The organism is Tenacibaculum ovolyticum DSM 18103 (assembly GCF_000430545.1).
GTDB lineage: Bacteria > Bacteroidota > Bacteroidia > Flavobacteriales > Flavobacteriaceae > Polaribacter > Polaribacter ovolyticus.
In genome coordinates this window covers 1-92,355 of record NZ_AUMF01000020.1, presented here as the reverse complement: position 1 = coordinate 92,355, position 92,355 = coordinate 1, and the positions used below count along the sequence as shown (strand labels likewise).

Below are 92,355 nucleotides of genomic sequence, written 5' to 3'. Positions count from 1 at the left end.
CTTTGTAAAAACCAACCCATTTACGAATGTTAGATTCATTTAGACCTTTTTGTTTAGAAACAGCTGCTGCTGAATAGTGTGATTCTAAAACTAATTTTACACATTCAAGTTTAAATGCATAATCATACTTGACTTTTCTGCCCATAAAAATACCCCCAAATAGTGTCTAACTTTTTGGGGGCAGTGTAATTTGGGGAGTTTTTTTTGTGATTTCACATATAAAATCGATGGTTTTAATGCTTTCCTTTCTTTAATAATTGAGGGAAATTACGTTTAAACCTATTTAACCTAGGTACTGAAACATTTTTTACATATGGATTTTCAGGATGCAGGCGCTCATAATTTTGATGATACTCTTCAGCAGGATAGAACTTCGTAAACTTTGTAACTTCTGTAACTATTTTACCTTTATATATTTCTGTATTTAACTTTTTAATAGTGGCTTCAATAATCCTCTTTTCATTTACCGTATTATAAAAAGCTATCGATCTGTATTGAGAACCATAATCAGGATGCTGCCCATTCACAGTTGTTGGGTCATGAGACCCGTAAAATACTGCTACTAATGTTTGAAAACTCACTTTTTTAGGATTATAGTATACTGCTACAGTTTCAGCATGCCCTGTACGCCCCGTTCCTATCTTTTTATATGTTGGATTTTGTGTATGTCCTCCTGCATATCCAGAAACAACTTCCTCCACTCCTATTACGCTTTCAAAGACCGCTTCTACACACCAAAAACATCCACTTGCAAAATAGGCCTTTTTTAATTCCTTTTTTCCCTTATTTACACCCTCTACATTTTTTATTTTTTTACTTTTAAAACCAAATAAACTAAGAAGAATAACTAATAAGCTAAGTATCTTTATTAATTTCATATATCATATTTTATACACCTTAAGTCGTATAAATATAATTATATTACATATTAAAAGTGAAAATTTAGATTAATAATTCCTACATTAGAGAAACCACTATCTATCCATTTTTTGTTTGCTTTCTTATCAAAACTTCCATTATCTACAACAAAGTTATACTTAATAAAAATACCTGGCTCTGTACTTATACTAAAGTGCTTAGAAATATTAAACATTATCCCTAAAAAACTATTTCCTAAGGCAGCTCCTAAATGCTTATCACTCTCTTTAATATGATGATACATACCACCCAACTCAAAACCATAATAAAACTCCCACTTTCGGGTTCTCTTAAATAGTTTATCATATCCTATTTTAGCTCCAAAATCAACCGTTCCTCCTTCACTTGTATCTAAATTATAATTTAAACCTAAGCGGTAATGATATTTCTTATTTTTTTTAAATCTATATGTTAATAAATACGCATTCTTGTCTGTAGGAAAAACTGAGTTTATAAATCGGGATGCAGCAATACTTATTTGATGTTTACTATCTCTTATATCCAAAAAAGAATCGCTCTTTTGAGAAAGAGCGATTTTATATATAGTTAAAAAAAGTAGTAGAACTATTTTTTTTGAACAATTCATTAATTAAAATATTTTTTTGTAATTTCTTCTATTCTCTTAGTAAAGTCACCAAAATAAACTTCTGCACTCTCCTTTTCACCATCTTTAAAAGTCATATTAAAAGGGAAATCAGCTTTATCATCAATTGTTATATCAGATATTTTAATATCATTATATAATAATTCACTATCTAAAATCGTGTTAATTTCATTTGTTGATAATTCACTTATTTTCTTACCTAAAGCTTTTACTTTAGTTACGTCGAAACTATATGTAACTTTTAAATTGTTATGAGAAAAATAACCTTTTATCTTTTTAAGGTCGTTCTCAATACTTGAAACATTACCGTAATCTGAAGTATTCAACTCTAAATCAGTATTAAATGTATACCCACAATCACCTTCTGATGATAATGAATAAGTGAAGTTAAATTTAGTTGGTGATACTCTATTAAATTTAAAAGAATTTGTAAAAGGACTTGTAAAAATCTGAATATCTGCTTTTAAAGGCATAGAAAAATTAGTATTCACATCATATGTTACTTCTTTTATATCTATTTCAAAAGTTTTAACATTATCTACAGTTACTAATAAATGTCCTTTTGTAGGTAATTTTACAATTTCATTTGTATAACTAACCTCTATATCTTCATAGCTGTCAACAATTAATACTGCATTATTTAATGTACCTGTATAAACCGATGGGAAATTTAACTCTATAATTGAAGCATCAGCAATTCTCTCCCATTTTTTTTCAACAATATCCCAAGAATATTTTCCTTTTAATCCATTATAATTAAATCCATTATCTTTATTAAAAGGACCAAACTGTCTATCAAACTGTTCCATTGTAAAATTAATCCACGATTCAGATTCAGTGTATGAACCCCATGAACCAGAATGAGTTGTTTCTACATCTTCTTTTATAATCGCTTTGTAAAAGAAATCAGAAAAACCTCCATCTGCTAGAGTCTCTAAGCAACTATAAAAGCTATCCATATTAGCTTTTATATTCTCTTTATCTTCTTCAACTGTAGTAGGATTTGCAACATCTGGTTCATTACTTTCTGTACATGATACAACAGTTAAAAACACAGCAGCAAACAACATTAATAAATAATTAATTTTTTTCATAGTATTTTTTTTTAAAAATTTAGTTGCGAATTTATAATAAATTTTTATTGTTTATATTATTATTTATGAATTCTTTTTTTCTATTTTTGTTATACCTAAAACACTACAAATTAATGGAGCATTTTATAGTATCGGCACGTAAATATCGTCCTCAAGTTTTTGAAGATGTAGTTGGGCAACAAGCCATCACAAATACGTTAGAAAATGCTATAAAAAACAACCATTTAGCACAAGCTTTACTTTTTACAGGACCAAGAGGTGTTGGTAAAACATCTTGTGCTCGTATACTTGCAAAACGAATAAATCAAGAAGATGCTGATACGAATACTGATGAAGACTTTGCCTTTAATATTTTTGAATTAGATGCTGCTTCAAACAACTCAGTAGATGACATTCGTAGTTTAACCGATCAAGTTCGTATTCCGCCTCAAACAGGAAAATACAAGGTTTATATTATTGATGAAGTACACATGCTTTCTCAAGCAGCTTTTAATGCTTTTTTAAAAACATTAGAAGAACCGCCTGCACATGCTATTTTTATTTTAGCTACTACAGAGAAACATAAGATTATACCAACTATATTATCTCGTTGTCAAATATTCGATTTTAAACGAATTGGTGTTTTAGATGCAAAAGAATATCTAAAAACTATTTGTGTAAAAGAAAATATCACTGCTGATGATGATGCATTGCATGTTATTGCTCAAAAAGCTGATGGGGCTATGCGTGATGCTTTATCTATTTTTGATAGAGTTGTTAGTTTTTCTGGTAGTAATTTAACTCGTGAAGCTGTTACTCAAAACTTAAATGTATTAGATTACGATGTCTATTTTAATATTACTGATTTATTAGTTGATAATAAAATACCACAAGTATTAATGGCATTTAGTGATGTTTTAGGTAAAGGATTTGAAGGACATCATTTTATTAATGGTTTGGCATCACACTTTAGAGATCTATTAGTTGCAAAAGATGAAGCAACTATATCTTTGCTAGAAGTTGGAGACAATACTAAAAAGAAATACTTAGAGCAAGCCAAAAAGGCTAATATGCAATTTCTACTCCCTGCTATTGATAAAGCTAATGATTGCGATTTAAAATACCGAGGCAGTAAAAACCAAAGATTACTGGTAGAATTAACCTTAATGCAAATAGCCTCTATCAATTTTGATGGAGCAAAAAAAAAATCTAGCAACTACATAATTCCTGCTACATTTTTCACATCTTTATCTCCCTCTGTAAAGAAAGAAACAGTAACATCTGTTCCTGTTGTAAAAACTGAAGAAAAAGTTCAAGTTAAGCCAAAAATTCAGGCTCCTTTAACTAAGGTTGTTGCAGAATCAACAAAACCTTTATTAAAAAACATAAAACGCCGTGCTTCAGCTTTATCTTTAAAAAGTATTCATCAGAAAAAAGAGATAAAAACGAGTTTTAGTGAAGACGAAAATTTCGAAAACCATCCCAGAACTCCGTTTACTCATGAAGAACTTAAGGATGCATGGAAAAAGTATTACTTTAAATTACAAGAACTTGGTGAACGCAGTATTGCAGCTATCTTAGCCTCTAGTGAGCCTCAGTTAGGAAAAAATTATTCCATAATTTTTTCTTTACCTAATGATTTAATGAAAACACAATTAGAGCGAGGTAAACCAAAACTTATTGGTTTTTTACGTGAAAAATTAAATAATTACGGAATTCAAATTGATGTTGTTGTTAATGCAATTGCAGAAAAGAAGTTTGCTTACACTCCGCAAGAAAAGTATAATAAATTAAAGGAAAAAAATCCATTAATTGAAAAGCTCAAAAATACTTTCGGCTTAGACCTATAATAATCTCTTCATTTAATTCTCTTTATTTTCGATTATTTGTTTACTTTTAGGCCTTTCAGATAAAAACAGATCTATTGCAAGAAATACATAAAATTTTAATTGGTATTGCTTTTTCTCCTAGTTTAAAAGCAAACTTATTTGAAACAATAAGATTATCTAATATGTTTAACGCTCAATTAGTTGGAGTACATGTCGGTAAAAAATCTATTGAAAAAGAAAACCAATTACAAGAATTATTAAATGAAGCCCCAAAATTAGAACTTCCTTTAAAAACAATTTGGCAAGAAGGTAAACCTGTTGACGTTATCCTACAAACCTCTAAACAAGAGAATGTTAATCTACTAATTCTTGGTGCTTTACAAAAAGAAAAGTTATATAAATATTATGTAGGTTCAATTGCTAGAGAGCTTACAAGAAAGGCTCCTTGCTCAGTATTATTGCTTATAAGACCTGCTATAGAAAGAGTACCTTGTAAACATATTGTAGTTAGTGGCTTGCAAGATCACAAAACGGAAGAAACAATTAAGACAGCTTTTAATTTATCGCAAAAATTAGATTGCAAAAGAGTTACAATCGTTGAAGAAATTAGTCAAACTGAATTAAATGTAAAGGTTAATGATGACGTATCATTACGTAAAACAACATTAGAAAAAGAACGCATGCAGAAACGCGAAGATGCTCGTGTAGAAAAAATGCTTCAGCATATTGACACAAGTGATATTATTGTAAAAACACAAAGTATTTTTGGTCGTAGAGGTTATTCTATAGGTCATTATGCAAAAATTAAAAGAGCTGATTTATTAGTTATAAGTGCTCCTAAAAAAACAGGAATATTAGATCGAATATTTCCTCACGATTTAGAATATATATTATCAGAATTACCAACCGATGTTTTAATAGTTAAGTAGATGGGAAAAGGGTTTAAAACATTTTTAAGTAAAATACCACAAAATATTTTTGCAGGTTTCGTTGTTTCATTAATTGCACTTCCATTAGGTTTCGGTTTAGCATTAGCTTCTGGGGCACCTCCTATTTCAGGTGTTATCGCCGCAATAGTTGGAGGTACAGTCGTTGCTATTTTAGGAGGTTCAAATGTAACCATTACTGGGCCAGGTAACGGTTTAGTTGTTGTTGTACTGGCTGCTATAACCACTTTAGGTGCTGGTGATATGCATCAAGGTTATTTATATACACTTGCTGCTATCGTTATTTCGGGTGCAATAATGATAATTCTTGGCTTTCTTAGAATGGGTGCTCTCGGAGATTACTTTCCTTCTTCAGCCATTCAAGGAATGTTAGCTGCAATTGGTATTGGAATTTTTGCAAAGCAATTTCATGTAATGCTAGGTAATTTAAACGCTAAAGGGAGTATCATTAGTTTATTAATACAAGTTCCTGAAGCTATAATAAACTTTATAAAAACTCCTGATACGAGTGTTCTATATGCCGGTTTAGTAGGTATTATTAGTTTACTGATAATGATATTTTATAGTAAAATACGTAATAAATACTTTCAGCTTATCCCCGCTCCTATGTGGATTGTTGTTTTAAGTATTGGTATGTATTATTATTACGATTTATTCTCAGTAGACGTATATCCTATAGATAAAAATTTATTGATCAATTTACCTAATGACGTATTATCTAATTTTGCTTTTCCTGATTTTAGGAAAGCCTATACTTTTGAATTTATCAATGCTGTAATTGCTATTACTTTAATAGCAAGTATTGAAAGTTTACTTAGTATTAAAGCTGTAGATAAATTAGATACTTTAAAAAGACGATCTAATGTAAATAAAGATATTAGAGCTTTAGGGTTGGCAACTGTAATCAGTGCTTTCTTAGGAGGCTTAAATGTTGTAACGGTAATTGCACGTAGTTCAGTAAACGTAAATAATAAAGGGAGTAATCGTTCTGCAAACTTTTTCCATGCAACTTTCTTAGTTATTTTTATTTTACTTTTTGCAACAGAACTTCGTAAAATACCTTTACCTGCATTAGCTGCTATTTTGGTATATACTGGCTATAAATTAGCTTCTCCTGAAAACATTAGAAAAGTATTTAAAATAGGAAAAGAGCAACTAATTATATTCTTTGTTACCTTACTAACAACCATAGCAACTAGTTTAATTACAGGTATATTAGCTGGAATATTTATTACATTCATTATTCATGTTTTCATCAATAAAAACCTGATGCTTTTTATTAGAAACCTATTAAAACCAAATGTTTTAATGTTTAAAGAAGATGAAAAGTATTATGTTTCTGTAAAAAACTTCTCTAGTTTCCTAAATTATACAAAATTAAAATCTAAGTTAGATCAGATACCTGAAAATGAAGAAGCTATAATCGATTTTTCTTTATGTGACTTTATAGATCATTCAGTAATGGAAAACCTTAATAATTATGCTGAAACTTTTAAACGTAAAGGAGGTTATTTTGAAGTAATAGGCTTAGATGGTTATAAAACTGGAAGTGAGCACCCATTTGCTTTGCGTAAGAACATTCCTGTTCAGTCTGAACAAAACACAAATGTTAATACTTTAACCAAAAGACAAAAATCACTACAAAAAATTAGTAATGAATTAAAATGGAGCTATGATTCTTTGCCAAAAGAAGCTGTTACCGAAATTCCTCATTTTGGTTATTTTAAGACACGACAGATAAGTAAAGTATCAAATATCTTATCTAACGAAAATTGTACACTGTTTGATGTTGAATTTTCTGAAGGAGAATTAATTGCAAAACAAATTATTAAAGTAACAATGATGTACATTGATATTGCGAAATACACTCCTGAATTCACTTTAGATAAAGAGGGGATTTTCGAATATATTTATCATTTTGCTGGCTTTAAAGATATTGATATTGAAAACCATCCTGACTTTTCAAAACGATTTTATCTTTCAGGAAAAAATGCCTTTGAAATAAAAAAATTCTTCAGCGATGAACTTGTTCTGTTCTTTGAAAGTAATAAATACTACCATATTGAAGGAAATCAAAAAGGGCTGTTAGTAATTGGTAGAGAGCGATTAGCTGGTATTAAAGAAATTAAAACATTAGCCGATTTCGGAGTTCGATTGAAAAAAATTATTTGTACAGAAAAAATAGAATCATACATTTAAAAAATTATCTACAGAGGTCACTAAATATTTAAAAAATAAATGGCTAAGATTGAAAGAGAAGACATTCAAATAATAAGTAGGCATAGTAATTGGTCAGAAAAAAGTATTGAAACAGCATTAAAAAAGAATGTTTATAATGATAAAACTTCTTGGCTAAAGTTTATAAAAATACTTTTTATTAGTTTAGGTATTAGTTTTACAACTGCTGGAGTACTTTTTTTCTTTGCTTATAATTGGGCTGACTTACATAAGTTCATGAAAATAAGTTTAATTGAAGGTTTACTTATAATTACAACTTTAATTGTAGTTTTTTCTAAAATCAGCTTAAATATTAAAAACATAATTCTAACAGGAAGTTCAATACTTGTAGGTGTTTTATTTGCCGTTTTCGGGCAAATTTATCAAACAGGTGCCAATGCTTACGACTTCTTCTTAGGTTGGACTATGGCAATTACAATTTGGGTCATAATTTCTAACTTTGCCCCATTATGGTTACTGTTTATCACTTTAATAAATACAACAATAATATTATACACAGAGCAAGTAGCACAAGATTACTCAGAAATTTCTGTGCTTTTATTGCTCTTTATAGTCAATGTTGTATTCTTACTATTTGCTTTATTTTGTAAAAAGAACATCAAAGAAATTGAACCACCAATTTGGTTTACAAATTTAATAGCATTGGTTGCTGTTACTTTTAGTACAATAGGTATTTGTAATGGAGTTTTTGAAAAACAACAAACAAGTTTCATCTTATTAATAATAATTACATCAATAATATACGCTATTGGAGTTAAATATGGATTAAAAGTAAAAAGTGGTTTTTATCTCTCAATAATACCTTTTAGTATTATCATTATTATTTCTTCTTTTCTTATAGAATTATCAAATGATGCAAGTATGTTTTTTATAATCAGTTTGTTTGTTGTTTCAAGTATAACTTTAGTTATTAAAACTCTAATTAATCTACAGAAAAAATGGAGAAACTAATTAACAAAAAAAAAATATTAGATGAAGTTCGTTTGTCTGAAGGAGAGAATTTCCAATATAATGAAGAAGCTATTCTTAAAGATTTTAAAATACAAGAAGATAACAAATCTAGTTTAGCGATTAAAATACTTTCTATTTTTGGTGGTTTCTTAGCTACTATTGCCTTTATAGGCTTTCTGTTAATTGCAGGACTGTACAATTCTGAAATTGGATTAGTATTATTTGGATTCATATTTATAGCATCTGCTATTTTACTTAATAAAATTTATGACAAGCTTATTATAGATACTTTTAGCGTTTCTTCATATGTTATTGGTAATATATTACTAGTTTTCGGATTAACAGAAATGAATTTTGATGAAAATATTATTTCAGGGTTAATTAGTCTTATAGCTATATTCTCATTATTTATCACACAAAATTATATTTTATCATTTATTGCTATACTAACTGTTAACAGCTGTTTTCTTTACCTATTAACCTTTCATCATGCGTATGATTTTATCCATTTATATATTGGCCTTTCTGTTTTAATTCTTGCATATTTGTTTTTAAATGAAGCTAAACTAATATCTTCAAATGTAAAAATATCTAAATTATATGCTCCTTTTAGAATAGGCTTCATAATTTCTTTACTAATTGGGCTTGTAGCTTTTAGTAAAGAAAATTTATTTTTAATATCACCTAATAATATATGGTTATCATCAATAACACTTATAATTGTTAATATATATATGGTTTACACCATTTTAAAAATTATTGAAGTAAAAAATCTTACAAATAAATTATTAATATATATTCTTACTAGTTTAGTTCTAATATCTTTAGTTTTAGCTCCAACTATATTAGGAGCTATCGCAATTATGTTATTATGCTTTCTTGTACAATATAAAACAGGTTTAGCAATAGGGATAATTTCATTTATATATTTTATCTCTCAATATTATTATGATTTAAATTTCACATTGTTAACAAAATCGATAATCTTATTTTCTTCAGGCATCGTATTTCTATTCTTATATATATTCACTAATAAATACATTCTTTCAGATGAAAAAGTATAAATGGGCGATTGTTCTTATTAATCTTATCGTTTTACTTTGGCTATTTAATAATTCATTGCTTAAGAAAGAAACATTACTATCTGAAGGAAAGTTAGTTTTATTAGAGCTGGCTCCTGTTGACCCGAGATCTTTAATGCAAGGTGATTATATGACTTTAAATTATGCCATTTCAAGAAATATTAAATATGATAGTGTTTCTAAAAGAGGATTTTGTGTTGTTAAATTAGACGAAAATGGTATTGCTCACAAAGTAAGATTACAAGCAAATAAAAAACCTATTAATACTACTGAATACATTATAAGGTATACATTAAAGCAGTGGAGAGGTATAAATATAGGAGCTGAATCTTTCTTTTTTCAAGAAGGTAAAGGTAAAAAGTATGAAAAAGCTAAGTATGGCGGTATTAAAATAGACAATAAAGGTAATAGTCTCTTGATTGGGTTATATGATGACGAATTAAAAAAAATACAATAAAAGTGCTTTAAATACTCTATAAAAAGTGTTTTAGTGTTTTTAATATAAATAGTATTACAATATTTCTATAAGTCGTGTTTTTTCATTACCCAAATTATCAATTACTGTAATTTTATGATTCCCTTTTACAGGTATAATTGCTTGTTCATGATATTGATTTGTATTTCCTATAAAAACATCATTTAAATACCAATACAAAGTAGCATCTGCACTGGCATGTGTTACTTTTAATATAACAGCATTTACTTTATTATCTACTCCTTTTGTTAAAGATATTTTAGATCGATATTTTGTTGGAAATACAAAATCCATTGTATTATTTTCTAATAAACTACAATCACTTCTATAATTAGGTAACGTACTATAGCTGGCGTTTTTTTGTTTATAATAATGAGCCATTAGTGGAGGTAAAACAAACCACGATTTTGTTTTCATATTAGTTACAGACTCACAGTTAGAATTTACTTGAAATTTTTCAGTAACATCAACTGTTATTTGTTTGTGATAAGGACACGATTTTGCTCTTACGCCATTTTTAGGAATCTTTTTTACAATTGATTTACAGATAGGTAAAGCCAAATAACCACTTTTTTCACAAATATTTTCTTCAATTAACGCTTCAAAAGGTTCTAAAAACCAATCTGATTTTGGTAACACATCAAAAACATTAAATAATAGTGGAGCCGCACTACCTACCCCTGTTAAGTCAGGTCTGCCTTCTCCATCAGAATTTCCAACCCAAACACCAACTACATATTTTGGAGTTACACCAATTGCCCAAGCATCTTTGTATCCAAAACTAGTACCTGTCTTCCATCCTATTTTCTGAGAAGAATCAAAGTATTTCCATGCCTGGTCGGTATATGGTCTATTAACTTCCGTTAACGTATTTAACGTCGTATAAGCAACACCTGCATCAATATATTTATAATCTTTTTGAAGAGTTCCAAAATTTAAATTTGAAGAGTTTATATAACTAGGTTCAATAAATTCATTTGAATAATACTTATGTTTTGTAATTTCAAAGTGATTTATAATACTTGCATAACCTGCAAAAGTTTTACATAAATCCCACAAACTAGCCTCAGCACCTCCTAAAATTAATGATAAGCCATAATAATCAGCCGATTTATCTATATCATAAATGTTGTAGTCTTTTAAATCTGCTCTAAATTTCTCTAATCCATATGATTGTAACATACGAACTGCGGGGATATTTAAAGACCGGGTTAAAGCTTGATTTACAGGTACAGCTCCATCAAAAGTTAAATCAAAGTTTTTAGGAGTATATCCCGCTATTTCGGTTGGCACATCTGCAACTAACTGTGTTGGTAATATAGCTCCTGATTGTAACATCTGAGCAAATAAAAATGGTTTTAAAGTACTTCCCGTACTTCTTGCTGAAACAACATTATTTACATTCTTTTGATGTGCTTTATCGGTTGGTGAATTTCCAACATAACTTATAACTTTTCTTGTAGCAACATCTAATACTAGTACCGCAATATTATAAACCTCGTTTTGTTTTTGACGTTCATAATGTTGTTTCACCAAATTATTTACTTGCTTTTGTATATGTATATCTAAAGAACTTTGTATATATTTTCCTTTATGTTTTTTTGCTACTTCTTGCACAAAATGAGTAGCAATTTGAGGTAATACATATGGTTTTTGAGGTAATTCTTCTTCCAAAGCTAATTCATAAGTAGTTTTATCAATCACTTTTTCTACAAATAACTTTTTAAGTAGTCTATTTCGTTTTTCTTTTAATTTTTGTTGATTTTTTCCTGGATAAATTAACGATGGAGCATTTGGCAAAACCGCCAATGTTGCTGTTTCTGCCCAAGATAATTGATGTGGTTTTAAGCCGAAATACCGCCAAGATGCCATTTCTAACCCTACCACATTCCCTCCAAAAGGCGCATGCGAAGCATATAGTTTTAAAATACTTTCTTTTGATAATCGAAATTCCAATCGAGTAGCCAATACCAACTCTTTTATTTTTTCTAAATAAGAACGTTTTTTATTCTTTCGTGATAATCTAATCACTTGTTGTGTAAGCGTACTTCCTCCACGAACAACTCTTTTTGCTTTTATATTTTCTACAAATGCTTTTCCTATTGAAATTGGATTAAAACCTAAATGATGATAAAAATGAACATCCTCAAATTGTAAAATACAGGCTTCAAACTTTTTTGGAACCGAATCTAATTCAGGAAAACGCCATTGACCATCTTTGGCTATAACCGCCCCTAATAGTTCGTTATTTTTTGCAGTAACAACTGTTGATGTTGGTGTTAAAAATAATTTCTCGGGTAAACACAAATAATAAGCAATCATTAATACACTTATAATGATTACTTTTAGTTTGTGTTTTTTTAATAAAAACAGGATTATTTTCATTTGCAATTTTTCTATTTCAAAAATAGAAAGTTTACAGTTAATTTTAAACCATAAATAAGTTATATTTCCAGCTTATTAAATATTATGAGTTTTATACTACTTTCATCAGTAAACATTCCTTTTTTTACTAAGAATATTCCAAATTAACTTCCTTTTGTTTATTTAAATTTCATACATAAAAAAACACCTTAAAAAAGGTGTTTTTAACGAGTATTTTTTTAAAAAAATAATTAGCCTATTGTTCGCAAGTACTACTATCTTTAATTTCTTCAATAGATGGGTTATAAAGGTTTCCATTAATATCTAAATCTAATGAAGCATCAGTATTCAAATAATTTTGTAATGAACAAAATGAAGCTAATATAATATTCCCCCCAATGTTAAATTTCTCTTCAATTTCAGTTAAATTTTCTAAGCCTATTAAACTTTTTAGTGAATCATTAAGCCAAATATTAAAATATCCTCCGATTTCTGTTAAATTTGCCAAGCCTGTTAAATCTTCTAGTGAATCATTATTTACAATACTAAGAGAACGTCCAATTTTTGTTAAATTTTCTAAACCTGTTATAATTTTTAGAGAAGCATTATCTCTAATATCAAAATTCCCTGCAATTTCTGTTAAACTAGTCAAACCTGTTATACTTTCTAGTGAAGCATTATCTAAAATATAAAAATAGCCTCCTCCAATTTTTGTTAAATTTTCTAAGCCTGTTATGATTTTTAGTGAAGCATTATCTGCAAGATTAAAATCTCCTCCAATTTCTGTTAAATTTTCTAAGCCTAATAAACTTTCTAGTGAATTATTATCTCTAATAGAAAAGCTTTCTCCAATTTTTGTTAAATTTTCTAAACCTGTTAAGTTTTTTAGTGATTCATTATTTGAAATAGAGAATTGTCCTCCTACTTTTGTTAAGTTTTCTAAACCTGTTAAGCTCGTTAGTGAATTATTACCTGAAATATTAAAATATGTTCCAGTTTCTATTAAATTTTCTAAACCTATTAAACTTTCTAACGATGGATTATCATAAACTAAAAATTGATCTCCAACTTTTGTTAAATTCTCTAAACCCTTTAAGCTTTCTAGTAAAGTATTATTTCCAATTCTTATTTCTCCAGCAGCTGTTAAATTACTAAAAGTCTCTAAGTTTATTAAATCTGTGTCTTTAATAGAAAAATCTCCTCCTACTACAATCAAATTATTTAAATATTCAATACTACTTGCTGACACATTGGATATCAACAAATCTCCCATAATAATCTCATACTTTCTTTCTTCAAATAATTTAACGATATCGGCATGAACACTTGAATGTATAATTAAATCGCCTGGAAAAATTTTATTTTGTTCCATAAAATTATCCAACGCTGTTTTTACTTCCGATAATTCTGCTTCAAGCTCACTCATATCTTTATCAGAATTAACCATAGCTTCTTCAATACTATCAATTTTGTCTTTAAATGTATTGAGTAATTGGGTATTTGTTTCAACTAAACCATCAAGATTATCAAGTGATTCTTTGATTGTATTTACTTTTTCTATTAATTCCTTTAATTTTGCAACATCTGCTTCTAACAACGTAGTTCTCGTTTCTAAAGAGGATATTTGATTTTGAAGATCATCGATTTCATTTGAGTTACATGAATTAAAAATTGTTAGAGAAATAATCCCCAAGACAAAGAGTTTTACTACTTTCATAATAATTAAATTTTTAGGTATTTTAGTATTTTGCCTAAAAAAAAAGTACAGTAATAGTTCATAGCATTTTTAGTAGACAATTTTTTTTGGCAAATATATAAAAACACACAGATAATTATAAAAAATTAGTCAGTTAAAACTCATACTTTTATGTACCATATCTTTAGTAGAAATTCTTAATTCCAAATAACTTTAAACCTTTTCTATTTAACTTGTTGTTTTTCTACGTTTTAAATAAAAACAGGGTTATTTTTATTTGTAATTCTTCTATTTAAAAAGTATAAAGTTTACAGTTAATTTTAAACCATAAGTAAGTTATATTTGCAGCTTATTAAATATTTATGAGTTTTACCTTACTTTCATCACCTTTACAAGGATTTACTGATTTTCGTTTTAGAAACGCACAACATAAATACTTTGGAGGTATTGATACTTATTATGCTCCATATATTCGATTAAATGGAAAAATGAAAATTAAATCGAGTTATGAACGTGATTTATTACCTGAAAACAATGATGCTTTAACAGTTATACCACAAGTAATTACAAACAATGCTGATGAGTTTTTATTTGTAGCTAAATATGTGCAGAGTTTAGGTTATAAGGAATTGAATTGGAACTTAGGCTGTCCGTATCCAATGGTTACAAAATCAGGAATGGGATCAGGATTAATTTGCAACCCTGCAAGAATTGATGAAGTATTACACAAAGCGCATAACGAAACTGATATTTTAGTTTCTATGAAAATGCGAATGGGTTATGAGAATAGTGAGGAGATATTACACTCCTTCCCTATTTTAGATAAATACCCATTAAAAAATATAGCTATTCATGCACGAATAGGTAAACAACTATACAAAGGTGGTGTAGATTTAGATGCTTTTCAGAAGTGTATAGATACCGCTAAACATCAACTATACTATAACGGAGATATTACTTCTGTAGCTGGTTTTAAAGCAATGCAAGAACGTTTTCCTAGTATTACTCATTTTATGATTGGTCGTGGCTTAATTGGTGATCCTTTTTTACCACAAATGATAAAAGACAATACAACCGAATACCCAAAAGATAGATGGAAACGTTTTGAAGCTTTTCATGACGAAATTTATCACCAATACGATGCTGCTTTATCTGGTCCAACTCCTATAAAAATGAAAATGCTAGGTTTTTGGGAGTATTTTTCTAAGTCATTTGCAAATCCTCAAAAGACCTATAAAAAAATTAAAAAGGCTGGAAATCCTAAAAAATATCAAGCTGCTGTTAAAGAAATATTAAGTAGCGAGTAATAATTCCACAAAAAAAACTGCGCTTTCTAATAATAGAAAAGAGCAGTTTTTGTAATTTAAAAAGTAATTAAAGTCCTTATTCTACAAGTTCTTTAGCTTTATCAAAAAGGTTTATTCCTTTATCTTTAATATCGTTCCCTACTTCCTTTAATTTATCTACAGATGTGTATTTGTTTAAGTTGTTTGTCATTTCTTTAAATTTATCTATAACAACAAACATTTCTTCAGTATGTGGTACATTTTGTTCTTTCATTATCTTTTCCCAATCTACTTGAGCTAACATAGAAAACATATATTTTGTCGCTATTTTACTTAAAAAATACTTATCATAAAAACCATTTAATACACTCTCTGGTTTTCTATTCTTTAAATATATTATAGCATCATCAATTTTGTTTTTATCATCTAATGATAACAAATTACTTGTTTTAAGTTTAACTAATGATGTTATTGCTTTTTCACTCTTGTTATTTTTTAAATACAAATAAGTTTCTATAGACCAAATAACTTCATTGTCTAACCCAATTTCTTTTGAATCTTTTAAAAATACTTCAAAATCTTCTAAAGCTCTATCTTCATCAACTTTTCTGTCCATCATTAACCTATCAAAAGCTCTAAATAAATGATTTAATGAATGAATCGCTAAATGTGTTTTCTCGTTAGTTAGATTCCCCCATTGAAACATAGACCTAGTATATGGCAAGTCGATATTTTTATTATTATCTAACCAATTTATATTTCTTGATATTTCATCTTCAGACATATAGTATAATCCTTTTTCAAAAAACAAAAAACCTCTAAAATACTGTAATAATGTTTTTATTTCTGTATCAGGTAATAATTCTGGTTTGGTTTTAGAGCATTCATATAAAGAAACTTCTTTACCCAAATCTTTACTTAGAATAACAATAGCACTTAAAACAGTATGTTCTAAATTCTGAACTACTTCTTTTTCTTTTCCAGAGTAATAAGGTCTTTTTTTACTAATAGAATCTCCATAGATTACATTAAAAGCATCTAATAATGGAGGAAATATATCTTCATCGGTTTTCATGATAAATTCCTCCATTTTTCTATAATCTCTATAAATAGAAATGTATTCTAACAATGATATGTTGTCAGGATTTTTAAAATCATGACTCATTAACCGCTTAGAAATTCTATCTATATCTGTTTTAAAAGATTTAAACTCTGTAGAGATAGTATCTTTAGTAATTGCTGATCTTATTAAAATTTTACCAAACTTATAAGGCATAATTTTATATGAATCTAAACTTTCATTTAGTGTTTTCTTATCTATTTCTAATAATTCAGTATCTGTTTTCTCTTTTTTAGAACAACTAACAAACACATTAATAATAAATAATAGTAAAAAAAATCTTTTCATAGTTTCCATCAATAATAAATACCAAGCTATTTTAAATAAAAATAGTTATGCTAAAGTAATACGCACTTTTTTATTCTTTAAACGTGTATTATTTAAATTCTCTATTAACTTTTTAGCCTCCGTAACAGGTACAGATATAAAAGCACAATCTTGTTTTAACTCAATAACCCCTAATTGATCTTTTGTTAAATTCCCTTTTTTAAAGAACAATCCTGCAATATCTCCTTTTGATATTTTATCTTTTCTTCCTCCCGAAATAAATAAAGTTTCCCAATATTGAGATTTTAATTTTTCTTTATGAGAAATATCCGCATTAGGTATATTTTGAAGAAACTCTGGTAAACTTTCTTTCTGCCATTTTAAAATATAAGCAGTTCCTTTTGCATTTACCCTTGCTGTTCTACCGTTTCTATGCGTAAACTCTTCTATTCTTTCTGGTAATTCGTAATGAATAATATATTTCATTTCAGGAATATCAATACCTCTTGCTGCTAAATCTGTTGCAATTAATACCTGACTTGTACCGTTTCTGAATTTTATTAGTGAACGTTCACGGTCTCTTTGCTCCATTCCTCCAGAAAAACAACTAAGAGCTATTTTATTTTTAGATAAAAACTCACTTACATGGTTTATACTATCTTTTAAATTACAGAATATAATTCCTTGTTCATTTCCTATGTGTTTTAATAAATCAATTAAGGTTTGATTCTTATTTTTTATAGGAGAAACAACCGTTTTTAAGGTTAATTGTCTAGATTTTTTTCCTGTTAAATAGTTTAATACTGTTGGTTTATTTAAACGTACAAATTCAGGAATTTCGGTCTCTTGTGTTGCTGATGTTAAAATACGCTTGCTAATGTTTGGTAATTGATTAATAATACCTCTCATTTCATACTCAAAACCTACCTCTAACGATTTATCAAACTCATCTAAAATTAAAGTTTTAATACTGTCTTTAGAAAAACGATCATTTGCAAAGTGATCTAAAATTCTACCAGGTGTACCAATTAAAATACTTGGTATATGTTTTAATTCAGTTTTATCTTTCGTCATTGAACGTCCACCATATACAGCATTCACTTTTAAACCTGTACCCATTTCGCGAATTACTTGTTCTATTTGAATCGCTAATTCTCTTGATGGTACTAAAATTAAAGTTTGAATTTCTTTATTATCAGGTTCAATCAACTTTAATGCTGGCAATAAAAAACCTAGTGTTTTACCAGTTCCTGTAGGTGAAAGTATTACTGTATTTCCAGTTGTTTCTATTACTGAAATGGCTTTTTTTTGCATTTCATTTAATTCATAGATATTTAATTTTGCTAAAATATCCTCTTGTGTTTTCACTGTAATTGCCATAATATTTAAATATCTATGAAATTTTTATTGACTGCAAAGATAGGTAGTCTTTTACAGCTTATTAATAATAATAGCTATGAAGTTCTTTAAAATCGATCGTAAAGTGCCTGACTTATCTTAAAAACAATTAAACAGTGTAAAAAAAGGGCTAAATGCTATCAAAAACAGTTTATAGCAAAATAAGTATTGCTATTACTATAAAAACTACAATTTGAGCCCATTTTAGAAATACACCTATCTTGGCATTCTTTTTTATAGAAGCTGATATACTTCCTGCTAAAATAGCAATAGAAGAAAAGATAATAAAAGACGTTATAATAAACAAACCTCCTAAAACATAAAACTGAACTACGGTTGAGATTGTTTCTGAAAATAAAAACTGCGGAAAGAATGCTAAAAAGAAAATTGTTACTTTCGGATTTAATACATTCATCAAAAATCCTTTTTTAAACAACTCGAGTGTAGATTTTTTAGCTACATTTTCAGTTGAAAATGCAATTTTTGCATCACTCTTATATACTTGGTATGCTAAATACAATAAATACGCAGCTCCAAATAACTTAATAATAAAAAACAACTTTGGGTTCTGATTTATAATTTCAGAAACGCCAAAAGCGACTAAAGTCGTATGAATTATACAACCACTCATTAAACCAGTAACTGTTGCTAAACCATATTTCTTACCATTTACAATACTTTGTGTAAGTACAAAAATATTATCTGGACCTGGTGAAAAAGCCAAAGTAGCAGTTGCTAATACAAAAGAAATGAGAGTTTCTAGCATTTTAAACGTTATTTGAAAACTAACTGAAATAATTATTTAATATAAATTAAATCAGTTAGTTTGTTAAATATATCTATTTAATATTCTTTAAAATCGCTTTATTTATTCTCTTTACCAAACTTGGCCCTTCATAAATAAAACCTGTATAAATTTGTACTAAATCTGCACCAGCCTCAATTTTATCTAAAGCATCTTTTTCAGAATGAATACCTCCTACCCCAATTATAGGAAATGCTTTGTTAGAGTTATCAGCCAAATACTTAATCGTTTTTGTACTTTTTTCTTTCACTGGCTGTCCACTTACACCACCATTACCAATTTCTTTTAATCGTTCTTCTGAAGCTTTTAAATTATCTCTATGTACTGATGTATTTGAAGCTATAACTCCGGCAATTTTAGTTTCAATAACCAGCTCAATGATTTCATCTAATTGTTGGTTATTTAAATCTGGAGCAATTTTTAAAAGTATTGGTTTTTTATTTACTTCTTTATCATTCGCTTCTTTAACTGCTGTAATTAATTCTTTTAAATAATCTACATCGTCTAATTTTGCGTGACTTCCAACATTTGGACAACTTACATTTAAAACAAAATAATCTACATACGGGTGTAAACCTTTAAAACATTCTAAATAATCAGCAGTATAATTTTCTGGTGCTATGTTTGTGTTTTTACCAATATTACCACCAATAATAATTTTTCCTTTATTCTTTTTTAATTGCGTTATTGCTGTCTCTAATCCTTCATTATTAAACCCCATACGGTTAATAATTCCTTGATCATCTTTTAAACGAAATAAACGTTTTTTAGGGTTTCCTACCTGTGCTTTAGGTGTAACAGTACCTATCTCAACAAAACCGAAACCAAAGTTTGCTAACTCATTATATAATACTGCATTTTTATCAAAACCAGCAGCTAAACCTACAGGATTTTTAAATGTTAATCCAAATAAATTACGCTCTAAACGTTTATCATTTACTTGATAAATACTTCTGAAAATTGCTGATACAAAAGGAATTTTCGATAAAAATTTTACTAAAGAAAAAGTAAAATAGTGTATTTTTTCAGGATCGAAAAGGAAGAAAATTGGTCGTATTATTAATTTGTACATATATTCTTTAATTTAAATAATTTTTAATGCTATTTCTAACTTTAGACAATTGTTCTTTTTGAATAATCTCTAGTTGAGAATAACATAGTTTTAACTCATCAATTAAAATTATTATTTCTTTTTGATTTAATTTTCTCTCCTCTTTCTTTGATAATTTTATTTTATGAAAAGCCTTGTTTATTCTTAAAGTAAATATTTTTGTATCATCATTCAATAAGTCTTCAAATATATTTATGTGGTGATGCGCATAGTTAGTATTAATTATAAATTTATTTTCATATAAACTTATTCTATTAGCTAATTCGCTTGAACCGATTTCATCGTCTGACAATAATTCAAAATGGGTAATTAATAAATTAATATAATTTAAAAATTCTAAATAGAATTCTGAAGCTTTTTTTGCTGCTTCAATTTTCTCTTTCCATAAAAAAGTTTTTACTTCTTTATTATATTTAATTTTATCATAATATCTATTTAAAACAATAGCAATTAAAGAAATTATTCCTGCACCAATAGCACCTCCAAATATTGAAGTCCATAAATTAGTGTTTGATTGACTTTCTTGAAACATTGTAAGTAAAACCATAATATTCAATTACAAAAAAGCTCCAATAAATTGGAGCTTATAAATTATCTTAAAACAGCTTCTAAATTCTTTTCGAATGTTTGCTGTAATTTTTGCATTATTTTATCGATCTGCTTATCTGCCAACGTTTTATTTTCATCTTGTAAAACAAAACTTACTGCATAAGACTTCTTACCATCAGGTAATTTATCTCCTTCATATACATCAAACAAATCTACCTCTTTCAATAATTTTTTCTCTGACTGAAATGCTAAATTATAAATTTCTTTAAATTCAACTTTATTATCAATTAACAACGCTAAATCACGTTTCACAGCAGGAAACTTAGCTAAATCAGCTACTTTAATTTTTTTCTTACCTGTTAATGTTAAAATATTTTGCCAGTTAAAATCGGCAAATAAAACTTCTTGCTTAATAGAAAACCCTTTTAATATGTTCTTTTTAACCACACCAAACTCAACCAACTTTGTTTTACCTAAGCTAAATACAATTCCTTCAGAAAACATATCTGATTTAATTGGAGATGTTTTTAAGTTACCTAATCCTAAACGGTTTAATAAGCTTGTTACAATTCCTTTTAAGTAAAAGAAATCTGAAGTTTTAGTTTCTGCTTTCCAGCTATCTTTTGTTCTGTTACCTGTAATAAACAGTGTTAAGTGTTTATCCTCTTGATATCCGCTTTCATATTTATGATATGTTTTACCAAATTCATAAAACTTTAAAGCATTATTTTTTCTATTAATGTTATATGCAACAGATTCTAAACCACTAAATAGTAATGATTGACGCATTACCTTTAAATCATTACTTAAAGGGTTTAACATCTCAACATTATGTTCCTCTTTTAAATCTTCTGATAAAGCTACATAATCAGCTTTTGTTAAAGAGTTCGCCATTGTTTCATTAAAGCCTAAAGCTGTTAATTGGTCTGCAACAATGTTTTCTACCTTAACATCTTTATTACTATCAAAAGAAATTGAAGTATTCAATTTATGTGAAAATTCAATATTATTATAACCGTAAACTCTTAAAATCTCTTCAATAATATCAGCTTCACGTTGTACATCAACTCTATAAGAAGGTATTGTTAACCCTAATCCTCCTTCTGTTTCACTGTTTATTTTTATTTCTAAAGAAGCTAAAATATTTTTTATCGTTTCTTTTGGAATTTCTTGACCAATTAATCTATATGCACCTTCATAAGATAAGAATACTTGAAAGTCTTCAATTTTCTTTGGGTAAAAATCTAGAATATCTGAAGACATCTTTCCTCCAGCATATTCCTCAATTAACAGAGCTGCACGTTTTAAAGCGTATTTTGTTAGATTAATATCAATTCCTCTTTCAAAACGAAAAGAAGCATCAGTATTTAACGCATGTCGCTTTGCAGTTTTACGAACTGAAACTGGATTAAAATAAGCACTCTCTAAGAAAATAGTAGTTGTATGTTCTTTAACTCCCGAATCTAATCCTCCAAAAACACCACCAATACATAATGGGTTATTATCAGCATCACAAATCATAATATCATCAGCAGATAATTCTCTTTCTACTTCATCTAAAGTTGTAAACTTTGTTCCTTCCTCTAAAGTTTTTACAATTACTTTACCACCTGCAATCTTATTTGCATCAAAAGCATGTAATGGTTGCCCTAACTCATGTAAAACATAATTTGTAATATCTACAATGTTGTTTTTAGGAGCTATTCCAATAGCTTTTAATCTATTTTTTATCCACTCAGGAGATTCTTTTACTTTTATATCAGTAATTGTAATTCCACAATAACGTGGTACTAAATTCTTGTCATCAACCTCAATGTCAACTTTTTGCGTACGTTCATCTACATGAAAATTAGATACAGAAGGAGAAATTAGTTCTAAATTTATTCCTTGTTGAATTAATCCTGCACGTAAATCACGAGCTACACCAAAATGACTCATTCCGTCAGCACGGTTAGGTGTTAAACCTATTTCGAAAACATAATCTGTTTCTATATTAAAAACCTCAGAGCAAGGAGTTCCTGAAACTAAGCTTTCGTCTAAAACCATAATTCCGTCATGACCATTACCTAAACCTAGTTCGTCTTCGGCACAAATCATTCCATGGCTTTCTTCACCTCTTATTTTTCCTTTCTTAATTTTAAAGGCTTCACCTTTATCATCATATAAGATTGTTCCAACAGTTGCTACAGGTACTTTTTGACCCGCTGCTACATTAGGTGCACCACAAACAATTTGGATAGGATTACCATCACCTAAATCTACCGTAGTAACTTTTAGCTTATCAGCGTTCGGATGTTTCACACATGTTTTAACCTCTCCTACTACTATACCTTTTAAGCTACCTTTAATACTTTCAACTGTTTCTATACCTTCTACTTCAAGACCTAGATCAGTTAATAACTCACCAGTTTTCTCTGCTTCCCAGTCTGTTTGTAAAAATTGTCGTAACCAATTGTATGATATCTTCATAATCAATCTCTAATTTTAGCCCGCAAATTTACGGAAAATAAAAGAATAAACTGCACTACTTTTCTGATAGTATTAATCACACTGATTATTAACTATTTAGTAACATTTGTTATAGCTAATAATTGTTTTTTTGCATTAAATCTAAATAGACCTTCAATTAACATGAAAAAATCATTACTCTTCATCTATCTTTTTATTTCATTTTCTTTATTTTCTCAAATACCATCCTATTATAATGATGTAAACTTAAACCAAACTAGTACAGCATTAAAAAATGCTTTAGCTACTAAAATAATTAGTACGCATGCTGTAAATTTATCGTATTCTCCTGAAGTATGGAATGCTTTAAAACAATCTGACTTAGACCCTACTGATAATAATAAAGTTATTTTAATTTATGGTTATAGTGATTCTGATGGGAATTATATAACAGACAGAACTCGTAGTAAAGACGCTAATGGTGGTTCTGCTGGATCACAATGGAATAGAGAACATGTATATCCAAAATCATTAGGTAATCCTAACTTAGGAACATCTGGACCAGGATCAGATGTTCACCATTTAAGACCTGCTGATATTTCTTTTAACGGACAAAGAAGTAGCAAGAAATTTGTTTCTGGTTCTGGTAATGCAGGTAGTCGTTCTGGCGGATGGTATCCTGGTGATGAATGGAAAGGTGATGTTGCTCGTATGATGCTATACATGTACTTACGTTATAATAATCAGTGTTTACCAAGTAATGTTGCTATTGGTACAGCTAATTCTTCTGATAGTAATATGATTAATTTATTATTACAATGGAATGCTGAGGATCCTGTATCCAGTTTCGAAGCACAGCGAAATCCAATTTTAGCAGGAATTCAGGGTAATAGAAACCCTTTTATCGATAATCCTGCTTTTGCTACGCAAATTTGGGGAGGTCCTCAAGCAGAGGATTTATTTGGTAATGGAGGTGGTTCTTCAGATACTCAAGCGCCAACTGCTCCTACTAATTTAACTACCGCTAGTATCACACAGACTTCTGTAAATTTATCTTGGATTAATGCTACTGATAATGTTGCTGTAACCGGATATGAAGTATATAAAGGAGCTACTAAACTAGCTACAACAGCTACAAATTCTTATATAGTAACAGGTTTAACAGCTGCTACAAACTATAGCTTTTCTATAAAAGCAAAAGATGCTGCTAATAACATCTCGACAGCTAGTAATACCGCTACAATAATAACAAAAGATGTTCCTTCTTCTGGTACTGCTACAGAATTGTTTATTTCTGAATATGTAGAAGGTTCTTCTAATAATAAAGCTTTAGAAATAGCTAATTTTACAGGTGCTACGATTAATTTATCTGGATACTCTTTAAAGAAAGCTTCTAATGGTGGCGGATGGACTAACACATTAAATTTAACTGGCTCATTACAAAACGGGAAGACATATGTAATAGCTAACACTAGTGCTTCAGCTACAATTAAAAATAAGGCTCAATTAACAGAAAGTAGCATTTCTTCTTTTAATGGAAATGATGCTATCGGTTTATTTAAAGGGAACTCTATTATTGATCTTATTGGAAACCCAAATAACTCTTCAACATTTGCTAAAGATAAAACCTTGCAAAGAAAAGCTACTATTAAATCTCCAAACACAACTTATACAACATCTGAATGGAACACTTTTTCAAAAGATACTTTTAATGGCTTAGGAAATCATACAATTGATGGTGGTGGCTCATCAGTAGATACCACAGCTCCAACTGCTCCTACTAACATGGCAGCCACGTCAATTACAGAAACCTCATTAACTTTAAACTGGACAGCTGCTACTGATAATATTGCTGTAACAGCCTACGATGTTTACAAGGGGACAACCAAAATAGCTACAATTACAAACACAAACTATACTGTAACTAATTTAACAGCTGCAACAAACTATAGTTTTTCTGTAAAAGCAAAAGATGCCGCTAATAATGTTTCAAATTCAAGTAATATAGTTAGCGTTACTACTCTAAGTACCGCTGTTACTTACTGTAATTCGAAAGGTAATAATGCTAATTTTGAATATATTGATAATATTGTTATTGGTGGAATTTCTAACACAACTACTGCGAACAGTGGTTATGGTGATTTTACTTCTCAAACAGGTAATTTAAGTTACGGAAACAATACAATTATTGTAAGTGCTGGTTTTTCAAGTTCATCATATACTGAATTTTGGAAAGTATGGATTGATTTTAATAAAAATGGAGTTTTTGAAAACAGCGAAGAAGTTGTAAGCGGATCTTCATCTAGCGCAGGTAACTTATCTTATAATTTTTCTATTCCGACCAATGTTTTAACAGGAACAACAAGAATGCGTGTTTCTATGAAGTGGAATGCAGCGCCTACCGCTTGTGAAGCATTTTCTTACGGTGAAGTTGAAGATTACTCTGTTAACATAGGTGTAAGTGCTAAAGGGAATAATAATTACAAAACTATAATTGATGGAAATTTAGGAGATGAAGCACCAATATTTAATGCTGCTATTTCCCCTAACCCTACCGCTAATTTTATAAAAATTGAAATGGTTGATGATAGAAATGCTAATTTTAAAATTACAAACATCATTGGTCAAGAGGTTTTAAAAGGAAAAGTAAATCATGCTAATATTAATGTATCTAACCTAAAAAAAGGAGTGTATATTCTTGAAGTAAATGACAAGCAAAGATCTTTTACTAAAAAGTTTATTAAAAACTAAACAACCTACATTTAAAATAAAAGGGCAATCATTAATGATTGCCCTTTTATTTTAAATAGTATCTAAACTTCAATTGTTGTTTTTGGCTCTTTAGAAGATGTAAGCACATGTGTATATAACCACATAAGTGTAAATGTTGGCACTATATCTAACCCTGGCATAGCTTCTTCAATAAAAGTAATAGCTGCTGCTATTTTACCTTTATTCCCTTTATACATTTTTGTCATTAAATAAGCTGATGCAGGAGCCCAAATCACATCAAAGAACTCTCCTACGCCTGGTATAGCGTATGATACTAATCCCATAGCATCAAACAATAAACTAAGTGCTAATTTTTTATATTTGTTTTTTATATTCATTTATAATAAAATTATTTATATTGATAACAAATCAAAATTCAAGCCAAATTATTCAATTTTCAACTTCTTAAATTAATATTTTTGCTCTAAAATACTAAAAACGTATGATTTTTACTGATTTTATAAATCAAATAGAGAAATTACAAAACAAATCTTTAGGAGGATTAACCTCACAAATGAAATTAGCTCCTAAACTAAGAACTCAGTTTTCTCAAGAATTAATTGATAGTAAAAATCCAAGGAGAGCTGCCGTTTTAGCATTATTTTATCCTAACAAAAACAATCAAACTTGTTTTTTACTAACCGAAAGAGCTAGTTATAAAGGAACTCATTCGGCACAAATTAGCTTTCCAGGAGGTAAAACAGAAAAAAAAGATAGTTCTTTTGAAATAACAGCCTTAAGAGAAACTTTTGAAGAAGTTGGTGTTATATCTGAAGAAATTAAAATTATTCGTCAACTTTCAGACTCTTATATTCCTCCTAGTAATTTTTTAGTTGCACCATTTATAGGCATGCTTAAAGAAAAACCTAATTTTAGTCCAAACTATGAAGTTGCTAATATTATAGAGGTTTTAATTAGTGATTTGTTAAATGACAACAATTTAACATCTGTAGAAATGGAAACTTCTTATATGAAAAACACTAATGTACCGTGCTTTAAACTAAACAATTATGTCGTTTGGGGGGCAACTGCTATGATGCTATCAGAAATTAAAGATTTATTTAAAGAGTAATAATTTCTATTTCTTTTGTAATTTAGCTTTTACATAAAAAAAACAATTACAAATGCCTTTATTAAAAAGGAATCCATTCGGACATATTTTACTACTAAAACGTTTTCTAATACAAGTACTGGGTGTTATTTCACACGGACGCTACCGTAAATTTAACGATTTACAAATTGAGGGTATGGATATTTTACGTAACCTTCCTGACAAAAATGTTTTGTTTATTTCAAATCATCAAACATATTTTGCTGATGTAGCCTCTATGTTTCATGTTTTTAACGCCGCTTTAAAAGGACGTGATGACAATATCAGAAACATCGGTTATTTATGGAATCCTAAGTTAAATATTTATTACATTGCTGCTGGAGAGACTATGAGAGCTGGTTTATTACCTAAAATATTCGCTTATGTAGGTTCTGTTTCTGTTGAAAGAACTTGGAGAAGTGAAGGTAAAGACATAAAACGAAAAGTAAAAATGTCTGATATTTCTAATATTCGTATGGCTTTAAATGACGGATGGGTTATTACTTTTCCGCAAGGAACTACCACCCCATTTAAACCTATTCGCCGTGGTACAGCACACATTATAAAAACATGTAAACCTGTTGTGGTACCTATTGTAATTGATGGATTTAGGAGGTCTTTTGATAAAAAAGGATTAAGAATAAAAAAGCGTAATGTTTTACAATCAATGGTTATAAAAGAACCCCTAGAAATTGATTACGAAAACGAAGAGGTATCGAGTATTATAGAAAAAATAGAATATGCAATAGAACAGCATCCATCATTTTTAAAGGTACTAACACCAAAGCAAATAAAAGAAGAACAAGAATATAGAGAGAAAAGACGTTTTTGGGGTTCAGAACATCAAAGTGAAGAATAAAAAAGAAATAATATATAATTATGGCTAATAATAAATCAATTTTAAATGAGAAATCAATCGATTTCTTAGCTAAATACTTAAATAATGCAGCGCCTACAGGATACGAGTGGGAAGGTCAAAAGATTTGGATGGACTATCTTAAGCCTTATGTTGATGAGTTTATTACCGACACTTATGGTTCGGCTGTAGGGGTTATTAATCCTGATGCTAAATATAAAGTAGTTATTGAAGGACATGCTGATGAAATTTCATGGTATGTAAATTATATTTCTGATGACGGATTAATTTATGTTATTCGTAATGGTGGTTCAGATCATCAAATTGCACCAAGTAAAATTGTAAATATTCATACTAAAAACGGTATTGTAAAAGGTGTTTTTGGTTGGCCAGCAATTCATACACGTAACAAAGCTAAAGAAGAAGCTCCAAAACCTGATAATATTTTTATTGACACTGGTTGTGCAACAAAAGAAGAAGTAGAAAAATTAGGAGTTCACGTTGGTTGTGTAATTACGTACCCAGATGAGTTTCATATTTTAAACGGTGATAAATTTGTTTGCCGTGCTTTAGATAATAGAATGGGTGGTTTTATGATTGCTGAAGTTGCTCGTTTATTAAAAGAAAACAAAAAGGAACTTCCTTTCGGATTATATATTACAAACTCTGTACAAGAAGAAATTGGTTTACGTGGTGCCGAAATGATTACACAAACTATAAAGCCTAATGTAGCTATTGTTACTGATGTAACTCATGATACTACTACACCAATGATCGACAAGAAAAAAGAAGGTCTTTTAGAGTTAGGTAAAGGTCCTGTAATTGCTTACGCACCTGCAGTACAACAAAAATTACGTGATTTAATTATTGATGCTGCTGAAGCTAACAAAATTCCTTTTCAACGTTCTGCCCTATCAAGAGCTACAGGTACCGATACCGATGCTTTTGCATATAGTAACGGAGGTGTTGCTTCTGCTTTAATTTCTTTACCATTACGCTACATGCATACAACGGTTGAAATGGTACACAGAGATGATGTTGAAAATGTAATTAAAATGATTTACGAAAGTTTATTAAAAATAGAAAATGGAGAAGATTTTTCTTATTTTAAGTAAAACTATATAACATAAGAAATAAAGTAATTTCTTAATAAAAAAGCCTCGAAAACATATTGTTCTCGAGGCTTTCTTTTATTTAAAGAGTAACTAAAGTTGTTCTTTAACCTTATCTTCCTTACCTACAGATAGCATATTTGCAAATAATTTATAAGCGCCAGAAACACCTACAGGTAACTCTCTAAAGAAGCTTAAACCTGTATATATATAATTTCCTTTACCATATTTAGCTATTAATAAACTACCTTCCTTGGCTGTTTCTCCTTTATCATGCATTGATAAAATTGGCGTGTATTCTTTACTCCATTTATTAGGAAAATACAACCCTCTTTCTTGAACCCAACCATTAAAATCTGCTTCAGTAACTTTATTCGGATAATTTAAAATTGAATGATCTTTAGCCAATAAAGTAACTTTTGCATTTTCATCTGTTACTCTATCTCTTGATAGTTTTAACTCAAATGGAGCTTTTACATCGACCCTTCTATTAGTATTATACTGAACAATCATATTACCACCGTTCTTTACAAATTCTAACAGATATTTTTGCTTAAATTGTAATTCTGATAAAGTATTATAAGCACGAATACCCACAACTACAGCGTCGTACTTTTGTAAGCTTTTTTCATTTATATCTTTTGGTTTTATTTCTACTACTCTATAACCTATTTGTCGTAAATTTTCAGGAATAGCATCTCCAGATCCTTGTATATACGCTATCTTATCACCTCTTTTCTTAATATTTAAACGAACTACTTTCGCTTGTGATGGTAATAAAACAGACTGTTTAGGTATATGCTTGTAATTAATCTCAACTAATTCTTTATCGTATTTTTTATTATCAATAGTAGCTATTGCCTTTAAAACTCCTTCCGATTGATTATTTGATGGTGTTATTTTAAAATCAATAAGCTGCTTATCTCCTTTTTGCGCTATACTAAATTTAGCCATTTTAGGTGATACACTCCACCCTTTAGGAACTTCTAAAGAAACTATACCATTTACATTTTTATCACCAGAACGCACTTCTAAAGAAACATTTTTAGCAGTGTCATTAGAAAAAATAAGTACTTTACTCTTTAACCTTGTCGTAACTTTAGGTAAAACTTCAAAAGGCTCATAAACCTCGCCTTCATCCCTTTTAGAATACCTATAAACAACAGGTATATTAAATGTAATTGGCTCGTTCTCGATAACCAGATTATAAGATATATGTACAGGCCTAATGCTTTCTGGGTTTCCGATTAGTTTTTTATTATTAACAGTATACATACCTAAGTCCCAAGGTTTATTTAACCAATATGGTGAAGAATAATCTACATTTTTAATAGTTATACTCTCTTTAAAATTTTGTTTTGAATTAGGTGCTAACTCCAGTTCTTTTGATATCTTTTTTCCTGTTGGAAGAATATCAATAGAAGACAGTTCAATTAATAGATTACTTCTATTTAATACTTCAAAGTTTACATTAAATGTACTATTTGGAATTGTACTTGATGCATTTGCAGAAGCTTCTAAATACAACCCAGCACAAGACTTTATAATTTGTTTAAGTTCTTTTGATTTTATTTTTTTCCAATGGGCATCTTTTAAGTTTTGAACTAATTTATAAGCTTTCATTAATTCACCAAGATGCTTTGATGGATTAACAAAATTAAAATTCTTTTCAACTTCATATAAAATAGCGCCTATTTCTCCACCTCCTTCTACCCTATTCCAAGTAGTATTAATTCCTGAAAAAATATCGTTTTTATCCTTAGGAAAATCTCCTTTTAAAAACTCAACATATTCTGTTTGACTTCCTCTAGTTGTTAACCGTCCAAAACCTTGACATAAATGCTGACTACTCGCCATAGAAGCTAGTTCGTTATTAGATAAACCTTTTAAAGGGTAATACGCTCCAATATCAAAACTTAACATCTTACTTTTATCCGCCTTTTCAAAATTCTCTCTACTTCCGTAAAACCACCAAGAAGTATTAAAGAACAAACGTTGTGGTTTCCATACACTTGTATTTTTTAATTGACTAGGATATTTTGTTTTGTCATTAGCTAAGTCGAAAGCCTCAACACTCAACATAGCAGAAGAGGTATGATGTCCATGCGTAGTACCCGGCGTTCTATGATTAAAACGGTTAATAATTACATCTGGTTTGAATGTTCGAATAGCCCAAACTACATCAGATAAAACGTTGTCTTTATTCCAAATTTTTAAAGTTTCATCTGGATGCTTCGAATAACCAAAATCATTCGCTCTAGAAAAACGTTGTTCTCCACCATCTACTCTTCTTGCAGCTAACAACTCTTGCGTACGAATTACACCTAACAACTCTCTCATTTCTGAGCCAATTAAATTTTGCCCTCCATCACCACGAGTTAACGATAAATAACCTGTTCTCGCTTTTTCATGATTTGCTAAATAAGCAATTAAACGTGTATTTTCATCATCGGGATGTGCTGCGATATATAATGCTGATCCTAAAAAATTTAATTTTTGAAGCTGCTCATAAATTTGATTCGATGTCAATTTTTGAGGTTTTTGAGCTGTTATTGATATAGAAATCAATAAAAAAGAAAAACAAAAAAGCGTTTTTTTGTACATTTTTAATGTTTTGGTTGATTAACAAATGTACCTTTTTTAACTTGTGTTTTTACGACATTAACAAAACGCTAACATAATTTACTCTAAAAAGCACTCATCTTTAAATCCTATTAAATATAATTTTTCTTGAGCTCTGGTAATTGCTGTGTATAACCACCTTAAATACTCTACACTTGGACCATCTGGTAAATAAGGTTGTTCTATAAAAATAGTGTTCCATTGCCCACCTTGAGATTTATGACAAGTCATAGCATATGAAAATTTTACTTGAAGTGCATTAAAATATTTATTCTTTTTCACCCCAATAAACTGCTTATATTTCGATTTTTCATGAGCAAAATCTTCTCTTACAGCTTCGTATAATTTATTTGATTCTTCATATGTTAAAGAAGGGCTCTCACTAGATAAGGTATCTAACAATAATACTGTTTCAAAAGGATGCATATCAGGATAATCAATCATTCTAACTTCAACTTCAGCAAATTTAAATCCATATAATTCTTTAATAGAATTGATACGCATAACTTCGCAAATATCACCATTAGCAATAAAACCTGCTGAAGAAGAATCTTTTAACCAAAAATAATTATTCTTAACAACCATAACATAATCGCCTGTAGAAATTTCATTCTCTTGCCCACGAATTGTTGTTCTTATTTGCTCATTATACTGGTTCGCTCTTTTATTTGATCGTACAATAATAGCTGTATCTTCTACTCCAATACTACCGTCATAAGCAGTTGTAATAGCATCTTGAATATCATAACCATCTTCTAATCTTACAATATCAGGATAACTTACATCAAATTGAAAATCAATGATATCATTTTGTACCAATAAACGTAAATTAGTAGCATTTGCTAAAATTCCTGAATCTTGCTGTTGACGTACTACTTCATCTAATTCAATCTCAGTAACATCTTTATTAAAACCAAAAGAAAGTCTATCAGCCTCTAACGCAGGACTAATAGTTAACTTAACAGGTGGTAACTGAGCTGTATCACCAATAAAAACAATTTTACAATTTTTACCTGAATACACGTATGAAATTAAATCATCTAGTAAAGAACCATTTTCAAACAGTTTTGAATTCTGTTGCGCATCAGATATCATTGAAGCCTCATCAACTATAAATATAGTATTTACATGTTTATTAGGCTGCATTACAAAACTTACTCCCCCATTACCTTCCTTTTTAGGAAAGTAAATTTTCTTATGTATTGTAAATGCTTGTTTTTTAGAATATCCTGAAATAACTTTAGCTGCACGTCCTGTAGGTGCTAATAAAACAGCTTTTTTACCAGCTTTCCACAAATTATTAACCACTGTACTTATTATGGTTGTTTTACCTGTACCTGCATATCCTTTTAATAAAAACAAAGCATCACTATTATCACCAAATATAAAACCTGTTAACTTATCTAATAACTCATTTTGCTTTTGAGTAGGCTGGTATGGAAATTTTTGAAGAATTTCTTTATAAAACTTAGGTGCTGATTCTATCATATTTCAAATAATTAACAAAGATATACCTATTTATACAGAAAAATTTTCATGATTGAAAAAAAATTGTAGATTTGCGTATATCATATATTAAAAACAAAAAAAATGAATTTATTATTAATGATTTTAGCGGCTGTAGTAGTTGCAATTCTTTTAGCAATACTAATAGTTAAGTTTATACCGTTAAAAATGAGATGGTTAGTGTCTATCTTACTTTTAGGAGCTACTGTATTTCTAGTATATAAAATTTACGGAGGAATTATGGAACCTATCCATTTCGCTAAAGACAAACAAGTACGATATGCTAAGGTTATTAAGAATTTAAAATTAATTCGTGATGCTGAAGTTAAATATAAAGAGGTTTATAGAACTTATACTGACAATAAAGACTCTTTAATAAACTTTATTGAAAACGGTAAACTAGCATTAATTGAAACTAGCAATATTGAAGAAAAAGTAGATAGAGGTGGTGGTATTTTCGTTACTATTTCTAAGAAGAAAATTGATACGACTGGTTTTGAACCTGTATCTAAATACTTTGAAGGTAAAGATTACAAAGGAATGTTTAATGTTCCTGGTACTGATAAGCAATTCGAATTAGCTATAGATAAAGTAGAAAAAGTAGCTGGTTTATTAGTTCCTGTTTTTGAAGCTAAAGCTGATAAAACTTCTATTTTAAAAGGTATGAGTACTTCTTTAGTAAAACAAGAATTAGAAGCTCTAGAAACTGACCAAATTAAAGGTGCATTTGTTTCTGTAGGTTCGTTAATTGAAGTAACGACTGGTGGAAACTGGCCTCCTTCTTACGATAAAGCTGAAACAATTGCTAAAAAAGAGTAAAAAAAGCAGCGTTATTGCGCAAAATAAAAATCTATCCATCCAATTTAGTTTGGATGGATTTTCTTTTTGTATTTCTAATTCTGATACAAAAGAAATAATAGTCTTTACAGAGTATTTTTTTGAAAAAGAACTAGATACACCTCAATTATTACTTCAAAAGATTATATCTATTTTTGGTGATGATAATGATTTACAACAAGACTTTTTATCAATATTTGCTGTTCATCAGAATAACTTATCTACACTTGTTCCTAACGAATATTTTGATAGAAGTAATTTAGACGCTTATTTAAAATATACTGTTAAAACATTAACAACAGATTTTATTACCTATGATTCTTTAGAATCAATAAATGCCAGTACAGTATATATTCCTTATGTAAACATTAATAATTATTTGTTTCAGAATTTTGGCGAGTTTGAATTTAAACACCATTCATCTATTTTAATAGACAAAATTTTAACCTTATCTAAAGGGAATACTGAAACGCAATTTTTCATCAATGTATCTTCAAATCAATTAGACATTATTGTATGTAAACAAGATAATTTAATTTTTAATAATTCATTTTCTTATACAACAAAAGAAGATTTCATTTATTATATTCTATTTACTGCCGAACAATTACAAATGAATCCAAACGAGTTTCAACTAACTTTTATTGGTAATATCAACAAAGATTCGGAACTTTATACTATTACTTATAATTATATACGTAATATTTACTTTTTTAAACCTATCTTAAACTTTTTTACAGATAGTGATGAATTTTCAAATCATTCAAACTTTATTTTAGTATCCTAATGAGAATTATTTCTGGAAAATATAAAAGCAGACGACTTTCTGCTCCAAAAAAACTACCTGTACGTCCAACAACAGATATGGCAAAAGAATCGCTTTTTAATATTTTAAATAACGATTATTATTTTGATAGTATTGCTGTCTTAGACTTATTTGCCGGAACAGGTAACATTAGTTATGAATTTGCTTCTAGAGGAACTTCAACAATACATGCTGTTGATGCTCATTTTGGATGTGTAAAATTCATAAATGAAACAGCTAAAGAGCTTGATTTAGATATTAACACTTATAAAAGTGATGTATATAAGTTTTTAGAAAAAACATCTTTAAAATCAGATGTTATTTTTGCTGATCCGCCTTATGATTTTGATGAAGCTCAATTTTTAAAAATTGCTGATCTTGTTTTTGAACGTGAACTTTTAAACGAAGATGGCGTTTTAATCATAGAACATTCTAAACATACTGACTTAACAAAACACCCAAACCATAGTTATGATAAACGTTATGGTGGTAATGTATTCAGTTTTTTCAGTTTAGAAACAACGTAAATACTATATATTTTTCGACGTGTAAAACAACGTTATTAAATTAATAGATTAAATGAAGTAATATAATATTACTTCATTTTTCTTTTTTATAGGTTCTATTTTAATTGTTTTTGTTAAAGTTTTAACAAAACTACTTTTCTACTAATCAAAATTCAGTAACTTTCGGATTATTTCAAAAATTAATCAAAATAGAAAATGAAAAAATATTCTACATTACTCTTTTCAGCTCTTTTTGTATCTGCTTCAATGTTTGCACAAGATGCAGCTAAAAAAGAAGTGCAAAAAGGTCATACAGATCAAAACAAATTTCGTCAATTGAAAGATGTATTAGCTACTCCAAATGATCAACGTACAGCTTCTGGTGCTCCTGGACATGCATATACACAACAAAAAGTTGATTATGTAATGGATTTGCGTTTAGATGAAGCTTCTAATAAATTGTATGGAGATGAAACTATAACTTACCATAATAACTCTAGAGATCAATTAGATTATTTATGGGTTCAACTAGATCAGAACATGCGTGCTCCAGATTCTAAAACACCGTTAGCAGAATCTAAAAGAGCTAATGGTTTTATGACTCCTGAAAAGTTTATTTCTGAAAACATGGATAAACCTAAAGGTTTTGGTTATAAAATTGAAGCTGTAAAAAATGCAGATGGTGTTGATTTATCATATACTATTAATCACACAATGATGCGTATTAATTTACCTAAGGCATTAGCTTCTGGTGAAGTTTTTAAATTTAAAATAAAATGGAATTATTTAATTAATAATTCTGTTAAAGATGGAGGCCGTTCTGGTTTTGAATCATTTCCTGATGGAAATAAAAACTATACGATCGCTCAATTTTTTCCTCGTTTAGCTGTTTATAACAATGTTGAAGGTTGGCAGAATATGCAATTTTGGGGTCGTAGTGAATGGGCTTTAGAATTTGGTGATTATGATGTAAGATTAACTGTACCTGCTGATCATATTGTAGATGCTACTGGTGAATTACAAAATGAGAAAGATGTTTTAACCAAAGAGCAACGTAAGCGTTGGGAAAAAGCTAGAAACTCATATAAAAACCCTGTTTTTATTGTTACTCAAAAAGAAGCTGAGGCTAACGAAAAGAAAAGAAGTACTAAAACTAAAACATGGCACTTTAAAGCAAATAATGTACGTGATTACGCATTTGCTTCATCTAGAAAATATATATGGGATGCTATGGCTGTAAAGATTAATGGCAAAAACATTATGGCTGTTTCATTATATCCTAAAGAAGGAAACCCTTTGTGGGAAGAACATTCTACAAAAGTTGTTGCTAATACTTTAGAAGAGTATTCTAAAATGACTTTCGATTATCCTTATTCAAAAGCTATTTCTGTTCATGCAAAAAATCAAGGGATGGAATATCCTATGATTTGTTTTAACTATGGTCGTCCTAATGCAGACGGTACTTATTCTGACAGAGTTAAAAACGGAATGATCGGAGTAATTACTCACGAAGTAGGTCATAACTTTTTCCCTATGATTGTGAATTCTGACGAACGTCAATGGACATGGATGGATGAAGGTTTAAACTCTTTTGTTGAAATTTTAGCAGAATTAGATTATGATCCAAAATTCAATACAGGTAATTTGCCAAAAGATATTGTTCGTTATATGAGTTTAGATCAAAAAAGATTAACTCCAATTATGGCGCAAGGTGACTATGTAAAAAACTTCGGTCCTAATGCATATACAAAACCAGCTGCTGGTTTATATATGTTACGTCAAACAATTATGGGACCTGAATTATTCGATTATGCTTTTAGAACTTACGCAAAAAGATGGATGTTTAAGCACCCTACTCCTGCTGATTTCTTTAGAACAATGGAAGACGCTTCTGGAATGGATTTAGATTGGTTCTGGAGAGGTTGGTTCTACTCTACTGATTACTCTGATATTGGTCTTAAAGAAGTGAAAACACTTTACGTTACAGATAAACAAACTGATAGAGTAAAAGAATTAATAAAAACAAACCCACGTGCAAAAGCTTATTTTGCATCATTAGGTGATTTAGTTTTCTTAACAGATAAAAAAGAAGATGCAAATACAGATAAAGTAGAAAGCTATATTAATTCTTTATCAGCTGACAAAAAAGCTACTTTAAAAGTGTTGCCTAAATATATCTATCAAGTTGAATTTGAAAAACCAGGAGGTTTGCCAATGCCACTTATAGTTGAATTAACATATACTGACGGTAGTAAGAAACGTGATGTTTTTCCTGCACAAATTTGGATGAAAAATGATAAAAAAGCATACAGAGTTTTTACTTCTGATAAAGAGGTGAAAAGTATTGTAGTTGATCCTGATTTAGAAACTGCTGATATTGATACTTCAAATAACAGTTGGCCAAAGAAAACTAATAGTAAATTTGATCAATTTAAAGGTAAAGTTAAAAACTAATATTTTTTTCGTTTATATATACAAAAACCCGCTTTATAAGCGGGTTTTTGTATATATAAATATGTCACGTTTAAAAAAAATAGTATTACTTTAAAATAACATACAAGTAAGTAATATTATGTAGAGGGAGTGTCTTTTTAAGATAGAAATATTAATATTTATTAAAGGATATACTATTCTAATAAATACCAATAATTTTTGAGGAAACGTTATTACATCTGATATATAATAACTACTAAAAAGAGCTAATTATATAAAAATTGACGATCTTATTTTAATCAAACTAAAACCTAATTAACTTCACAAAAAAAGGCAGTGACATATAAATCACTACCTTTTTTTATTTATTTGAAATGCTATCTCAAAATAGCAAGAATTATTTTTACTTTCTAAATAACTTATTAACCTCGTCTAAAGTTAATAATCTAGATTCCGTAAGAACATCTGGTTCACGGCTTACATATTGTTCTATTTGCAATTTAATTATACCATCTTCTCTTTCATATTTTAAATAAACTACATCTCCATTTGCTTTTATTTGATATTTACTCCCTGCAGCTTCATCAAAACCTCTAACCATAATTTGATGTAACTTATCAGCATCATTATCTACATTTTTAAATGTAAAAGATACATATTCATTTATCGGGTTATTAATGTTTTTATAAAATAAATTATAAGCTTCATCACCTATTTTCTCCAAGTAAACAAATTCTACTCGTCCAACAATTTCAACTTTTGCTGTTTCAATGAATTCAATTTGAGAATACGATACAAGTGAAAAAAATAATGCTGCTAAAAAAAATAGTTTCTTCATAAATTTAAGGGTTTAAAAGTTTGATATAAATGTATTTAATTATAATTAGAAATTATAACGTTTTAAAATAAAAAAAATTATAGTTCAAATATAAACTTATATGAGCAATTTATTTAAAATATCATTGATTGAATAATTACACATACAAAATTATCACACCTATTATACTTAAAAACAGACATAAAGGAGAGAAGTAGTTTGTATCATTTTTAGCAAACATTGTATTTTTTGTTTTCTTAAAAAAACCAACATAATTAAAATCACCAATACTTCTTATAAAGAAGACTGCTAAAACTACATACAGTCCTGTGTTAGTAATCGAATTGGGCACAAAATAAACAGTTACAACTTTTGCTTTTACGGCATATAAAACGGCTGCAAATGCTAATAAACATGCAACAATAATAGTAATTATTTTACTAGGTTTTAATTTCAAATTATTTTCTTCATCTGTTGGCAAAACAGCTTTATAGCCCCACTTAACCCCAAATGCCCATAAAAAATGGATTATAGATAAAAACATAAGTATTAAAAAAGCTATCCAACCTAAAAAATAAACCATCTTTTATAGTTTTTACGTAGTTTTGTGTTACAAATTTAAGAAAACAACATGACAACTTTATTAATAAATATTAAGGAGTTAATACAAGTAAGAGAAACTTCTGTAAAAAAAGTTTCAGGAAAAGAAATGAATATTTTACCAACTATAAAAGATGCTTTTCTATTAATTGAAAATGATATAATTATTGATTTTGGTACTATGAATAATTTATCTGTTTCTTCTGATAATATTATTGATTGTAAAGGTAAAATGATTCTTCCTACTTGGTGTGATTCACATACACACATTGTATATGCAGGAAATAGAGAACAAGAATTTGTTGATAGAATTAACGGATTAACCTATGAAGAAATTGCGAATAACGGAGGTGGAATTCTAAATTCAGCAAAAAAACTACAAGAAACATCAGAAGATGATTTATACAACCAATCAGCTGTTCGTTTAGAAGAGGTTATGAAACTTGGTACTGGTGCTGTAGAAATTAAATCGGGTTACGGTTTAACTGTTAATGCTGAATTAAAAATGTTACGTGTTATAAAAAAATTACGCGATAACTATAAATTACCAATCAAAGCTACTTTTTTAGGAGCACATGCTTTTCCTAAAGAATATAAAGATAATAAAGAGGGATATATTAATTTAATTATTAATGAAATGTTACCTAAAATAGCTGAAGAAAAATTAGCTGACTTTATTGATGCTTTTTGTGAAACAGGTTATTTTTCAGTTGAAGATACTGATCGAATTTTAGAAGCGGGAAAAAAACATGGATTAACACCCAAAGTACATGTAAATCAATTTACAACAATTGGCGGAGTTCAAGTAAGTGTAAAACATGATGCTTTATCTGTAGATCATTTAGAGATAATGAATTCTGATGATATTGATGCCTTAAAAGGTACTAAAACAATGCCAGTTGCACTGCCTTCTTGTTCTTATTTTTTAAGTATACCATATACGCCAGCAAGAGCTATTATTTCAGCAGGTTTACCATTAGCTTTAGCTACTGATTTTAACCCTGGATCTACGCCTTCTGGAAATATGAACTTTGTAGTTGCTACTGCTTGTATTAAAATGAATATGACACCTGAAGAAGCTATTAATGCTGCAACTATAAACGGAGCTTATGCAATGAACTTAGCAGATGAAGTTGGTAGTATTACCAAAGGTAAAAAAGCGAACTTTATTATTACAAAAGAAATTTTAAGTTATGGCGCAATACCTTATAACTTTGGTTCGGTATTAATTGACTCTATTTTTATTAATGGAAAAGAAATAGACAAGTAAAACTCTAAAAGTAGAAAATAACTTTAGGTTTATTTCTTAAATAAAAACCTAAAAATAAAAAAGCCCTAATAAGGGCTTTTTTATTTGACATTTTAATTAAAATTCGTTTTTAATAAGCATCTACATCAATAATAAAACGGATGGGTCTAAAATCTTTTACTGCTTCAAAAGTGTTTTTAATCTTTACGATTTGCTCTTTTGTTTTCCCTAATGATTGTTTTGGCGGAATTTTAATCACCAAATTTTTAATATATAAATTTCGAACACGAGAAACAGCAGGCGCACTTGGACCTAAAACATTGTCTTTAAATACATTTTGCAATGATTTTGTTAACCAATTTATACCGCTATCAACTCTAGCATAATCTTTATGCTTTAGCGTAATTTTAATAACCTTATAGTATGGCGGATAATGAAATTGCCAACGTTCTTGTAACTGCTCTTTATACATTTCTGTATAATTAGTTGTAGAAACTTGTTGTAAAATTTGATGATACGGATTAAATGTTTGTATCGCTACTTTTCCTTGTTTTTTGGTACGTCCCGCCCTACCCGATACTTGTACCATTAATTGATAAGCTCGTTCATGAGCTCTAAAATCTGGAAAATTTAGCATAGAATCAGCATTTAAAACACCAACTAATGATACATTTTCAAAATCTAAACCTTTAGACAACATTTGTGTACCTACCAAAATATCAATTTCCTGTGCTTCAAAAGCACCAATTATTTTTTGATAACCATATTTACCACGAGTCGTATCTAAATCCATTCGTCCGATGTTATGCTTCGGAAAAAGTTCTTTTAACTCTAACTCTATCTGTTCGGTACCAAAACCTTTTGTATCTAGTGATGCGCTACCGCAAGCACCACAATTATTAGGCATTGAGCGTTGGTAATGACAATAATGACATTTTAATTCTCGTCTAAACTTATGAAAAGTTAAACTTACATCACAATTGGGGCACTGTGGAGAAACACCACAAGTTGTACATTCAACAACTGGTGAAAAACCACGACGGTTTTGAAATAGAATTACTTGTTCTTTTTCTTCTAATGCCTCATTTATCATTAATAATAAACGATCAGAAAAAAGCCCTTTCATCTCCTTTTTTCGATGTTTTTCTTTTACATCAATTAATTCAATTTTAGGTAATTGAATACTACCAAAACGCCTTGTTAATTCAACAAAACCATATTTGTTTTGTTTTGCATTAAAATAACTTTCTAACGATGGAGTTGCTGAACCTAATAATACTTTTGCTTTGTGTAAATGTCCTAAAACAACTGCTGCGTCACGCGCATTATATCTTGGTGATGGTTCAAACTGTTTATAGGAAGTTTCATGCTCTTCATCAATTACAATTAAACCTAAGTTAGAAAACGGTAAAAAACCTGATGAACGTGCACCTAAAATAATTTGAGCTTTTGGTTTGTTTTCTAGTACGTTATTCCATACTTCAACCCGTTCATTCATTGAATACTTTGAATGAAATACTGATATGAAATTTCCAAAATAACGCTGTAAACGAGCAATTATTTGTGTGGTTAAGGCAATCTCTGGTAATAAAAATAGCACTTGCTTTCCTTCAGCAATAACCTCTTTAATTAATTTTACATAGATTTCTGTTTTACCAGATCCCGTAACTCCGTGAAGTAAGGTTACATTTTGAGTTTCAAAAGAGGTTTTAATTTCTTTAAAAGATTGTTGTTGAAACTCATTTAATTCTTTTATTTGATTTGTATCTCCTTTAAAATTAATTCTATCTGTTTGTATTTCATAAAACTCAAAAATATCCTTTTCTACTAATGCTTTTATTACTGCAGAAGATGCCCCTGATTTTTCTTCTAGTTCTTTTGCTTTTATAGGCTTTTTAGCTACCGATAATTGAAAATACACCAACACAGCTTCACGTTGTTTTTTTGCTCTAGAAAGTACTTCTAATAACTCTTGAAGCGCTTCATTAGCCGTGTATTTTTCATTTAAACGAACATACTTTACTAATTTTGGTTTATAGGTCTCGTAAATTTCTTCTTTAATAAAGGCAGCTTCTTTGCTTATTAAACCATCAATAATAGGCAAAACTGTTTTCTTTCCTAAAATATCTGCTACTTGGTGAATTGTTAATTGAGAATGGTGTTGTAAAGCCTCAAATATTAAAAACTCTTCATCTGTTAAAGTAGTTTCGTCTGTAAAGCTCTCATTCTTATAAATAATCGTTTCACTTTCTAACAAAAAAGCCGATGGTAATGCTGCTCTATATACATCACCTAAAGAACACATATAGTAACTAGAAATCCATTGCCAATGTTTTAATTGACGTTCAGTTACAATAGGATTATCATCTAAAATTTGATGAATATCCTTCGCTTTGTATAATTCCGGAGCATTTTGATGAATATTAAACACCAACGCAGTATAAATTTTACTTTTACCGAAAGAAACAGCAACACGCATTCCTTTTTTGAGGAATGAATATTCAGCTTCATTTACAGCATATGTAAACGTTTTTTGCAGTGGAATGGGTAATATTACGTCGATGAAATATGTCATTAATATATATCTATAGGAATTGGTGGTGGAGATGAAGGTGGTGGTGGAATTGGAATATATATAGATAAATTCAAAGGATAAACTTTTTTTAATGAATCTATTTTCTTCGTTCTTTTAAAACTTTCTATAAAATTGAAATACGCTACTGAAACAGTATCTAATTTAGATTTTAATTTAATTTCTTCTTCTTCAAAATCATTTGCAGAACTAACCAATGTTAAAAAAGTAATTACTTTATGAGGTAAATCAGATAAATTAGGTTTCTCACCTCTATTCATAAATTGTTTTGACAATAGTTTTTCATATTTTTTAACAGTGAATTTTTCATTATATAATAGCCCCATAGAAACACTATCAGATTTATAATTAACATATAAAGTGTTCTTTTCTTTAATTAATACACATCCAAAACTACTACACTTTGTGTATTCTCTTACATAAAGCTTTAAATCATAATTATTATTCCTAAAATAAAACTCTTTACTCTCACTTTCTTTATCACAAACTATGTTTTCTAATTCTGAAAAATGTTTAATTGAATCTAATGATATGATTAATATAGAATCCGTGCTTTTTTGAGTAGGAAAGACGTCTTTCATTGTTAAAACTCTTTCTTTTGGAGTTTCAACACAAGAAACTATCAGTAATAATAAGATAGGTATTATATATGTGATAAGCTTTTTCATCTAATATCAAAACTACATAAAATTCACTACATTGTAAATAGAAAAATCAAGGTATTTATGACTTCATTAGAGTGGAAAACGAAAGGAAAATTTATTAAAATTAATAAGCATACTCTTTTTGTTATTGATGAAGGAAATTCTGAAAACACTTTGGTTATTTTACACGGATATCCTACTTCTTCATTTGACTATTATAAATCCCTTCCCTATTTAACCAAACAATACCGAGTAATTATTCACGATCATTTAGGTTTTGGTTTTTCAAACAAGCCTTTAAACTATTCTTATTCTTTAATTGAACAAGCCGATATGGCTTTACTTTTATGGAAAAAATTAGCGCTACAAAACATAACATTATTAGCACACGATTATGGTACAAGTGTTGCTACTGAAATTATTGCAAGACATAATCAGAAACAATTAAATATTAATATAAAAAAACTGATTCTTAGCAACGGAAGTATGCATATTGAATTGGCTAAATTAAGAACCATCCAAAAATTATTAAAGAATAAAATTACAGGAAAATGGGTTGCTAAATTGGCAAATCAAGCAATTTTCAATAGAAATATCCGAAATATTTATTTTGATGCATCAAAAATATCACAAGAAGAACTTAATGAAATGTGGTTTCAAATTAATTACAACAACGGAAGAAATGTTATTCATTTATTAAGTAATTATATAAACGAACGTTACTTCTTTTGGTATCGTTGGATTGGTGCTTTAACACAAACTAAAATTGAAACTAACATTATTTGGGCTACTCACGACCCTATTGCTGTAAAAGCCATCGCCGAACAATTACACAAAGAAATACCGAATAACGAATTGCATTGGTTAGAAAACACAGGACACTTCCCTATGTTAGAAAAGCCGAAAGAATGGAGTGATTTAGTTTTAAAATAATTTTATACTTTTGTTAAAAAAGATGAAAAAGAAATGTTTAAAATGTAATTTAAATGAATTTAATATTTATCCTAATAAACTATGCCAAAAATGTTTTAGTAATAGATTAGAAAAAGGATTAGAGCTTAAAGGAATTGATTTAAAAATCACTTCAAATAAGCTAATTGAAAATTATATCATAGAAGAAAAGTCTATTAATCAAATAGCAAAAGAAAATAATTTAAAACCTTTTCAAGTTAGAAAGTATTTTGATTTATATCTAATTCCTGTAAAATCACCTACAAATTCAAGAAAGAAAGATATTAATGAAACCATTTTCAAGAATTTAACACCTGATAGTTCGTACTTGCTAGGTTATATATTTACTGATGGTTATTTGGCTTTAAATAAGACTAATAATACTTACTTCTTACACATATATAGTAAGTATAAGTACCAATTAGAAAACGTTTTAAAAATATTACAATCCAAAGCAAAGATTCAACACAGAAGTCAAAAAAATTATAGTGGTAAAATTCAAGGAGAAATTTATTGGTTACATATTGGAAATCAAGAAATAATCAAATCTCTATTAGAATTAGGTATGGTTGCTGACAAAAACCAAGAAATTAAATACCCAAAAATTCCTAAAAACTTAAATAATCATTTTATAAGAGGTTGCTTTACAGGTAGCGGTTCAGTATCCTTAGACAAAAACACTCTTTTATCTCAAATTACAATTGGGTCATTACAGTTTTTAAAATCAATTGAAAAAAAACTACATGAAGTTGGCTTAAAAAAAAGAAATATTTATGAAAATAAACAATCCAAAAAACCATCTTATGTAATAAGATACGCAACTAAAGACAGTGAAAAACTTTATAAATATTTATACAAAGGAAAGACTATACATACAGTTTGCAAAAGGCAAGAAAAATTATATAAAGAGAAATTTAAAACTACTTTAATATAATCAACAAAAGAACTCATAAAAAGGACTTTTTATTATAAAGTCCCGCAAGAATGGGTTAATTCCGTTTTAAGCTAAAAATTAGCTTATCATTTTTAAATACAAATTTTCAACTTTAGTTCTAGCCCAAGGTGTTGTTCTTAAAAACTTTAAACCTGATTTATAGGTAGGGTTATTTTTAAAAGCATTAATCTTTAAAATTTCACCTAATTCTTCCCAACCATACTCTAAGTATAATTCTTCTAACATGGTGGCTAACTTTATTCCGTGAAGTGGGTTATTTGGTTGTTCTTGGCTCATATTTTATTTAAAACAGCAAAAATAAAGCTTCTACTTGATTAATTCATCTAATAATGTTCTAACTTTCTTACTATTCCAATCGGCAGCCCCTTTTTTCTGCATAACAATAGCACTTTTCTTATCTAAAATAAAAGTAGCAGGTATCGATTTAGTTTTTAATTGCGTTGGTATGTTGCTTGTTGTATTATAAGTAGGTAAATCATAACTGTTCTTTTTATAAAAATCATCAATCGTTTTCCAATTTTCGTTACTTACAAAAATAAACGTTACACGATCTTTATAATCATCATATAAATCTTGAATACTTGGCATTTCTGCCCTACAAGGTGGACACCATGTTGCCCAAAAATTAACAAATACTACTTTCCCTTTTGTTTTATTAAAATCAATACTCTCAGTATTTAAACCTTGTAAATTCCAATCATATCTCTTTAACTCTTCTCTTTCTTCAACCTTAATTGTACTTGGTGAAAAAGAGATTAATCGAATAAAATAAACTTTAGTAGGCGGGTATATTAACAAACCTATAATAACTACAAATACAATATTTGAGATCGTTTTTCTGGTAAATTTCATTAATCTAAATTAGGTAATATAAAATCGTCTAATACACTTTTCTTAGCCATCATTTTCTCAATAGCTTTCACTGTTCTTGGTGCTTCGTTTGATAAATTTAATGGAACCCCATCTGTAATTAAAATATCATCTTCAATACGAACTGCAATTCCCCACCATTTTTTATCGCAATTACTTCCTTTAGGAATATAAATACCTGGCTCTACTGTAATAACCATATTTTTTTGAAATTTACCATACGTTCCCGGATCATGCACATCTAATCCAATATGATGTGAAGTACCATGAGGAAAATAGCTATGTTTTTCATCTAACGTTTTTATAATACCTAAATCTAACAAACCTTGGTTAATTACTTTTATGGTAGCTTGCCCTGGTGCCCAAAACATATTATCTGTAGTACATACTTTTATACCTTCATCTTGCGCTTTTAACACAATTTCATAAATTGCTTTTTGCTCAAGCGAAAATTTACCATTTGCAGGAATTGTACGTGTAACATCAGCGGTATACCCTCTGTATTCAGCTCCTAAATCCATTAACACCATTTCATCATTTACTTTGGTTTTATTATTTTCTATATAATGTAAAATACAGCCATTATTCCCTGCTCCTACTATCGATGGATACCCTTCGTATTCAGCTCCGTATTTTTTATATACAAACTCATGAATTCCTTGAATTTCTGTTTCAGACATCTCAGGTTTCATTGCTTTCATCATTTCTACTTGACCAATTGCTGAAATACGAATTGCTTTAGTTAGCAACTTTAACTCTTCCTGGGTTTTAACTTCTCGCATTTCTGCTAATTTTAATGATAAAAAAGTTAAATCTATATTTAATTTCTCTGTAAGTTTTAATGCTACTTTTTCTTTTATTTCTTTTTTAAGATTATCGTTTGTAGCATTTTTATATCCCATTAATAATTGATCCTCTTTTAAACTCGGATAATAGGTTATAGCTTTACCAATAACCTGAGCTACATTTGCAGTATTTTCTATTGGTGTTGATTTTATAAGTTCATATACATATTTTTTTTCCTTTGATAAAAATAATGAAGGATTGTAGTTTGATTGACTTTTAAATTCTTTAACCAAATCGTAAATTTCAGCTGTATTTCTTTCTGAATTTCTATAATCATCTTTAAACTTATCAATAAAAATTTTATCGAATTTTTTAAAATTTAATTTATCAGAAATAAAATCTTCCGCATTTTTAGCAACTTTAAAACCTAGCTCAGTTTTTGCTCCCTCAATACCTAAACGTTTTCCATTCCACATTTCTGCTCTTGGATCATTTTTTTGAACATATAAAACTTCATTATATGAAGTACCTAAACTATCTTTTTGATTGTCTGAAAATAATACTAAAACTGCATTCGGTTCACGATAACCTGTTAAATAATAAAAACTAGGATCTTGATGAAAAATATAGTCTACATCGTTTGCTCTATTTCTTATAGGATTCGCAAAAAGTACCGCTACTGAATTTTCAGGCATTTTAGATCGTAAAATATCCCTTCTGTTTTTATGAAAATCTGCTGATAAATAATCAGTTGGAGTTTGTGCTATAACTGTATTTAATATTCCTAATAAGCAAAATAGTAGTGTTTTTTTTAACATTTCATTGTTTTTACAGATACTCAAATGTAATATTCTTAAAGTATAACAAGAAAACATTAACATAACATTAGGTAATAATCTATTAAAATATTAAACATATTCAAGCTAATTGTTTGTCTTTTTTTCAATATTTTAGCAATACTTTTTAACAAACAATTTTAAAATGAAAAATACTGCATTAACACATATTCACGAAGCTTTAGGAGCTAAATTAGTTCCTTTTGCTGGTTATAACATGCCTGTACAATACGAAGGTATAAATATAGAACACGAAACGGTTAGAAAAGGAGTTGGTGTTTTTGATGTAAGTCATATGGGTGAATTTTTCTTAAAAGGAGAAAACGCTTTGGCTTTAATTCAAAAAATTGCTACTAACGATGCTTCAAAATTAACACCAGGAAAGGCACAATATAGTTGTATGCCAAATGCTGATGGTGGAATTGTAGATGATTTAATTATTTACATGATTGCCGAAAATGAGTACATGTTAGTTGTAAATGCTTCTAATATAGAAAAAGATTGGAATTGGATTTCTAAGCACAATGATTTAAAAGTAGAAATGGAAGATCGTTCTGACGATTGGTCTTTATTAGCTATTCAAGGACCAAAAGCTGTTGAAGCAATGCAGTCGTTAACTTCTGTAAACTTATCTACTATTAAGTTTTATACATTTGAAATTACTGATTTTGCAGGAATACCTAATGTAGTTGTTTCTGCTACTGGTTATACTGGGTCTGGTGGATTTGAAATATATGTAAAAAATAAAGATGTTGAACAACTTTGGAAAAAAGTTTTTGAAGCAGGTGCTGATTGGGGAATTAAACCTATCGGTTTAGCTGCTCGTGATACATTACGTTTAGAAATGGGATACTGTTTATATGGTAATGATATTGATGATACTACTTCTCCTTTAGAAGCTGGTTTAGGTTGGATTACTAAGTTTACTAAAGACTTTGTAAATGCTGAAGCTTTAAAAGCTCAAAAAGAAGCAGGTGTTGCTAAAAAATTAGTAGCTTTCGAGTTAACAGAACGCGGTATACCTCGTCATGATTATGAGATAGTTGATGCTGAAGGAACTGTAATTGGTCGTGTTACTTCTGGAACAATGAGTCCTTCTTTAGGAAAAGGAATTGGTTTAGGATATGTTACCAAAGAAAACTCTAAAGTAGATTCTGAAATTTTTATTCAAGTACGTAAAAAACAAATACCTGCAAAGGTTGTTAAATTACCTTTTTACAAAGGATAATTAAAATATTTTTATACTAAAAAAGCAACTCTTATGGGTTGCTTTTTTTTATTGTAATATAATAGATAAGTTAACGATTTTTATTTCTTTAAAACAACTCCTCTACCTCCATACATATGGATTGCTAAAGCACTAAACTCTTCTTGAACAGTTGCTGTTTTAATCGTATAACGTTTAGAAATTTCTTTTAAAGCTTTCTTTGTTTTTGAGTTTTTATTCATCGCTATTCCTGCCATTATAAGTATAGCTAACACTATAATTCCAATAATTGAAATTTCAATATTTTTTATGTTTTTATAAGTACTATAGCTGTAACTATTTCCTGCTATAAAAACATTATGAATTAAAAAAAGAGCTCCTACAAGTAAAAAAGGAAGTTTTACATAACTCTCCATAGCTGCTGATTCAGCATACAACTTTAAAGGAATTTGTAGTTTCTCTTTAGGTACTTTCTCTATAATCTCAAATGTTACTTTTTCATCTGTAGCTTCCATATTTCGTTTTTTATTATACAATTTAGCTAAATTACAAACTTTATATAAGTGTAATACTTACTTTTTATGTTTTATAATATACAAGCCGTTGCTTCCGCTTGCGCCTATATTTGTAGGGTAAAATAGTTTTAAAAAACTTACTTGAGATTTATTTGTATACCTTTTTGGCAAAACATAATAAGACAAATAGTGTTTTGGACTAGATAAAATACTAATACTTTTAATCCCTTTCTCTTTAAACTTAAACACTTCTTTATTTATTTCTAATTTAAGATAAGAGGTTCCTATAAATGATACAGGTATACTTGTATATGCAATTGTTCCATAGCTCTTTTCTTTTTGATAAAAAGAAGTTTTTATTGCTTTATATTTAGGATATTCTAAATCATCTTCTTTTGTGAGAATAACAGGATCTGGTACAGAAGAAAAACCTTCATTACCTGACGATCGTGTTGAGTACACATTATCTACAGTATTTTTAAGGAATAGTAATTTTTTAAATTTTTCAGGATATTTTTTAACTATTTCTCCGGTTGGGTAAAAGTTTATTCCGGTAGATTTATTCTGTGATATATAAATACCTAACCATTCATTTTCTATCTTTAAATAAACTTTATAATTCTTAGCACTAAATGTTTCAACATTTGCATAGATTACATGACTTGCTTTGCTATAATACGTTTCCATTAACTTAAAGAACTCTTCTTTATTTAATTCTTTATTAGAAAAATCTATTATTTTATTAAGCGATGTTACTTTAATTTTTTCTTGTGTTAAATCATATATTTCGGAATCTGTAAAAACGTAAGAACCGAAATTAGTATAACTAACATTACCTAATCTATCAATTTTAAATTGCTCTTCCCCTACACTATTAATTTTTGTTATTTTCTCATCTCCATAAACAATAAAATAATTCCCTATTTCATCATAGCCTATCAAATTATAGGCATTTTCTGATATTCTTTCTAATTGAAATTTTTCACTATTTACTCCGTCTTTTAAATAATTATAAGTTTCATATTCCTTTTTCTTAAATATAGATGCCGAAGTAATATTTATTGTAGTACATTTTTGAATAAAAATCAAAAGCAAAAAGAACCCTAAAATCATTTTTATATTTTTTTTAATCATCATTTATAAAATCAAGTAAATCTTTACTGCAATTATATTGTTTTTAAGAGTAAACTTCTCATTTTATTATAAAAAAAAAGAAGAAATTAAATATTTAATTTCTTCTTTTTTACACATGATTAAATTTATAAGTTATTAATCATCTTTCTTTTTATCTTTTGATGCTTTGTTCCAAATTTTAATTTCATCATCTTTTGTAACCCCACCTAAAATTTCAACATTTACTCCATCTGAAGTTCCTAACTCTACATCTTTCTTTTCAAATTTGCCGTCAGAAACTTTAATTTCTACATAAGGTTTTTCAGTTTTTTTATCAAACCTTAATAATGCTTCTTTTATTGATAAAACTGAATCTTTCTTTACTAAAACAATATCTGCATTTGCACTGTAACCAGCTCTAATAAAATATTTATCATCTAAAGAAACATCTGCTTTAATTTTAAATTGAACAGCACCACCTTCGTCTGTTCCTTTTGGTGCAATAAAATTTAATACTGCTGGAAACTTTTTATTTTCAATTGCTCCTAAAGCAATCTCTATATTTGTTCCTTTTATTAATTTTCCTACTTCTGACTCATCTACTTTTCCTTCGAAAATCATCTTTGTCATATCTGCGATACGAGCAATCGTAGTACCTGCATTAAAATCGTTTGTTTGTGTAACTTGATATCCTTTCTTTACAGGAATTTCAACAACCATACCTGATGTAGTTGCTCTAATACTAGTATTAGCTGCACTACCTAAACCTGATGTAGTTCCTCTTTTAATAATATCCATATCTGATTGTGCATTAGATAAAGACAATCTTGAATTATTATAATTTAATTCTGAATTTTCAAATGCTTGAAGAGAAATTACTCCTTTATCAAATAGTTTTTTATTTCTATCAAACTGAACTTTTGCATTATTAAACGATAATCTAGCATTTTTAACACTACCATTTGCTCTGTTTAAAGATGCTACATTTGGTACAACTCTTACTGTTGCTAATAAATCTCCTGCTTTTACAATAGCTCCTTCTTCAACTAAAATTTTATCAACAATACCTGCTATTTGAGGTTTAATTTCAACTTCTTCTAAAGGTACTACTTTACCTGTTGCTACTGTTTTTTTGACAATTGTTGTTCTAAAAGGTTTTTCTGTTTCGTATTCAACTATATTTTTTTTGTTCTTTTTTGCGAACCAGATTAACGCTATTGCAAATAATACTGCTACAACACCTAAAATAATTTTTGCTCTTTTACTCATAATGTGTTAATTGATTTTATTCTTCTCTTAATGCTTCGATTGGTTTTATTACTGTTGCCATGTGGGCGGGTATTAAGCCTATTAAAGTACCTAATATTACTAAAGTTGTAAATGCTATTAAAATAATTGGAATGTTTACTGTTGGGTTTACTAACGTAGGGTCTGGTCCTTGACCAAATGCTGCATCTATTATAAATAATACTAGTGCTCCAAAAATAATACCTAGCATACCAGCTATTGTTGTTAAAAAAACAGATTCTAATACAATTTGCTGTCTTATACTTTTTGGTGTAGCACCTAAGGCTCTTCTAATACCAATTTCTTTTGTACGTTCTTTTACTGTAATTAATAAAATATTACCAATAGCAAAAACTCCTGCTATTAATGTTGCAATACCTACAAACCAAGTTAAAAATTGCATACCTGTTAAAAAACCTGTGAACTTTGCTATTTCAACTCCTAAATTTACACTTCCAAACGCTCTTTTATCGTCAGGATGTACTTTATGTAAACTTTTTAAAGTTAGTAAAACGTCTTTTTCTAATTGTTTTATATCTACACCTTCATTAGCTGTAATCATCATCCAATGAATCTTATCTCCCATATTATACACCTGTTGAAAGGTTGTAAATGGAATGTAAGCACAAGCTCCATCAAAATTAATACTCGTTGACTCTTTGTAAACTCCTATTACTTTATAATTGATATTATTAATTTTAATATACTGCCCTATTGGTTCTTCTTTTTTATCAAATAATTGCTTGTATATATCTTCAGCAATAACCACTACTTTGGCTTTTGATAAAACATCGTTTTCATTTAAAAAACGCCCATACATTAAATTTTTCTTTTGAACTTGATCTAAAATAGGATAATCACCACTTATCTGAAAGCTTCCAGATTTAAAGCCCTTAATTATTTGTCCGTTAGACTGACTTCTTGGTGCTATTAATTTTATTTCTTCAAATTCCTCTTTTAATATTTTAACATCTGTTAAAGTTGGTAAAAAACGTCTTCCTTTTTGAAAACCTTTAAAAGGAGTGTCGGTAGATTGTGTCCATACAAATACACTATTTGTTGCAAAACTTCCAAAAATTTTCTTGAAGTTATTTTCCATTCCTCTTGAAGCTCCTAAAAGAACAACTAATAAGAAAATTCCCCAAAGAACACCAATAATAGTAATCACTGTTCTTACTTTGTTTTTACGAATACTTCCGTAAATTTCTTGCCAAGTGTCTGAATCAAATAAAAATTTCATAATTAATCTGCTCTTAATGCTACAATTGGTTTAATATTCGCGGCTCTCTTCGCAGGTATATAGCCTGCAATTAACCCTGATAAAATTAGAACAACAGTAGCTCCTACTACAATACCTGGACTCACACTTGGATCTTTTATAAAATACTTTTCTAAACCATCTCCTATTAAACTTAAAATATAAGTTCCTAATGATAAACCTAAGTATCCAGCAATGGTGGTTATTAAAACGGATTCTTGTACTACCATACCTACAATTGATGATGGTTTTGCACCTAATGCTTTTCTAATACCAAATTCTTTAGTTCTTTCTTTAATAACAAAAATCATAATATTACTAATACCGATAATACCTGCTATTAAAGTACCTGACCCAACGAATATCACAATAAAATATAGTGCTAGCATAAATGTTCCCACTCCTTTGTTCGCTTCTGCCATATTCCTTACTGAAAGTGCACTTTGATCATCTGGGTGTATTCCTAATTTTTTACGTAAATCACGCTCCATTTTATTACCAAATGCAATCGCTTGATCTAAACTTAATTTAGGATCATACCCTACAATAATTTGACTTAAATGGTCATTATTACCGTATATCATTTGTGCTGTAGTAACTGGCATATAGGTTTGACGCTCTTCATTATCTCCTCCATCATCAGAAAAAATTCCAATAATTAAATACGAAATCCCGTTTACGCTTACTCGTTTACCTAATGCAGGTTTTTCACCGAATAAATCTTGTTTAACTAAACGCCCAATAACAATAACTTTCGATTTTTCTTTTAAATCTCGTTCGTTAATGTACCTACCTTCATCTATAATTGTTTTTTCTAAAAATTGATGATCTGGGTGTACTGCTCTTAATCTATAACTATCAGATTTATTTTTATAAGAAATAGTTACATTTTTATAAATCCTGGCTGTTTGGTGTTGAATTTTATCTTCGTAAGTTTCTTTAATAAAATTATAATCTTTATTCTTTAACTGAATTGTTCTACCAGTTTGTAATCCCTTATAAGGTTTTGTAGTTTTCCAAACTCTAACCCTCATGGTATTCATTGCATCATCAACAAAAGCTCCTTTAAACGAATTACTCAATCCGCTTACAATACCAAAAAGTAAGGTAAATAACAATATTGCAAAAGCAACTGTAAAACCAGACATTACCGAACGTAATTTATTTTTACTTATACTTTGAAATATTTCTCTCCAACGATCTAAATCAAACATAATTAAATTGCTTTTTCTTTTGTATTGTTTACTAAAGTATACTCATCACTTATAATAACCCCATCTTTTAAACGAACAATTCTATTTGTTTGCTCTGCAACCTCTTCTTCGTGCGTAATTACGAAAACAGTCATACCCTCATTATTAATTTCTTTTAACAAATCCATTACAGAATCTGTCGTAGTAGAATCTAACGCTCCTGTTGGCTCATCTGCTAATACAACTTTAGGTTTCGTTACTAAAGCTCTTGCAATTGCAACACGTTGTTTTTGTCCTCCAGAAAGTTCATTAGGTAAATGATTAGCCCAGTCTTTTAAACCAACTTTTTCAAGGTAATCTAAAGCAATTTTTGATCTTTCTTTTCTATTGACTCCTTTATAATATAACGGTAATGCTACGTTTTCTAAAGCTGTTTTATAAGATATTAAGTTGAAAGACTGAAAAACAAAGCCTAAAAACTTATTACGTAAAATTGCAGCTTTTTTCTCATTTAAATCTTCAATTAACTCGCCATTTAAGTAATAATTCCCTTCATCATGAGAATCTAGCAAACCAACTATATTTAATAAAGTAGATTTTCCTGATCCTGAAGATCCCATAATAGATACAAATTCACCTTCTTTAATATGCAAGTCAAGTCCTTTTAAAACATGAAGAGAGTCTTTACCTATTGGATAGGATTTATGTAGGTTTTCTATTTTAATCATCGCAGTTAGTTAATTTTATACTAAAATAAATACTCAAACATAATTTTGTTACCAATTATATGTTAAATCATTATTTACTTTCCTACAAGACGTTTAATTTTGATTTATGTTACAAAATATTTTTGCTTTTTTAATAATAAGTATATACAATGGTTAATTTACCAACTAATAAAAAAATAATTTTGTTTGATGGAGTATGTAATTTTTGCAATGATGCCGTTTTAAAAGTTATTAAATATGATACTAAAAACCAGTACGTTTTTACTTCGTTACAGTCAGATATTGGAAAAGAAATTATAAATCATTTAGGTATTGATATTACAAAAATAGATTCCATTATTTTGTATGAACCTAATATTGCTTATTATATAAAATCAACAGCAGCTTTAAAAATTATGATCGGTTTTGGTGGTATTTGGAGCTTAACAACTATTCTTGAATTAATACCTGAAGCTATTAGAAATTATAGTTATGATTTTATTGCTAAAAACAGATATAAATGGTTTGGCAAAAAAGAGAATTGTATAATTCCTTCAAAAGAAATTAAAAAGAAATTTTTATAAACAATAAACCCACTTAAAAATGTAAGTGGGCTTATTTTCATAAACTTAATATTATTGAAAGTTTATAAAGAGGGGGGAATTATTATTCTTTTAATTATTAAAGTAAATTTTTGATGCCCCGATAGGCGCCTCTATTGTTTTAATTTTACTATTATCTATTAAATTAAATACTCTTAATTCACTTAAGTCAGAAAATCGAGTACTTAAAGCATAAAGCTTATTCTCTTTAACTTCCATTCCATAAAATTCAGAATATCCAGTTGTAAATAACTCAATTGTTAAAAATTCTGCAGTAGATAAACTAGTCTCTGATGTATTCATTTTATAAACCTTATTACTTAAATTATAATAAATTACATTATTATCAAATACCATTAAAGATGGATGTTCTCCGTCTTTAAACTCCATTTTAGTTACCGAATTATCATTTAAATCAATTTTAGAAATAGCAGCAAGAGTTTCATCATTTGTCCAAGCAGCTTTACCTTCAGATAAAACAACTAAATTTCCTGAATTGTTAAAAAACATTTCATCTGGTTTATCATTAACGATAATCTCTTGTACATCATCTGTTGAAATATCTATTACAGAAATAACATTGTTACTTCCATTACCTCCTTTATGAGAAACATATAATTTTCCGTTTTTTTCTAAAATTCTCTCTGGTCCTGTAGAAATAGTTATTTTTTTTATGAAATTATAACTATTCATATCAAAAACAGCTACAAAACCTTCTGTTGTTCCCCAGTTTGTTACATAACCTTTACCGTTAGAAACAACCATATATCTAGGAGTTTCTAAGTTAGTAGTTATCTCTCCCTTTTTTGTAAAAGAATACCTATCAACTGCTGTAATTGTATTTTGATTATCTACAATAATATAAGCACTATCATCATCAAAAGCAATTGACTGTAAAAATGTTCCTAACTCACTATTATTAACTTTTTTGTATATTAAATTTTCGTTAGTAGTAAGATCATTAGATACATAAGAAATTGAACCAGTACTTCCACTACCTTCACCACTTATTAAGATACCTTTGTCGTAATCTCCTTTTGGTAAATCTGGTGTATTATCATCGCTACAAGAAGTAAATATAATAGCCCCTAATACTAGTATAAGCGTAAATAATTTATTAATTTTCATTGTTTTAAAATTTATAGTTTATGTTAATATTAAAATTTCTATTTGGCATTGGTCTTCTTGGTTGTGTTATATATAATTTATTAAACACATTATTTACCTTAAAACCAATTGATAACTGTTTTTGATGTTGTTTTAAAATTTTAAAATCCCCACCTATATTAGAAACGAAAAAATGAGGTATTACAAAATCTTTAGAATTACTTTCTGTTGTATATGTCATTCCTGTAAATACTTGCTGAAAAAACAAACCAAACCTTTTATATGAATAACTTAAATTTCCGTTTAAAAGGTGCTTAGGTACAAAAGTCAAAAAAGTGTTTGTTCTTTTATTTTTAGCTTCTGTATAACTATAATTAAAATTAAAATCGATAAAATTTTCATCAAAATTATTGCTGTAAGAAAAAACAAACTCTACTCCTTTGTTATTTACATTAGATAAGTTTATTGGAGACCAAACCCCTGGTTTATCAGGATTTCCATTTGGTGTCCAAACTATTTTATTTTTCGCTGAAATATAAAACACACCTAAATCGGCTTTTATTTTACTGTTTTTAAAACCAATACCTAGCTCTCCTTGCATAGCTGTTTCAGCTACAAGGTTTAAATTTCCTTGTCCAGGCCAGTATAAATCATTGTAAGTAGGTACTCTATAATTTTTAGAACTATTTAACCTTAGATTAAAGTTCTTAAACGTGTTCGCTTTAAGTCCAAAAGCAAAACTATACGGAACATTATAATCTGAATTAAAATCTTTTCTGATTTTTGCATCAAAAAAAACTTTATTATAAATATTCTGATGATATATTATCGATTGAGAAAACTGTTTTCTATTTTTCTCTTGTATCATATCTGTTTTACCAAATATTGTTTCATATTCAGAATACGATGTTACTTTAGCTTTTATAGAAGGTATTTTATAACCTAATGCATAATTAATTAAATAACGTTTCGATTTTCCAAAACTATAATCTTCTACGTTTTTATTATCAAAATACTGGTATTCCTGTGTTAAAAAAGCTAATTTTAATTCATGATTAAAAATTTCTTTTTTATAATTATATATAACTAAATTTCTATTATTAAAATCTTTGTACTTATCATTTGCTGACCTCGGATTTGGCAATTCACCTGATAACAAACGTTTTCCTGAATAATTAGTACTATAAAATTTTAGTTGTGATTTATTTGAAAACTTATAAGCAAAACCAACATTTAAACTTAAATTATCATAAGCTCCATTTGCATTTTTAAATTTTGTGTCTAATAATTTATAATCATTTTCTGATTCATTATAAGAAATTCCAAATTTTAAAGATAGCTTTTCGTTAGATAGGTTAAACTTATACAAACTATTGTATGTACTAAAACTACCAGCGTTTGCTACAACTTGGTGTCTTATAGTTTCTTTAGATTTAAAATTTAAATAATCATTTAAATGTACCGTACCTCCTATTGCTCCAGAACCGTACTCTATACTACCACCACCACTTCTAACATTTATAGCATCAACTAGATTAACTGTTAAAGAATTAAACCCTGTTTGACCGTTGTTTACCGAATTTATATTAATTCCGTTCCAAATAACCGCCGTATTTGAAGCGCTTGTTCCTCTAAAACTTGCAGTACTCGTTCCTCCAGCTCCGTATTCTCTAAGATATATTGGTGAATTAAATCGTAATAAAGAACTAAACGATTTTATGTTTCTTGTTATTACAGAATCACTTAACCTATGTATTTTGTAACCGTTAGAATTCTTTACCAACTTTTTATCAGCTAAAACAATAACTTCTTCTAAAACACTCATTTTAGACTTCTCTTGAGCGAAAGAAAAAAGAGTAACAGTAAAAAATATTGTAAAAAGTGTGTATTTCTTCATAATATATTAAAACCCTTATCCCGAAAGTTTGAATTATTTAATATTTAGGCAGGTCTCCTGGCTTGCGTCTTGTAATTGGTCTTCCCATTTATAAATAAACAGTGACTTAAAGAATAATTACAAGCTTAGTAGCTTACAGTTGCGGGAACAGCTTTGGTATTTAACCAAATTCCCTTTTAATTTGATGCTATTTTAAACATCAAAACCCAAATTTTTTGCAAACTTATGCTATTTTATTAAGAATCTAGCATCAATAAATCATTATAGTTAGAAAACTTAGTAGTAATCTCTTCTGATACCGAAAAACAATTCGGGTGAATCATTGCAGTTAAACACGCTATTCCGTCAACTAAAGTACTTGCAGACGATTGTGTAAACATGGCAAAATCAGCAATAAAAACTTGTTTGTTTTTTACAGCACGTAAAGAACTCCATTCTGGTTTTTCTTCTAAAAAATGCATATCTTCCATAGTTCTTTCAATACCATAACCACATGGCGCTATAATTAAAATTTCAGGATCATATTTTACAATTTTATCCCAAGAAATAACAATACTATCTCCTGATGGATGCGCTAATAAATCAATACCTCCTGCATAGCCTATTTGATGAGGAATCCAATGTCCACAGTTAAATAGCGGATCTATCCATTCTAATAACATCACACTTTTAGATTGTAGTCTCTTAGCTCTTTGTGTATCTACAATAGTATAAATACGTTCTTTAAGTTTATTTACATAATTAATACCTACCGTTTCTTTACCCATCGCTTTTGCAATAGTTAAAGCATTGTCAAAAACATCTTCTAAAGAATTTGGTGTTATTGATATTAACTCAGGAACTTTGTTTAATTTATAGGCAGATTTTGCAACCGATTCTGTATCTATTTGGCAAACATCACATACATCTTGTGTAAAAATAATATCTGGTGCTATACTTTCTAAAACAGACTCATCTACATAATATAATGTACCGCCTTCTGCTTTAGTTTTAGAAAAAATAGTATTTATTTCTTCACTCGTTAAAGTTTGTCCTTCTAATTTGTAACGCACGGCAACTTGTTTTTCTTTAAGCGCAATTGCAGGACATTCAAAAGTAATACCTTCTAGATATTCTTGTAACCCCATATCATAAATCATTTGGGTTACAGCTGGCATAAATGAAGAAACTTTCATAAAAATAGATTTTAAGCGGCTAAATTACATAGTTCTCTAGTATTATTCTCTTTTTCTAAAAAATCTTTACAATCTTTGCTTTCAATTTATTTCTTTATACATGATATATTATATTACTGGCGGAGAACGCTCTGGAAAGAGTGGTTACGCTCAACAATTGGCGGAATCACTATCTAATACTCCTTATTATTTAGCAACTTCAAGAATTTGGGATGCTGATTTTAAAAAACGAGTGGATAGACATCTTTCTGATAGAGATGAACGTTGGACAACTATTGAGGAAGAAAAAAATATAAGCACTGTAATTCCTAAAAACACCACAGTAGTTGTTGATTGTGTTACTTTATGGCTAACAAATTTTTATGTAGACACTAAAAATAATGTAGAAGAAAGTTTACGTTTAGCTACCCAAGAAATAGATAAATTGATTGAAATAGATGCCACTATTATTATTATTTCTAATGAAATAGGAATGGGTTTGCATGCCGATACTAAAATTGGCCGAAAATTTACTGAACTACAAGGTTGGGTAAATCAATACATTGCAAAAAAAGCTGATAAAGCTACTTTTATGGTATCTGGATTACCATTAACTTTAAAATAAAAACATGTATCCTACTAATATAACACCAATTTCAACTACGCTAAAAGAAGCGCTAAAAGATAAGATTGATTTTAAAACAAAACCTTTGGGAGCTTTAGGTGTTTTAGAAACGATTGCGTTACAAATTGGGCAAATTCAAAATACCCTCTCTCCTGCTTTATCAAAACCTAGTATTGTTGTTTTTGCTGGCGATCACGGTATTGTAAAATCAAAACCAGTTAGTCCTTATCCACAAGAGGTAACCCAACAAATGGTGTTAAATTTTTTGAATAACGGAGCTGCTATTAACGTGTTTTGTAATCAAAATAATATTGACTTAACAATTGTAGATGCAGGCGTTAACGCCAACTTTGAAGAAAATGAAAATCTAATACATGCAAAAATAGCAAAAGGCACAAAAGACTATAGTATTACACAGGCCATGACAACAAATGATTGTTTGTTAGCTTTAAATAAAGGAAAACAAATAGTTACTAAATTATTTAAAGAAGGTACAAATACCATCGGTTTTGGCGAAATGGGAATCGGTAACACTTCATCTGCTGCTTTATTAATGAGTTATTTTACCAATACGCCAATTGAAGATTGTGTTGGTAAAGGAACAGGCTTAAATGATGATGGTGTTACTAAGAAAGGACAAATTCTTAGAGGTGTACTAGATTTACATGAAAAAAACATTCAAAATTCGATGGATGCTTTAGCTGCTTTTGGTGGTTTTGAAATTGTGATGATGTGCGGAGCCATGTTAGAAGCTGCATCTTTAAAAATGACCATTTTAATTGATGGTTTTATTGTTACTGCCGCTTTATTAGCTGCCCAAGCCATTAATAAAAACATTGTAGATTATTGCTTATTCTGCCATACTTCTGGTGAGCAAGGCCATGAACAAATGTTGTCTTTTTTAAATGCAAAACCATTACTAAATATAGGTTTACGATTAGGTGAAGGTACTGGTAGTGCCATTGCTTTTCCTATTGTAAAAGCTGCCGTTAGTTTTTTAAACGAAATGGCTACTTTTAAAAGCGCAAACGTATCTGAAGCTTAATTTATGAAAAACCAAATTCATTATTTTTTAACAGCTGTTTTGTTTTTTACGAGAATACCTTGTCCAAAATGGGTAAATCATTCTCCTGAAATTTTAAATAAAAGTAGCCGTTATTTCTCGTTAGTAGGTATACTTGTTGGTACAATATCAGCAATTGTTTATACTGGTGCTTCTTTCCTTTTTAATCCCAGTATTGCCATTGTACTTAGTATTGTTGCTTCGGTATGGACAACGGGTGCCTTTCATGAAGATGGTTTTGCTGATGTGTGTGATGGCTTTGGTGGTGGTTGGACTAAAGAAAAGATTCTAATCATTATGAAAGATTCTCGATTAGGAACCTATGGTGTTGTGGGAATCATTTCAATGTTAGCGATAAAGTTTTTAAGCCTACATGAATTAAACAATGTGTTAAAAAATATTCCTTTAGTACTTATATCAGGACATGCAATTAGTCGATTTGTCGCTACCATTTTATTATACACACACGAATATGTAAGAGATGTTGATACTGCTAAAGTGAAGCCTACAACTAAAAAAATGAGTACAAAAGCACTTATTATTTCGGGATTTTTCGGAATGTTACCTTTATTGTTTTTTAAAGATATTAGAATATTCTTAGTTTTAATTCCGTTGTTTTTAACTTACTTATATATGTCGCGCCTATTCAAAAAATGGATTGGCGGGCAAACAGGAGATTGCGCTGGTGCATTACAACAAGTTAGTGAAGTAGTATTTTATTTATCAATACTTGCCTTATGGAAATTATTTTAGTTAGACATACAACTCCGAATATTGAAAAAGGTATTTGCTACGGACAAGCCGATCTTGGTGTTGTTGATACTTTTGCAGAAGAAATTAAACCGATATTAAAAGCGATTAAAGTTAATGATATTAACACCGCTTATTATTCAAGTCCGTTACAGCGCTGTAAACTCTTAGCTGAAAAACTTTCTGACACTATTATTCTTGATGATCGTTTAAAAGAACTCGATTTTGGTGATTGGGAGCTGCAAAAATGGGACGATATTAACAAACCAGAATTGGATGTTTGGATGAATAATTTTGTAAACGTTACCGTTACTAATGGTGAGTCTTATATCCATTTACATACCAGAACTGTTCAGTTTTTAAACGAGCTTAAAACCCTAAAAAAAGAGCGAGCTGTTATTGTTACCCACGCTGGTGTTATTAGAAGTTTGTGGGCATACATAAACAAAACACCTTTAGATAAATCTTTCGATTTAAAACTAAATTACGGGGCTATCATAAAATTTACACTATAACAAAATGAAACATTTTATATTACTTATTATAAGTTCTCTGCTTTTAATTCAATGTAAAAACAGTGAAAATAAAAATATAACAACAATTGTTGATACCCTTAGCCCTATTAAATACGCAAAGGGTTTTGATATTATTACTAAAAATGGTAGGAAAAAATTAATCATCAAAAAAGTATTTCAAAATTCTAAAAAGCAATTTGAATTTACATTAACTAATAAAACGAACATTGCTAAAAACGAAATTAAAGTTCCTGTAAACGAATTGGTTGTTACAAGTACCACACACATACCAATGTTAGAGCTTTTAAATAGTGAAGATAAATTAGTTGGTTTTCCACACACAAAATATATTTCATCTAAAAGAACCAGAAAAAGAATTGAAGAAAATAAAATAGTAGAACTTGGGTCGGAACAAAGTATAAATACCGAAATATTAATGGATTTACAGCCCGAGTTAGTTATTGGTTTTTCATTACACCCAAACAGTAAATTATACGAAAACATTAAAAAAGCTGCGATTCCTGTTATATTTAATGGTGATTGGCTAGAAGAAACGCCTTTAGGTAGAGCGGAATGGATTAAGTTTTTTGGAGCACTGCTGTCTAAAGAAAAAGAAGCGGATAGCATTTTTAAAAGTATTGAAAAAAACTATATAGAAGCTACTAAAATAGCTAAAAGCACGACAAAAAAACCTGCTACTGTTATATCTGGTAGTATGTTTAAAGATATTTGGAATGTACCTGCCGGTGAAAGTTTTATGGCTACTTATTTAAAAGATGCTAACCTTAATTATTTATGGAAAGAAACAAAAGGAACTGGTAGCTTACAGTTAAGTTTCGAGAGTGTTTTAGATAGAGGAAAAAGCGCCGATTATTGGATTGGTTGCGGTTTGTACGAAACTAAAGAGCAATTAAAGAGTGCTAACAAACTTTATAAGGAGTTTGATGCTTTAAATAATGGCAATATATATACTATGGGGACAAAAAAAGGAGCTACTGGCGGACTTTTATTTTTTGAACTAGCCCCTATTAGACCCGATTTAGTGCTAAAAGATTTTATTAAAATTACACATCCTAAATTGTTACCTAATTATGAGTTAACTTTTTTTGAGAAGATGAAGTAGTTTTAATTTATAATCTAAGAATATTTATCTTTCACTAGCCTTGAATAAAAATGAATTCACACTCTTAAACATATTTTTCGGAACTATAAAACCCTTACAAAATGAAACTAAAAGTATTAATGATATTAGTTATAATCATATCTTGTAAAGAACAATGTCCTTCCGAATTAAATTTAGGTAATTTTAAATTATCTAAAAAATCTTTAAACTCTTTCCCTTATCAAAATAATGAAAAACAGTTAATATTTAAAGATTCTTTAGGTAATAAGGTTATATACATGATTACGAAACCACATACCCATAAAGAGAAAATAAAAAGAAAAGAAATATGTTTATCTTCAAAAGATAAAAAGAGAATAATAAAAGCTACTAATGAGTTACATGAGGTTAATTTAAAAACAAACTCAGACTCATTTCAGAGCATTAAAATTGAACTAACAACTGATTTTTATTTTAACAAAGCACGTGAATTGAAAGAATATGATTGTATGTGGTTTTATAGAGGTGGTGGTGGTACTCCTAAAATGATAACAGACATAAAAAACTCAAATTCTACCTATCTTTTTAAAAAAAACTATAAAGAACAAATTATAATAAACGGTAATCAATATAAAAATATTATAGAGATAAAGTCAGGTAACATTAATTCTTTTTATTATGATTTAGAAAAAGGTATAATTGCAATAAACGAATATAGAGATTATAGAAAACCTAAATATTGGATTTTAGATAGTGTTATCTATAAAAAATAAGACTTAAAAAATTTAAACTATATCAATAAAGTTACCAATAATTAAAAAAATGAACAAAATTGACAATTAAGGAAATAAAAGATAGAATATCTAAAAATACAACAATTTTTAAAGTTGGTGGGTTTAGACCTGAAAATACAATTCAAGAAAGTTGGATAGGCAAAGTTTCAGCTTATAGCCCTGACGAAATAATTCCGATTGATAAAAACGGAGAACTAATGTTTCCGTTAGCTCAAATTTACATTCCTAATTTACCTTTTATTCATCCGAAATTATCAAGTACAAAAATATTGACAGTTTTTATATCTAATGAATACCCAGAATGTTTTGAAAAAATGGGAGAAAATTGGATCATAAGAGAATATGAAAATTTAGAAAATGTTACTTTTAAAAATTTATCGAACCCCAAATCTTTTATAAAACAATTTCCTTTAAAGGCTGAACAAAAACAAGATTGTCCTCTTTGGGATGGTGGCGGTTTATCACTTGAAATGGAAAACAAAATAATTGAATTTGAAAATAATGGAGAAATTGAATGCTATTATGATATAGCAGATTTTCATCAATATGAACATAAAATTGGTGGATTCCCTTCTTATTGTCAGTCTGGAATTGGAATTGACGAAGGATTTGGTAAAGGGTTTGAGTTTGTATTTCAAATTACGTCAGACGAAAAAATAAACCTAAATGTAATAGATAACGGAAGTTTTATGTTTGCGAAAAATGACCAAACTAATGAATGGAGTTTATATTACGATTTTCACTAAAAAAAAGCTATTACCAACAGAACACTATACTAACAACTGGGTGAGAGTAAAATAATCTTCATTAAATACTTCTATTCGCATCGCCAAACATTATTCTTAAATTTTAAGAATCAAAACTTTATTTAAGCAACTCATTAATATTATTTTTTAAACCAACAACTATATTTAATATTACAATATTTTTGTACAGTTTTTTATATACTATTAAAAACTGTACAAAGAATTGTGCTACTTTTTTGTACAGTTTTTTTTAGCATATTATAAGACTGTACAAGAAACAACACTGCGCTCTTGTACATAAAAAATTATCTTAAAAAAAAATGTACAAATTTTCTTATTAATTATAAAGATGTTGCAGATTGGTCTAAAAAGGTTTATTAATTTTAATATATTTAATATCAATAAAGGCGCTCAAAATTTACTTTTATACCAATCGCCTCTCTTAAAACTTCTTTTTTTCATATGTGTAGAATTAAACGTCTATTAAACGTTTAATTCTACACATAATCTATTTATCTCTAAAACCAATACTTACTTCCCTCCTTTAAAATAAGGAGTTTCATATAACATATTGGATGTTTAAAATTTAGTCTTTATTATCATAAACTATATCAAATTTCATTAAATTTGTCTTAAAACATAATGGAAATATATGTACTGGTACATATACCCCGTTGTTGTGCATAATGCGAAAATCGTGCTAAAATTGAACATTTGAACTAAAAAAGCCACCGCACAAACAGCACATTTATTTTTTCCGACCGCAAAAAGCCAACGCTTAAAAAAATAAAAGAGCTGTTTCTTGCCAACGCTCAAAAAAACCATACATTAGGAAAATGCAAACCGAAGAAGAAATTCTAAAAATAAAAAAGGTAAAAAATACCGCAGTCCGAACTGTGGTTTTACGTCATCTATTAAGCCAAGAAAAAGCTCAATCATTAAAGGACATTGAAAACGCATTAGCCTACACAGACAGAAGTTCTATTTTTCGGACACTAAAGACATTTGAGGAGAACAAGATTATTCACAGCATCGAAGATGGTTCAGGAATGACAAAATACGCAGTTTGTGCAGAAGGTTGTAACTGCGACCCAAAAGATTTGCATTATCATTTTTACTGTTCCAACTGCAACAAAACATTTTGCCTTTTTGACCTTCCAGTTCCAAAATTAGAACTGCCCAAAAATTTCAAATTACAACAAGCAAATATGGTCGTAAAAGGTTTATGCGACAAATGCAACAAATAATCTTTGCAATCGAGTTGCACTAAAAGCAATTTACATTTGTACTATTCTTAAAAACAGAATTAGCAAATGGCAAAAGCATTTTTAACTTCATTATTTTTCGTTATATCATTTATTTCTTTCGCACAGAACAGCGATATTTCTATTTTCATTACAGATTCAGAAACCAACGAACCGTTACTTGGAGCAACAGTTTATTTCGAAGAACTTGAAAAAGGAGCAATTACCGATTTTGACGGAATCGCAACGTTCACAGAAATTCCAGACGGAAACCAAATTATCAAAATTTCATACGTAGGTTTCAAAACCATAGAAACAACTATTGAAGTTGGTACAAAAAAAGTCTTTTCATTCAAACTCGAATCGGGAGGAAATGAATTGGATGAAGTCGTTATTCAATCTTCAAGAAGTACACGAACGGTTAGAAAAATTCCCACGAGAATTGAATTTATTGGAGCGGAAGAATTAAGCGAAAAAGCAGTAATGAATCCGACCAATATTTCAATGGTGCTTCGAGAAAGTACAGGAATACAAATGCAACAAACCTCGTTAAGTAGTGGTAACACCAACATTAGAATTCAAGGACTCGATGGACGATACACACAACTTTTGAGAGATGGATTTCCTTTATATGGTGGATTTTCCAGCGGTTTGAGTATTTTACAAATTCCACCTTTAGACTTGCAACAATTTGAAATAATTAAAGGAAGTTCATCAACACTATATGGTGGTGGAGCTATTGCAGGTTTGATAAATATGGTTTCAAAAACACCTGACGAAGAACCTGCATTGGATATTATGTTAACCCAAACACAAGCTTTGGGAAGTACAGCGAATGTATTTTACAGTAAACGGAACGAAAAAGTTGGGATTTCTCTATACGGTTCTGGTCATTACCAAAAAGTGTACGACCCAGAAGATGATGGTTTTAGTAATTTGCCAGAAACTACTTCTATTTCATTCAACCCCAAGTTTTTTTATTATCCATCCGAGAAAACAACATTTTGGATTGGACTAAATGGAACGTATGACGACAGAATTGGTGGCGACATAACAAAAATTGAAAGTGGCGAAAATGGAATTCATCAATATACAGAAGAAAATATTTCTAAAAGGTTGAGCAGTCAAGCGGTTTATGAAACAAAGATAGATTCCGTGAGTTCATTAAACATCAAAAATAGCATCTCATTTTTCGATAGAAAATTGTCTATTCCCGATTTCAGTTTTGACGGTAAACAAACCAATACATTTACGGAAATTAACTATCAAAAGACATCTAAAAAAACCGATTGGATTTTGGGTGCAAATTTGTACACATCAAATTTCGATGAAAATGATAATTCACAATTACAACGTGACCAAACAGATGTTACGTATGGAACATTTGTAAATAATATTTATGACATTTCGGATAATTGGATTTTAGAAACTGGATTGCGAGCCGATTACAATACTGATTTTGGCTTTTTTCCACTTCCAAAAGTTTCATTACTTTATAAAAACGACAGCGGATTTTCAAGCAGAATTGGTGGCGGATTAGGTTACAAAATACCAGATATTTTTACCGAAGAGGCTGAATTTATAAACTTTGAAAATGTTCTCGCCATAGATAAATCAACACTTAAAGCAGAACGGTCTTATGGTGTTAATTTTGATGTCAACTACCAAACGAGGTTATTTGAAACTGTAGGTTTTTCTATTAATCAGCTTTTTTATGTAACAGCAATTAACAACGGTTTGCTATTGAATAGTACGAATAACGGTTTGTTTGCATTTGAAAATGCAACCGATGAAATTTTGAGTAAAGGATTAGAGACTAACATAAAGTTTACTTATAAAGATTTTAGATGGTTTTTAAATTACGCTTTTATAGACACTAAATTGAACTATTTGGCTGGAAATCCTCAAAAGCCTTTAACTGCAAAACACAATGCAGGAAGTGTGTTGATGTACGAATCTGAAAAATGGCGAATAGGTTACGAAACTTTTTACACAGGAAAACAATTTTTGTCTAATGGCACAGAAACCACAGATTTTGTTACAATGGGTTTAATGTTGATGCGTAATTTTAAATGGGGAACGACTTTTGTAAATTTTGAAAACTTTACAGATAGAAGACAAAGCAGATTTTCGCCTTTGGTTTTACCACCTCACGAAAACCCAACATTTCCAGAAATATATGCACCAACGGACGGTTTTATTTTTAGCGTAGGCGTAATTATAAAACCATTTGGAAACGAAGATGACGACTAAAATCAACAAAACGGTATTTCAAATCAGTAAGATGGACTGTCCTTCCGATGAAAATCTAATCCGAATGAAACTGGACGAAATTCAAAGTATTGCGAATTTGGACTTTGATATTCCGAACCGAAAATTGACCGTTTTTCACAGCGGAGAAATTGACCAAATCGAAAAGTCAGTTATCGATTTGAATTTAGGCGGAAAGAAAATCTCAACTGAACAAACCGACCAAACGGAATTTAAAGAAAATGTAAACCAGAAAAAGTCACTTTGGTCTGTACTTGTCATAAATTTTGTCTTTTTCATTATCGAAATGACAACAGGAATTATCTCAAAATCAATGGGACTTGTTGCCGATAGTTTGGATATGCTTGCCGACAGTTTCGTTTACGGAATTAGCTTGTTTGCGGTTGGCGGAACGTTGATTAAGAAAAAGCGGATTGCAAAACTTGCTGGATATTTTCAAATAACACTTGCTATTATCGGATTTGTGGAAGTTATAAGAAGATTTTTTGGAGACGAGAAACTTCCCGATTTTTCGACAATGATTATCGTTTCGATTTTTGCACTTATCGCAAACGGAATTTGTCTTTATATTTTGCAAAAGTCAAAGAGCAAAGAAGAGGCACATATGAAAGCGAGTATGATTTTCACCTCGAATGACGTGATTATCAATTTAGGAGTTATAATCGCAGGAATTTTGGTAAATTGGTTGAGTTCGAGTAAACCTGATTTGATTATTGGAACAATCGTTTTTGTATTAGTAATTCAAGGAGCATTTCGTATATTAAAATTGAGCAAATAAACATTCAAAAGTTTAGTCCTAACCATAACACAGCTATAAAAAAACAACTAAAGCCTAATGAAAATAATAACATTACCAGATGAACTAGATTTAAATTCTTCTCTCGCTATCTGTGTATATGATTATGAAAGCACTAAAGAAATATCTAAACAACAAATATTACTTAAAAAAAATACGTTTAGCTTTCTTAAGGAAGGAAAAAAAGAGGTGTTTTTTGATAATTCTTCTTTTGAAATAGATAATTCTCAATTCCTATTAATGAAATCTGGACATTGTTTAATGACTGAAAAACTTTCTAATATTGCTAACTATTATAGAAGTATTCTATTCTTTTTCTCTAATGATGATGTTTTAAATTTTATAAGAAAGTTTCAACTTACTCCAACAAACTCAAGTAAATTATATTCAACATATTCATTTAATTACGATTCATTTATAAGAAGATTTGTAGACAGTCTTTTAGACATTTCTAAACTTTCATTACCAATACAAAAAAACATTTTAAATGCTAAGTTTGAGGAAATAATGCTATATCTCGTTGAATTTAAAGGAGTAGACTTTTTATACTCTATAATTAATAATAGTGACAACGAAAGTCAAAAATTTATTCAAACAATAGAGAGTAATCAATTAAATAAACTAACAATAAAAGAACTTTCATTTCTATCGAATATGAGTGTATCAAAATTCAAAAGAGAATTTGAAAAACACTATAAAAGTTCGCCAAGCAAATGGTTTCAAGAAAAAAGACTTGAACATTCGGCATTTTTACTAAAAAACAAATCAAAAAGACCTTCTGATATTTATGAGCAAGTTGGATATGAAAGTTTATCTAACTTTATTCAGGCTTTTAAAATGAAATTCGGAATCACTCCAAAACAATATCAATCAAGTTGAACTTTTAACAATACTTTTTGAACCTTTCTAATTAATACACAACCTATACTAGTACCTAAATTTGCATCATAAATTAGTAATTAAAACAACTATTATGATAAAATTAATTAAAGTACTAACAGTATTAATCGTTTTTTCAACTTCTGTTTTCGGGCAACAAACTTTTACTTTATCAAGTAATGATCTAGGAGGACAAGCTACAATTAACGAAGAATTTAATGGTTTTGGCTGCACTGGTAAAAATCAATCACCTCAATTATCTTGGAAAAATGCACCGGAAGGCACCAAAAGCTTTGCCGTAACAATGTATGATCCTGATGCGCCTACTGGAAGCGGATGGTGGCATTGGGTAGTATTTGATATTCCTGTTAACGCCAACGAATTAGTATCTGGCGCTGGAAATACAAAACTGAACCTTATACCCAAAGGAGTTATTCAGAGCATTACTGATTATGGAGCAAAAGGTTATGGAGGACCTTGTCCTCCAGAAGGCCATGGTTTACATCAATATATAATTACAGTTTATGCATTAAAAACAGAAAAACTTGGGTTAAATGAAAGCACTAATCCTGCTATTGTTGGCTACTATCTTTGGAATAATACATTAGCAAAAGCTAGTATTGTAACATATTATCAACGAAATAAGCTAAAAACTAAATAAATACTTCATTTATTTTTTATAACATTAAGCTCGAAGTAGCATAATTCAATACTTTGAGCTTAATTTTTTATATGATTATTATTTATTTTGGTAATACATAAATAGATATTAATTTATACAATAATATCATTAGACCACTCCCAACTCCAATCTTTAAAATTTACTTTTTGAGAAGGAATTGTTCCTACTTCAGGAGGAAATATACTTATCATTTCTGCCTGAAAACGCGCATCGACTGTAGTACCAAACCCTATTTTGGGAGTTTCTGAAAATACATTTTGAGGATAAGTAATATTATCAATTGTCAAATACGCCTCAGAATTTGGAATATCCAAATGAAACTCAATAGTATGATATTTATTATCTGGTGCTAAACTAACACCTAAAGACAACCAACTACTACCATCCCAATACCTGATTTTCTTATAATCAACATCAAATGGATTAATAACCCATTGAAAAGCCAAACCATAATCTAATTGAGTTGCAAGCCCATCCCATACAAAAAGGCCACCTTCAACTGTTTGTCCATTAAAATCAACATTTGATGTACTAATTACATAAGGAATTTTCATTTTATAAATAGCCGCATGAGTATCTGTCATAGCTGTAGAATCAACTATTTTACGATAAGTAATATTATGTGCCATAATTCTTCTATTAAGAACATTTGCCTTAAGAATTGATTTTTTAGTGCGATTAATAGTTTTAATGTCTGTTATACTTACAGGGTTTTCATCTGCAGCGGCATAATTACCATCACCTAGATTAACTATCCAATTATTTAAATTTGTTCCACTTTCAGATCTAGTTATTGGCATGTTATTTTTAAAATATTAAGGTTAAACAAATTACAACACTAATATAAAAAATATTGTGAGTCATTTTTTGATGTTACTAATTGTTTTAGTTAATTATATTTATGTGAAAAATGGTACTCATGTAATTATTATCAATTGATGCTCCCCTATTTTATTAAAAAGAGTAAATAATTTTAATTTGATTCTTAAACTAAGAACATTTATCTTTCGATTACTCTGAATATCAGCCATAAGATGAATCAGTGTATTAATTAAAAAAATAATTGCAAATAATAATGGACTTACATAAAGAAATAATTAGAGTTACTTCAGCATATTTTAATGATGAAATTGACTATTTAAAGTTATCAAAAGCCTCTAAAGAATATAGAATTATTTTAGAAGACATTTGTGGAACAAATATGAATATTGAAGACGGACGGATTGATGTTGAACTTGAGAATGGCAAAGCTCTTGGTACATTTTGGGCTGCTCTTTGTCTTGATGATTTAATTAGAACACGAAAATTTATTAGAGGTATTAATAAAGCTATTAAAGATAAAATTAATAGTAAAAAACCGCTTCATATTCTCTACGCAGGAACCGGCCCTTTTGCAACTCTTATTCTTCCTTTAATATTTAGATATTCAAAACAAGATATAAAATATACACTTTTAGAAATTAATCCATTTAGTTTTCAATTATTAAAGAATGTAATTTCAAAATTAAAATTAGATGCATATGATATAACGCTAGTAAATAATGATGCAACTAAATATAAAATAGATTCTAAAAATAAACCTGATATTATTATAAGTGAAACTATGCAAACTGCATTAGCTAAAGAACAGCAAGTTCCTATTTTTTTAAACTTAATGAGTCAAGTAAAAGAAAATTCAATATTTATACCCGAAAAAATCACATTATCTATTGGTCTTACTAAAAAAGGAACTTCAATAAACGAACTACAAGCAAAACATTATTATAAAGAAAATAAAGTATTTGAAGTTAGTAAAGAATCAATGTTTTCTACTAATCAAACAGAAAGAGTTATAACTGAAAAAATCACATTCGAAAAGAAGCAAACTGTAATTAAAAAAGAAAAATTAGCAAAGTGTAATCAACTTGTAATTATTACAGAAATACAAGTATATAAAGATGAAGAAATTCATATTAATGAAAGTGGTTTAACGACCCCAGTCTTTATACAAGATATTTCTGACAACTTAAGTGGTTCTATAATAATTGACACACAATATAAAATTTCTTCTAATCCTAAACTTGAGTACAACATAACGTTACCAAATTAATCCCTGATATATTAAGCCAAAATAAAGGAATAGCATTTAAATAAACACATCTACTACTTTAATACTATTGTTTAGATTCTTCAGTTGTTATAAATTAACTTCGCTAATTGTTGTTATAATTAATTACAGATTTAACTACCCAATGAAAAAGAAAATTTTAGAAGTTTTAATGTCAATTTTAACAATTTTGTTAATCACAATACTATTTGTTGATGTACACAGTATACCTTTAAAATGGATTAATTTTCAGCAAGGAAGTTCAGAAGCTTCTCAAAATGGAATAGCAACTCTTAAAGATACAACAGCTGTAATTGATTCGAGTTTAGATGCTAAAATTTACAATACTGAGTATATTAAAAAAATAGAAAAAGCTAATTACGATTTAATATTTACAAAAAAAGGTATTCATTTTATAAAATCATCTGATAGTACTAAAATCCTAAAGCAAATATTACTTCCTGAAAAAGTATTTTCTGATTATACTGTAATTACCGATTTTACTCAAAACAAGAGTGACGTTTTTATTTATTCAACTCAAAAGATTGTTGAAAAGTCATATACTGATCCAGGTACTTATGCTATAAATGTTTTTGTTTGTGATTCTCTAGGCTTTCACCCCGCTTTAAAAAACAAATTCTCAACAATATATTATAGGATACAAAATGGTGTAAAACAATACTCACAACCAATACAATTACTTAATAATGGTGTAAAATTTATTATTTCTGATCAATTTAGTGGTTATTACAGAACTAATAAAACTGTTTTTTTTACATTTCATGAATATCTATGGAACAACAAACAGAAAAAATACTTTCTTAACAAAGAGTATGTTAGATTATCTTCTGACTTTTCAAAATGGAAGTTAATTATTCCTATTTTAAGCTTATTAATATTGTTAATGATTTTGAAAGTCAGGCTCAAAAAGATTGAATAAAAAAGAATAAATTCTAATACTATTTAAGTTGTTAATTTAATTACTTAGCTCAAAAAAATCTACACTTCAATCGTTCGGAAGGTTAAGTTTATTCTAGGTCTATGTATTTTTTTAGTTGGAGGTAAACGGTGTAACCAATGTGTTTGAGTTTCACCTTTCATAACCAATAAAGATCCATGTTCTAAAACTTTATAAACCGTTTCTTTAGTGTCTTTATGCTTAAACCCAAATTTACGTTCTGCTCCTAAACTTAAAGATGCAATTGCTCCATTTTTCTTTAAATCCTTTTCTCCATCAGAATGCCATGCCATTCCTTCTGAACCATCATGATATAAATTTAACAAACAAGAATTATAAGTTTCATTGGTTTCTTTTTCAACCAATGCTTTTAAAGCTAATAATTCTTTGGTGAAAACTAAGGCTATTTTTGTTCTGTTTGAATAAGAGTATTCAAATGACGTATTTGCATACCAAGCTACTTTTCGCTTGGTAATTATTAATTTGCCAAAAATAATAGCTTCATCACTCTTCCACTCAATTGAATTAAGTAAAACATCATAATAATTATCTGCTAGCGCTTTTGATAAAACAATTCCGTGATAGTTTACCGTACCATCTTTAGGTAATATATTTTTAGGAAGCCCGTCAAATTGTGAGAATAAGTCCATAGGATTGTGAAAAATAAAAAACTCCTATTTATAATAGGAGTTTTTACAGATTTTTTTTGAAAAAATATTTAATTTCGAAATTTATTTCTTGTTATAATATTTTTCAGTCGTTCTTTTAAATCTCTACCCGTATCATAAACCATTTGCTCATTTGATGGAAAACCTACAGATTTTAGTTTTGTTAAGCCATAAAAAGTTTTATCTAAAGCTCTTCTATCCCCGTCGTAATCAGCATAACTATGTTCAAAAACAAATTCGCTATCTATAGGATAACTCTCTAATAATTGATTTGTAGCATTATTAAAATATTTAACAACCCCAGATACTCTACTACTTTTAAATTGAGTAAAACGATATAATTGACATCTTATTTTTCTAAAATTATCAACTTTAATTTTATTTCCTAAACTGTCTTTTACATAAATACCTTTATTATTTTTTAAATACTTAAAGCCATCTTTAATTTGTTTTTCTTTAATAATTTCTTTTTCACGAATTTGCTCAGGAGAAATATCAATTCTTCTAATATTTAATTCTAAATCAAAATCATACTTAATTTGTCTTATTTTTTCAGAATGATATACTGTCCATAAATCATTTAAACCATAAGTATCCATTGCTAACAGATCATCTTCTAACCTTCTAGGAATTATTAAATCAGTCTCATTACTCACTGATAAAAACACATAATCTGTACCTTTAGCATGTGCCTCTTCTAATAAATCTCTTGTATTTTTATAATTTGAATTAACACGCTCTAAGTATTTAAACTCATCAAAAGCTCTTCTATAATTCATTTTATTTTGAGTTCCTTTTTTTAGTATTGCTACTCCACTCTCATATAAGTAATTAGAATAGTTTTCTTTGGCTCTAATAATACTATTATCATAGTTAACTAAGTTGAAACTTACATCGTTTCCTGATAATACATCTTTTAAAGGTAATAAAGGTTTTATTCTTTCTTGCCTATTATTTAATCGTTTATATAGTTCATAAACAGTTTTAAGACTTGTAGGATTATTTTCTTTTTCTAAAAATGAAATTTTCGATAAATCTCTATCAGTAGCTTTTTTAAAAGCATTTGAAAGCATTACAACATAAGGCTGATTTTTCTCTTTAAATTTATTTTTTGCTAAGTTTTTTACTGATAAAGAAATTGCTTTATCATAATCTCCAGAATTAAGTGCTTTTGCTGTAGTTTTAACACTGTTACAAGAGAGCATCATAAAGCTTATGACTACTAATATTAGAGTAATTTTTTTCATAAAATGTAGGTTTGATTAGGGCAACCAATTATTATGCCAAAATTAAGATTTATTTTTTGGTTACTCTAATAATTTTGCCATTGCAACTTTAGCAATTTCTATATTACTTATCTTATTAGATAAATTAGCCTTTTTCTGCTTATCTACTACCTGACGCAATAGGTTTACTCCTACCTTATCAAAATTATATTGTTTGTATTGAATTCCTTTAGAAACAATATCATCTGCTAAATTTTTAATAGCTGCTGTATTATTACTCTTCGCTATTTTATTATAAGCTTTTTTATATAATGATTGTATTTTTCTATTCTGACTTAAATACATACCAGACATAACATTACCAGCTATAAAAACTAACTCATCATCATCGTTTTCTTCTAAATAAATACGTGTTAATGGTGTTGCTATAATTTTTTTAACAGCATCAGGTAATATTTTCGATTTTGCTATAGCTAATGTTTTATCTATATAATACATACCTACTAACGATTTACCTAAAACAGCATAAGATTTACTTTGTAAACCTTTTTCAAATACCGCTTTTAACTCAGGGTCTATTAATTTACCTAAAGTTTCAATAGCAGCAGCTTGTACCAATGTTTTAGAATCACTCATTGCCAATTGTTTAATCTTTTCTATCGCTCTCTTTTTAGAATTTTTATTAACTAAGTTAATATTCTCTAAAGCTAAAATTCTTATTTTATAATAATCATCACCCATTGCATTTGCAATAGCATTAAAGGCTTTTTTATCATCTTGGTTTTTAGCAACCTCAATTAAAGCTTCTTTTTTATGCACATAATTAACTCCATATTTTAACTGATGAATATAATCGCTTAAAATCTTGTTTTCATTGATATGACATAATAAAACCCCATTCGCATTTACTTGAATTAAATTAGGTTGTTTTATATACGGAAAAGTAAATGAAGCATCTTTGCCATTAACAAAAACATTGTGTCTTGTACGCTTACTTCCTTCAAAAACATCTATTGCAAAAGGAAACTTAAACTCGTTTTCTTGATTTTGAATAATGTTTACAGTAACTGTTTTTCTTAATTTATTAAAATCGTAAGAAACCTCTAATTTTGGGTGTCCACTATTAAAGTACCATTGATTAAAAAACCAATTTAAATCCTTACCACTTACCTCTTCAAAAGCTAAACGCAATTGATGCGCCTCTCCTGTACTATATTTATAAGTTGTTAAATAGTTATTCATCCCTGCATAAAATGCCTCATTGCCAAGATAACTACGTAACATATGTAAAATTGCACCACCTTTGTTATAACTTACAGCGTCAAACATATCTTCTTTATCGTGGTAATTGAAACGTACCAAATGCTTATCAAAATTTTGCCCGTTTTTATACCCTTCACTAGCTTCTAATAAATGAGCATCTGCATCCTCCTTTCCATATTTATACTCTCTCCATAAATATTCACTATAATTAGCGAAGCTTTCATTTACGGTAAGATTACTCCAACTTTCAGCAGTAACTAAATCACCAAACCAATGGTGAAATGCTTCATGTGCAATCGTATTTTCTTGTATATTTTCATCAATTAATTGCCCTGGCATTTGGTAGGCTTTTTCCCCATGAATTACAGCGGTTGTGTTTTCCATAGCACCACTTACATAGTCACGCCCTACAATTTGAGCATATTTATTCCAAGGATATTCTATTCCTGTAATTTTAGAAAAGAAACCTAACATTTCTGGAGTTTTCCCAAAAATATCTTTTGCATAAGGTGCATATTCTTTTTCTACATAATAATCTACAGAAATGTTCTTATAACTATCTTTAATTATTTCATATTCTCCTATTCCCATAAAGAATAAATACGGAGCATGTTTTTTCTTAAAATTCCAAAAATCTGTTCTTGTTTCGTTACTATTATTGGTTTGTTTTTCTAACTTTCCGTTAGAAAGTGTTACATATTTACTAGGAACGGTAATGTATAATTCTTGAGAAGTTTTTTGATTTGGAGAATCTATCGTTGGAAACCAACAACTACTTGCTTCGGTTTCACCTTGTGTCCAAACTTGTGTTGGTTTGTTTTTATCTAATCCTGTTGGATTTATAAAATACAAGCCTTTTGCTGAAGTAATTGCTGCACTTCCTTTTTGCTTTACTTTTTCAGGGCGTGCAGTATATTTAATATAAATTGTAAACTCTTCTGTTCGTTTATAAGCACGAGGCAAATCTATAATAAGCTTAAAATCATCATAATTATAAGCCAACGTTTGATTATTCATTGTTACTTTATGAATAAGCATCGCTTTTGCATCTAAAGTTAACTTATCCGTTTCATAAAAGTGTGATTTTATAGTTAACCACTCCTCACCATTTAATTCTTTCTCTTTAAAATTAAAATCAACCTTTAACTTAGTATGAATTATATCATGAACTTTATCTTTTTCGGCTCTGTATGTATTATCAGATTGTGAGAATAAAGTAAGCGTAAAAAAAATAATTAATAACGTAAAGGCCTTTTGAAGCTTCATAAAATATTTTCGTTTAAATGTCAAAAATAGGAAAATCTATTCGGAGGCTTGTTAATGAGCAGTTAAAAAGAAAAAGCCATCGCAAATACGATGGCTTTTTCTTTATGTTTATTCCGTCTTAAAAGAAATCTACTCAGAAACTTCTTCTTTATTCTCATTAACTTTTATGAAATTCCCTCCTAAAAGAGATTTAAACTTACCTAAATCTAAATCACCTTCGTTTACTTTTGATTTTTTCATCATTTCCATAATCTTTCCTGGATTCATATTGTCTCCTAAAATACGAGCAATACCTACCCCCATTTCCTTACCATAACCAAAAGCTATAATTTCGTTAATAGCATCTGCTTCTCCTGAATAATAAATCGTAGCATGCATTCCATCTTTCTTAAAATTGATTAATTTTTTATAATCAGATTTATTTAAGATTTCTTTTAACTTATCTTTCTCTGTATTATAAGTTGCTTCATCTGTATCTTTATAAGGTAAACCTGTTATATTAACCTTACGTATACTTTCAAATGCTTTTTTATCTTCTTCAGATACTTTATCTGTACTTAGTTGTAGTACGCTTGCAGGAATATCTAAAGTTATAAATCCCTTTTTATCTTGACTGTCTACTAAATAACCTTGTAAGGATGCTTCGCTTTTACACGAAACAGTTACGAAAGCTACCAATAGTAATGAGTATATAAATATTTTTTTCATTTTGATTGGTTTTTATTGATTGATAAAAAATAGGGCTAAGTTCTTATACATTAACCCTATCTTAAAAGTAGTTTTACTTGTTACTAATTTTTATGTTTTTATCTTTTGAAAATGTATCTGCTAATTTTGACATTTTATTAATATCAATCGTTCCTGTTAAAGAAACAATTACCGATTCTGGTGAACCTTTTTTAGATTCTTTGCTTTTTACAAACATTAAAACTTCACTTACAAAATCTTTATTTTTTGTTGATTTTACATAAATTTTAACACGTGATCCTTTGTCCTTTACACGCATTAATTCAATTAAGTTATTTTTACTTACTGCAGATTTTACCATTGTTTCCATTTTAGTAGAAATACTTGTATCGTCTGTTGAAAACACTTTTAACTCTTCTAAGTTTTTAACCATATTAAAAACTTCCATAGCTTCGTTATCATCAGATTTTACATTAAATTTTGATAAAATTTCGAAAGCATCTTTATTTACAACTACTGATGATACTTCATCTATGTTTTCTAATTTATCGAAAATTGACTGTCCGAAACTTAAGTTTGCTGTGAATACAATTGCGAATATTATTATAATTTTTTTCATGATCTTCTTGTTTTATTAGGTACTTGGTTTACTCTTTTGTTATTAATTTACTTTGCTTAAAACTTTATTTACTGTCTCTTCGTAGGTATTTAAGTGTTCTAAGGCATCATTTCCTTTATTTAAGTTGTTTGAAACTGCATATAATGCTTCGTTTCCTTTGTTTAAGTTGAGTGAAACCATTTGTAACGCAGCTGTTATTTGCGCAAATTGCTTTCTTTGTTGATGCTCTTGATACTTTTGATTACCTAAAAAGGCACTAAATAATAAGGCTATTGACGCCGCTACCGATAACCATTTCCAGTTCTTCTTAGTTTTCTCAGGTTTTAACTGAATGGTTTTAGTAAAAGTTTCATCCTTACTCTGTTTAAAATAACTAAACATCATACTATACTCTTGCAAATGTGCTGCCACATTAGGTGAAGTAAAATACTCTTGTAGTATTTGTTCTTCTTGCAAAGTTGTTTCTGCATTTAGGTATTTTTCTACTAGTTTTTCTATGTTAGCTAACTCCATAGTTGTGTTTTTTTATTAGTTCTTCTCTTATTGTCTTTCTTGCTCTTGATAAAGCTACTCTAACAGCAGTTGGTTTCATGTCTACCATTTTACATATCTCATCAAAATCATATTGTTCTATATCTCTTAATTGAATAATCATTTTTTGTTGTTCTGGTAATTTTTCAATTAACTTGTGTACTAAATTTACACTATCATTATGCTCTACTTTTTTATCTAACGATGTATCCTTTTCTTTATAATTACTATGAACCAATGTTAAATTACTTGCTTGTTTTGATTTTAATCGATCATAACAATAGTTCTTTGTCATTGTCATTGCAAATGCTTCTATATTTCTATAGTCTGATAATTTCTCTTTGTTTCTCCATAACTTAAAGATCAACTCTTGTGTAGCATCTTCAGCTTCTTCTCTAGAAACTAATAGTCTCTTTGCTAAACGAAAGACCTTGTCTTTAAATGGTAATACAACTTTTAAAAAGTCTGATTGATTCATTAGTTTAGTTGATTAGTTTTGTAAACTTAAAATGCTTTATAATTATCGGGTTTACATAACTACGACGACAGGGTTTTAAGTTTGTTACATCAAAATTAAAAAAAAATAATATTATTGATTAAATTGCGTTGATATTATAGTTAACATATTCCTTATGAAATTACTTAAAGCATCCATTATTGCATTTTTATTACTATCAATAGTATCTTGTAGTGAAAAAGAAGACACACCAGGTAATATTGAAGTTCAAGACTTTGTTTGGAAAGGACTAAATGCCTATTATCTATGGCAAGACCTAGTTCCTGATTTATTAGACAGACGTTTTAATAACGATCAAGAACTGTATAGTTATTTATCAAGTGCTGGAGATCCTTCCAATTTATTTTACAATTCATTATACATTCCTAATGAATACCCTAAAGATCCAAACAAAACTTATTCTTGGATTGTTGATGATTATATTGCTCTTGAGCAATCTTTTCAAAGTATTCGATTAACAAGTGGTATGAAACTTAAAGGAGCTGACTATTTAGATGCCTCTGGTGGTTATTATATATATGTATATGATGTTGTAAAAGGTTCTGATGCCGAGGCTAATGGTATAACAAGAGGTATGATTATTACGGAAGTAAACGGAACAGTACTAACAAGAGACAACGTAAACTCTTTATTAGATAATAATTCATTTACTGTTCATTTAGCCGATTATAACATGGGAAATCCAGTTACTAATACAACTACAATTAATGTAACAAAAACACAAGTAACCGAAAATCCTATAAAAGAAGCCAAAGTAATTGTTAATGGAACTAAAAAAATTGGATATCTAATGTATAATCAATTTTCTAGTTCTTTTGATGGTGAATTAAATGCTGAGTTTTTAAAATTTAAAAATGAGACAATTACCGATTTAATTATCGACTTACGCTATAATGGTGGAGGTTCTGTAAACACAGCTGTATACTTAGGTGGTATGATTACAGGACAATTTAATGGTGAATTATTCGCTAAACAAGTTTGGAATAGTAAAGTTATGGCTACTACAATCCCTAATGATTTAAATAATAATTTTACAGATAGAATTTTAAATAAAGATAATAACCAAAATGTTATTTTAGATGAGGCTATTAATAGCTTAAATTTAGAAACTGTTTATTTTATTGTTTCTGAAAATAGTGCCTCCGCTTCTGAATTAGTTATAAATGCTTTATCTCCTTATATAACTGTAAAACTAGTAGGTGTACAAACTTATGGTAAACATGTTGGTTCTATTACCTTATATGATTCTGATAATTTCTCACGTAATGGTCCTAATTTTAAAACGAATCATACTTGGGCAATGCAACCTATTGTTTTAGAAATTCAGAATAAAAATGGAGAAAACAAACCATTAGGATTTATACCTGAAGTTATGATTGCTGAAAATCCTGAAAATTTAGGTGTTATAGGTAACCCTACAGAGCCTTTATTAGAAAGAACCATTCAATATATTACAACAGGTGCAAAAGGAGGAAGTATTGCTATAAAGAGATCAACTAGTTTTACACCACAATGGAACTCTAATATGTCTTATCCTGATTATAACAATATGTATGTCAATTTAAAATAATTTATTATTTATATAACATAAAAAATCCAGCTCAAAAGCTGGATTTTTTATTACAACAAACTCATTTGTTGATTATTTTCCTCATTCGGTATTTTTAAGCTTAGATTAAACTCTTTATTTATTTTTTTTATAAAATAAGCAGCTAATAAAGGTGATTCAACTTCCAAATTCTGGTGAATAAAAAAATGAATATTATCTAACCCTAAAGTTTTCCATTCTTTTAAACGAATTACCCAATCATCTAAACGATCATAATCTGACTTATGATTTGCTCCTACAAATCTTATAAAAGCTTCGTTATTCGTTAAGCACATATGCAGCATATCTCGTCTGCCAGCTGTATCTACCAATATATTTGCGATATTGTTTTCTTGTAATAACTTGGTATACTCTTCAAAAACAACTTTATCTTCAAACCAATCTTTATGCCTCACTTCTACTGCTAGCGGAATTCCTTTAGGCCAACTAACAACAAAGTTTTGTAAAGCATTAAAACTTTGAGGACTAAAATTAGAATTCATTTGTAAAAAAATAGTTCCTAATTTATCTTGAAGTTTCAAGCTGTTTTCTAAATAAACATTTACCGATTCCTGAACGCCTTTTAATCGTTTCCAATGACTAATATCTTGTGTTAACTTCGGAAAAAACTTAAACCCTTTGGGTGTTTTCATTCTCCATTTTTCAAATTGAGTTGCAGGAAATTGACGATAAAAAGTTGCGTTTAATTCTATTGAGTTAAACTGTTTTGAGTAATACTCCAGTTCATCCTTTGTTCCCTTAGGATAAAACCCTTTTAAATCTGCTTTATTCCATTTTGCACAACCTACAAATATGTTAGGTTTACTTACTTCTTTAAATGAATTTAAAACATTTATTGTTTTATTATCTGTAATTGGTAGTGTAAAATCTACTAATGCTGGATGATCTACTTTTCCGAATTTCATAAATTAGGCATTATCTAAACCTTCTTCTATTTCTTCATTTTCTATCATTTCAGGTCTAAATTGACTCATTTTCTCATCATCTAATTTTTTAGCATATTTATAACCAGATTTCCACCACTTTTTCATTTTTTCTTTTTCAAAAACCAATGTATTTGTTGTTAAAACAGTGGGGGTATAATATAAATTTAACTTTACATCATGATGTTTAGCAGATAACTTACCTATTGTAATATTATGGCGCTCTACATTTTCTAGCATAAAATCAAAAACATCTAACATTAATGTAAACGGGTTTTTTGCAGGTATTCTATTAATCTGAGTAACTTCAGTTTCTAAAATAATAGCATCGATCTCTTTCGCTCCTCTTAAAATAGCTTCTCTAATAGGTATTAAACTTCCAAAACCACCATCAGCATACTGACAATTATTTTTTTCTAACAAACTCATAAAAGGCACATAATTACATGAACCCCAAATCCAATCACAAAAATCTTCATAACTGCATTCAGATATTGATTTGTATTCAATCTTATTTGCAGTTAAGTTAGAAACAGTTACAACAACCTCTTTGTTGTTTTCTCTAATTTCATCATACATTTCGCGAGTTACATTTTTCTTTATAAGCTTTCTAAGGTTTTTGCTCTCTCCAAAAGTTTTTCTTCCATTTAAAAAATTCCAAAGCGTATTCATATGACGAATAGAAATTACCTTTTCTCCATGAACCTTTTTAATTTTAAAAGGACTATTGCTGAAAATAGAATTCTGGTTAACATTGGTATATAACTCTTTTAAAGAATCTAATTTCTTTAACGCTAAATGAGAAACCATTAAACTTCCTGTAGAAGTTCCTAAAAATAAATCATAATCTTTCTTCTTTTTTTTCATCAAATATTCAACTACACCTCCCGCAAACGCTCCTTTACTTCCTCCTCCAGAAATTACCAATGCTTTTTTCATATAATCAAATTGATTTATCTATTTTTAGTTTTGTAAAAATATCAAAAAAATGAAGCACTTTTCAATCTTATTTTTAATTACGTTGTTTATTTTTTCTTGTAAAAAAGAACACACCGTTCGAAACTTTAAAACCATTAAAATTACTGAGTTTAAAAAAGACAGTACCAGCATTCGTGCAATAAAAGCAATCAGTGAAAACGAATTGATTTTTGCTGGATCAAAAGGAGATATTGGTACAACTAAAGACGGTGGTAAAACTTGGAAAACAAAATACCTAAAATATAACGACTCTATTACTCCTCATTTTAGAAGTATTGCCATGAATAATAATGGTGTTTTTGCTTTATCAATTGCAAACCCTGCCTTATTATATAATATAAATTTAGATAATGAAACTATTGTTTATACAGAAAAACATGAAAAAGTTTTTTATGACTCTATGAAATTTTTTGCTGATGGCAAACACGGTATTGCAGTAGGTGACCCTACTGATGATTGTCCGTCTTTGATTTTAACTTCTAATGGTGGTAAAAACTGGACAAAACTACCTTGCTCTAAATTACCAAAATTTAAAGAAGGTGAAGCCTTCTTTGCTGCAAGCAACACCAATATTGCTATTTATAATAAAACGGTATGGATTGCATCTGGGGGTACCGAAGCAAGGATATTAAAATCTACAAATTATGGAAATACTTGGGAAATTTATAACACGCCTTTTATTCAAGGTAATGGTCCTCAAGGAATCTATTCTATAGATTTTTATGATGAAAATAACGGATATGCTATTGGTGGAGATTATTCGAAACCAAATGATAACTGCGCTAACAAAGGTATAACTTCTGATGGTGGTAAAACTTGGACACTAGTAGCAGACAATCAAAACCCTAATTATAAGAGTTGTGTACAATATGTACCAGATACAAATGGAAAAGAAATTTTTGCAGTTGGAAAAACAGGAGTCTCTTTTTCAAATGATGGTGGACATACTTGGAAAAAAGTAAATAACGATTCTTATTATGCAATTCAGTTTGTAAATAAAAATACTGCTTGGTTATCTGGTCATCAAAAAATCGGAAAATTAGTCTTAAACTAATCTTAATTATTTGTTAAAACGGTATTTACTTTATTTTAAATAAATACCTTTATCACATAACTAACTAAATATTCAATGAAAAAAATACTAATACTACTCGTATTCTTGTGCATTTCAACTACGTATGCACAAGAATATTTCCCTAGTAATACAGGGGTAAAAACATCGAATAATAAATTATTTGCATTTACCAATGCTAAAATTTATGTTACACCAACCAATATTATAAAAAAAGGAACATTACTTATTAAAGATGGTAAAGTTTTAAATATTGGTAAGTCAATTAATATTCCGAAGGAAGCTGAAGTAATTAATTTAGCTGGAAAAACAATTTACCCTTCTTTTATTGATACATATACTACTTTTGGTGTAGCAACTCCTAAAAGAGAAAGTGGTCGTGGTAAACGTCCACAATATGACGCTAATCGTAAAGGGTATTACTGGAACGATCATATTAGACCAGATGCAAATGCTTTTAATAACTTTAAATTCGATTCTAAAAAAGCAAAAGAGTTAGTGAACCTAGGTTTTGGTGTCGTAAATACACGTTTAGACGATGGTATCATGCAAGGTAATGGTGTTTTAGTAGCTTTAAATACTACTTCATCTGATGCTTATAGAATTTTAAATAAACAATCTGCTAACTACCTTTCTTTTAGTAAAAGTAAAAAAACACGTCAGTCCTACCCTACTTCTCGTATGGGTGCTATGGCTTTACTAAGACAAACTTATTTAGATGCCGATTGGTATGCAAAAGGTAATATTAAAAATACCGATTTAGCGTTACAAGCTTTAAATGATAAAAAAGAGCTTCCTCAAATATTTAGAGCAGGTAGTTATTTAGATGGTTTACGTGCAGATAAGGTTGGTGACGAATTTGGTATTCAATATACAATTGTAGGTGGTGGTAACGAATATGAACGTATTAATGATATTAAAAAGACCAACGCTACTTTTATTATTCCAATAAACTTTAGAAAGGCATACGACGTAAGTAATGCTTTTTTAGCTGAAAAAATTGCATTGAGTGATATGCGCAAATGGAACCAAGAACCTGCCAACCCAGCAGCATTGGCAAAAAACAACATCCCATTTGCATTAACCACTTTTAAACTAAAAAAAACAAACGAATTTACAACTAACTTACAAAAGGCTATTAAATTCGGATTAAACAAAACTACTGCCCTAAAAGCTTTAACTAGTATACCTTCAAAAATTTTAAAAAACGATAAGATCGGAAACTTAAATAAAGGCAGCTACGCTAATTTTTTAATTACTTCTGGAGACATTTTTGATAAAAACACTACACTACATGAAAACTGGGTCCAAGGTGATAAAAATGTAGTAAATCCTATTAATATTAAAAACCTTTCAGGTGAATATACTTTAGCTGTTAATGGAGAAAGCTATACAATGATTATTAGTGGTAAAGGAACAAAACAAAAAGCTTCTATAAAAAAAGGAGATAAAAAAATAAGTTCAAAATTCTCTTTTAAGGATAATTGGGTTACTATTACTTTAAGAGATGGTGATAAGTTTTCTCGTTTATCAGCTGTAGTTGAAACCAAAAACTTAAAAGGTACTGCTACAAATAATAACGGTGATGAAACTAACTGGACAGCTATTCTTAAAGATAAAAAAGAAAACAAAAAGAAAAAAGACGTTAAGAAACATAAAGCACCTGAAATAGTTGCCGTTTCTTATCCGAATATTGGATATGGTAATTATACGAAATTACGCCAAGAAAACATTTTGATAAAAAATGCAACGGTATGGACATCTGAAAATGGAAAAATATTAACCAATACTGATGTTTTTATAAAAGATGGAAAAATATTTAAAATAGGAAAAAACATTGCTAGTCGTGGTGCAAAAATTATTGACGGAACTGGTAAATACCTTACTGCTGGTATTGTAGATGAACATTCACATATTGCAACTTCTGCTGTAAACGAAGCAGGTCATAATTCTACAGCTGAAGTAACTATTGAAGATGTTGTAAATCCTGATGATATTAATATATATCGAAATTTAGCAGGAGGTGTTACTTCTATTCAAATACTACACGGTTCTGCAAATCCTATCGGTGGACGCTCTGCTATTATTAAATTAAAATGGGGGGAAAACGCTAATGGAATGATTTATAAAAACACTCCTAAGTTTATAAAATTTGCTTTAGGAGAAAATGTAAAGCAAGCCAACTGGGGAGATTTACAAACAGTTCGTTTTCCACAGACTCGTATGGGAGTTGAACAAGTTTATATTGACTATTTTCAAAGAGCAAAAGAATACGATGCTAAAAAGAAAAGCGGACAGCCTTATCGTAAAGATATAGAGTTAGAGACTTTAGCAGAAATTATAAATAAAGAACGTTTTATTTCTTGTCACTCTTATGTCCAATCAGAAATTAATATGTTAATGAAAGTTGCTGAACAATTCAACTTTAATATTAATACGTTTACTCATATTTTAGAAGGTTATAAAGTTGCTGATAAAATGAAGAAGCACGGAGTTGGTGGTTCTACTTTTGCAGATTGGTGGGCATACAAATACGAAGTAAACGATGCAATACCTTACAATGCTGCTATTATGCACAATCAAGGAATTACAGTTGCTATAAATTCTGATGATGCAGAAATGTCTAGGCGTTTAAACCAAGAAGCTGCTAAATTAATTAAATATGGTGGACTATCTGAGCAAGATGCATGGGCTACAGTAACCATAAACCCAGCTAAATTATTACACTTAAACAATCGTACAGGTAGTATTAAAGTTGGTAAAGATGCTGATGTTGTTTTATGGAACGGAAATCCATTATCAATATACTCTAAAGCAGAAAAAACAATTATTGATGGTACACTTTATTTTGATATTAAAAAGGATAAAGAAAAACGTAAAACTATTAAAACTGAACGTGCAAAATTAATTAACATGATGTTGCAAGAAAAGTTAAAAGGTGCAAAAACACAAGCACCTGTTAAGAAAGTTAAAAAATTATTTCACTGTGATACAGAATAAGAACATAAAAACAATAAACATGAAAATTAAAGTAATATATAGTTTATTATGTTTCTTATTCTTAGGAAATATACTAGCACAACAAACACCAGCACCAAAACAAACACAAGATTATAGTATTGAAGGTGCAACAGCGCATTTAGGAAACGGACAAGTAATTGAAAACTCTTTGATTATGTTTTCTAACGGAAAAATAACTTTCGTTGGTAGTGCAATGATGAGAATTGCTCGTAGCGGAACCATTATCAATGCGAAGGGTAAACATGTGTATCCTGGTTTTATTGCAGCTAACAGCTCATTAGGTTTAGCTGAAATAGATGCGGTAAGAGCTACAAGAGATTTTGATGAAGTTGGTGCTATGATACCCCATATTAGAAGTATTATAGCTTATAATACTGAGAGTAAAGTAATTGAAAGCATGAGACCAAATGGAGTTTTAATGGCGCAAATTACTCCACGTGGTGGTGTTATTTCAGGAACATCTTCTGTAGTACAGTTTGATGCTTGGAACTGGGAAGACGCTAGTATAAGAACAGATGATGGCGTTCATATGAATTGGCCAAGTAACTTTAGTAATGGTCGATGGTGGCTTGGAGAAGACCCTGGGTTAAAACCAAATAAGAACTACCAGAAAAGTATTCATAAAATTACAAAGTACATTAACAATGCTAAAACCTATTTGGCTAGCAATAAATTACCTAAAATTTTACCTTATGAAGCTTTACAAGGAGTTTTAAACGGATCACAAAAATTGTTTATTCATGTAAGTGGTAAAAAAGCAATTACTGATGCTGTAAATACCTTAAAAAAAGTAGGTGTTAAAAATATGGTTATTGTTCATGGGCAAGAAGCAGATAAAGTTGCCGATTTATTAAAAGAAAACAATATTCCTGTAATTTTAGAACGCGCCCACCGCTTACCAGATGGAGAAGATACTGATTATGATTTACCTTTTCGTGCTGCTAAAATACTATCAGACGCAGGAATCTTAATTGGTTTAGGTATGGAAGGAGAAATGGAACGTATGAATGCTCGTAATTTACCTTTTTATGCAGGTACTTATGCTGCTTATGGCTTAGGTAAAGAAAAAGCGCTACAGTTAATTACACAGAATAATGCAAAAATTTTAGGTGTTGATGCTGAAGTAGGTACTTTAGAAGTTGGTAAAGATGCTACCTTATTTATTTCTGAAGGTGATGCTTTAGATATGCGAACTAATATTTTATCAAATGCTTTTATACAAGGTAGAAAAATTAGCTTAGAATCTCACCAAACAAAATTATGGAAACGTTATGCTAACAAGTATAAAAATCAACAATAAAAAAGAAACATTATAAAATTCGTCATTCCGAACAAAGTGAAATTCATCGTAATAACGTTGTTTATCGTGTATCTAAAACAATAATTATAATTCAATTTTACAATAGTTTTATAAATAGCCTCAAAAATACCCAATATTGGGTATTTTTGTCGTTATGAAACAGATTAGCAGCATACAGAATCCTTTTATTAAAGATTTATTAAAACTACAAGATAAATCTCGTGAACGAAAAAAGAAAGGACTCTTTTTAGTAGAAGGGAAACGTGAAATTTCGTTAGTTATTAAAGGTAATTATCAAATAGAAAGCCTTTTATTTGTTGCCAATATGTTTTCTGATGAAAGCCTAAAAGAACTGACAAAACATACCGAAAATTGTATTGAAATTACAAAAGAAATTTATAAAAAAATAGCTTATCGCGATACTACCGAAGGTGTAATAGCTGTGGTAAAAACTAAAAGTTTTAGTTTAGATACAATAAAATTTAATACCACTACTCCACTTGTATTAGTGTTGGAAGCAATTGAAAAACCAGGTAACATTGGTGCAATGCTTCGTACTGCCGATGCTGCTAATGTTGATGCTGTTTTTATAGCAAACCCAAAAACAGATTTGTTTAACCCTAATATTGTTCGTTCGAGTGTTGGTTGTCTTTTTACCAACCAAATTGGTATTGGTACTTCTGAAGAAATTATTGAATTCTTACAAGAAAATAACATTAACATTTATAGTGCTACATTACAAAACTCAAACGAATACCATAAAAATGACTATACTCAACCAACTGCATTAGTTGTTGGTACAGAAGCAACAGGTTTAACACAAATTTGGAGAGATAAAGCAACACAAAACATTAACATACCTATGCAAGGGCAAATAGATTCAATGAATGTTTCTGTAGCTGCTGCAATTTTAACTTTTGAAGCCAAAAGACAACGAGAGTTTAAGGTTTAAATAATTAACTTTAGCGTAACATTTGAAAAAGACGAAGTCCTACATATTATCATTAGTTATAATTCTGACTTTAAGCTGTAAAAACAAATCTAAAATTGAAACAAAGAAAAATATTGATTTAGATTTAAAAAAGACTTCTGAATTAATTACTCAAATTCTAATAGATAAAAACGATTCTTATCTATCTTCAAGTTGTATTTCTGAAAGTCGAAAACCATTTACAAGTTCTAATTTTTTTGATATTGTAGAAAAAGCTAACCAATATCTTAATATAAAAGACAGCTTACATCTTAAGAATCAAGCAGATTTTTTCAATGATTTTAAAATAATAAAAAGAGCAACTCTGAACAAAAAAGTCATAACGGAAAAGCAATACAATGAATTAAAATCTAAACGTAAATTTTGGAAATGGATTGAAATTAATTGTGAAAAAGGTTATTGCTCTATTTCTAAACCAATATTCAATGAAACTTATGATTTAGCATGTATTCAAATTTATCAAAAATTATTTTCTTTTGATTTTAGTTCAGAAATAATAATTTATGAATATAAAATAGAAAATGGAGTGAAAAAGAAACAATAATTAGATTTATAAGTTAAAAAACCTTTGCTGAAAAATAACTTAGGTAAAATAAACTATTCATTGATTTTACGAATTACTATGCTTAGTTTAATTAAAGAATAAGTTAAGTTATCAAAAAATAAATTTAATACTGTAAAGGTATCTAATTCTTCTTATTTGAATCAAAGTACAACTCTTAAATTACATTAGTAAAGTTCCTTAATAACATATTCTTATAAATTCTACTCTTATTAAAACAGCATTCTCATACCCCAAGTTAGATTGGTAGTTTTATTCAATACTAATTGTTTGTTTTCATTTCAGTTTAGCGCAAAAAAAAACCTCAATCTAGTTATAGATTGAGGTTTAAAAGAAAGGCAACGACCTACTCTCCCACCATTGGCAGTACCATCGGCGCAAATGGGCTTAACTTCTCTGTTCGGGATGGAAAGAGGTGAGCCCCATTGCGATAATCACCTTAAATCGTTCAGTATATTTCAACTGTATAAGTTAACATATTAGTAAAATCATATCGTAAATTATCAAAAGAGTTTGCGTCCCGACCCGAAGGTCGGGAACTATACATAAGCCTATGGGTTATTAGTAATA

81 protein-coding genes, 1 rRNA gene and 1 riboswitch are annotated in these 92,355 nt (G+C 29.0%); of the genes, 40 read left to right on the top strand and 42 right to left on the bottom strand.

The genetic code is table 11. From position 1 onward, the window contains the following. The 4 genes from H518_RS21555 to H518_RS0108095 all read right to left on the bottom strand — a co-directional run. On the bottom strand, positions 1 to 145 hold a 145-nt coding region (locus H518_RS21555; RefSeq protein ID WP_043706388.1), incomplete at its 3' end, for a transposase. Between the two features lie 88 nt (positions 146 to 233). Continuing rightward, positions 234 to 878, bottom strand: a complete 645-nt coding sequence (msrA, locus tag H518_RS0108105; RefSeq protein WP_028888590.1) for a peptide-methionine (S)-S-oxide reductase MsrA — start codon at positions 876 to 878, stop codon at positions 234 to 236. A gap of 50 nt (positions 879 to 928) precedes the next feature. Continuing rightward, entirely contained in the window at positions 929 to 1,423 is a 495-nt protein-coding gene (locus H518_RS0108100; RefSeq protein ID WP_155995184.1) for a hypothetical protein, read from the bottom strand. Between the two features lie 80 nt (positions 1,424 to 1,503). Continuing rightward, positions 1,504 to 2,616, bottom strand: a complete 1,113-nt coding sequence (locus H518_RS0108095; protein WP_028888588.1) for a hypothetical protein — start codon at positions 2,614 to 2,616, stop codon at positions 1,504 to 1,506. 113 nt (positions 2,617 to 2,729) lie between these two features. Here H518_RS0108095 and dnaX point away from each other — a divergent pair, with 113 nt between their 5' ends. From dnaX to H518_RS0108065, 6 genes are all read left to right on the top strand, one after another. Further along, entirely contained in the window at positions 2,730 to 4,445 is a 1,716-nt protein-coding gene (gene dnaX / locus H518_RS0108090; protein ID WP_028888587.1) for a DNA polymerase III subunit gamma/tau, read from the top strand. Positions 4,446 to 4,519: 74 nt separating this feature from the next. Next, on the top strand, positions 4,520 to 5,353 hold the full coding sequence (locus H518_RS0108085) for a universal stress protein (protein ID WP_028888586.1): 834 nt from the start codon (positions 4,520 to 4,522) through the stop codon (positions 5,351 to 5,353). After that, the gene (locus H518_RS0108080) at positions 5,354 to 7,570 is read left to right on the top strand and encodes a SulP family inorganic anion transporter (RefSeq protein ID WP_028888585.1); all 2,217 of its coding nucleotides are present in this window, start codon (positions 5,354 to 5,356) and stop codon (positions 7,568 to 7,570) included. It begins immediately after the preceding gene. A gap of 39 nt (positions 7,571 to 7,609) precedes the next feature. Then, the gene (locus H518_RS0108075) at positions 7,610 to 8,560 is read left to right on the top strand and encodes a DUF2157 domain-containing protein (RefSeq protein WP_028888584.1); all 951 of its coding nucleotides are present in this window, start codon (positions 7,610 to 7,612) and stop codon (positions 8,558 to 8,560) included. Then, positions 8,548 to 9,624: a DUF4401 domain-containing protein gene (locus H518_RS0108070; RefSeq protein ID WP_028888583.1), complete on the top strand. Its 1,077-nt coding sequence runs from the start codon at positions 8,548 to 8,550 to the stop codon at positions 9,622 to 9,624. Before H518_RS0108075 ends, H518_RS0108070 begins: the two co-directional genes overlap by 13 nt. Further along, positions 9,611 to 10,099, top strand: coding sequence for a GDYXXLXY domain-containing protein (locus tag H518_RS0108065; protein ID WP_028888582.1), 489 nt, complete (start codon positions 9,611 to 9,613; stop codon positions 10,097 to 10,099). The genes H518_RS0108070 and H518_RS0108065 overlap by 14 nt, the downstream gene beginning before the upstream one ends. 54 nt (positions 10,100 to 10,153) lie before the next feature. Here the strand turns inward: H518_RS0108065 and pbpC are convergent, their stop codons facing one another. Both pbpC and H518_RS20470 read right to left on the bottom strand, forming a co-directional pair. Then, positions 10,154 to 12,502 carry a penicillin-binding protein 1C gene (pbpC, locus tag H518_RS0108060; RefSeq protein ID WP_043706715.1) on the bottom strand — a complete coding sequence of 783 codons (2,349 nt, stop codon included), beginning with the start codon at positions 12,500 to 12,502 and terminating at the stop codon, positions 10,154 to 10,156. Positions 12,503 to 12,737: 235 nt separating this feature from the next. Then, the gene (locus tag H518_RS20470) at positions 12,738 to 14,198 is read right to left on the bottom strand and encodes a leucine-rich repeat protein (protein WP_051263712.1); all 1,461 of its coding nucleotides are present in this window, start codon (positions 14,196 to 14,198) and stop codon (positions 12,738 to 12,740) included. A gap of 341 nt (positions 14,199 to 14,539) precedes the next feature. Here H518_RS20470 and H518_RS0108050 point away from each other — a divergent pair, with 341 nt between their 5' ends. Then, positions 14,540 to 15,484: a tRNA dihydrouridine synthase gene (locus H518_RS0108050; RefSeq protein ID WP_028888580.1), complete on the top strand. Its 945-nt coding sequence runs from the start codon at positions 14,540 to 14,542 to the stop codon at positions 15,482 to 15,484. Between the two features lie 76 nt (positions 15,485 to 15,560). Here H518_RS0108050 and H518_RS0108045 read toward each other — a convergent pair whose 3' ends face one another. The 6 genes from H518_RS0108045 to pheT form a co-directional block, all read right to left on the bottom strand. Beyond that, entirely contained in the window at positions 15,561 to 16,871 is a 1,311-nt protein-coding gene (locus tag H518_RS0108045) for a hypothetical protein (RefSeq protein ID WP_028888579.1), read from the bottom strand. 45 nt (positions 16,872 to 16,916) lie between these two features. After that, the gene (locus tag H518_RS0108040; RefSeq protein WP_028888578.1) at positions 16,917 to 18,230 is read right to left on the bottom strand and encodes a DEAD/DEAH box helicase; all 1,314 of its coding nucleotides are present in this window, start codon (positions 18,228 to 18,230) and stop codon (positions 16,917 to 16,919) included. A gap of 169 nt (positions 18,231 to 18,399) precedes the next feature. Beyond that, positions 18,400 to 19,014 carry a LysE family translocator gene (locus tag H518_RS0108035; protein WP_028888577.1) on the bottom strand — a complete coding sequence of 205 codons (615 nt, stop codon included), beginning with the start codon at positions 19,012 to 19,014 and terminating at the stop codon, positions 18,400 to 18,402. 73 nt (positions 19,015 to 19,087) lie between these two features. Next, a complete protein-coding gene (locus tag H518_RS0108030; RefSeq protein WP_028888576.1) occupies positions 19,088 to 20,125 on the bottom strand; it encodes a quinone-dependent dihydroorotate dehydrogenase in 1,038 nt (345 codons plus the stop codon). Positions 20,126 to 20,132: 7 nt separating this feature from the next. Further along, positions 20,133 to 20,711: a hypothetical protein gene (locus H518_RS0108025; RefSeq protein WP_028888575.1), complete on the bottom strand. Its 579-nt coding sequence runs from the start codon at positions 20,709 to 20,711 to the stop codon at positions 20,133 to 20,135. 44 nt (positions 20,712 to 20,755) lie between these two features. Continuing rightward, complete coding sequence (gene pheT, locus H518_RS0108020; RefSeq protein WP_028888574.1) at positions 20,756 to 23,182, bottom strand: phenylalanine--tRNA ligase subunit beta; 2,427 nt, start codon at positions 23,180 to 23,182, stop codon at positions 20,756 to 20,758. 162 nt (positions 23,183 to 23,344) lie between these two features. Here pheT and H518_RS20465 point away from each other — a divergent pair, with 162 nt between their 5' ends. Next, on the top strand, positions 23,345 to 25,912 hold the full coding sequence (locus tag H518_RS20465) for an endonuclease (protein WP_051263711.1): 2,568 nt from the start codon (positions 23,345 to 23,347) through the stop codon (positions 25,910 to 25,912). Between the two features lie 62 nt (positions 25,913 to 25,974). On the opposite strand, the gene H518_RS0108005 is transcribed toward H518_RS20465, so the two are convergent. After that, the gene (locus tag H518_RS0108005; RefSeq protein ID WP_028888573.1) at positions 25,975 to 26,271 is read right to left on the bottom strand and encodes a hypothetical protein; all 297 of its coding nucleotides are present in this window, start codon (positions 26,269 to 26,271) and stop codon (positions 25,975 to 25,977) included. Positions 26,272 to 26,375: 104 nt separating this feature from the next. Here H518_RS0108005 and H518_RS0108000 point away from each other — a divergent pair, with 104 nt between their 5' ends. The 3 genes from H518_RS0108000 to H518_RS0107990 are packed head-to-tail and all read left to right on the top strand — an operon-like array spanning position 26,376 to position 28,994. Then, entirely contained in the window at positions 26,376 to 27,005 is a 630-nt protein-coding gene (locus H518_RS0108000; protein WP_028888572.1) for an NUDIX hydrolase, read from the top strand. Positions 27,006 to 27,057: 52 nt separating this feature from the next. Next, on the top strand, positions 27,058 to 27,882 hold the full coding sequence (locus tag H518_RS0107995; RefSeq protein WP_028888571.1) for a lysophospholipid acyltransferase family protein: 825 nt from the start codon (positions 27,058 to 27,060) through the stop codon (positions 27,880 to 27,882). A gap of 20 nt (positions 27,883 to 27,902) precedes the next feature. Beyond that, positions 27,903 to 28,994 (top strand): M42 family metallopeptidase, encoded by a 1,092-nt coding sequence (locus H518_RS0107990; RefSeq protein WP_028888570.1) that lies wholly within the window; start codon positions 27,903 to 27,905, stop codon positions 28,992 to 28,994. 90 nt (positions 28,995 to 29,084) lie between these two features. On the opposite strand, the gene H518_RS0107985 is transcribed toward H518_RS0107990, so the two are convergent. Both H518_RS0107985 and H518_RS0107980 read right to left on the bottom strand, forming a co-directional pair. Continuing rightward, the gene (locus H518_RS0107985) at positions 29,085 to 31,595 is read right to left on the bottom strand and encodes a PIG-L family deacetylase (protein WP_028888569.1); all 2,511 of its coding nucleotides are present in this window, start codon (positions 31,593 to 31,595) and stop codon (positions 29,085 to 29,087) included. A 78-nt stretch (positions 31,596 to 31,673) separates the two neighbouring features. Beyond that, on the bottom strand, positions 31,674 to 33,101 hold the full coding sequence (locus H518_RS0107980; RefSeq protein ID WP_028888568.1) for an ATP-dependent DNA helicase: 1,428 nt from the start codon (positions 33,099 to 33,101) through the stop codon (positions 31,674 to 31,676). Between the two features lie 102 nt (positions 33,102 to 33,203). Between H518_RS0107980 and H518_RS0107975 the strand changes: the two genes are divergently transcribed. From H518_RS0107975 to H518_RS0107960, 4 genes are all read left to right on the top strand, one after another. After that, positions 33,204 to 33,938 (top strand): hypothetical protein, encoded by a 735-nt coding sequence (locus H518_RS0107975; protein ID WP_028888567.1) that lies wholly within the window; start codon positions 33,204 to 33,206, stop codon positions 33,936 to 33,938. Continuing rightward, positions 33,883 to 34,743, top strand: a complete 861-nt coding sequence (locus H518_RS0107970) for a DUF3822 family protein (protein WP_262509211.1) — start codon at positions 33,883 to 33,885, stop codon at positions 34,741 to 34,743. The genes H518_RS0107975 and H518_RS0107970 overlap by 56 nt, the downstream gene beginning before the upstream one ends. Next, positions 34,743 to 35,288, top strand: a complete 546-nt coding sequence (locus H518_RS0107965) for an RsmD family RNA methyltransferase (protein ID WP_028888565.1) — start codon at positions 34,743 to 34,745, stop codon at positions 35,286 to 35,288. Before H518_RS0107970 ends, H518_RS0107965 begins: the two co-directional genes overlap by 1 nt. A gap of 195 nt (positions 35,289 to 35,483) precedes the next feature. Continuing rightward, the gene (locus tag H518_RS0107960; RefSeq protein ID WP_028888564.1) at positions 35,484 to 37,721 is read left to right on the top strand and encodes a M1 family metallopeptidase; all 2,238 of its coding nucleotides are present in this window, start codon (positions 35,484 to 35,486) and stop codon (positions 37,719 to 37,721) included. 382 nt (positions 37,722 to 38,103) lie between these two features. On the opposite strand, the gene H518_RS0107955 is transcribed toward H518_RS0107960, so the two are convergent. After that, positions 38,104 to 38,538, bottom strand: a complete 435-nt coding sequence (locus H518_RS0107955; protein WP_028888563.1) for a hypothetical protein — start codon at positions 38,536 to 38,538, stop codon at positions 38,104 to 38,106. A 136-nt stretch (positions 38,539 to 38,674) separates the two neighbouring features. Then, positions 38,675 to 39,100, bottom strand: coding sequence for a DUF3995 domain-containing protein (locus H518_RS0107950; protein WP_028888562.1), 426 nt, complete (start codon positions 39,098 to 39,100; stop codon positions 38,675 to 38,677). Positions 39,101 to 39,148: 48 nt separating this feature from the next. Between H518_RS0107950 and hutI the strand changes: the two genes are divergently transcribed. Then, positions 39,149 to 40,387 (top strand): imidazolonepropionase, encoded by a 1,239-nt coding sequence (gene hutI / locus H518_RS0107945; RefSeq protein ID WP_028888561.1) that lies wholly within the window; start codon positions 39,149 to 39,151, stop codon positions 40,385 to 40,387. Between the two features lie 109 nt (positions 40,388 to 40,496). Here hutI and priA read toward each other — a convergent pair whose 3' ends face one another. Together priA and H518_RS0107935 are read right to left on the bottom strand one after the other, a co-directional pair. Continuing rightward, positions 40,497 to 42,941, bottom strand: coding sequence for a replication restart helicase PriA (gene priA, locus H518_RS0107940; protein WP_028888560.1), 2,445 nt, complete (start codon positions 42,939 to 42,941; stop codon positions 40,497 to 40,499). Continuing rightward, complete coding sequence (locus H518_RS0107935; protein ID WP_028888559.1) at positions 42,941 to 43,627, bottom strand: hypothetical protein; 687 nt, start codon at positions 43,625 to 43,627, stop codon at positions 42,941 to 42,943. The genes priA and H518_RS0107935 overlap by 1 nt, the downstream gene beginning before the upstream one ends. 57 nt (positions 43,628 to 43,684) lie before the next feature. On the opposite strand from H518_RS0107935, the gene H518_RS0107930 reads away from it, so the two are divergent. Together H518_RS0107930 and H518_RS0107925 are read left to right on the top strand one after the other, a co-directional pair. After that, positions 43,685 to 44,536, top strand: a complete 852-nt coding sequence (locus tag H518_RS0107930) for an alpha/beta fold hydrolase (RefSeq protein WP_028888558.1) — start codon at positions 43,685 to 43,687, stop codon at positions 44,534 to 44,536. A gap of 22 nt (positions 44,537 to 44,558) precedes the next feature. Then, positions 44,559 to 45,488: an LAGLIDADG family homing endonuclease gene (locus tag H518_RS0107925; RefSeq protein ID WP_028888557.1), complete on the top strand. Its 930-nt coding sequence runs from the start codon at positions 44,559 to 44,561 to the stop codon at positions 45,486 to 45,488. Between the two features lie 78 nt (positions 45,489 to 45,566). Here H518_RS0107925 and H518_RS0107920 read toward each other — a convergent pair whose 3' ends face one another. From H518_RS0107920 to H518_RS0107910, 3 genes are read right to left on the bottom strand one after another with little or no spacing between them, the layout of a single operon-like run. Then, positions 45,567 to 45,785 carry a VF530 family protein gene (locus H518_RS0107920; RefSeq protein WP_028888556.1) on the bottom strand — a complete coding sequence of 73 codons (219 nt, stop codon included), beginning with the start codon at positions 45,783 to 45,785 and terminating at the stop codon, positions 45,567 to 45,569. Between the two features lie 30 nt (positions 45,786 to 45,815). Beyond that, a complete protein-coding gene (locus H518_RS0107915) occupies positions 45,816 to 46,361 on the bottom strand; it encodes a TlpA family protein disulfide reductase (protein WP_028888555.1) in 546 nt (181 codons plus the stop codon). Then, the gene (locus H518_RS0107910; RefSeq protein WP_028888554.1) at positions 46,361 to 47,983 is read right to left on the bottom strand and encodes an aminopeptidase P family protein; all 1,623 of its coding nucleotides are present in this window, start codon (positions 47,981 to 47,983) and stop codon (positions 46,361 to 46,363) included. The genes H518_RS0107915 and H518_RS0107910 overlap by 1 nt, the downstream gene beginning before the upstream one ends. A 163-nt stretch (positions 47,984 to 48,146) precedes the next feature. On the opposite strand from H518_RS0107910, the gene gcvT reads away from it, so the two are divergent. Continuing rightward, complete coding sequence (gene gcvT / locus H518_RS0107905) at positions 48,147 to 49,229, top strand: glycine cleavage system aminomethyltransferase GcvT (RefSeq protein ID WP_028888553.1); 1,083 nt, start codon at positions 48,147 to 48,149, stop codon at positions 49,227 to 49,229. Between the two features lie 80 nt (positions 49,230 to 49,309). On the opposite strand, the gene H518_RS0107900 is transcribed toward gcvT, so the two are convergent. From H518_RS0107900 to H518_RS0107875, 6 genes are all read right to left on the bottom strand, one after another. Beyond that, positions 49,310 to 49,723, bottom strand: coding sequence for a hypothetical protein (locus H518_RS0107900; RefSeq protein WP_028888552.1), 414 nt, complete (start codon positions 49,721 to 49,723; stop codon positions 49,310 to 49,312). Between the two features lie 57 nt (positions 49,724 to 49,780). Then, entirely contained in the window at positions 49,781 to 50,857 is a 1,077-nt protein-coding gene (locus H518_RS0107895) for a hypothetical protein (RefSeq protein WP_028888551.1), read from the bottom strand. Between the two features lie 135 nt (positions 50,858 to 50,992). Continuing rightward, the gene (locus tag H518_RS0107890) at positions 50,993 to 52,105 is read right to left on the bottom strand and encodes an efflux RND transporter periplasmic adaptor subunit (protein ID WP_028888550.1); all 1,113 of its coding nucleotides are present in this window, start codon (positions 52,103 to 52,105) and stop codon (positions 50,993 to 50,995) included. Between the two features lie 16 nt (positions 52,106 to 52,121). Further along, on the bottom strand, positions 52,122 to 53,363 hold the full coding sequence (locus H518_RS0107885; protein ID WP_028888549.1) for an ABC transporter permease: 1,242 nt from the start codon (positions 53,361 to 53,363) through the stop codon (positions 52,122 to 52,124). A 2-nt stretch (positions 53,364 to 53,365) separates the two neighbouring features. Continuing rightward, positions 53,366 to 54,595 (bottom strand): ABC transporter permease, encoded by a 1,230-nt coding sequence (locus tag H518_RS0107880; RefSeq protein ID WP_028888548.1) that lies wholly within the window; start codon positions 54,593 to 54,595, stop codon positions 53,366 to 53,368. Between the two features lie 2 nt (positions 54,596 to 54,597). Further along, on the bottom strand, positions 54,598 to 55,302 hold the full coding sequence (locus H518_RS0107875) for an ABC transporter ATP-binding protein (protein ID WP_028888547.1): 705 nt from the start codon (positions 55,300 to 55,302) through the stop codon (positions 54,598 to 54,600). Positions 55,303 to 55,451: 149 nt separating this feature from the next. Here H518_RS0107875 and H518_RS0107870 point away from each other — a divergent pair, with 149 nt between their 5' ends. After that, positions 55,452 to 55,865 carry a thiol-disulfide oxidoreductase DCC family protein gene (locus H518_RS0107870; protein ID WP_028888546.1) on the top strand — a complete coding sequence of 138 codons (414 nt, stop codon included), beginning with the start codon at positions 55,452 to 55,454 and terminating at the stop codon, positions 55,863 to 55,865. A gap of 90 nt (positions 55,866 to 55,955) precedes the next feature. On the opposite strand, the gene H518_RS0107865 is transcribed toward H518_RS0107870, so the two are convergent. From H518_RS0107865 to H518_RS0107855, 3 genes are all read right to left on the bottom strand, one after another. Then, complete coding sequence (locus H518_RS0107865) at positions 55,956 to 57,011, bottom strand: YncE family protein (protein WP_028888545.1); 1,056 nt, start codon at positions 57,009 to 57,011, stop codon at positions 55,956 to 55,958. Between the two features lie 4 nt (positions 57,012 to 57,015). After that, a complete protein-coding gene (locus H518_RS0107860; RefSeq protein WP_028888544.1) occupies positions 57,016 to 58,887 on the bottom strand; it encodes a TonB-dependent receptor plug domain-containing protein in 1,872 nt (623 codons plus the stop codon). Between the two features lie 30 nt (positions 58,888 to 58,917). After that, positions 58,918 to 59,112, bottom strand: a riboswitch (cobalamin riboswitch). 11 nt (positions 59,113 to 59,123) lie between these two features. After that, positions 59,124 to 60,062, bottom strand: coding sequence for an ABC transporter substrate-binding protein (locus H518_RS0107855; protein WP_240472506.1), 939 nt, complete (start codon positions 60,060 to 60,062; stop codon positions 59,124 to 59,126). Positions 60,063 to 60,162: 100 nt separating this feature from the next. On the opposite strand from H518_RS0107855, the gene H518_RS0107850 reads away from it, so the two are divergent. The 12 genes from H518_RS0107850 to H518_RS0107795 all read left to right on the top strand — a co-directional run bounded on the left by H518_RS0107850 (position 60,163) and on the right by H518_RS0107795 (position 71,487). Beyond that, positions 60,163 to 60,666, top strand: coding sequence for a bifunctional adenosylcobinamide kinase/adenosylcobinamide-phosphate guanylyltransferase (locus tag H518_RS0107850; protein ID WP_028888542.1), 504 nt, complete (start codon positions 60,163 to 60,165; stop codon positions 60,664 to 60,666). Positions 60,667 to 60,670: 4 nt separating this feature from the next. After that, positions 60,671 to 61,711, top strand: a complete 1,041-nt coding sequence (gene cobT / locus H518_RS0107845) for a nicotinate-nucleotide--dimethylbenzimidazole phosphoribosyltransferase (RefSeq protein WP_028888541.1) — start codon at positions 60,671 to 60,673, stop codon at positions 61,709 to 61,711. Between the two features lie 3 nt (positions 61,712 to 61,714). After that, positions 61,715 to 62,482: an adenosylcobinamide-GDP ribazoletransferase gene (locus H518_RS0107840; protein WP_028888540.1), complete on the top strand. Its 768-nt coding sequence runs from the start codon at positions 61,715 to 61,717 to the stop codon at positions 62,480 to 62,482. Next, complete coding sequence (gene cobC, locus H518_RS0107835; RefSeq protein WP_028888539.1) at positions 62,467 to 62,994, top strand: alpha-ribazole phosphatase; 528 nt, start codon at positions 62,467 to 62,469, stop codon at positions 62,992 to 62,994. The genes H518_RS0107840 and cobC overlap by 16 nt, the downstream gene beginning before the upstream one ends. Before the next feature lie 4 nt (positions 62,995 to 62,998). Then, complete coding sequence (locus tag H518_RS0107830) at positions 62,999 to 64,117, top strand: ABC transporter substrate-binding protein (protein ID WP_028888538.1); 1,119 nt, start codon at positions 62,999 to 63,001, stop codon at positions 64,115 to 64,117. Between the two features lie 101 nt (positions 64,118 to 64,218). Continuing rightward, entirely contained in the window at positions 64,219 to 64,869 is a 651-nt protein-coding gene (locus H518_RS0107825; protein WP_028888537.1) for a hypothetical protein, read from the top strand. A gap of 59 nt (positions 64,870 to 64,928) precedes the next feature. Then, positions 64,929 to 65,636: a DUF1963 domain-containing protein gene (locus H518_RS0107820; protein WP_028888536.1), complete on the top strand. Its 708-nt coding sequence runs from the start codon at positions 64,929 to 64,931 to the stop codon at positions 65,634 to 65,636. Positions 65,637 to 66,472: 836 nt separating this feature from the next. Continuing rightward, positions 66,473 to 66,883, top strand: coding sequence for a Fur family transcriptional regulator (locus tag H518_RS0107815; RefSeq protein ID WP_028888535.1), 411 nt, complete (start codon positions 66,473 to 66,475; stop codon positions 66,881 to 66,883). Positions 66,884 to 66,949: 66 nt separating this feature from the next. Further along, complete coding sequence (locus H518_RS0107810) at positions 66,950 to 69,133, top strand: TonB-dependent receptor (RefSeq protein ID WP_028888534.1); 2,184 nt, start codon at positions 66,950 to 66,952, stop codon at positions 69,131 to 69,133. A 1-nt stretch (position 69,134) separates the two neighbouring features. Next, complete coding sequence (locus tag H518_RS0107805; RefSeq protein WP_028888533.1) at positions 69,135 to 69,929, top strand: cation transporter; 795 nt, start codon at positions 69,135 to 69,137, stop codon at positions 69,927 to 69,929. A 57-nt stretch (positions 69,930 to 69,986) separates the two neighbouring features. Then, entirely contained in the window at positions 69,987 to 70,826 is an 840-nt protein-coding gene (locus H518_RS0107800; RefSeq protein WP_028888532.1) for a helix-turn-helix domain-containing protein, read from the top strand. Positions 70,827 to 70,920: 94 nt separating this feature from the next. Continuing rightward, positions 70,921 to 71,487: a YbhB/YbcL family Raf kinase inhibitor-like protein gene (locus tag H518_RS0107795; protein ID WP_028888531.1), complete on the top strand. Its 567-nt coding sequence runs from the start codon at positions 70,921 to 70,923 to the stop codon at positions 71,485 to 71,487. Positions 71,488 to 71,600: 113 nt separating this feature from the next. Here H518_RS0107795 and H518_RS0107790 read toward each other — a convergent pair whose 3' ends face one another. After that, a complete protein-coding gene (locus H518_RS0107790) occupies positions 71,601 to 72,308 on the bottom strand; it encodes a hypothetical protein (protein ID WP_028888530.1) in 708 nt (235 codons plus the stop codon). Between the two features lie 275 nt (positions 72,309 to 72,583). Here H518_RS0107790 and H518_RS20460 point away from each other — a divergent pair, with 275 nt between their 5' ends. Continuing rightward, the gene (locus H518_RS20460) at positions 72,584 to 73,597 is read left to right on the top strand and encodes an SAM-dependent methyltransferase (protein ID WP_028888529.1); all 1,014 of its coding nucleotides are present in this window, start codon (positions 72,584 to 72,586) and stop codon (positions 73,595 to 73,597) included. A 142-nt stretch (positions 73,598 to 73,739) separates the two neighbouring features. Next, positions 73,740 to 74,534 carry a single stranded DNA-binding domain-containing protein gene (locus tag H518_RS0107775; RefSeq protein WP_028888528.1) on the top strand — a complete coding sequence of 265 codons (795 nt, stop codon included), beginning with the start codon at positions 73,740 to 73,742 and terminating at the stop codon, positions 74,532 to 74,534. A 59-nt stretch (positions 74,535 to 74,593) separates the two neighbouring features. Here the strand turns inward: H518_RS0107775 and H518_RS0107770 are convergent, their stop codons facing one another. The 7 genes from H518_RS0107770 to H518_RS0107740 form a co-directional block, all read right to left on the bottom strand. Further along, complete coding sequence (locus H518_RS0107770; protein ID WP_028888527.1) at positions 74,594 to 75,202, bottom strand: alpha-ketoglutarate-dependent dioxygenase AlkB family protein; 609 nt, start codon at positions 75,200 to 75,202, stop codon at positions 74,594 to 74,596. A 68-nt stretch (positions 75,203 to 75,270) separates the two neighbouring features. After that, positions 75,271 to 76,467, bottom strand: coding sequence for a hypothetical protein (locus H518_RS0107765; RefSeq protein ID WP_028888526.1), 1,197 nt, complete (start codon positions 76,465 to 76,467; stop codon positions 75,271 to 75,273). Between the two features lie 60 nt (positions 76,468 to 76,527). Continuing rightward, positions 76,528 to 78,975 (bottom strand): M1 family metallopeptidase, encoded by a 2,448-nt coding sequence (locus tag H518_RS0107760; protein WP_028888525.1) that lies wholly within the window; start codon positions 78,973 to 78,975, stop codon positions 76,528 to 76,530. A gap of 129 nt (positions 78,976 to 79,104) precedes the next feature. Further along, the gene (locus H518_RS19490; protein ID WP_051263710.1) at positions 79,105 to 79,683 is read right to left on the bottom strand and encodes a DUF4252 domain-containing protein; all 579 of its coding nucleotides are present in this window, start codon (positions 79,681 to 79,683) and stop codon (positions 79,105 to 79,107) included. Between the two features lie 73 nt (positions 79,684 to 79,756). Then, a complete protein-coding gene (locus H518_RS19485; protein ID WP_043706712.1) occupies positions 79,757 to 80,281 on the bottom strand; it encodes a DUF4252 domain-containing protein in 525 nt (174 codons plus the stop codon). Between the two features lie 42 nt (positions 80,282 to 80,323). Beyond that, positions 80,324 to 80,794, bottom strand: coding sequence for a hypothetical protein (locus H518_RS0107745; protein WP_028888524.1), 471 nt, complete (start codon positions 80,792 to 80,794; stop codon positions 80,324 to 80,326). Further along, positions 80,781 to 81,290 (bottom strand): RNA polymerase sigma factor, encoded by a 510-nt coding sequence (locus tag H518_RS0107740; protein ID WP_028888523.1) that lies wholly within the window; start codon positions 81,288 to 81,290, stop codon positions 80,781 to 80,783. The genes H518_RS0107745 and H518_RS0107740 overlap by 14 nt, the downstream gene beginning before the upstream one ends. A gap of 154 nt (positions 81,291 to 81,444) precedes the next feature. On the opposite strand from H518_RS0107740, the gene H518_RS0107735 reads away from it, so the two are divergent. Then, positions 81,445 to 82,899, top strand: coding sequence for a S41 family peptidase (locus H518_RS0107735; protein WP_028888522.1), 1,455 nt, complete (start codon positions 81,445 to 81,447; stop codon positions 82,897 to 82,899). A 50-nt stretch (positions 82,900 to 82,949) separates the two neighbouring features. On the opposite strand, the gene H518_RS0107730 is transcribed toward H518_RS0107735, so the two are convergent. Continuing rightward, positions 82,950 to 83,843, bottom strand: coding sequence for a DUF72 domain-containing protein (locus H518_RS0107730; RefSeq protein ID WP_028888521.1), 894 nt, complete (start codon positions 83,841 to 83,843; stop codon positions 82,950 to 82,952). 3 nt (positions 83,844 to 83,846) lie between these two features. Beyond that, complete coding sequence (locus H518_RS0107725; protein WP_028888520.1) at positions 83,847 to 84,800, bottom strand: patatin-like phospholipase family protein; 954 nt, start codon at positions 84,798 to 84,800, stop codon at positions 83,847 to 83,849. Between the two features lie 49 nt (positions 84,801 to 84,849). On the opposite strand from H518_RS0107725, the gene H518_RS0107720 reads away from it, so the two are divergent. The 5 genes from H518_RS0107720 to H518_RS0107700 all read left to right on the top strand — a co-directional run bounded on the left by H518_RS0107720 (position 84,850) and on the right by H518_RS0107700 (position 91,767). After that, entirely contained in the window at positions 84,850 to 85,893 is a 1,044-nt protein-coding gene (locus H518_RS0107720; RefSeq protein WP_028888519.1) for a beta propeller repeat protein, read from the top strand. 75 nt (positions 85,894 to 85,968) lie between these two features. After that, positions 85,969 to 88,911 (top strand): amidohydrolase family protein, encoded by a 2,943-nt coding sequence (locus H518_RS0107715; RefSeq protein WP_028888518.1) that lies wholly within the window; start codon positions 85,969 to 85,971, stop codon positions 88,909 to 88,911. 19 nt (positions 88,912 to 88,930) lie between these two features. Next, complete coding sequence (locus H518_RS0107710) at positions 88,931 to 90,232, top strand: amidohydrolase family protein (protein ID WP_028888517.1); 1,302 nt, start codon at positions 88,931 to 88,933, stop codon at positions 90,230 to 90,232. Positions 90,233 to 90,386: 154 nt separating this feature from the next. Beyond that, entirely contained in the window at positions 90,387 to 91,184 is a 798-nt protein-coding gene (locus H518_RS0107705; RefSeq protein ID WP_028888516.1) for a TrmH family RNA methyltransferase, read from the top strand. Between the two features lie 22 nt (positions 91,185 to 91,206). After that, on the top strand, positions 91,207 to 91,767 hold the full coding sequence (locus H518_RS0107700; RefSeq protein ID WP_028888515.1) for a hypothetical protein: 561 nt from the start codon (positions 91,207 to 91,209) through the stop codon (positions 91,765 to 91,767). 351 nt (positions 91,768 to 92,118) lie between these two features. Here H518_RS0107700 and rrf read toward each other — a convergent pair. Further along, positions 92,119 to 92,227, bottom strand: a 5S ribosomal RNA gene (rrf, locus tag H518_RS0107695). Between the last annotated feature and the right edge of the window lie 128 nt (positions 92,228 to 92,355).

Bases quoted from the DNA above. Each gene is read 5' to 3' on its own strand.
- msrA (WP_028888590.1), bottom strand. From the start codon at position 878: ATGAAATTAATAAAGATACTTAGCTTATTAGTTATTCTTCTTAGTTTA.
- H518_RS0108095 (WP_028888588.1), bottom strand. From the start codon at position 2,616: ATGAAAAAAATTAATTATTTATTAATGTTGTTTGCTGCTGTGTTTTTA.
- dnaX (WP_028888587.1), top strand. From the start codon at position 2,730: ATGGAGCATTTTATAGTATCGGCACGTAAATATCGTCCTCAAGTTTTT.
- H518_RS0108080 (WP_028888585.1), top strand. From the start codon at position 5,354: ATGGGAAAAGGGTTTAAAACATTTTTAAGTAAAATACCACAAAATATT.
- H518_RS0108075 (WP_028888584.1), top strand. From the start codon at position 7,610: ATGGCTAAGATTGAAAGAGAAGACATTCAAATAATAAGTAGGCATAGT.
- H518_RS0108070 (WP_028888583.1), top strand. From the start codon at position 8,548: ATGGAGAAACTAATTAACAAAAAAAAAATATTAGATGAAGTTCGTTTG.
- H518_RS0108065 (WP_028888582.1), top strand. From the start codon at position 9,611: ATGAAAAAGTATAAATGGGCGATTGTTCTTATTAATCTTATCGTTTTA.
- pbpC (WP_043706715.1), bottom strand. From the start codon at position 12,502: ATGAAAATAATCCTGTTTTTATTAAAAAAACACAAACTAAAAGTAATC.
- H518_RS20470 (WP_051263712.1), bottom strand. From the start codon at position 14,198: ATGAAAGTAGTAAAACTCTTTGTCTTGGGGATTATTTCTCTAACAATT.
- H518_RS0108050 (WP_028888580.1), top strand. From the start codon at position 14,540: ATGAGTTTTACCTTACTTTCATCACCTTTACAAGGATTTACTGATTTT.
- H518_RS0108045 (WP_028888579.1), bottom strand. From the start codon at position 16,871: ATGAAAAGATTTTTTTTACTATTATTTATTATTAATGTGTTTGTTAGT.
- H518_RS0108040 (WP_028888578.1), bottom strand. From the start codon at position 18,230: ATGGCAATTACAGTGAAAACACAAGAGGATATTTTAGCAAAATTAAAT.
- H518_RS0108035 (WP_028888577.1), bottom strand. From the start codon at position 19,014: ATGCTAGAAACTCTCATTTCTTTTGTATTAGCAACTGCTACTTTGGCT.
- H518_RS0108030 (WP_028888576.1), bottom strand. From the start codon at position 20,125: ATGTACAAATTAATAATACGACCAATTTTCTTCCTTTTCGATCCTGAA.
- H518_RS0108025 (WP_028888575.1), bottom strand. From the start codon at position 20,711: ATGGTTTTACTTACAATGTTTCAAGAAAGTCAATCAAACACTAATTTA.
- pheT (WP_028888574.1), bottom strand. From the start codon at position 23,182: ATGAAGATATCATACAATTGGTTACGACAATTTTTACAAACAGACTGG.
- H518_RS20465 (WP_051263711.1), top strand. From the start codon at position 23,345: ATGAAAAAATCATTACTCTTCATCTATCTTTTTATTTCATTTTCTTTA.
- H518_RS0108005 (WP_028888573.1), bottom strand. From the start codon at position 26,271: ATGAATATAAAAAACAAATATAAAAAATTAGCACTTAGTTTATTGTTT.
- H518_RS0108000 (WP_028888572.1), top strand. From the start codon at position 26,376: ATGATTTTTACTGATTTTATAAATCAAATAGAGAAATTACAAAACAAA.
- H518_RS0107995 (WP_028888571.1), top strand. From the start codon at position 27,058: ATGCCTTTATTAAAAAGGAATCCATTCGGACATATTTTACTACTAAAA.
- H518_RS0107990 (WP_028888570.1), top strand. From the start codon at position 27,903: ATGGCTAATAATAAATCAATTTTAAATGAGAAATCAATCGATTTCTTA.
- H518_RS0107985 (WP_028888569.1), bottom strand. From the start codon at position 31,595: ATGTACAAAAAAACGCTTTTTTGTTTTTCTTTTTTATTGATTTCTATA.
- H518_RS0107980 (WP_028888568.1), bottom strand. From the start codon at position 33,101: ATGATAGAATCAGCACCTAAGTTTTATAAAGAAATTCTTCAAAAATTT.
- H518_RS0107975 (WP_028888567.1), top strand. From the start codon at position 33,204: ATGAATTTATTATTAATGATTTTAGCGGCTGTAGTAGTTGCAATTCTT.
- H518_RS0107965 (WP_028888565.1), top strand. From the start codon at position 34,743: ATGAGAATTATTTCTGGAAAATATAAAAGCAGACGACTTTCTGCTCCA.
- H518_RS0107960 (WP_028888564.1), top strand. From the start codon at position 35,484: ATGAAAAAATATTCTACATTACTCTTTTCAGCTCTTTTTGTATCTGCT.
- H518_RS0107955 (WP_028888563.1), bottom strand. From the start codon at position 38,538: ATGAAGAAACTATTTTTTTTAGCAGCATTATTTTTTTCACTTGTATCG.
- H518_RS0107950 (WP_028888562.1), bottom strand. From the start codon at position 39,100: ATGGTTTATTTTTTAGGTTGGATAGCTTTTTTAATACTTATGTTTTTA.
- hutI (WP_028888561.1), top strand. From the start codon at position 39,149: ATGACAACTTTATTAATAAATATTAAGGAGTTAATACAAGTAAGAGAA.
- priA (WP_028888560.1), bottom strand. From the start codon at position 42,941: ATGACATATTTCATCGACGTAATATTACCCATTCCACTGCAAAAAACG.
- H518_RS0107935 (WP_028888559.1), bottom strand. From the start codon at position 43,627: ATGAAAAAGCTTATCACATATATAATACCTATCTTATTATTACTGATA.
- H518_RS0107930 (WP_028888558.1), top strand. From the start codon at position 43,685: ATGACTTCATTAGAGTGGAAAACGAAAGGAAAATTTATTAAAATTAAT.
- H518_RS0107925 (WP_028888557.1), top strand. From the start codon at position 44,559: ATGAAAAAGAAATGTTTAAAATGTAATTTAAATGAATTTAATATTTAT.
- H518_RS0107920 (WP_028888556.1), bottom strand. From the start codon at position 45,785: ATGAGCCAAGAACAACCAAATAACCCACTTCACGGAATAAAGTTAGCC.
- H518_RS0107915 (WP_028888555.1), bottom strand. From the start codon at position 46,361: ATGAAATTTACCAGAAAAACGATCTCAAATATTGTATTTGTAGTTATT.
- H518_RS0107910 (WP_028888554.1), bottom strand. From the start codon at position 47,983: ATGTTAAAAAAAACACTACTATTTTGCTTATTAGGAATATTAAATACA.
- gcvT (WP_028888553.1), top strand. From the start codon at position 48,147: ATGAAAAATACTGCATTAACACATATTCACGAAGCTTTAGGAGCTAAA.
- H518_RS0107900 (WP_028888552.1), bottom strand. From the start codon at position 49,723: ATGGAAGCTACAGATGAAAAAGTAACATTTGAGATTATAGAGAAAGTA.
- H518_RS0107895 (WP_028888551.1), bottom strand. From the start codon at position 50,857: ATGATTAAAAAAAATATAAAAATGATTTTAGGGTTCTTTTTGCTTTTG.
- H518_RS0107890 (WP_028888550.1), bottom strand. From the start codon at position 52,105: ATGAGTAAAAGAGCAAAAATTATTTTAGGTGTTGTAGCAGTATTATTT.
- H518_RS0107885 (WP_028888549.1), bottom strand. From the start codon at position 53,363: ATGAAATTTTTATTTGATTCAGACACTTGGCAAGAAATTTACGGAAGT.
- H518_RS0107880 (WP_028888548.1), bottom strand. From the start codon at position 54,595: ATGTTTGATTTAGATCGTTGGAGAGAAATATTTCAAAGTATAAGTAAA.
- H518_RS0107875 (WP_028888547.1), bottom strand. From the start codon at position 55,302: ATGATTAAAATAGAAAACCTACATAAATCCTATCCAATAGGTAAAGAC.
- H518_RS0107870 (WP_028888546.1), top strand. From the start codon at position 55,452: ATGGTTAATTTACCAACTAATAAAAAAATAATTTTGTTTGATGGAGTA.
- H518_RS0107865 (WP_028888545.1), bottom strand. From the start codon at position 57,011: ATGAAAATTAATAAATTATTTACGCTTATACTAGTATTAGGGGCTATT.
- H518_RS0107860 (WP_028888544.1), bottom strand. From the start codon at position 58,887: ATGAAGAAATACACACTTTTTACAATATTTTTTACTGTTACTCTTTTT.
- H518_RS0107855 (WP_240472506.1), bottom strand. From the start codon at position 60,062: ATGAAAGTTTCTTCATTTATGCCAGCTGTAACCCAAATGATTTATGAT.
- H518_RS0107850 (WP_028888542.1), top strand. From the start codon at position 60,163: ATGATATATTATATTACTGGCGGAGAACGCTCTGGAAAGAGTGGTTAC.
- cobT (WP_028888541.1), top strand. From the start codon at position 60,671: ATGTATCCTACTAATATAACACCAATTTCAACTACGCTAAAAGAAGCG.
- H518_RS0107840 (WP_028888540.1), top strand. From the start codon at position 61,715: ATGAAAAACCAAATTCATTATTTTTTAACAGCTGTTTTGTTTTTTACG.
- cobC (WP_028888539.1), top strand. From the start codon at position 62,467: ATGGAAATTATTTTAGTTAGACATACAACTCCGAATATTGAAAAAGGT.
- H518_RS0107830 (WP_028888538.1), top strand. From the start codon at position 62,999: ATGAAACATTTTATATTACTTATTATAAGTTCTCTGCTTTTAATTCAA.
- H518_RS0107825 (WP_028888537.1), top strand. From the start codon at position 64,219: ATGAAACTAAAAGTATTAATGATATTAGTTATAATCATATCTTGTAAA.
- H518_RS0107815 (WP_028888535.1), top strand. From the start codon at position 66,473: ATGCAAACCGAAGAAGAAATTCTAAAAATAAAAAAGGTAAAAAATACC.
- H518_RS0107810 (WP_028888534.1), top strand. From the start codon at position 66,950: ATGGCAAAAGCATTTTTAACTTCATTATTTTTCGTTATATCATTTATT.
- H518_RS0107800 (WP_028888532.1), top strand. From the start codon at position 69,987: ATGAAAATAATAACATTACCAGATGAACTAGATTTAAATTCTTCTCTC.
- H518_RS0107795 (WP_028888531.1), top strand. From the start codon at position 70,921: ATGATAAAATTAATTAAAGTACTAACAGTATTAATCGTTTTTTCAACT.
- H518_RS0107790 (WP_028888530.1), bottom strand. From the start codon at position 72,308: ATGCCAATAACTAGATCTGAAAGTGGAACAAATTTAAATAATTGGATA.
- H518_RS20460 (WP_028888529.1), top strand. From the start codon at position 72,584: ATGGACTTACATAAAGAAATAATTAGAGTTACTTCAGCATATTTTAAT.
- H518_RS0107775 (WP_028888528.1), top strand. From the start codon at position 73,740: ATGAAAAAGAAAATTTTAGAAGTTTTAATGTCAATTTTAACAATTTTG.
- H518_RS0107770 (WP_028888527.1), bottom strand. From the start codon at position 75,202: ATGGACTTATTCTCACAATTTGACGGGCTTCCTAAAAATATATTACCT.
- H518_RS0107765 (WP_028888526.1), bottom strand. From the start codon at position 76,467: ATGAAAAAAATTACTCTAATATTAGTAGTCATAAGCTTTATGATGCTC.
- H518_RS0107760 (WP_028888525.1), bottom strand. From the start codon at position 78,975: ATGAAGCTTCAAAAGGCCTTTACGTTATTAATTATTTTTTTTACGCTT.
- H518_RS19490 (WP_051263710.1), bottom strand. From the start codon at position 79,683: ATGAAAAAAATATTTATATACTCATTACTATTGGTAGCTTTCGTAACT.
- H518_RS19485 (WP_043706712.1), bottom strand. From the start codon at position 80,281: ATGAAAAAAATTATAATAATATTCGCAATTGTATTCACAGCAAACTTA.
- H518_RS0107745 (WP_028888524.1), bottom strand. From the start codon at position 80,794: ATGGAGTTAGCTAACATAGAAAAACTAGTAGAAAAATACCTAAATGCA.
- H518_RS0107740 (WP_028888523.1), bottom strand. From the start codon at position 81,290: ATGAATCAATCAGACTTTTTAAAAGTTGTATTACCATTTAAAGACAAG.
- H518_RS0107735 (WP_028888522.1), top strand. From the start codon at position 81,445: ATGAAATTACTTAAAGCATCCATTATTGCATTTTTATTACTATCAATA.
- H518_RS0107730 (WP_028888521.1), bottom strand. From the start codon at position 83,843: ATGAAATTCGGAAAAGTAGATCATCCAGCATTAGTAGATTTTACACTA.
- H518_RS0107725 (WP_028888520.1), bottom strand. From the start codon at position 84,800: ATGAAAAAAGCATTGGTAATTTCTGGAGGAGGAAGTAAAGGAGCGTTT.
- H518_RS0107720 (WP_028888519.1), top strand. From the start codon at position 84,850: ATGAAGCACTTTTCAATCTTATTTTTAATTACGTTGTTTATTTTTTCT.
- H518_RS0107715 (WP_028888518.1), top strand. From the start codon at position 85,969: ATGAAAAAAATACTAATACTACTCGTATTCTTGTGCATTTCAACTACG.
- H518_RS0107710 (WP_028888517.1), top strand. From the start codon at position 88,931: ATGAAAATTAAAGTAATATATAGTTTATTATGTTTCTTATTCTTAGGA.
- H518_RS0107705 (WP_028888516.1), top strand. From the start codon at position 90,387: ATGAAACAGATTAGCAGCATACAGAATCCTTTTATTAAAGATTTATTA.